This is a genomic window from Corallococcus sp. AS-1-6, assembly GCF_020037015.1.
Classification (GTDB): domain Bacteria; phylum Myxococcota; class Myxococcia; order Myxococcales; family Myxococcaceae; genus Corallococcus.
Genome location: NZ_JAIQDE010000004.1, coordinates 226632 through 341974, shown reverse-complemented (window position 1 = coordinate 341974; position 115343 = coordinate 226632). Strand labels below are relative to the sequence as shown.

At 70.8% G+C, this 115343-nt stretch carries 96 protein-coding genes and 2 tRNA genes; 49 read left to right on the top strand and 49 right to left on the bottom strand.

Annotated elements, in window-relative coordinates:
• Window positions 1–54 precede the first annotated feature (54 nt).
• The 4 genes from K8612_RS08445 to K8612_RS08430 all read left to right on the top strand — a co-directional run bounded on the left by K8612_RS08445 (window position 55) and on the right by K8612_RS08430 (window position 7502).
• Window positions 55–2670 carry a penicillin-binding protein 1A gene (locus K8612_RS08445; protein WP_223761904.1) on the top strand — a complete coding sequence of 872 codons (2616 nt, stop codon included), beginning with the start codon at window positions 55–57 and terminating at the stop codon, window positions 2668–2670.
• On the top strand, window positions 2667–4019 hold the full coding sequence (locus K8612_RS08440; RefSeq protein ID WP_223761903.1) for a VCBS repeat-containing protein: 1353 nt from the start codon (window positions 2667–2669) through the stop codon (window positions 4017–4019). Before K8612_RS08445 ends, K8612_RS08440 begins: the two co-directional genes overlap by 4 nt.
• A 194-nt stretch (window positions 4020–4213) precedes the next feature.
• A complete protein-coding gene (locus K8612_RS08435) occupies window positions 4214–5578 on the top strand; it encodes an ABC transporter substrate-binding protein (protein WP_223761931.1) in 1365 nt (454 codons plus the stop codon).
• 274 nt (window positions 5579–5852) lie between these two features.
• Window positions 5853–7502 carry an ATP-binding protein gene (locus K8612_RS08430; RefSeq protein WP_223738766.1) on the top strand — a complete coding sequence of 550 codons (1650 nt, stop codon included), beginning with the start codon at window positions 5853–5855 and terminating at the stop codon, window positions 7500–7502.
• 84 nt (window positions 7503–7586) lie between these two features.
• On the opposite strand, the gene K8612_RS08425 is transcribed toward K8612_RS08430, so the two are convergent.
• Together K8612_RS08425 and hpf are read right to left on the bottom strand one after the other, a co-directional pair.
• The gene (locus tag K8612_RS08425; RefSeq protein WP_223761902.1) at window positions 7587–9650 is read right to left on the bottom strand and encodes an MXAN_5187 family protein; all 2064 of its coding nucleotides are present in this window, start codon (window positions 9648–9650) and stop codon (window positions 7587–7589) included.
• A 156-nt stretch (window positions 9651–9806) separates the two neighbouring features.
• Window positions 9807–10169: a ribosome hibernation-promoting factor, HPF/YfiA family gene (gene hpf / locus K8612_RS08420; protein ID WP_223738764.1), complete on the bottom strand. Its 363-nt coding sequence runs from the start codon at window positions 10167–10169 to the stop codon at window positions 9807–9809.
• Between the two features lie 159 nt (window positions 10170–10328).
• On the opposite strand from hpf, the gene K8612_RS08415 reads away from it, so the two are divergent.
• A complete protein-coding gene (locus K8612_RS08415; protein ID WP_014395148.1) occupies window positions 10329–10691 on the top strand; it encodes a response regulator in 363 nt (120 codons plus the stop codon).
• Between the two features lie 78 nt (window positions 10692–10769).
• Window positions 10770–11234: a DUF2007 domain-containing protein gene (locus tag K8612_RS08410; RefSeq protein ID WP_223738763.1), complete on the top strand. Its 465-nt coding sequence runs from the start codon at window positions 10770–10772 to the stop codon at window positions 11232–11234.
• A gap of 4 nt (window positions 11235–11238) precedes the next feature.
• Here the strand turns inward: K8612_RS08410 and K8612_RS08405 are convergent, their stop codons facing one another.
• Window positions 11239–12222: an N-acetylmuramoyl-L-alanine amidase-like domain-containing protein gene (locus tag K8612_RS08405; RefSeq protein ID WP_223761901.1), complete on the bottom strand. Its 984-nt coding sequence runs from the start codon at window positions 12220–12222 to the stop codon at window positions 11239–11241.
• Window positions 12219–13202 carry a HEAT repeat domain-containing protein gene (locus tag K8612_RS08400; protein ID WP_223738761.1) on the bottom strand — a complete coding sequence of 328 codons (984 nt, stop codon included), beginning with the start codon at window positions 13200–13202 and terminating at the stop codon, window positions 12219–12221. The genes K8612_RS08405 and K8612_RS08400 overlap by 4 nt, the downstream gene beginning before the upstream one ends.
• Before the next feature lie 158 nt (window positions 13203–13360).
• Between K8612_RS08400 and K8612_RS08395 the strand changes: the two genes are divergently transcribed.
• Complete coding sequence (locus K8612_RS08395) at window positions 13361–13678, top strand: DUF4398 domain-containing protein (protein ID WP_043321207.1); 318 nt, start codon at window positions 13361–13363, stop codon at window positions 13676–13678.
• Window positions 13679–13695: 17 nt separating this feature from the next.
• A complete protein-coding gene (locus K8612_RS08390) occupies window positions 13696–15126 on the top strand; it encodes an OmpA family protein (RefSeq protein WP_223738759.1) in 1431 nt (476 codons plus the stop codon).
• 185 nt (window positions 15127–15311) lie between these two features.
• On the opposite strand, the gene truD is transcribed toward K8612_RS08390, so the two are convergent.
• From truD to K8612_RS08375, 3 genes are read right to left on the bottom strand one after another with little or no spacing between them, the layout of a single operon-like run.
• Window positions 15312–16334 carry a tRNA pseudouridine(13) synthase TruD gene (truD, locus tag K8612_RS08385; RefSeq protein WP_223761900.1) on the bottom strand — a complete coding sequence of 341 codons (1023 nt, stop codon included), beginning with the start codon at window positions 16332–16334 and terminating at the stop codon, window positions 15312–15314.
• Window positions 16331–17650: a DUF4388 domain-containing protein gene (locus K8612_RS08380; RefSeq protein ID WP_223738757.1), complete on the bottom strand. Its 1320-nt coding sequence runs from the start codon at window positions 17648–17650 to the stop codon at window positions 16331–16333. The genes truD and K8612_RS08380 overlap by 4 nt, the downstream gene beginning before the upstream one ends.
• 7 nt (window positions 17651–17657) lie before the next feature.
• Window positions 17658–18617 (bottom strand): thioredoxin domain-containing protein, encoded by a 960-nt coding sequence (locus K8612_RS08375; protein WP_223761899.1) that lies wholly within the window; start codon window positions 18615–18617, stop codon window positions 17658–17660.
• A 103-nt stretch (window positions 18618–18720) separates the two neighbouring features.
• On the opposite strand from K8612_RS08375, the gene K8612_RS08370 reads away from it, so the two are divergent.
• Window positions 18721–19782, top strand: a complete 1062-nt coding sequence (locus K8612_RS08370; RefSeq protein WP_223738755.1) for an asparaginase — start codon at window positions 18721–18723, stop codon at window positions 19780–19782.
• A gap of 71 nt (window positions 19783–19853) precedes the next feature.
• Window positions 19854–20765: a GGDEF domain-containing protein gene (locus K8612_RS08365; RefSeq protein WP_014395138.1), complete on the top strand. Its 912-nt coding sequence runs from the start codon at window positions 19854–19856 to the stop codon at window positions 20763–20765.
• A 46-nt stretch (window positions 20766–20811) separates the two neighbouring features.
• On the opposite strand, the gene K8612_RS08360 is transcribed toward K8612_RS08365, so the two are convergent.
• On the bottom strand, window positions 20812–22404 hold the full coding sequence (locus K8612_RS08360) for a HEAT repeat domain-containing protein (protein ID WP_223761898.1): 1593 nt from the start codon (window positions 22402–22404) through the stop codon (window positions 20812–20814).
• A gap of 135 nt (window positions 22405–22539) precedes the next feature.
• On the opposite strand from K8612_RS08360, the gene rpsU reads away from it, so the two are divergent.
• From rpsU to K8612_RS08315, 9 genes are all read left to right on the top strand, one after another.
• Window positions 22540–22734, top strand: a complete 195-nt coding sequence (rpsU, locus tag K8612_RS08355; RefSeq protein ID WP_014395136.1) for a 30S ribosomal protein S21 — start codon at window positions 22540–22542, stop codon at window positions 22732–22734.
• Between the two features lie 111 nt (window positions 22735–22845).
• Entirely contained in the window at window positions 22846–23304 is a 459-nt protein-coding gene (locus K8612_RS08350; RefSeq protein ID WP_223761897.1) for a GatB/YqeY domain-containing protein, read from the top strand.
• A gap of 269 nt (window positions 23305–23573) precedes the next feature.
• Entirely contained in the window at window positions 23574–25415 is a 1842-nt protein-coding gene (gene dnaG / locus K8612_RS08345; RefSeq protein WP_223738753.1) for a DNA primase, read from the top strand.
• 90 nt (window positions 25416–25505) lie between these two features.
• On the top strand, window positions 25506–27626 hold the full coding sequence (rpoD, locus tag K8612_RS08340; RefSeq protein ID WP_223738752.1) for an RNA polymerase sigma factor RpoD: 2121 nt from the start codon (window positions 25506–25508) through the stop codon (window positions 27624–27626).
• A 92-nt stretch (window positions 27627–27718) separates the two neighbouring features.
• Window positions 27719–28042, top strand: a complete 324-nt coding sequence (locus K8612_RS08335; protein ID WP_206798222.1) for an MGMT family protein — start codon at window positions 27719–27721, stop codon at window positions 28040–28042.
• A 9-nt stretch (window positions 28043–28051) separates the two neighbouring features.
• Window positions 28052–28124, top strand: a tRNA-Ile gene (locus K8612_RS08330).
• Window positions 28125–28228: 104 nt separating this feature from the next.
• Complete coding sequence (locus K8612_RS08325; RefSeq protein ID WP_223761896.1) at window positions 28229–30340, top strand: hypothetical protein; 2112 nt, start codon at window positions 28229–28231, stop codon at window positions 30338–30340.
• Between the two features lie 286 nt (window positions 30341–30626).
• A complete protein-coding gene (locus tag K8612_RS39190) occupies window positions 30627–37019 on the top strand; it encodes an Ig-like domain-containing protein (RefSeq protein WP_223761895.1) in 6393 nt (2130 codons plus the stop codon).
• An 11-nt stretch (window positions 37020–37030) separates the two neighbouring features.
• Window positions 37031–38245, top strand: a complete 1215-nt coding sequence (locus K8612_RS08315; RefSeq protein WP_223761894.1) for a methyltransferase — start codon at window positions 37031–37033, stop codon at window positions 38243–38245.
• Window positions 38246–38287: 42 nt separating this feature from the next.
• On the opposite strand, the gene K8612_RS08310 is transcribed toward K8612_RS08315, so the two are convergent.
• Window positions 38288–38680, bottom strand: coding sequence for a RidA family protein (locus tag K8612_RS08310; protein ID WP_223738749.1), 393 nt, complete (start codon window positions 38678–38680; stop codon window positions 38288–38290).
• A gap of 124 nt (window positions 38681–38804) precedes the next feature.
• On the opposite strand from K8612_RS08310, the gene K8612_RS08305 reads away from it, so the two are divergent.
• Entirely contained in the window at window positions 38805–39182 is a 378-nt protein-coding gene (locus K8612_RS08305; RefSeq protein ID WP_223761893.1) for a cytochrome c oxidase assembly factor Coa1 family protein, read from the top strand.
• 15 nt (window positions 39183–39197) lie between these two features.
• On the opposite strand, the gene K8612_RS08300 is transcribed toward K8612_RS08305, so the two are convergent.
• The 3 genes from K8612_RS08300 to K8612_RS08290 form a co-directional block, all read right to left on the bottom strand.
• Window positions 39198–39626, bottom strand: coding sequence for a tellurite resistance TerB family protein (locus tag K8612_RS08300; RefSeq protein WP_223761892.1), 429 nt, complete (start codon window positions 39624–39626; stop codon window positions 39198–39200).
• Window positions 39627–40013: 387 nt separating this feature from the next.
• On the bottom strand, window positions 40014–40550 hold the full coding sequence (locus K8612_RS08295; protein ID WP_370640044.1) for a transposase: 537 nt from the start codon (window positions 40548–40550) through the stop codon (window positions 40014–40016).
• A gap of 38 nt (window positions 40551–40588) precedes the next feature.
• Window positions 40589–40975: a helix-turn-helix domain-containing protein gene (locus tag K8612_RS08290; RefSeq protein WP_223761891.1), complete on the bottom strand. Its 387-nt coding sequence runs from the start codon at window positions 40973–40975 to the stop codon at window positions 40589–40591.
• A gap of 89 nt (window positions 40976–41064) precedes the next feature.
• On the opposite strand from K8612_RS08290, the gene K8612_RS39185 reads away from it, so the two are divergent.
• The 3 genes from K8612_RS39185 (at window position 41065) to K8612_RS08275 (ending at window position 45059) form a co-directional block, all read left to right on the top strand.
• Entirely contained in the window at window positions 41065–41943 is an 879-nt protein-coding gene (locus K8612_RS39185) for a hypothetical protein (RefSeq protein ID WP_306799620.1), read from the top strand.
• A 192-nt stretch (window positions 41944–42135) separates the two neighbouring features.
• Window positions 42136–43719 (top strand): amidohydrolase family protein, encoded by a 1584-nt coding sequence (locus K8612_RS08280; RefSeq protein ID WP_223761890.1) that lies wholly within the window; start codon window positions 42136–42138, stop codon window positions 43717–43719.
• The gene (locus K8612_RS08275; protein ID WP_223761889.1) at window positions 43716–45059 is read left to right on the top strand and encodes a hypothetical protein; all 1344 of its coding nucleotides are present in this window, start codon (window positions 43716–43718) and stop codon (window positions 45057–45059) included. Before K8612_RS08280 ends, K8612_RS08275 begins: the two co-directional genes overlap by 4 nt.
• Window positions 45060–45071: 12 nt before the next feature.
• Here K8612_RS08275 and K8612_RS08270 read toward each other — a convergent pair whose 3' ends face one another.
• The 6 genes from K8612_RS08270 to K8612_RS08245 form a co-directional block, all read right to left on the bottom strand.
• Entirely contained in the window at window positions 45072–45359 is a 288-nt protein-coding gene (locus K8612_RS08270) for a J domain-containing protein (protein WP_223761888.1), read from the bottom strand.
• Between the two features lie 115 nt (window positions 45360–45474).
• Window positions 45475–46020: an ester cyclase gene (locus K8612_RS08265; protein ID WP_223761887.1), complete on the bottom strand. Its 546-nt coding sequence runs from the start codon at window positions 46018–46020 to the stop codon at window positions 45475–45477.
• 99 nt (window positions 46021–46119) lie between these two features.
• Window positions 46120–50484, bottom strand: coding sequence for a S8 family serine peptidase (locus K8612_RS08260; protein WP_223761886.1), 4365 nt, complete (start codon window positions 50482–50484; stop codon window positions 46120–46122).
• A 241-nt stretch (window positions 50485–50725) separates the two neighbouring features.
• Window positions 50726–51646, bottom strand: coding sequence for a Xaa-Pro aminopeptidase (locus K8612_RS08255; protein ID WP_223738741.1), 921 nt, complete (start codon window positions 51644–51646; stop codon window positions 50726–50728).
• 103 nt (window positions 51647–51749) lie between these two features.
• Window positions 51750–52535, bottom strand: coding sequence for a LytTR family DNA-binding domain-containing protein (locus K8612_RS08250; protein WP_223761885.1), 786 nt, complete (start codon window positions 52533–52535; stop codon window positions 51750–51752).
• Entirely contained in the window at window positions 52532–53584 is a 1053-nt protein-coding gene (locus K8612_RS08245) for a sensor histidine kinase (RefSeq protein ID WP_223761884.1), read from the bottom strand. The genes K8612_RS08250 and K8612_RS08245 overlap by 4 nt, the downstream gene beginning before the upstream one ends.
• Before the next feature lie 38 nt (window positions 53585–53622).
• Between K8612_RS08245 and K8612_RS08240 the strand changes: the two genes are divergently transcribed.
• Complete coding sequence (locus tag K8612_RS08240) at window positions 53623–54687, top strand: hypothetical protein (protein ID WP_223738738.1); 1065 nt, start codon at window positions 53623–53625, stop codon at window positions 54685–54687.
• Between the two features lie 22 nt (window positions 54688–54709).
• On the opposite strand, the gene K8612_RS08235 is transcribed toward K8612_RS08240, so the two are convergent.
• Window positions 54710–56158: an aldehyde dehydrogenase family protein gene (locus K8612_RS08235; protein WP_223761883.1), complete on the bottom strand. Its 1449-nt coding sequence runs from the start codon at window positions 56156–56158 to the stop codon at window positions 54710–54712.
• 33 nt (window positions 56159–56191) lie between these two features.
• Window positions 56192–57823, bottom strand: coding sequence for an acetolactate synthase large subunit (locus K8612_RS08230; RefSeq protein WP_223761882.1), 1632 nt, complete (start codon window positions 57821–57823; stop codon window positions 56192–56194).
• A 102-nt stretch (window positions 57824–57925) separates the two neighbouring features.
• On the opposite strand from K8612_RS08230, the gene K8612_RS08225 reads away from it, so the two are divergent.
• A complete protein-coding gene (locus tag K8612_RS08225) occupies window positions 57926–58810 on the top strand; it encodes a LysR substrate-binding domain-containing protein (RefSeq protein WP_223761881.1) in 885 nt (294 codons plus the stop codon).
• Between the two features lie 269 nt (window positions 58811–59079).
• Window positions 59080–59565, top strand: coding sequence for a hypothetical protein (locus tag K8612_RS08220; protein WP_223761880.1), 486 nt, complete (start codon window positions 59080–59082; stop codon window positions 59563–59565).
• 31 nt (window positions 59566–59596) lie between these two features.
• On the opposite strand, the gene K8612_RS08215 is transcribed toward K8612_RS08220, so the two are convergent.
• Window positions 59597–60007 carry an MAPEG family protein gene (locus K8612_RS08215; protein ID WP_223761879.1) on the bottom strand — a complete coding sequence of 137 codons (411 nt, stop codon included), beginning with the start codon at window positions 60005–60007 and terminating at the stop codon, window positions 59597–59599.
• A gap of 121 nt (window positions 60008–60128) precedes the next feature.
• On the opposite strand from K8612_RS08215, the gene K8612_RS08210 reads away from it, so the two are divergent.
• Complete coding sequence (locus K8612_RS08210) at window positions 60129–60719, top strand: biotin transporter BioY (protein WP_223761878.1); 591 nt, start codon at window positions 60129–60131, stop codon at window positions 60717–60719.
• 22 nt (window positions 60720–60741) lie between these two features.
• Here K8612_RS08210 and K8612_RS08205 read toward each other — a convergent pair whose 3' ends face one another.
• A complete protein-coding gene (locus K8612_RS08205; RefSeq protein WP_223761877.1) occupies window positions 60742–61653 on the bottom strand; it encodes a LysR substrate-binding domain-containing protein in 912 nt (303 codons plus the stop codon).
• A gap of 114 nt (window positions 61654–61767) precedes the next feature.
• Between K8612_RS08205 and K8612_RS08200 the strand changes: the two genes are divergently transcribed.
• Both K8612_RS08200 and K8612_RS08195 read left to right on the top strand, forming a co-directional pair.
• Window positions 61768–63708: a M61 family metallopeptidase gene (locus tag K8612_RS08200; RefSeq protein WP_223761876.1), complete on the top strand. Its 1941-nt coding sequence runs from the start codon at window positions 61768–61770 to the stop codon at window positions 63706–63708.
• A gap of 278 nt (window positions 63709–63986) precedes the next feature.
• Complete coding sequence (locus tag K8612_RS08195) at window positions 63987–65861, top strand: SBBP repeat-containing protein (RefSeq protein WP_223761875.1); 1875 nt, start codon at window positions 63987–63989, stop codon at window positions 65859–65861.
• Window positions 65862–65894: 33 nt separating this feature from the next.
• Here the strand turns inward: K8612_RS08195 and K8612_RS08190 are convergent, their stop codons facing one another.
• On the bottom strand, window positions 65895–66947 hold the full coding sequence (locus K8612_RS08190; RefSeq protein ID WP_223761874.1) for a hypothetical protein: 1053 nt from the start codon (window positions 66945–66947) through the stop codon (window positions 65895–65897).
• A gap of 154 nt (window positions 66948–67101) precedes the next feature.
• Between K8612_RS08190 and K8612_RS08185 the strand changes: the two genes are divergently transcribed.
• Both K8612_RS08185 and K8612_RS08180 read left to right on the top strand, forming a co-directional pair.
• Window positions 67102–68139, top strand: coding sequence for a sensor histidine kinase (locus tag K8612_RS08185; RefSeq protein WP_223761873.1), 1038 nt, complete (start codon window positions 67102–67104; stop codon window positions 68137–68139).
• Window positions 68132–68953 (top strand): LytTR family DNA-binding domain-containing protein, encoded by an 822-nt coding sequence (locus K8612_RS08180; protein ID WP_223761872.1) that lies wholly within the window; start codon window positions 68132–68134, stop codon window positions 68951–68953. Before K8612_RS08185 ends, K8612_RS08180 begins: the two co-directional genes overlap by 8 nt.
• Window positions 68954–68997: 44 nt before the next feature.
• Here K8612_RS08180 and K8612_RS08175 read toward each other — a convergent pair whose 3' ends face one another.
• From K8612_RS08175 to K8612_RS08165, 3 genes are all read right to left on the bottom strand, one after another.
• Entirely contained in the window at window positions 68998–69984 is a 987-nt protein-coding gene (locus tag K8612_RS08175) for a GNAT family N-acetyltransferase (RefSeq protein WP_223738728.1), read from the bottom strand.
• A gap of 70 nt (window positions 69985–70054) precedes the next feature.
• The gene (locus K8612_RS08170) at window positions 70055–71101 is read right to left on the bottom strand and encodes an acyltransferase (protein WP_223761871.1); all 1047 of its coding nucleotides are present in this window, start codon (window positions 71099–71101) and stop codon (window positions 70055–70057) included.
• Window positions 71102–71262: 161 nt separating this feature from the next.
• Entirely contained in the window at window positions 71263–72189 is a 927-nt protein-coding gene (locus tag K8612_RS08165) for a GNAT family N-acetyltransferase (protein WP_223761870.1), read from the bottom strand.
• A 268-nt stretch (window positions 72190–72457) separates the two neighbouring features.
• Between K8612_RS08165 and K8612_RS08160 the strand changes: the two genes are divergently transcribed.
• Complete coding sequence (locus K8612_RS08160) at window positions 72458–73906, top strand: M20 family peptidase (protein ID WP_223761869.1); 1449 nt, start codon at window positions 72458–72460, stop codon at window positions 73904–73906.
• Window positions 73907–73917: 11 nt separating this feature from the next.
• Here the strand turns inward: K8612_RS08160 and K8612_RS08155 are convergent, their stop codons facing one another.
• From K8612_RS08155 to K8612_RS08130, 7 genes are all read right to left on the bottom strand, one after another.
• The gene (locus K8612_RS08155) at window positions 73918–74547 is read right to left on the bottom strand and encodes an HAD hydrolase-like protein (protein ID WP_223761868.1); all 630 of its coding nucleotides are present in this window, start codon (window positions 74545–74547) and stop codon (window positions 73918–73920) included.
• 22 nt (window positions 74548–74569) lie between these two features.
• A complete protein-coding gene (locus K8612_RS08150; protein WP_223761867.1) occupies window positions 74570–75142 on the bottom strand; it encodes a tRNA-uridine aminocarboxypropyltransferase in 573 nt (190 codons plus the stop codon).
• Window positions 75143–75149: 7 nt separating this feature from the next.
• Window positions 75150–75842, bottom strand: coding sequence for a hypothetical protein (locus K8612_RS08145; RefSeq protein ID WP_223761866.1), 693 nt, complete (start codon window positions 75840–75842; stop codon window positions 75150–75152).
• A 20-nt stretch (window positions 75843–75862) separates the two neighbouring features.
• Window positions 75863–76072: a hypothetical protein gene (locus K8612_RS08140; RefSeq protein WP_223738721.1), complete on the bottom strand. Its 210-nt coding sequence runs from the start codon at window positions 76070–76072 to the stop codon at window positions 75863–75865.
• Window positions 76073–76326: 254 nt separating this feature from the next.
• The gene (locus K8612_RS38805; RefSeq protein WP_255671436.1) at window positions 76327–76458 is read right to left on the bottom strand and encodes a hypothetical protein; all 132 of its coding nucleotides are present in this window, start codon (window positions 76456–76458) and stop codon (window positions 76327–76329) included.
• Window positions 76459–76567: 109 nt separating this feature from the next.
• Window positions 76568–76933, bottom strand: a complete 366-nt coding sequence (locus K8612_RS08135; protein WP_223738720.1) for a cupin domain-containing protein — start codon at window positions 76931–76933, stop codon at window positions 76568–76570.
• Window positions 76934–77129: 196 nt separating this feature from the next.
• Window positions 77130–77330, bottom strand: a complete 201-nt coding sequence (locus K8612_RS08130; protein ID WP_206884461.1) for a cold-shock protein — start codon at window positions 77328–77330, stop codon at window positions 77130–77132.
• 354 nt (window positions 77331–77684) lie between these two features.
• Between K8612_RS08130 and K8612_RS08125 the strand changes: the two genes are divergently transcribed.
• From K8612_RS08125 to K8612_RS08110, 4 genes are read left to right on the top strand one after another with little or no spacing between them, the layout of a single operon-like run.
• Entirely contained in the window at window positions 77685–78221 is a 537-nt protein-coding gene (locus K8612_RS08125) for a periplasmic heavy metal sensor (RefSeq protein WP_223738719.1), read from the top strand.
• Window positions 78222–78251: 30 nt separating this feature from the next.
• Window positions 78252–78467, top strand: a complete 216-nt coding sequence (locus K8612_RS08120; protein ID WP_223738718.1) for a hypothetical protein — start codon at window positions 78252–78254, stop codon at window positions 78465–78467.
• A gap of 15 nt (window positions 78468–78482) precedes the next feature.
• Window positions 78483–79163: a response regulator transcription factor gene (locus tag K8612_RS08115; RefSeq protein ID WP_223738717.1), complete on the top strand. Its 681-nt coding sequence runs from the start codon at window positions 78483–78485 to the stop codon at window positions 79161–79163.
• Window positions 79163–80569, top strand: a complete 1407-nt coding sequence (locus K8612_RS08110) for a HAMP domain-containing sensor histidine kinase (RefSeq protein ID WP_223761865.1) — start codon at window positions 79163–79165, stop codon at window positions 80567–80569. Before K8612_RS08115 ends, K8612_RS08110 begins: the two co-directional genes overlap by 1 nt.
• 32 nt (window positions 80570–80601) lie before the next feature.
• Here K8612_RS08110 and K8612_RS08105 read toward each other — a convergent pair whose 3' ends face one another.
• The 5 genes from K8612_RS08105 to K8612_RS08085 all read right to left on the bottom strand — a co-directional run bounded on the left by K8612_RS08105 (window position 80602) and on the right by K8612_RS08085 (window position 86865).
• Entirely contained in the window at window positions 80602–81435 is an 834-nt protein-coding gene (locus K8612_RS08105; protein WP_223761864.1) for a carboxypeptidase regulatory-like domain-containing protein, read from the bottom strand.
• A gap of 92 nt (window positions 81436–81527) precedes the next feature.
• Window positions 81528–82394 (bottom strand): ABC transporter permease, encoded by an 867-nt coding sequence (locus K8612_RS08100; RefSeq protein ID WP_223761863.1) that lies wholly within the window; start codon window positions 82392–82394, stop codon window positions 81528–81530.
• Entirely contained in the window at window positions 82391–83380 is a 990-nt protein-coding gene (locus K8612_RS08095; protein WP_223761862.1) for an ABC transporter ATP-binding protein, read from the bottom strand. The genes K8612_RS08100 and K8612_RS08095 overlap by 4 nt, the downstream gene beginning before the upstream one ends.
• A 39-nt stretch (window positions 83381–83419) precedes the next feature.
• Complete coding sequence (cyoE, locus tag K8612_RS08090) at window positions 83420–84304, bottom strand: heme o synthase (RefSeq protein WP_223738712.1); 885 nt, start codon at window positions 84302–84304, stop codon at window positions 83420–83422.
• Window positions 84305–84513: 209 nt separating this feature from the next.
• Complete coding sequence (locus K8612_RS08085; RefSeq protein ID WP_223761861.1) at window positions 84514–86865, bottom strand: tetratricopeptide repeat protein; 2352 nt, start codon at window positions 86863–86865, stop codon at window positions 84514–84516.
• Between the two features lie 202 nt (window positions 86866–87067).
• Between K8612_RS08085 and K8612_RS08080 the strand changes: the two genes are divergently transcribed.
• From K8612_RS08080 to K8612_RS08065, 4 genes are all read left to right on the top strand, one after another.
• Window positions 87068–87143 (top strand) — tRNA-Ala (locus K8612_RS08080).
• A gap of 95 nt (window positions 87144–87238) precedes the next feature.
• Entirely contained in the window at window positions 87239–87853 is a 615-nt protein-coding gene (locus K8612_RS08075) for a DUF2760 domain-containing protein (RefSeq protein WP_223738710.1), read from the top strand.
• Between the two features lie 88 nt (window positions 87854–87941).
• Window positions 87942–89804, top strand: a complete 1863-nt coding sequence (locus K8612_RS08070; RefSeq protein WP_223761860.1) for an Hsp70 family protein — start codon at window positions 87942–87944, stop codon at window positions 89802–89804.
• A gap of 25 nt (window positions 89805–89829) precedes the next feature.
• On the top strand, window positions 89830–92610 hold the full coding sequence (locus tag K8612_RS08065; protein WP_223738708.1) for an Hsp70 family protein: 2781 nt from the start codon (window positions 89830–89832) through the stop codon (window positions 92608–92610).
• Window positions 92611–92763: 153 nt separating this feature from the next.
• Here K8612_RS08065 and K8612_RS08060 read toward each other — a convergent pair whose 3' ends face one another.
• From K8612_RS08060 to K8612_RS08050, 3 genes are all read right to left on the bottom strand, one after another.
• Window positions 92764–93195, bottom strand: a complete 432-nt coding sequence (locus K8612_RS08060; RefSeq protein WP_223761859.1) for a hypothetical protein — start codon at window positions 93193–93195, stop codon at window positions 92764–92766.
• A gap of 232 nt (window positions 93196–93427) precedes the next feature.
• Window positions 93428–95215 (bottom strand): bifunctional UDP-sugar hydrolase/5'-nucleotidase, encoded by a 1788-nt coding sequence (locus tag K8612_RS08055; protein ID WP_223738706.1) that lies wholly within the window; start codon window positions 95213–95215, stop codon window positions 93428–93430.
• A gap of 51 nt (window positions 95216–95266) precedes the next feature.
• Window positions 95267–96529, bottom strand: a complete 1263-nt coding sequence (locus tag K8612_RS08050; RefSeq protein WP_223761858.1) for a myxosortase-dependent phytase-like phosphatase — start codon at window positions 96527–96529, stop codon at window positions 95267–95269.
• 139 nt (window positions 96530–96668) lie between these two features.
• On the opposite strand from K8612_RS08050, the gene gmd reads away from it, so the two are divergent.
• Together gmd and K8612_RS08040 are read left to right on the top strand one after the other, a co-directional pair.
• Window positions 96669–97640 (top strand): GDP-mannose 4,6-dehydratase, encoded by a 972-nt coding sequence (gene gmd, locus K8612_RS08045; protein ID WP_223761857.1) that lies wholly within the window; start codon window positions 96669–96671, stop codon window positions 97638–97640.
• A gap of 1 nt (window position 97641) precedes the next feature.
• Window positions 97642–98568, top strand: a complete 927-nt coding sequence (locus K8612_RS08040; RefSeq protein WP_223761856.1) for a GDP-mannose 4,6-dehydratase — start codon at window positions 97642–97644, stop codon at window positions 98566–98568.
• A gap of 19 nt (window positions 98569–98587) precedes the next feature.
• On the opposite strand, the gene K8612_RS08035 is transcribed toward K8612_RS08040, so the two are convergent.
• On the bottom strand, window positions 98588–99352 hold the full coding sequence (locus K8612_RS08035) for a hypothetical protein (protein WP_306799619.1): 765 nt from the start codon (window positions 99350–99352) through the stop codon (window positions 98588–98590).
• 64 nt (window positions 99353–99416) lie between these two features.
• Here K8612_RS08035 and K8612_RS08030 point away from each other — a divergent pair, with 64 nt between their 5' ends.
• Window positions 99417–99929 carry an NADAR family protein gene (locus K8612_RS08030; RefSeq protein ID WP_223761854.1) on the top strand — a complete coding sequence of 171 codons (513 nt, stop codon included), beginning with the start codon at window positions 99417–99419 and terminating at the stop codon, window positions 99927–99929.
• On the opposite strand, the gene K8612_RS08025 is transcribed toward K8612_RS08030, so the two are convergent.
• Window positions 99919–100479 (bottom strand): NigD-like C-terminal domain-containing protein, encoded by a 561-nt coding sequence (locus K8612_RS08025; RefSeq protein WP_223761853.1) that lies wholly within the window; start codon window positions 100477–100479, stop codon window positions 99919–99921. The two genes, K8612_RS08030 and K8612_RS08025, sit on opposite strands and share 11 nt — an antisense overlap.
• Before the next feature lie 50 nt (window positions 100480–100529).
• A complete protein-coding gene (locus K8612_RS08020) occupies window positions 100530–101627 on the bottom strand; it encodes a glycosyltransferase family 1 protein (RefSeq protein WP_223761852.1) in 1098 nt (365 codons plus the stop codon).
• Between the two features lie 43 nt (window positions 101628–101670).
• Here K8612_RS08020 and K8612_RS08015 point away from each other — a divergent pair, with 43 nt between their 5' ends.
• Genes K8612_RS08015 through K8612_RS08005 form a run of 3 tightly spaced genes read left to right on the top strand, consistent with a single transcriptional unit; the run spans window position 101671 to window position 105361 of the window.
• Entirely contained in the window at window positions 101671–103908 is a 2238-nt protein-coding gene (locus K8612_RS08015) for a glycosyltransferase family 4 protein (protein WP_223761930.1), read from the top strand.
• Window positions 103905–104513 carry a hypothetical protein gene (locus tag K8612_RS08010; RefSeq protein WP_223761851.1) on the top strand — a complete coding sequence of 203 codons (609 nt, stop codon included), beginning with the start codon at window positions 103905–103907 and terminating at the stop codon, window positions 104511–104513. The genes K8612_RS08015 and K8612_RS08010 overlap by 4 nt, the downstream gene beginning before the upstream one ends.
• A gap of 41 nt (window positions 104514–104554) precedes the next feature.
• Window positions 104555–105361 (top strand): hypothetical protein, encoded by an 807-nt coding sequence (locus tag K8612_RS08005; protein ID WP_223761850.1) that lies wholly within the window; start codon window positions 104555–104557, stop codon window positions 105359–105361.
• A gap of 9 nt (window positions 105362–105370) precedes the next feature.
• Here the strand turns inward: K8612_RS08005 and K8612_RS08000 are convergent, their stop codons facing one another.
• Window positions 105371–107263 carry a hypothetical protein gene (locus tag K8612_RS08000; RefSeq protein WP_223761849.1) on the bottom strand — a complete coding sequence of 631 codons (1893 nt, stop codon included), beginning with the start codon at window positions 107261–107263 and terminating at the stop codon, window positions 105371–105373.
• A gap of 17 nt (window positions 107264–107280) precedes the next feature.
• Window positions 107281–108216 (bottom strand): class I SAM-dependent methyltransferase, encoded by a 936-nt coding sequence (locus tag K8612_RS07995; protein WP_223761848.1) that lies wholly within the window; start codon window positions 108214–108216, stop codon window positions 107281–107283.
• A 137-nt stretch (window positions 108217–108353) separates the two neighbouring features.
• Between K8612_RS07995 and K8612_RS07990 the strand changes: the two genes are divergently transcribed.
• The gene (locus K8612_RS07990) at window positions 108354–112136 is read left to right on the top strand and encodes an FAD-dependent oxidoreductase (protein ID WP_223761847.1); all 3783 of its coding nucleotides are present in this window, start codon (window positions 108354–108356) and stop codon (window positions 112134–112136) included.
• On the opposite strand, the gene K8612_RS07985 is transcribed toward K8612_RS07990, so the two are convergent.
• The gene (locus K8612_RS07985) at window positions 112137–112817 is read right to left on the bottom strand and encodes a hypothetical protein (RefSeq protein WP_223761846.1); all 681 of its coding nucleotides are present in this window, start codon (window positions 112815–112817) and stop codon (window positions 112137–112139) included. It lies immediately after the preceding gene.
• Between the two features lie 184 nt (window positions 112818–113001).
• Between K8612_RS07985 and K8612_RS07980 the strand changes: the two genes are divergently transcribed.
• Together K8612_RS07980 and cyaY are read left to right on the top strand one after the other, a co-directional pair.
• Window positions 113002–113544 (top strand): histidine phosphatase family protein, encoded by a 543-nt coding sequence (locus tag K8612_RS07980; protein WP_014395059.1) that lies wholly within the window; start codon window positions 113002–113004, stop codon window positions 113542–113544.
• 17 nt (window positions 113545–113561) lie between these two features.
• Window positions 113562–113894, top strand: coding sequence for an iron donor protein CyaY (gene cyaY / locus K8612_RS07975; RefSeq protein ID WP_223761845.1), 333 nt, complete (start codon window positions 113562–113564; stop codon window positions 113892–113894).
• Window positions 113895–113946: 52 nt separating this feature from the next.
• Here the strand turns inward: cyaY and frr are convergent, their stop codons facing one another.
• Complete coding sequence (frr, locus tag K8612_RS07970) at window positions 113947–114498, bottom strand: ribosome recycling factor (protein ID WP_223761844.1); 552 nt, start codon at window positions 114496–114498, stop codon at window positions 113947–113949.
• Window positions 114499–114549: 51 nt separating this feature from the next.
• Entirely contained in the window at window positions 114550–115293 is a 744-nt protein-coding gene (pyrH, locus tag K8612_RS07965; protein WP_120551956.1) for a UMP kinase, read from the bottom strand.
• Window positions 115294–115343: the final 50 nt, after the last annotated feature.

Here is a 115343-nt window from a genome sequence, read left to right as displayed (position 1 = left end):
TAACCTCCAGTCCTTCATCCAGCCTTCACGAGCGTCATGACTCCGGCCCGACCGATGCCTCCTCCTCCCGAGCCCCTCCCCCCGGCCCTGACCGGAGCCCCGCCGCCCCGGAAGGGCGGCTTCGGCGCCGCGCTGTGGCGCTGGACGAAGCGGCTCCTGGTGCTGGGCGCCGTCGGGCTGGTGCTCCTCATCGGCGTGTGCGTGGGCACGTACGTCTACTTCAGCCGCGACCTGCCCTCCGTGGAGTCGCTGCGCAACTACCAGCCGCCGCAGGTGACGAAGGTGACGTGCGCGGACGGCTCGCTCTGCGCGGAGTACGCGCTGGAGCGCCGCACGCTCGTGCGCATGGAGGACCTGCCCCCGCACGTGCGCAACGCGTTCCTCGCCGCCGAGGACGCGGACTTCTACAAGCACGAGGGCCTGGACCCCTTCGGCATCCTGCGCGCGGGCGTGAAGAACCTCATCCCCGGCAGCCGCAAGTCCGGCGCGTCCACGCTCACGCAGCAGGTGGTGAAGAACATGCTGCTCACGCCCGAGCGCAGCCTGGGCCGGAAGATCCGCGAGTGGATCCTCACCCCTCGCCTGGAGCAGGCGCTCACGAAGGATCAGATCCTCAGCCTCTACATCAACGGCGTGTACTTCGGGCAGCGCCGCTACGGCCTGGAGGAGGCCGCGCTCTTCTACTTCGGCAAGCACGCGAAGGACCTGTCCGTGGGCGAGGCCGCCGTGCTCGCGGGCACCGTGCAGTCTCCGCACCGCATCAACCCCGTGGCGAACATCACCCGCGCCAAGGCGCGCCAGCGCTACGTGCTGGAGCAGATGGCGGGACAGGGCTTCGTGCCGCGCGCGGTGGTGGAGGCGGAGAAGGAGAAGCCCATCGTGCTCGCGCCGCGCAAGCCGGTCAGCGCGGGCGCGTACTACGCGGAGGAGATCCGCCGCACGCTGATTGAACGCTACGGCGAGAAGATGGTGATGGAGGGCGGCCTGCGCGTGGACATCGCGCTCGTGCCCAAGCTCCAGGCCACCGCCGAGCAGGCCGTGCGCGACGGCCTGGAGGCCCTGGACCGCCGCCAGGGCTACCGGGGCGCGCAGGGCAGGCTGGAAGAGGCGCAGTGGAAGCGCTACCGCGAGCTCATCGTCCAGCGCATCGAGGAGGCCGGCCGCCGCCAGAAGGACCAGGGGTATGTCGCGGACCTGGCGCCGCTCGCGCAGCCGCTCGCCGCCCCGGCTCCGGCGAAGACGCCCACCGCGCCGGAGGTGGAGGGCGCCGAGGAGCAGCAGCCCGCCGCGCTGGCCGCGGACACGGACTCCGAGGAGGAGGAGGCCCGGTCACCGGAGCGCGAGCGCGTGGGACAGGTCCTCCTCAAGCCCATGGAGGAGGGCCTGCGCCTCACCGGCTACGTCACGGAGGTGGACACGAAGCGCAACGTGGCGCGCGTGGACCTGGTGGGCCGCACTGCGGAGGTGTCCTTCGACTCCGTCACCTGGGCGCGGCAGAAGAAGAAGAGCGCCCCCAAGAACATCTCGGACGTGTTCACGCCCGGGGAGCTGGTGTTCGTGCGCGTGCTCAAGGCCCCTCCGGCGCCGGCCTTCGTGGAGGCCACGTTGGATCAGGTGCCCCTGGTGCAGGGCGGGCTCGTGGTCATCAACCCGGCCAACCGCAACGTGGTGGCCATGGTGGGCGGCTACGACGCGGAGCGCTCGTCGTTCAACCGCGCCACGCAGGCGAAGCGGCAGCCGGGCTCGTCGTTCAAGCCCTTCATCTACGGCGCGGCCCTGGCCAGCGGACGCTTCACGCCGCTCTCCATGGTGAACGACGCGCCGGAGTCCATCCGCGACCCGTACACGGGCAAGACGTGGCGGCCCAAGAACTTCGACGGTCGCTTCGAGGGCCCCATGACGCTGCGCACGGCGCTGAGCAAGTCGAAGAACACGGTGTCCGTGCGGCTCATCGAGTCGATTACGCCCGCGACCGCCATCGACTTCGCGCGCCGGGCGGGCATCCGCTCCACCATGCCGGAGAACCTCACGCTGGCTTTGGGCACCGGCGAGGTGACGATGCTGGAGGCCGTCAACGCGTACGCCACGCTCCAGGCCAACGGCCGCTACGCGGAGCCGCTGACGCTGTTGCGCGTGCGCGACGCGAAGGGCACGGTGCTGGAGGAGCACCAGCCGGCCTTCGAGGAGACGCTGCCCCCGGCGGTGGCGTACCTCACGACGTCGCTGATGCGCAGCGTGGTGGAGGACGGAAGCGCGCGCGCGGTGCGGGAGCTGAACCGCCCCGCCGCGGGCAAGACGGGCACCACCAACGAGTCCAAGGACACGTGGTTCAACGGCTACACGATGGACTGGGTGGCCAGCGCGTGGGTGGGCTTCGATGACAACACGCCCCTGGGCAGCAGCGAGACGGGTGGCCGGGCGGCGCTGCCCATCTGGCTCAACTTCATGCGGGTGGCGGAGGAGGGCCTGCCCGCGCGCGACTTCGAGGTGCCTCCGGGCGTCACCCAGGTGCGCATCGACCCCGTCAGCGGGCTGCTCGCGGGCAACGCCGTCCCGGGCCGGATGGAGCCCTACCTGGAGGGCACCCAGCCCACCGCCGAGGCCCCGCCGCCCGGACAGGTGACGCCGGACAACTACTTCCTGGAGGAAGGTGGCAAAAGGGGGCTGTGAGTCGCTCGCTCCTGTCGCTGGTCCTCGCGCTCGCGTTCGCCCTGCCCGCCTTCGCGGAGTCGGACGAACGCGAGCCTCCTGCCTCCGCCCGGCTGGCCCTGGCCGTGGCCGACGCCATCCGCGGCGCGCCCGCGGAGGCGCCCGTGGCCCTCTGCCTGTCCGGAAGCTCGCCGGAGCTGCGCCGGGCCTTCGGCACGCTGCTCGCCGCGCGGCTCTCCGCGATGAACCTGGGGCCGGTGGTGCTGGACGTCCCGCCCGAGCGCGCCGAGGCCGCCGCCCGCGAACAGGGAGCCCGCTCGCTGGCGCGGCTCACGCTGGACGTGGAGGGCGGCGAGCTGGTGGCGCGCGGGGACGTGCTGGGCACGTGGGTGAACTTCTGGTCCGGCCGCACGCCCACGCGTCCGCCGAAGCCCGCCGCCGCCGTGGCCGAGGGCGTGGAGGCCGACGCCGCGGTGCTGGCGCTGGCGGCGGTGGGGACGCCGTCGTCGGGGGTGACGGGCCCGGGGCCGCAGCCTCGGAGGCCGGTGCGCCTGCTGGGCGCGGTGTTCGCGAGGCTGGAGACACCGCTGGCCGCGCTGGCGGCCGGGGACCTGGATGGCGATGGCCGCGACGAGGTGGCCGCGCTCACCGAGCACGAGGTGGTGGTGTTCGGCGCGGACGGGCGGGTGCTCGCGCGGCGGGAGCTGGAAGGGGCGGCGGCCTCGGCGACGACGCGCGAGCCCTTCGGCGCGCTGGCGGTGCTGACGGGGCCGCCGAGGCTCGCGGCCTGGAGCACGCGGTACGCGCGCGGCGAGGTGCTGGTGCTGGACAAGGCGAAGGGGACGCTGCGCCCGTCGGGGACGCTGGACGCCGCGCCGCTGGGGACGGCGGAGCGCGGAGCGTTCGTGCCAGGGCAGACGGTGTTCGCGCCCGAGGTCCGGCTGGCGGACGGGCGGAGCCTCACGGTGCCCGCGCCCTTCGGCACGGCGAGCTTCGCGGGGCCGCGCATGCTGTTCGTGCACGCGGACAGCACGGCGTCGCTCTACGCACGTCCCACGTCCGCGCCGCTGAAGGTGTCCGGGCTGGGCGCGGGCAGCGCGCTGGGAGACCTGGACGGAGACGGGGCGCCGGAGCTGCTCACCACGTCACCGCAGCTCCAGCCGTCGCCGGACGTGCTGCGGGTGCTGTCGTTGAGCTCCGACGCGCCGATGGCGCACGAGCCCCTGTGGCAGGGGGCGCTCCCGCCGGGCCGGGCGCTGTACGTGGTGACGGCGGACCTGGATGGCGACAAGCGCCGTGAAGTCATCGTGGGTTCGTGGAAGCCGGACGGCACGAGCGAGCTGTTCCTCCTGCGCCAGGGTGCACCGTGATGAAGGCTCGAACGACACGCGCCCTCGCGCGCCAGCGACACGAGCGAGTGGGTCCTCCCGCGCCAGAATGCACCGTGATGAAGGCTCATGAGCGCGGCGAAGTCCCGGTGATGGCGTCGCGCTCCAGCGGGGCGCCGCGCCAGTCGGTGCGCCGTGCAGCAGTGGCGGCACCGCGGTATGGACGGCAGGGCATCGTGAGGATCCGCACCGCCCTCGCGGGCCTCGTGCTGATGGCTTCCACTCCGGCGCTGGCGGCCAGCCGTCCGCGCTACGGGGGCGAGCTGCGGGTGGCGCATGCGGGGCCACCTGAAATCGGAGAGCCCGCGCTCGCGGACACGCCGATGGAGGCCGCGCTGCTGGGGCTGTTGACGCGGCCGGTGTGCCGCGTGGACTCCGGCGGGCAGGTGCACCCGACGCTGGCGCGAGAGCTGTCGCGCCCCGTGCCGCAGGCCCTGCGCGTGACGATGCCCTCCGCGGCCAGCGCGGCCGCCGTGGCCCGTGCGTGGACGCGGCTGTCCGCCACGGAGTCGCCGTCTCCGTATCGCGCGCTCCTGTATCCCCTGCGCGGTGAAGGCCGTCAGGTGACGTCCACGGGCGCAACGCTGGACCTGGCGCTGGCGTTTCCATGGCCCGACCTGGAGCGCGCGCTGTGCCACCCGGCCCTCGCGACGCCGCCGTCGCCCGCGTCGGGGCCGTTCAGCGCCGAGGGCCGGGGCGTGCTGGGGGCCCAGGCCGCGTGGCCCGAAGGTCGTCCGTACGTGGACCGGCTGGCGCTCACCGCCACGGATGAGCGGGGCCTCGCGCGGCTGTGGTCCGCGCGGCAGGTGCAGGTGGTGCTAGGCACCCCGCCCGACGACAACACGCTCACGGGCGCCGGGCTGTACGCGACCTATCTGGCGTATTCCCCCCGGAAGGTGCCCGCGGACTTCCGGCAGGCGGTGGAGAGCGCCATCGACCGCGAGGACCTCACGCGCCTGTTCGTGAGGGGCCCGGCGGTGCCCATGGCGAACCTGCTGCCGCCCGCGCTGATGCCCCAGGGGCCCAGGCCCCGGCCCACGGCCCCTGCGGGAGCGACCCGCAAGGTGACGCTCGCCTATGACGCCGCGCTGGCGGATCAACGCGCCGTGGCCGAACGCATCCAGGTGAAGCTGCACGACCAGGGCTACACCGTCGCGCTGGAGCCGCAGTCGCGCGCCGCGCTGCGAAGCCGTCAGGCGAAGGGCGACTTCGAGCTGATGCTGAGCGCGTTCCTGCTGCCGCCCGTTCCCGGTCCCGCGCTGGCGGTGGTGCTGGAAGCCGGAGGACGCCGAGACCTGCTCGGCGTGGAGCTGCCGCCCATCGGGGCCCTGACGGACGCAGGGGCCCGGGATGCGCGAAGCCGCGAACGGGCCCTGGCGCTCGCGCCCTCCGTGCCCCTCATCCCGCTGTACGCGCAAGGGCTCGCCCTGCGCGCGGCACCGGAGGTAACCGGGCTGGTGCTGGATGCCCAGGGCCTGCCCGTGCTCGAAGGCGCCTGGCTCGCCCCCGTCGAGGCCACTGGCGGCGGAGGCCGGCCATGAGCCCCGAAGGTGTGGCTGCGCATGCGGCGCCCAGGCACTGGCATCGCGTGGACTTCGGGCGACAAAGGCCAGCCATGGCCCCCGAGGGTGTCACCGCCCATGCGGCGCATAGACCCTGCCGTCGCGTGGGCTTCGGGCGGCGGAGGCCGGCCATGCCCCCCGAGGGTGTGGCTGCACCTGCGGCGCCCAGCCCCTGCCGTCGCATGGGCTTCGGGCGGCGAAGGCCGGCCATGAGCCTCATCCACTCGGCAGCCCCTGGGAAGGACGGGCCCGCATGCGCCTGAGGACCCGGCTTGCGCTCGCCTTCGCCCTGCTCGCGCTGGTGCCGCTGGCGGTCGTCGTCCCCCTGACGCTGACGCGCCTGCGCGACACGCTGTCGCGCGAGCTCGACGCGCGCATGACGGCCGCCACCGCCTCCGCGCAGGAGTCCCTGGAGCGCTCCGCCGCCAACGCGCGCCGCGCCGTCGAGGAGCTGGTGGAGAGCCCCGCCATGGAGGACCTCGTGCGCGAGTCGCGCACCGCCCCCCTGCGCGTCATCCAGGCCAACACCGCCGAGGGCCTGATGAAGAGCCGCGGCCTCACCGTGCTCACGCTCTTCGACCGCAACGGCACCGTGCTGTCCTCCGGCCACCTGCCCGCCCGGCGCGGCGACCCGGACCCCGCCCTCTTCGCCGTGACGAAGGAGAAGTCCCCCAGGCCCGTGCCCGTGCGCGTGGACGTGCGGGGCGACGCGGGCCTGCGCCAGGTCCCCGCGCTCGTCACCGCGCGCCCCGTGGACTACGGCGACGTGCGCCTGTGGGCCGTGGGCGGCGTGGTCCTGGACGACGGCCTGGCCCAGCACCTGGCCCGCCTCACGCAATCCGACGTGACGCTCCTGTCCGGCGGCGCCCAGGTCGCGCACGCGGGCAGCGCCGCCCCGCCCACCGTGGAGCAGGTGCTGCCGCTGGGCGACGCCGCCTCCGTGCGCCTCACCTTCAGCCGCGCCGCCGCGCGCGAAGCCGAGGAGGGCGTCATGCGCGCCTTCCTCCTCCTCGCCGGCCTGGGCCTGGGCTTCGCCGCGCTCCTGGGCCTGCTGGTGTCCCGCTGGATGACGCGGCCCGTGGAGGCCCTCACCTCCGGCGCCCGCCGCGTGGCCGAAGGCGCGCTGGACGTCCAGGTGACGGCCCGCGCCACCGGCGAGGTGGGCGAGCTGGTCCGGACGTTCAACCACATGACGTCCGAGCTGAAGAACACCACCGAGCGGCTGATGGCCACCGAGCGCATCGCCGCGTGGCAGGAGGTCGCCCGGCGGCTGGCGCACGAAATCAAGAACCCCCTCACCCCCATCCGCATGTCGCTGGAGACGCTGATGGCCGCCCACGAGGCGCGCCACCCCAGCTTCCCCACCCTCTTCAAGGAGAGCGCGGGCGTGGTGCTGGAGGAGGTGGAGCGGCTGCGGCGCATCGTGGACGAGTTCAGCCGCTTCGCGCGCCTGCCCAAGCCCCAGCTCGCCCCCGTGGACCTGGGAGAGCTGGCCCAGGGCGTCCTGTCGCTGTACGCCGCCCCCCCCGAGGGCATCCAGTTGGTCCCCGCGCTCCAGACAGGCGTGGTGGCCCGCGCGGACCGCGACCAGCTCACCCAGGTGCTCGTCAACCTGGTGAAGAACGCGGAGGAAGCGATGGCGGGCAAGGGCGGCGCCCTGCGCGTGCGCGTGAAGGGCACCGACGCGGACGCCATCGTCGAGGTGGAGGACGAAGGCCCCGGCATCCCCCTGGAGCACCGCGCCCGCGTCTTCGAGCCCTACTTCACCACCAAGGACGGCGGCACCGGCCTGGGGCTCGCCATCGCCGCGCGCATCCTCCAGGAGCACGGCGGACGCCTGGAGGTCGGCGGAGAGCCGGGCCAGGGCGCCCGCTTCAGCGTCGTGCTCCCCCGCGCGAGCTGACGCACGAAGCCCGCACGCAGGAAGGCCCGGCACCTCGTGGAAGAGGTCCCGGGCCTTCGGGCACCGCACGGCGGCGCGCGGCCGTCAGTCCTTGACGGGCGTCGCCTTGAGGGCGGCCTTGCCCTCCTTCACGTAGACCTGGAAGCGCACCGTCTTGCACGCGTACTTCGTGACGAGCTGCTCCTTGTTCTTGCGCAGCTTCTGCACGAACTTGTCGTACGTCAGGCCGTCCGCCTGCTCACCGCAGCGCTCGCGCGTGGTGACGAACTCGCGGAAGACGTCCTGGAAGTGCTGCTCCTCCGACAGCGCCGCCGCCGCGCCGTTGCCGCCCGGCATGGGCAGCGGAATCGCCTGCGGCCCGCTGGAGCGCGGGGCCGGCATCGGGATGGCCTCCGACGTGGGCCGGGTGCTGGCCTGGAGCAGCTCGCGCGGAATCGCCGCCACGCGCGTCGTCTCCGGGGACTCCGGCTCGGAGGACTGCGCCGCCGCCAGCGCGAACGGATTGGCCGCCTGCTGGAGCGAGTACGCCGCCGTGGGCTGATCCTCGAAGGCGAACGCGCCGTGGCGCGGCGCGGCCGGGGCAATGGGCTCGGCCGGCGGGGGCTCGAAGGGCACCGCGCCCCCCTGGGCGTACGCCGGAGGCGGCGCGAACGGCTCCGCGGCCGGCGGCGGATAGGCCGCGGGTGGAGACGGGAAGGGGAACGCATCCGCGCCCGCGAACGGATCCGCCAGCGGCGCGGCGGCCTGGGGCGGCGGCATCGCGAACGGATCCGCCAGCGGCGCGGCGGCCTGAGGCGGCTGCATCGCGAACGGATCCGCGGCCGGAGCCGGAGTCCCCGGGAAGGGGAACGCATCCGCGCCCGAGAACGGATCCGCGGCCGGCGGCGCCACCGAGGCGAACGGGTTGGACAAAGGCTCCGCGTGCGCGGCCGACCCGAACGGGTTGGACACGGGCTCCGAGGGCGCGCTCGACGCGAACGGATCCGCGGGGGCAGCGGCCACGGGGGCCGGAGCCGGCGGAGACGTGGTGCTCACGGGCTGCGCGGGGGGCGCGGACTGCTGAGCGGCCATCGCCGCGCCCCAGCCCAGCGTGTCGGAGCCGCCCGACACGGTCTCCTCCTCGGAGGACTTCTTGCTCCCGCCCATCAGCGCCGTCCACAGCAGGCTCAGCACCAACAGGCCCGCGAGCGCGAGCAGCGCGGTGTGCTGGTACGCGGCCAGCGGCGCCAGCGTCGCCGCCGTGCCCGCGAGGACCACGACCTCGTACGGCGTGCCCGCCAGCGCCTGGCGCGAGCCCACGAACAGCGGCGCCTGGCCGCCCATCGCGTCGCCGTTGGTGAAGGCAGGCAGTTGCACCGGGCCCAGCGCCTGGAGCGAACCCGACTCCAGCACCGTGTCCTTCGCACCCGCCGTCAGCCGGGGCAGCGCGCCATCCAGCCGCGCCTTCTCCGCGCCCACGCCGCCCACCACCTTGTCTCCCTGCACGAGCCCCACCGCGGCCGCGCCGGACGTCTCCAGCGCGCCCTGCAGCGCGGCCTCCGCGGCCAGGGGCGCGCCCACCACCAGCGTCACCGCCGGAGCAGGGGTCCCCTCACCGCCCCACGCGAGCGGCACGGCCGCGAACACGTGCGGCGCCCCGAAGGCGTCCACCACGGACGTGCCCGCCCGGGCGAGCGCCGCGACGTCCAGCGCCGCGGTGTCCGAGGAGGGCTCGGCGCCCGCGCGGGCGTGGAAGACCGCGTCGCCGGCCACCACCGCCACCACCGCGCCCTGGAGCTCCTGGGGCAGACCGGCCTGCGCGGCGGTGCGCAGCGCGCCGAAGCGCTCCGCGGTGAGCGGCAGCATCCCGGCCGGCTCCTCCGCGTCCTTCGAACCGTAGCGGTCGCGCGGGGACTTCGGCGCGGGCGCGGGCGTCAGCGCGCGCACGGCGGCGGCCACCTGGGGGCTGCCGGCGAGCTTCAGCGCCAGGGATTGCACTTCGGCGCGGCGTGCATCCACGCGACGCGCGACCTCGCCGGTGCCCGACGCGGCCTGGAGCGACGCACCTTCCACCGCGCGCGCACGCTGAGGCGCGGACAGCGTCGGGAGGTGAGCCAGGCCCAGTCCGAGGACCAGGAGTGCGAACAGCAGGAACTTGAGGCGGACCATCGCCGTCCTTTAGCCCAGGGGTGAGAGGTCCGCTTATAGCGTCCACCGTTCGACCCCAGCAAGGAACTGGCCCGAAGGAACCCGGGGGCCGGATGCCTGGCTGGCATCCGGAATTCCCGGGCCCTTCGTTCTGTCACGCCCGATACGGCCGGCCGCCTAGTAGTTCGTCGCGTCGGCGTTGAGGTCGAACGGCATGCCGCTGTTCCCCATGCCCTGGCGACGGCGCTCCACCGCGCGCTTGATGGCCTTCTCCAGGCGGTCACGCGTTGCGTCGATGGCCTGGAACAGCGTCTCCGATGTCTCCGTCACGTGCACGGCCTCCAGGCCGGGCATGCGCACCGTCACCCGGCACTCCTTGTCCACGCCTCCCTTGGGCCCGTTGATGTCCACGAGCGCGATTTCGATCTCCGACGCCTCGTCCTCGGCGAACCGTTCGATATGCGCCACCAGATGCGTGTCCACGTACTGCTTCAGGTTGTCGTTCAGCCCCAGATGCACTCCCCGCAGCTGCACCTTCATGGATTCACCTCCGGGCATAAACATGGGCAGTCCCCCGCCCGCCCGTGAGGGGCTGTCGCAAGCCTTCCCGCCTGCCCTCCCCCGAGGCAGCCGGCCGGACGTCACCGCGCCCGGGACGCGTTGGACGAATCCCGCGCCGCACCGGGTTGCTCTAGTCGCATGGATGGCGAGCGAATCAAGGTGCTGCTGGTGGAGGACGACGGGGACAGCCGCGAGCTCCTGGCGGAGCTCCTGGAGGACGACTTCGAGGTCACCACCGCGTCGGACGGCGTGGCGGGCCTGAAGGCGTTCGAGGCCACGCACCCCGACGTCGTCGTGACGGATGAATCCCTGCCCGGAATGAACGGCACGGAGCTGGCGCAGCAGGTGAAGGAGCGCGAGCCCAGGGCCCGCGTCGTCCTGGTCTCCGGCTACGCACAGGTGGAGGGCGCGGACTACTGCGATGCCGTGTTGCGCAAGCCCATCGACGTGGAGCGCCTGAGCCGCATGGTGGGCGAGCTGGGGGACGCCGCGCGGCACTGACGGGAAATTCGCGCGGGGCACCGCCTGCCATCCGCGCGAGCCGTTCCTAACATTCCAGCCATCGCCCAGGAGGGCTTCATGAGGTACTGCGCACGGTGTGGCTCGGAGTATCAGGACAGTGTCGTGGACTGCACGGATTGCCCCAACCACCCGCCGCTCGTCTCCGCGGAGGAGATGCACGAGCGGGGGCTGCCCCTGCCCCATGAGCTGGATCAACGCCGCTTCGTGAGGGCGGGCATCGCGGACGACCCCGTGACGGCCCAGGTCTTCGTGGACGTGCTGGACGAGCACCGCATCCCGCTCATCGTGCGCCCCGGCCGCTCGGGCGTGGTGGACGAGCTGACCACGGGCAACCTGCTGCCCTGGTGGGAGCTGCTGGTGCCGGACACCGAGCAGGTCCGCGCCGCCCGGCTCCTGGAGGAGGAGAAGATCCAGGCGCGCGCCTACGCGGACGAGGCCGGCCGCGCGGCGGAGGAAGAGGAGCTGGAGGACGAGCGGGCGCGCCAGGCCCCGGCCGACACCAGCGCGCCTCCCGCGTACTAGCGCCTCAGGGTGAGCCCACGTCCGCGCTGCCTTGAGCGGGCGCGGGCTGGGACGCGAGCGTGGCGGGCGGACGCCGGGCCTCGAAGAGGCTCACGCCCGTCACCTTCCACTTGTCGTAGCGCGCGTTGCGGGCGAGGAACGTCTCCAGGTCCTCGTCCACCACGCGGTTGTAGCCGCCCCTGGACGCGTGGCGCAGGTACGTGCGCTTCTTCTTCTGCACCACGAAGCCCAGGTGGGTGATGCGCGTGGCCTTCAGCGGCAGGTCCTCGCGCATCACGACGAGGATGGTGCCGGACGCCACGCCGCGCGCGTGCTCGAGCACCTTGTCCAGCGGAATCATGTCCAGGGTGAAGGTGCCCACGGGCTGGCGCTCGCGGGGCAGTTGCAGCGCCATGGACGACTTCGACTGCCAGGTGTGCGCGGTGAGCTTCTTGGTGACGGAGACGGTGTCCTCCTTCGCGTACCTGCGCGTCACGTCCACCAGCAGGCCCTTCTTGATGTTGTTGGGCAGCCACTGCGCTTCCATCAGGTGGTTGCGGTCCTCGTAGGTGGGCGTGCTCGCGTAGCGGATCCGCTCCAGCAGCGCCGGCACCTCCGGCTCGCCGTGCGCCAGCCCCAGGGCCAGCGTCTCCTCCACGAAGGTGAGGCAGTCCACCGCGTCCAGGCGGAAGGTGGGGTCGGGGTCCACGCCCTGCCCTTCTCCCAGCGGCGACAGGACATAGGGCGTGTTGAGGAACTTCTCGCTCATGCCCAGGAGGCGCTCCGCCAGCGGGGAGTCGGCCTTGTCGGCGATGAGGGCCGCGCGCTGCTCGGGCGTGAGCGCGCTCCAGCCGTTCTCCCGCACGGGGGGAGCCACCGGGGCCGCCGGATGCGCGGGCGAGGTGAGCGACGCGGGCACCGCGCGCGCCGGGGGCACGGCCGGCGTGGCCGGGGTCTTCGCGGGGGCCTGGGACAGGAGCGCGAGCGCGCAGACGCCCCACGGGCTCACGGCGCCACCCCGGCCTTGCGCAGGATGGCCTTGCGCCGGTCGTCCGCGAGCTGGAGCGTCTCCAGCTCCTTCTCGTAGACGAGCTTCTCCTCGCCCTTGGCGTTCCACGACGCGAGCACCAGCCAGTCCAGCGACGCGGCATCGCCGCCCTGGTACAGCACGCGCGCGGCGGTGGCGGCCAGGGTGCGGTCCGCGTCCTTCAAGAGCGGCGTCAGCACGGGGCTGGCCTTCTTCGCCGGCACGCCCTCGAAGAGCACCAGCCCCTGGCGGCGCACGAACTTGTCCGTGTGGCCCAGGAGCTTCTGCGCGAAGGCGAAGCCCTCCGGGGCGCCCAGCCGGCACAGGCCCCGGGCCGCGGCGAAGCGCGTGCTCTCCGAGTCGCTGTCCAGGTACGCCTTGAGCGCGGCCTTCTGCTTCGCGTCGCCGGTCGCGCCCGCGGCCTCCAGCAGCGCCGCGCGGACCTCCAGCTCCTGCTCGTCCTTCGCGGCGGCCATCAGCGGCTTGCCCATCTTCGGGTTGCGGGACGCCCCCAGGGCCCGCGCGGCCTCGCGGCGCACGCCGCTGCTCTTGTCCTGGAGCAGCGGCAGCACGGCGGCGGTGTTGCGGCTGCCCAGCCGGGCCAGCCCCTGCGCCGCGTACATGCGCACGGTGCTGTCGCCGTCCGACGCCAGCTTCACCAGCGTGGCCTCCCCCGTGCGCGCGCCCAGCGACGCCAGCAGCGCCGCCAGGTTGCGGCGGGTGCGCTCCTCGTACGTGGTGCGCAGCAGCGGGCCAATCTCCTCGGCCGCGTAGGCCTCCTGGCGCAGGAAGCGCAGGCGCGACGTGGCGGCGGGCACGGGGCCGCCGTTGGCCACCTGGTTGAGCACGATGTCCGCCTCCGCGCGGCCCTGGGCCTTCTTGGACGCGGCCCCCGGTCCGGAGAGGGCGGTCAGGGGCAACAGCAGCACGACGAGCAGGGCACGGACGGACGGTGGACGCACAGGTGCGGAACGATGGCAAGCACGGCACCCGCCGTCAAAGTCCACCCCTCCGCCCGGCCCCCTGCTCCACGCCAACCGCCCGATTCTTGACCCCCCCGGAGGCGATTGATACGACCGTCGACCAGTCTGTCTCCGCTCTGTCGACCGAGGCCCTCGTGATGACGAAGCAGTCGCTCCTGTTGGCGTTCGCGGGCGTGCTGACCGCATGTGGCCCCGTGAAGTCCACGTCCAACATCCTCGACGCCGAGGTGCAGATCCAGGCCGCGCGCACCGCCGGGGCGGAGAAGGAAGCCCCCTACGAGTGGACGGCCGCCAACCTCTACCTGCAGAAGGCGCGGGAGGAGGTCGGCTATTCGGACTACCAGGCCGGCGTGGACTTCGCCGTGAAGGCCTCGCGCTTCGCCAACGAGGCGCGTGAGAAGGCCATGTCCGCGGCCAACAGCGGCGACTCCCAGGGCCGCCCCCAGAACCCGTGACGCCCGAGCGTTCTCCGATGAAGCGTCTGACCCAGTCCGCGCTCTTCACCCTGCTGCTCACCTCCCTCGCCTGCGTCAGCGGCAACAAGATCCGCGCTGACACGGAGGTGCTCACCGCCGACGTGGAGCGCGCCCGCCGTGGCGGAGCCCTGCGCTGCGCGCCCGCGGAGCTGGCCGCCGCGGAGGCCAACCTCGACTTCGCCCGCGGAGAGCTCAGCCAGGGCAACAGCTCGCGCGCGGCCCAGCACGTGCGCGACGCCGACACCGCGGTGAAGCGCGCCCTGGAGCTGTCCAAGAACTGCGGCCCGCGCCAGGTGCTGGTGCGCGACCGTCCGGAGACGCCGCAGCAGCCGGAGCAGCCCCAGCAGCCCACCCAGCCCCAGCAGCAGCAGCAGGTGGTGGTGAGCATCGAGGAGACGGACAACGACGGCGACGGCGTGCTGGACAAGGACGACCCCTGCCCCGAGCAGGCCGAGGACGTGGACGGCTTCCAGGACCAGGACGGCTGCCCGGACCCGGACAACGACGGCGACGGCGTGCTGGACGTGCAGGACAAGTGCCCGCTCATCCCCGGCGTGGCGGAGAACAACGGCTGCCCGCCGGAGGCCCCCAAGGACCGCGACGGCGACGGCGTGCTGGACAACGTGGACCGGTGCCCGGACCAGCCCGAGGACAAGGACGGCTTCGAGGACGAGGACGGCTGCCCGGACCTGGACAACGACCTGGACGGCATCGTGGACGGCACGGACAAGTGCCCCAACGAGCCGGGTCCGCTGCAGAACCTGGGCTGCCCCATCGTGGACAAGGACGGGGACGGCATCAACGACGACAAGGACAAGTGCCCGGACGAGCCGGAGGACAAGGACGGCTACCAGGACGAGGACGGCTGCCCGGACCTGGACAACGACAGCGACGGCGTGCCGGACGCGCAGGACAGGTGCCCGAACGAGTCCGGCCCGCAGGAGAACGGCGGCTGCCCGGATCCGGACCGCGACGGCGACGGCGTGGTGGACCGCCTGGACGCGTGCCCTGACGACCCGGGCGTGAAGGAGGAGCGCGGGTGCGCCAAGCAGTACAAGATGGTCATCGTCAAGAAGGACCGCATTGAGATCAAGAAGCAGATCCTCTTCGGCACCGGCTCCGCGAAGATCATCGGCAAGCAGAGCACGACCATCCTGGATGAGGTGGCGCAGGCGCTGAAGGACGCGCCGTGGATCCGCAAGATGCGCATCGAGGGCCACACCGACTCGATGGGCAACGACACGGCGAACCTCAAGCTGTCCCAGAAGCGCGCCGACGCGGTGATGGCGCAGTTGCTCAAGCGCGGCATCGACCCGGGCCGCATGGAGGCCGTGGGCTTCGGTGAGACGAAGCCCGTGGCGCCCAACAACACGAAGGCCGGCCGCGCGCTCAACCGCCGCACGGAGTTCAACGTCATCCGGCAGTGACGTGACGCCCCACCCCGCTCCGTCCAGGACGGAGCGGGACAAGCGGCTCCCCCACGCGCCTCCCCGGGCCTCACGCCCAGGGAGGCGCGGTCGTTTCCGGGCACGAAGCAGCGCGAGGCCCTGACGACCTTCGCGCCCCTCCGAGGCGTCGAACCGCGAGGCAGCGCCAGCGCGGGCCGGAGGCCTCAGCCGTCCTTGAGCAGTTCGTGCAGCACTTCGGTGGCGTAGGCGCCGCGCGGCAGCTCGAACGTGAGCAGCGCGTCCTCGCCGTCCGCCGTGAGCTCCGCCGCGCCCAGCCGCACGCGGTACGGACGGCGCGTGCCCTCCGTCTCGTCGCCGCCCCGCTGGAAGTCCCCCAGCGTGACGCCCGCGTCCGCGAGCAGCCGCGCCTCGAACTCCGCGACCTCACCCTTGGAGGCGGTCATCTTCGGGCCGAACATCGGCCCGGCGGGGCTCACCTCGAACGCGGCGACGCGCGGACCGTCCACGTCCGGCGCCTCGCACACGAAGAGGCCGCCCGTCTCCTCCTTGCGCAGCACGTCGCCCAGGAGCGCCGTGGCGAAGGTGCCCGCGGTGAGCCGCGCGGCCAGCGCCTGGTTGAAGAGGCGCGACTGGAAGGCGGACAGGTACAGCTTGCGCTGGAAGCGGTCCGGCCGCTTCGGCAGCCGCTGCCCCAGGATGAGCATCCGGCCCAGGTCCGCGTTGTCCCCGGCCCGCCCGAAGCGCTGCTCCCCGAAGTAGTTGGGCACGCCTTCAGCGGCCAGCCGGGAGAAGGACTCCCGCGCCGCGCCCAGGTCCTTCACGCCGCGCAGCCGCAGCCGGAAGCGGTTTCCCTTCAGGTGCCCGGTGCGCAGCTTGTTGCCGTGCCGCTTCGCCTCCAGCACGCGCACCCCGTCCAGCGCGAACTCCGGCACGCGCGCTTCCGCGTTCGCGGGCACGGACAGCCACTGCCGCGTCACCGCCTGCCGGTCCTTCATGCCGGCGGCGCCGATGTCGTCCTCGCGCACGCCCAGCGCGGTCGCCAGCGCGCGCACCACCTCGCGCGTGTCCCGGCCGCGCTTCTCCACCCAGAGGTACAGGTGCGTGCCCTCGCCGGAGGGCAGGTACGCCGGCAGCTCCTCCACCTCGAAGTCCTCGGGGGAGAGCTTGAACGCGCCGCCGCACCCGGGCACGCCCGCGGTCAGCCTCGGAAAGCCGGTGTCCGTCACGGTGCCTCGAGCGTGGCCAGGAGTTCCTTCACCCGGCGGGCCAGGTCCTCGTCCGCGCGCGACTCCAAGAGCTCCCCCGCCTGGAACAGCAGGAAGAACATCACGTCGCTCAGCGCCTGACGGAACGAGGCCAGCGGCTCGCTGCCCAACTGGGCGCGGTGCTTGTCGAAGGCCTCCATCAGCCGGCCCTCCGGCAGGCTCCCATCCGCCGCGAACGCCAGCCCCTCCAGCACCGGAGACGACGACAGCGCCTGGTTGGACAGCGCCGCGTTGGCCGCCGCGATGAACTCGCGGTCCATGCCGGAGCGGGCCACCTCGTCGCGGATCTCCCGGAAGATGAAGTTGAAGACGCGCGCCACCGGCCGGGCATCCACCGGAGCCGGCGCGCGCACCGGCGGACGCACGCGCGGCGCCGCCGTCTTCTCCTGCGCCACGGCCGAGGCGGGCGCCCCCGCGGGCTTGTCCGTCAGCCCCGCGAAGCCGCCCTCCAGCAGGCGGAAGACGACCTTGGTGACGTCGAACTCGGACAGCCGCGCCGCGTGCCCCAGCTCCAGCACCGTGCGCCGCCCGTCCAGCATCGCCAGCACGCGGTCCTCGTCCTCCTCCAGCTTGCCGTCGGACGGGCGCTTGCGCGCCACGTACATGCGGCCGTGGGGGATGCGCTTCCGGAAGTGCGCCATCTCGTCGATCTTCCGGATGCTGTCCATCAGCAGGCTCTGCGTGGATAGCTGGAGCGAGTGGCCCGTCTTCTCGTCCAGCGGCTGGTCGATGAGGAAGAACGACCCCTCGCGGCACAGCACGATGGCGTGGAAGATCTCACTCACCTGGTGCGTGACGCACTTGAAGAGGTCGTGCGCCTGCAGCACGCCCTTCTCCACCAGCGCCCGGCCCAGCTTGGACGCCGACTGCTCGCGCAGCACCGCCTCCACCTGCGCGCGGTCCGCGTAGCCCAGCCGCACCAGCACCTCGCCCAGGCGGTCCGCGGGCTCCTCGGAGGTAGCGCCGCGCACCTCGCCCTCGCGCAGCGTGAGCGACCGCTCGCCGCCCGGCGTGTGCACGCGGATGACGCCGCTCCAGCGCGACTGGCTGAGGAACGCGATGAGGTCCGACAGCGGGAACCCGCCCGCGTCCCCCGAAAGCACCACGCGCGGCGTGGGGATGGAGCCGCCCTCCGGCGGCGTGCGGGAGAACACCAGCAGGTCGGGCGCGGTGGGCATCAGCGCGTACGTCCCCGAGCGTCCCGCGAGCGCGGGGATGCCGGTGCGGTCCTCGGGGACCAACTGCGCGGCGCCATCGATGCGGAAGCGTGGGTTCATCAAAGCGTCAGTCAGCGGCCCACGCGTTGTTGTTCGCGCGCCACTCCACCTCGTCCTCCATGCTGTGCTCCAACTGCCCTTCCTGGAAGCCCAGCTCGTAGGCGCGTCCATTGAAGAACACGGACGGGGTGCTGTTGATGGCCGCCATGCGCCCCTGCGCGCGGAAGCGTTCAATCTCGTCCTTGTACTGCTCCGTCCTCAGCACGGCGGCCAGCTTGTCCCCGTCCAGCCCCACCGACTTCGCCAGCGCGGGCAGCGCCTCCGGCTTGAGGTTGTTCTGCTGGCCGAAGAGCGCGTCGTGCATCTGCCAGAACTTGCCCTGGTCGCGCGCCCACAGCACCGCCTGCGCGGCGGGGACGGCATTGGGGTGCATGGAGAGCGGGAACGGCAGGTAGCAGAAGCGCACCTCGCTGGGGTGCTTCTTCGCGAAGCCCTCCAGGATGGGCCGCGCCTTGCCGCAGAAGGGGCACTCGAAGTCGGAGAACTCCGCCACCGTCACGGGCGCGTTGGCGTCCCCCTGGCACATGCGCGGATCCACCTGGAGCTGCACGCGCGGCTCGCGGAAGGACGCGTAGTACTTGGACAGCGTGACGATGACCTCGCTCGCGGGCCCGCCCTCCGCCACCATCCGGGCGGACAGCCGCGCCATCCGCTTCGCGTGCTTGCAGGGCGTGTGCTGCTTGAGGCACGCGCCCAGCGAGTGGGGGCAGCCGCAGTAGCAGAACTCGTCGCTGAACACCGTGGCCAGCTCGCGCTTGGCCGCGGGCGGCAGCGCGGAGAAGTCCATGCCGGGGATGCCCGTCAGCACCTGGGCCGGATCCGACGAAGGCGCCTCCGCGGCGGGGCTCGCGGCCGGAGCGGCGGCGGGGGCCGGGGCCGGAGCGGCGGCCGCCGGGGCCTTGGGGGTGGCCGGGACTTCCGCGCTCTTGGCGCAGCCGGCGCCCATCAGGGTCGCCGCGGCCAGCACGGGAGCAACACGCTTCCATCGAGGGAGGAGCACGGCCCCGGGGTTTAGCCACGCGCGCCGGGCTTGTAAAGCAAGGCGGCCTTTGGCAGACGGCCCCTCGCCCATGCCCAGAGTCCTGCTGCTGCACACGGGAGGCACGCTCGGAATGGCCGGTGGCCGGCCTTCCGCCCTGCGTCCCGCGGCCTTCTTCCAGACGCTCCGCAAGCGAGCCCCGGAGCTGTTCCAACTGGCCGACATCGAACTCGAGCTGTTCTCCAACCTGGACAGCTCGGAGATGCAGCCGGAGCTCTGGAGCCGGATGGCCGCCCACCTCCACCGTCGACTGCCGGACTTCGACGGGGCGGTGGTGACCCATGGAACGGACACGCTCGCCTTCACGGCGAGTGCGCTGTCGTTCATGTTGCGCAATCCGCCCTGCCCGGTGGTGCTGACGGGCTCGCAGCGGCCGCTGGGGGAGATCCGCTCGGACGCGCGGCTGAACCTCATCGACGCGGTGCTCTCCGCGCTCCAGGGTCCGCGCGAGGTGACCATCTGCTTCGACTCGCACCTGTACCGGGGCAACCGCACGCGAAAGGTGAAGGTGGCGGAGTACGACGCCTTCGAGAGCCCCAACTTCCCGGTGCTGGGCACGCTGGGCGTGGACGCCACCTTCGAGAAGGGCCTCGTGTCCCGGGGCCCCTTCCGGCTCCACGACCGGCTGGATCCGCGCGTCTTCCTCCTGAAGGTGTACCCCGGGCTGGACCCGGCCCTGCCCCTGCAGCTCCTGCCGCACGTGAAGGGGCTGGTGTTGGAGGCGTACGGGGCGGGCAACGTGCCCATCGCGCCGGAGCTGGGCCGCTCGCTGCTGCCGCTCTTCGTCCAGGCGCGGGAGCGGGGCGTCCCGGTGCTGGTGGTGAGCCAGTCGTACCGCAACGGGGTGGACCTCACGCTCTATGAGTCCGGGGCCAAGGCACTGGCGGAGGGGGCCGTGGGGGGCGCGGACATGACCCCATCCGCGGCGCTGGTGAAGCTGATGCAGGGGCTGGCGGAGCATCCCCGGGGGGGCGAGGCCCTCGCCCGCTTCCTCCGGACGCCCGTGGCCGGCGAGCTGTCCGTCGGGCGGCCGACAGTTCCGCCACCGGAGAAACCCAGGCGCCGGCCGGCGCGGGTGGGGCGGGTCGGCTGACACCGGGTGCGTGAAAGGAGCGTGGGTGTGCTTGCCGCCGTGAAAAGGCGGCCCGTAAGATGGGAGGCGCGATGTCCGAGGAGAAAACTTCCGTCCATTCGATTTCGGACCTGCTGGGCAGTGCCCAGCAGCAGAGCGCGTATCTGATCGTCATCAGCGCCAAGTCCGCCGCCGGCATCGGGCGGATGTTCAAGCTGGACCGCTCGGAGGTGGTGCTGGGCCGCAGCTCGGAGGCCCAGTTCCAGGTCGAGGACGACGGCATCTCCCGCAAGCACGCGAAGGTGGTCGCCATTGGCGACGGCCGCTTCCAGCTCGTGGACCTGGGCAGCACCAACGGCACGTACCTGAACGGCCTGAAGGTGAGCGCGGCGCCGCTGTACGACGGCGACAAGATCCAGATCGGCTCCAACACGGTGCTGAAGTTCAGCATCCAGGACGCGCTGGAGGAGCAGTACCAGCGCAGCATCTACGAGTCCGCCACGCGCGACGGCCTCACCCGCGTCTACAACAAGAAGTACTTCATGGAGACGGTGCGCAAGGAGTTCGCGTACTGCCTGCGCCACCGCGTGCCGCTGTCGCTGGTGCTCTTCGACGTGGACCACTTCAAGCGCATCAACGACGTGTACGGCCACCCGGCCGGAGACTTCGTGCTGACGCGCATCGCGCAGCGGGTGGCGGACACGGTGCGCACCGAGGATCTGCTCGCGCGCTACGGCGGCGAGGAGTTCGCGCTGATGCTGCGCGAGTCCGCGGAGGACGCGGCCCTGGCGTGCGCGGAGCGCTGCCGCGTGGCGGTGGACCGCGCGGACTTCATCTTCAGTGGCACGCCCATCAAGGTGACCATCAGCCTGGGCGTGGCGACGCTGCTGGACTCGGACTTCTCCCAGCCGGAGGACCTCATCTCCGCTGCGGACAAGTACCTCTACCGGGCCAAGCACGCGGGCCGGAACCGCGTGGACGCCAAGGCCATCAGCGGCCCGTGAGAGCAAGGAGGAAGGCCCTGATCCAAGGGCCTTCCGCCGCGAGCACTCAGCGTCCGAAGCCCAGCCGCCGCAGCCCTTCCGCCGACACGTGCTTCACGTGCGTGTCCGCGTCGTGCGCCGCCGCCTCGCTCAGGGCGGCCACCGCGTGCGGCCCGCCCAGCACGGTCAGCGTCCTCGCCGCCGCGACGCGCACGTCCGCCACCGGATCCCCGCGCAGGCGCTCCGCCAGGACGCGCACGTGCGCGGTGCGGCCCACGAACTCCAGCGCCCGCGCCGCCGCCGCGCGCACCACCGGGTGCTCCGACTCCAGCAGGCCCGCCGCCTCGTCCCCGCGCGACGGCTGCCGGTAGGCGGACAGCACGTCCAGCGCGGCCACCACCACCTCCGGCGCACCGTCCTCCAGCGCCTTCGCCGCCAGCGCCATCGCGTCGCCATTCCGCGGCAGCGCCCCCAGCGCGCGCACCGCGCCCGCGCGCACCGGCGTCACGTTCGACGAGAGGAAGGGCGCCAGCCGCCGCGTGGGCGGAGGTCCTTCCGTGCAATCCCCCAGGAACGCCACCGCCTCCCCCTGCACCTCCGGCGTCCGGGCGTTGCGCCCCTCCGCCAGGTCCCGCAGGAAGGCGAAGCACCCCTTCTCACGCGCCATCGCGCCCAGCCACGGCCGGGCGGCCTCCGCGGACTCCGCGTCCTTCACGCCCTGGAGCGCCACGTCCCGCAGGGGCTTCCCGGCGGACTCCGCCAGCCCCCGCGCCGCCAGCTCCCGCACCCGGCCGTCTTCATCCCCCAGCGCCCCCTCCAGCTCCCGCTTCGCCAGCGGGCCGTAGCGGCGCAGGGTGGCCACCGCCGTGCGCCGGCGCCGTACGTCAGCGGAGGTGAGCTCCGGCCGCAGCGCGTCCAGCTCGCGCGAGTACACGCCGAAGAGCCGGTTGATGACCGCCTCGTCCGGGGGCCTTGCCTCTGTCAGGAGCAGCCGGCCCACGGACGCGTGCTGCCGCTCGGCGACCGCGGAGAGCAGCTCCGCCATCACCGCGTCACCCGCGACGGGCCGCGACGCCACCGCGTCCAGCACCACGCGCGTCGCGGACCGCCCCTGGAAGGTGGCCAGATGCAGGAGCGCCGGCAGCCGCACGGACGGCTCCTGCGAGAACATCTCCAGCGACAGCGACTGCCGGACGGCGTCCCGCTTCGCCCACACCCGGGCGGCGGCGGCAGGCCCCCGGGCACCGGCCTCCCTCAGGAAGTCCGCCGTAGAGCGGCCGGAGTCGGCTGCTGCCCGGACGGCGGTGAGGCAGGCCCCCAGGTCCGCGTCCGGCGGGGTGTCCATGATCCAGTCCGCCAGGGCCCGCCGCTCCGTGAGCCCCCGGCTCCGGGCCTCCGCCCGCACCGCGGCCCAGCGCACCCGCCAGCTCGGGTCCTTGAGCGCCGAGGCCAGCGCCTGCTGCGCCTCCACCCCACCCGTCGCCAGGGACGCCACCCAGCTCTCCACCCGCCCCCCGGTGATGCAGGCGCCACAGGTCCGCGCGCGCAGGGACGGGTCCGCGACGTGGCGGCGGCAGGAGGCCCAGCACTCGGAAGCGACCGTGCCGGCCCGGGAGGGGCTGGCCGCCAGCAGGAGCACCAGGAGGAGGAGGCGGGACACGCGCCGGACACTCTAGCGCACCCGGCCCATCCTTTCCGTGCGGGTCTCCTTGCCTTTTCCGGCCCGCTGCGCCATACCCCCCGACCCTCTGAAGATTTCCAGATTGCATCCAGCTAGGCGGAAGGAGGTGACTGCATGCCCGGTATTCGAGTGAAGGAAGGTGAGTCCATCGAAAGCGCTCTCAAGCGCTTCAAGAAGGCCACCGAGAAGGCCGGAATCCTTTCCGAGATCCGCAAGCGCGAGCACTACGAGAAGCCTTCCGTGAAGCGGAAGAAGAAGGCCCTCGCCGCCAAGAAGCGCGCTGTGAAGAAGGCCCGCAAGTCGTACTAAGCAGGCCCGCAGTGAGGAGCCGGGGCTCCTTGGAAGCGTCAGGTGCCCTGGCTCCCGCCGTCCCATCCGCTGGCGCGGCGACCCTTTTCCCCGCCCGTGAGGAATCCCGACATGACCACCCTGAAAGAGCGCCTGACCGCGGACCTGAAGGACGCGATGAAGGCCAAGGACGAGCTGACCCTGAGCGTGGTGCGCATGCTCAAGAGCGCCGTGAAGTACAAGGAGGTCGAGCCGGGAGCCAGCGAGCTGGACGACGCGGGCATCCAGCAGGTCATCGCCACCCTCATCAAGCAGCGCCGCGACTCCGTCGAACAGTTCAAGGCCGGAGGCCGTCCGGAGCTGGCGGAGAAGGAAGAGCAGGAGATCTCCGTCCTGCAGCGCTACCTGCCCCAGCAGCTCACCCCCGCGGAGCTCACCGCCGCCGTGCAGGCCTCCATCGCCGAGGTCGGCGCCAAGGGCCCCAAGGACATGGGCGCGGTCATGAAGAACGTGAACCCCAAGGTCCAGGGCAAGGCCGAGGGCAAGGCCATCTCCGAGGAAGTGAAGGCCCAGTTGGCCAAGCTGTCCTGAAGCACCCGTGATTCTTCGGGGAAGGGGCGCCGGGAACGTCTCCCAGGTGCCCTCCCCACCCCGGGCTCGAAGCGGATTTTTTGATCCCTCGCCCGCTGCCCATTAAGCGCTGATCCTCAAGGCATCTTCGCCCGTCCCCCAACCCGGGAGGCGGGCGGGCAGCCGTCAGGAGTGCGCGCCGTGTCCCAGCTTCCGTCCGTTCGCGTCAGAGGGGGCCGTCAGGATTGCGGGCGGAAGGCCGCGCTCATGCGGATGGATGGAGGGGCGTCGTGATTCCGGAGCACAAGATCCAGGAGGTCCTCGACCGCGTGGACATCGTGTCGCTGGTGTCCCGTCACGTGGAGCTCAAGAAGGCCGGCCGCGAGTTCAAGGGCCGCTGCCCCTTCCACCAGGAGAAGACGCCGTCCTTCTACGTGGTGCCGGAGAAGCGCTTCTATTTCTGCCATGGCTGCCGGGCGAGCGGCGACGCGGTGTCCTTCATCCAGCGCTACCTGGGCAAGACGTTCCAGGACGCCGTGCGCGACCTGGCCCAGGAGGTGGGCATCGACCTGGAGGCCGCGCAGGACCCCGGCCTCAAGGAGCGCCAGCAGGTCAAGGAGGCCACGGACTTCGCCGCGGAGCACTTCCGCGGCCTGCTCTGGCACGAGGACGAGGGCCGCGCCGCGCGCGCCTACCTGGCCAGCCGGGGCGTGTCGGAAGAGGTGGCCCAGGGCTTCGGCCTGGGGTGGGCGCCCGCGCAGTGGAGCCTCCTGGCGGACCGCTTCCAGAAGAACGGCATGCTGGAGTGGGGCCTGAAGGCGGGGCTCATCACCAAGCGCAACAGCGGGGATGGCTGCATCGACTTCTTCCGCAGCCGCCTGATGGTGCCCATCCGCGCGCCGGAGGGGCGGCCCATCGCCTTCGGCGGCCGGCTGGTCGCGGCGGAGGACGGGCCCAAGTACCTCAACTCGCGCGAGTCCCGGCTCTACAACAAGAGCGAGACGCTCTTCGGCATGGACCAGGCGCGCGACGACATCCACAAGCGCAAGACGGCCGTGCTCGTGGAGGGGTACTTCGACTGCATCGGCCTGCACCAGGTGGGCGTGCGCAACGCGGTGGCCCTGTGCTCCACCAACCTCACCGCCGGGCACCTCCAGGTGCTCAAGCGCGCGGAGGCCCGCGACCTGGTGCTGCTCCTGGACGGGGACTCCGCGGGGCTCGCCGCGGTGGAGCGCCTGGCCGGTCCCCTGCTCGCCGCCGGAGCCCCCACCCGGGTGGCGCTCCTGCCGCAGGGGGATGACCCGGACGTCTTCGCCCGCCGCGAGGGCACCGACGGCGTGGAGCGCCTGCTGGAGGGCGCCCAGCCCCTCACCGCCTACCTCTTCGCCACCCTGCTCCCCATGGGCAAGCAGGCGAGCTTCGAGGAGAAGATGTCCGCCCTGGAGCGGCTCAAGCCCGTCACCTCCCAGGTGCCTCCGGGCCTGACGCGCTCGGCGCTCATCAGCGCGCTGGCGGACCACTTCGGCTGGATGCCGGCGCAGATCGAGTCGTCGCTCCAGTACAGGCCGCCCCCCACCCCCAAGCCCGCCGCCACCGCGTCGCACCCCAACGCCGTGCCCGCGCAGGCCATGCCGCGCCCGGTGCCCAAGCCCCAGGCGGAGCGCCCCCCGCCGGAGTCCGAGGCGCTCTATGTGGCCGCCATCCTTCGGGATTCCCGGCTGCTCGCCCGGGACACCTTCCGCGTGTGTGATGAGCTGTCCCACATGGGACTGCGGATGGTGCTGGCCCAGGCCACGTCCGGGCGGGGGTTGGAGGAGGCGCTCTTCGAGGCCTCGGAGGTCGTCAAGCGGACGCTCCTGGAGGCTGGCCGCCGGCTCTCTCCGGGGGGAATGGAACTCGAAACGGAGTTCATCCTCGCGTGCCGCGACATCATGAAGAAGCGCATTGACGAGCGGCTCGTTTATATAAAGCGAGCGACGGAACAGACGCAGGGGGCTTTTGATTTGACAGAGGAGACGCGGTTGCTCCTGTCCGAGCGCAAGGAGCTGCTCGCCCTCCGCAAGCGCGTCCTGGATGAGCTGTCCCCCGCTTCCTCGGCAACGGGAACAAAGGGACCAATGCAACCGGTTTGAGTTCGCGTTTGTAAGAAAGCTCGACTTTGCGGTAGATCGGCCGGCTGGCCCAGGCCAAAGCACCTGATTTTCTTAAGGAGAAGTACCCGAATGCCGACGCAGAAGCCCCCCAAGGCATCCGTGAAGCCCACCAAGAAGAAGGTGGATCCGGTGATCCGCAAGAAGAAGGCCCCGGACAGCCCTGCGGCGAAGGTCACGAAGGCAGCGGAGCCTGAGGAGAAGGAGCTGGTGGCGAAGGAAGCCCCCGCCGAGGCGACCGAGAAGATCAAGAAGAAGAAGGGCGTGGCCGCCATCGCGGACGACGTGGACCCCGAGGAGGCCGCGGAGGAAGCCGCCGCCGCCGTCCAGGTGGACCCGGACGCCGTGGAAGACGACGTGGAGGAGGATCCCGTCGCCGAGCGCAAGGAGGTCAAGGACCTGCTGGCCGCGGGCCGCGAGAAGGGCTTCCTCACCTATGACGAGGTGAACGACGCCCTCCCCGCCGACATCGTGTCGTCCGATCAGATCGACGACGTGATGAGCATGTTCGGCGACAACGACATCGAGATCGTGGACGCGCAGAAGGCCGCGCAGTCCAACGAGATCAAGCCCACCGTCGCCGTCGAGGAAGAGAAGGAAGACCAGGACGAGGACGAGAAGGACGAGGACGACGAGCCGGGCGGCAAGTCCAACGATCCTGTCCGCCTCTACCTGCGCAAGATGGGCAGCGTCAGCCTCCTCACCCGCGAGGGCGAGGTGGAGATCGCCAAGCGCATCGAGGAGGGCGAGAAGGAGGTCCTGCGCGCGCTCCTGGCCTGCCGCGTCGCGGTGGCGGACATCCTGGACATCAGCAACCGCCTGAAGACGGGCAAGCTGCGCGTGCGCGACGTCATCAAGGACGCGCCGGAAGAGGCCCAGTCGGAGAACGCGGAAGAGCCCGCCGAGGAGGCGGCCGAGGGCGAGGCCCCCGCGCAGCTCGCGCAGAGCGAGCTCAACAAGATCGAGCAGATCTCCAAGCAGATTGAACGCTTCCGCAAGTTCGCCAAGGACTGCGAGGTGCTGGAGGAGGAGCTCTCCGGCAAGAAGAAGCTGACGGAGGTCCGCAAGAAGGAGCTGAAGCAGGAGGTGAAGGACCTCAGGACCAAGATGATGGAGGTCCTGGAGGAGATGCGGCTGAACAAGAAGCAGGTGGACCGCATCGTCCTGAACCTCAAGGGCCTCATCGAGCGCGTGGAGAAGGCGGAGGAGGAGCTCGGGGACCTGGAGCGCCGCTACCAGGTCAACATGAAGGACCTGCGCCCGCAGCTCAAGGAGTCGCGCGAGAACCCGAACATCGCCAAGAAGCTCCAGAAGCAGCTCAACTTCACGCCGGAGCAGTTGGAGGTCCTGGACCGCGACGTGCGCACGGCGGTGCGGAAGATCAAGCGCGTGGAGGAGGAGGCCAACCTCCCGGTGGACGCGCTCCGCCGCAACTACGACGCCATCCGCCTGGGCGAGAAGCGCGCCGAGCGCGCCAAGAGCGAGCTGGTGGAGGCGAACCTGCGCCTCGTGGTCTCCATCGCGAAGAAGTACACGAACCGCGGCCTGCAGTTCCTGGACCTCATCCAGGAGGGCAACATCGGCCTGATGAAGGCGGTGGACAAGTTCGAGTACAAGCGCGGCTACAAGTTCTCGACGTACGCCACCTGGTGGATCCGTCAGGCCATCACCCGCGCCATCGCGGACCAGGCCCGCACCATCCGCATCCCGGTGCACATGATCGAGACCATCAACAAGCTCATCCGCACGAGCCGCTACCTCGTGCAGGAGATTGGCCGCGAGCCGACGCCGGAGGAGATCGCGGAGAAGATGGAGCTGCCGCTCGACAAGGTGCGCAAGGTCCTGAAGATCGCCAAGGAGCCCATCTCCCTGGAGACGCCCATCGGCGAGGAGGAGGACAGCCACCTGGGCGACTTCATCGAGGACAAGAGCCTGGTGTCGCCCGCGGACGCGGTCATCAACATGAACCTGGCCGAGCAGACGCGGAAGGTGCTGGCCACGCTCACGCCGCGCGAGGAGAAGGTCCTGCGCATGCGCTTCGGCATCGGCGAGAAGAGCGACCACACGCTGGAAGAGGTGGGCCAGGACTTCGAGGTGACGCGCGAGCGCATCCGCCAGATTGAAGCCAAGGCGCTGCGCAAGCTGCGCCACCCCAGCCGCTCCAAGCGCCTGCGCTCCTTCGTGGAGAGCTGACGCCAGGACGTTGAGCTGATGGGATTCGAAGGCCTCCGTTCCCTGAGTGGACGGGGGCCTTCGTCGTTTTTCGTCCCGGTGTGAGGTGCGCCATGGCCGCGAAGAAGCCCCTGCCCTTCTCCGACAGCGTGATGAAGCAGGTGCGCTCCATTCCCCGGGGGGAGGTGCGCTCCTACGCGCAGGTGGCCATCTACGCGGGCAGGCCGGGCGCGGCGCGGGGCGTGGGGCGGGAGCTGAAGCACCTGCCGGGGCAGGCCACGCAGGTGCCCTGGTGGCGGGTCATCCGCTCGGACGGGACGCTGGCGCCCCCGGTGGCCCATGAGCAGGCGAAGCGCCTGCGCGCGGAAGGCGTCACCGTGGATGAACGCGGTCAGGTGTTCCGCGTGGTGGTGAAGAAGGACGGCAAGGCCTTATAGTCAGCGCGAGGGCCCTTAGCTCAGCGGTTAGAGCTGTCGGCTCATAACCGATTGGTCCCTGGTTCGAATCCAGGAGGGCCCACTCCCCTCACCTTCCGTCGCCGGAAGCCCTCCGCCAGGAAGGCGTCCTGGCGGAACCGGGCCCGGGCATTGACGCTGCTGGAACGCGCGAGTTCTCCTCGTTCCATGACGATCCAGCTCAAGAACCTGGCGGGCACGAGCGCGCTCTCCACCGAAACGGCGCGCAAGTGGCTGCGCGGCGGTGGCTACGCGGTTCCCGACTACATCGACGACAACTGTCTCGACCTCTTCCTGGACACCCGCGACAAGACCTACGGCTTCCTGCAGCAGCAGTGGTTCCTGTCCGACATCGACGGGTTCTACCAGGCGCGCAAGAGCCTCCGGATGGCCCGGAAGAACCTGGAGGGCTACGCGCAGCAGGTCAGGCGTCTGAGCGTGACGGACTCGCTGGTGCTCGAGGTGCTCGGGGTCAAGAAGGGCGGGAAGACCACCCCGGAGCTGCTGGGCGCGGGACGGACCGCGATCGAGGACCTGCTGGCCGAGGAGCGGGCCTACATCCGGGAGTGCTGGAGGTCCCTGGAGGAGCAGTGGAACTGGCACCTCGAGGGGCGCGTGGACAAAGGCCTTCTGTCCGACGGAGACATCAGCGGAATCCTCGCGGCCTTCTCCGAGGAGACCCGGCTCCACAACGAGAAGGTCGAACAGGTTCGGGAGGCCCGGAAGAAGATCCAGGACGACACCAAGGAGGCCAAGAAGAAGAAGCCCAAGGGCACCCAGGACAAGGACGCCGAGGCCTATGTCCCGCCGCCGATGCCCGACCCGTACGTCCCCCCGGCGGAGAAGGACCGGGTGAAGTACGCCTACTACGAGCCCGTCCGCAACCGGCTGATGAGCCTGGGCTTCGTCGTGTCGCCCCCGGGCACCGCGCTGGGCGCCGTGTTCCCGCCCAAGGACTGGCGCAGGAAGGTCCCGGAGGTGATGTTCAACCAGAAGGTGAAGGCCTACACGGATGAGCTCGTGAGCCGCTATCACCTGGTGGGCGACGACGAGACCTCCCTGACCCGGCTGCTGCTGCCCAGGAAGAGCGCGTTCCAGGACCTGAAGAGCTTGTTCGCGGGGGCGGTGGGTTGTCTTTGCGTCTCCTGGACCCGGCACCAGGTGAACGGAGAGACCGTGCACGTGCCCATCCTCGGGCTCTCCGGGGTTGTCCGGGAGGAGCCCGGTGCCGCCTACCTCCAGCTCTTTTGCAGACACCTGGCCCTGCCGAACTGGCAGCCGGACACCCCCATCCCCCCGGCGCCCGACCAGCCCTTCCAGTCCAGTGAAAAGCTCAAGGGGCTCCAGAAGCAATCCGGAATGACATACACGCAGGTCAAGGACTTGCTGACGAAGAAGGACCTCGACCCTGAATCCGAGGATGGCAAGGCGCTGGCGGCCTACCGGGAACTCCAGGCCAAGACGAAGAAGCGCGATGAGAAGGAGCGCAAGGCCTACCAGGAGGGCAAGATCCAGAATGAAATCCAGCGGGAGCTGACGGTCAACTACGAGACGATGCTCGAGCGGACCAGCCTCGCGGCCTTCGGCTATCGCGCTCGAACGCGGATGCGATTGCGCACGCCCGCGCGGCAGGCGTTGTTCAGCTACGTCTCCTTCCGCAAGGACAAGGTGAGCAAGAACATCCAGCTCAACGTCGCGTCGGACCCCGGGCTGGGCGTGGACCTGTGGCTCAGCGGATGGCACTCCCTGAACTGCGCCGAACCCGCGGCGCTCATGACCGCGTCGTCGTACTTCGCGGAAGGCTGCGACGTGATCATCTGCTTCCCCTACGAGGGGTTCAACGACACGGGTCCGGGACGGAACCGTCCGAAGGAGACGTGCCCCTGGTGCGCCGCCGTGGAGCTCGGCTTCCGGAGCCTCAGCGAGAACAAGAACCAGGTGAACCAGAGCGTCAGCACGGGCAACTGGCTGACGCAGTTGACCTCCCCGCTCCAGGACGAGCCCCAGAAGGCCCTGCCCGTGAACCAGGGCTTCGACGCCTTCGACGATGAAAACCCCATCATGCACGCGACGCGCAACACGCTCGCGGGGACCGGTCCGGGCCTGGTCAAGAACAGCGACCTGGAGACGCCTGCCTATGCGCCCTCGGTCATGACGAAGATTGGCCGCCTGCGGTCGATGTATTACATGCTGGGGCTGGCGGACCGTGAGGTCGTGGCGCTGGACCGCCCCCTGTACCCGTATGCGGGGTTCGGAGAGGTGACGAAGTTCCTGCGGTGAAGGCGCGCCGGGCACGCAAGGACGCGGGCGCGGGCGCGGCGTCAGTGTCTGGGATTGGGTTGGACCTGACCCGCCCTGGCATCTGTCTTTCCTGGCATCCAGGGAAGGCACGTTCCTGACCAGCCTTGCCGGGGGAGGCCCTCTTCCCCCGGCCCCCACGGACATGCGATGTGCGGCGAGCGGTCCTCAAGGCTTTGAGGCATCGCCGTTGTCTGTCTGGACGGCGCGGCTCCGTCACCTCCGGAAATCCGCGGTCCACCCCTGCCTTCGCTCCCCGAGAAGCCTCGTGCGCGCTCCCGCCTCGCCACCGCTCCCCGCGTCCTTCCGTATCGGCTGCCTGCTGGCGCTGTCCCTTGCCCTGGCCTGCACCCGCGATGCACCGGCTCCCTCCGCGACGGTGGCCCCGCCGGGCGCCGTCCCGGAGTCCCGCGCCCCGGAGCTGGAGAGCGCTCCCTTCGACGTGGGCGCCGTCATCCGCCAGGTGCACTTCGCCTGGCGCCCGGAGAACGGGGCGTGGAGCGGAGGCCACTCCACGTACACGGCCCGCTCCGGCGCGGAGGGCCTCACCCTCACGCCCTACCACCACCCCCGGAAGCCGGACACGGCCCCGGTGCCCGGCGCGGTGACGAAGACGGGTGACTCCGCCTCGCCGCTCACGGGCGCGCCCCTCACCCTGGGCACGCCCGGCCTGAAGCGCGGCGCGAAGCACATTGGCGCTCCCCCCGCCCGGGAGCGCGTCGAGCAGGACGGACACCTCGTGCTCGCGCGCGGCGACGTCACCGAGCACCTGCGCAACGCCGAGGACGGCGTGGAGCAGTCCTGGACCTTCGAGCACGCGCCCTCCGGCCTGGGCGACCTCGTCGTGGAGGTTCCGGTGAAGGGGCTCACCTACCAGGGCACCACCGGCACGGGCCTTCACTTCACCGATGCCCGCACGGGCCTGGGCTTCCGCTATGGCCACGGCACCTGGGTGGATGGGCGCGGCCAGCGCACTTCGGTGGAGGCCCGCTTCGTGGAGGGCCACATCCAGCTTCGCGTCCCGGCCGGAGTGCTGGACGCCTCCGCGTACCCGGCGGTGCTCGACCCGCGCATCTCCCCCGAGTTCGGCATGGACACGCCTGTCATTGGCCGGCAGGTCGGAGACCAGACGGGCCCGGCGGTGGCGGCCAATGGCTCGACGTGGCTTGTCGTCTGGCATGACTACTCCGCGACGGCCAAGCAGGTCACCGGCACGCGCGTCTCCAGTTCGGGGCAGGTGCTGGACGTCAACGGCATCACCCTCCCCCGCGGTGACAAGGCCTCCTCCAGGCTGTCCGTCGCCGCGGGAGCGAGCGAGTGGCTTGTCGTGTGGGAGGAGTTTTCGAGGGACATTCATGGCGCGCGGGTGGGACTCGGAGGACAGGTGATGGATCCCTCCGGCATCCCCATCGCCGCGATCCCCGGCTACCAGTATGCGCCGGCCGTTGCCTGGTCGGGCTCGGAGTACTTCGTGGTCTGGTACGAGAGCAACGGCTCGGTTTCGGCCATCTGGGGCACCCGCCTGTCCAGCACGGGGCAGCCGCTGGCAAGCCCGGTGCGCATCAGTCCTTCGACGGGCTTCGCCAACACCCCGGACGTCGCCTTCAACGGCACGGACTACCTGGTCGTCTGGCAGGACTACAACAGCACGCGGGCCTTCGACATCCGTGGCGCGCGCGTCTCCTCGGGGGGCACGCTGCGGGACACGACGCCCTTGAGCCTCTGCGAGATGGACGGAGACCAGTTGCACCCCGCCGTCGCCGCCAACAGCGGCGCGTGGCTCGTCGTCTGGGGAGATCAGCGCGCCGCCTCTTTTGAAGGGGACATCTACGGCACCGTCGTGTCGAGCACGGGCTCGGTGGGCACCCCGAATGGACGGGTCCTCACGTCGCTCCTCGGGAACCAGAGCCATCCGGACGTCGTGGCCCGAGGGTATGGCTGGTTCGTCGTCTGGGAGGACGCCCGCTCCGGCTATCCGGATATCTATGGCTCGGGCGTGGACTGGGACGGGACGCCGTCCTACCGGGGGCCCGTCGCGGTGTCCGCCCAGGGTCGGGCGGAGTACCTGCCGGCGGTGGCGTCCAGCGGCGGAGACCTGCTCGTCGTCTGGTACGAAGCCCACGCCGGCGGCTACGACGTGCATGGCGCGCGCGTGACGACGCAGGACGTGGTCCGGGACACGGCCAGCATCCTGCTGAGCACCGCGCCCAATGATCAGTACACCCCCGCGGTGGCTCGCACTGGCACCGACTACCTCGTCGTCTGGCGGGACAACCGCGCGGGCGAGTCGGACATCTACGGCGTGCGGGTGACGAGCCAGGGCGTGGTCCTGGATCCCTCGGGCATCCCCCTGTGCACGGAGCGGGGTGAGCAGGACAACCCGACGGTCGCCTCCAATGGCACGGACTGGATGGTGGCCTGGGATGACAACCGCTACGACGCCACCCACGAAATCCTCTACGGCGTGCGTGTGTCCACGGCGGGCGTGGTCCGCTCGGCATGGAGTATCGGTACGTCATCCTGGGCCATGCTCAGGCCGGCGTTGGCCTCCGACGGCACGGACTGGTACGTCGTCTGGGAGGACGGCCGGGGCAGCCTCTCCTCAGCCTCGTGGGACATCTTCGGCGCGAAGGTGACCGCATCGGGCACCGTCACGCCGACCTACGGAACGAACCTCACCTCGGGCAACACCGGCACCCAGTTGGCCCCCGACATCGCCTTCAATGGCACCGAGTACCTCGTCGCCTGGACGGACTACCGGAGCTACGTCACCAACAGCGACGACATCTACGCCACGCGCGTGTCCCGCACGGGAACGGTGAACCCGGTGGGGGGCTTCGTGCTCAGCAAGGCCTCGGGCAGACAGGTGGCACCGGCGGTGGCCTCCGCGGGGAGTGACTGGTTCGTCGTCTGGCAGGACGGGCGGAACACCTCGCAGGACATCTACGGCACGCGCGTCTCCGCCGCGGGCACGGTGCTGGAACCGTCCGGGCTGGCCATCGCCACGACGTCCATCGCCCAGCGCAACCCCACCGTGGCCTCGGATGGAGTGAATTACTTCGTCGCCTGGGAGGAGCAGACCACCTCCAGCAACCAGGACATCCACGGCGCGCAGGTGTCCGGCAGCACGGGGGCGCTCATCGAAGCACCCTTCGCCATCGCCGCGTCGCCGCAGAACGAAGTGCGGCCCGCCGCCGCCTCGCATGCGCCGTCCCGGTTCCTGCTGTTGTACCAGCGCACCGATCCGGCGGTCACCTCCCTGGCCGAGCGCATCCAGGCACGGCTCATCAACCTCAACCATGCGCCGGTGGCTGAAGCCCAGTCGCTGACCACCGCCGAGGACGAGCCCCTCCCCCTCACCCTGGCAGTGACGGACGCGGACGGAGATGCGCTCACCTTCACCATCGTCACGCCGCCGTCGCACGGCGCGCTCTCCGGAACGCCGCCTGCCCTCACGTACACGCCTTCCACCCACTTCAACGGCGCCGACAGCTTCACCTACCGCGCGACGGACAGCTCAGGTGAGAGCTCCGCGGTCGTCACCGTGTCGCTGTTCATCACGCCGGTGAACGACCCGCCCACCGGAGACCCGGTCAGCATCTTCAGCGACGAGGACAAGGAGCTGGACATCAAGCTTCAGGGGTCCGACCCGGAAGGCGAGGCCGTCACCTTCAGCGTGCAGGTTCCGCCCGAGCACGGCACGCTGACGGGGACACCTCCGGACCTGAAGTACACGCCGGTTGCGGACTACCACGGCACGGATGGCTTCACGTTCATCGTGACGGATGCCTCGGGAGCCACGTCCAAGCCAACCCCGGTCTCCATCACCTTGTCGCCCATGAATGACCATCCCGTGGCGTACGCGCAGAGCGCCTCGCTGGACCAGGACACGAGTGTGGACCTGGTGTTGGAAGGTTCGGACGTGGATGGGGACGCGCTGACCTTCTCCATCCCCCAACTTCCCGCCCACGGCACCTTGAGCGGCACGGCGCCCAACGTGCGGTACACGCCGGCTCCAGGCTACCGCGGCCCGGACAGCTTCACCTTCCGGGTGCAGGACGACCAGGGGTTCCCTGCGAGCGCCACCGTGAGCCTCACCGTGAGGGCCGTGAACGTGGCCCCCGTGGCCCATGCGCAGTCAGCCACGCTGCGCGAGGACACGGCGTGGCCGCTCACGCTCGCGGGGAGCGATGCGGATGGCGACGCGTTGACGTACGCCATCGTCACCGGGCCCGCGCATGGTGCCCTGAGCGGCACGCCTCCGCAGGTCACGTACACGCCCAACGCGAACTTCCATGGGAGCGACAGCTTCACCTTCATCGTGAGGGATACGTCGGGCGTGGACTCATCGCCCGCCACCGTGGACCTCACCGTGACGGCCGGAAACGACGCGCCCGTCGCGCAGCCGCAGGCGGTGGAGACGGAGGAGGACGTCTCGCTCCCCTTCACCCTCGCGGGCTCCGACGTGGACGGCGATGCGCTCACCTTCACGCTGGCCACGTTGCCGGAGCATGGCACGCTCAGCGGCACGCCGCCGGACGTGACGTACACGCCTCACGCGGACTTCCACGGTGAGGACGGCTTCACCTTCCAGGTGACGGACTCCGAGGGCTCCAGCTCCGAGCCCGCGCGGGTGTCGGTGACGGTGTCACCGGTGAACGACGCTCCCGTGGCCCCATCAAAGACAGTCCCCGTGGTGGAGGACGGGTGGACGGACTTCGTGCTCGAGGGCCAGGACGTGGACGGCGAAGCGGTTGACTTCACCGTGCGGACACAGCCGCTCCACGGCGTGCTGACAGGAACGCCTCCGGACCTGCGGTACACGCCCGCGGGCGACTTCCATGGGGAAGACCGCTTCACGTTCACCGTCTCGGATGAGTCCGGCGCCGAGTCCGCGCCGGCCACGGTGACCCTCGCTGTGTCGCCTGTGAATGACGCACCGGTGGCGTTCGCGCAGAGCGCCTCGGTGGACGAGGACACGGGGCTGGACCTGGTGCTGCATGGCTCGGACGTGGAGGGCAACCCGCTCACCTTCCTCATCACCGTTCCTCCCGGCCATGGCACGCTCAGCGGCACGCCGCCGGAGGTGACATACACACCCGCTGCCGACTTCCACGGAGAGGACGGCTTCACGTTCGTCATCCGCGATGGCGCGGGGGCCACGTCGCAACCGGCCACGGTGTCGCTGACGGTGCGGCCGGCGAGCGATGCCCCCGTGGCGACGGCTCAGTCGCGCGAGACGGACGAGGACACCGCCTTGTCCCTCACGCTGACCGGCACGGACGCGGATGGACAGACGCTCCGCTTCGCGGTGGCCACCCAGCCCCAGCACGGCACCCTGACCGGCACGCCGCCGGACGTGACGTACACGCCCCACGCGGACTTCCACGGTGAGGACGGCTTCACCTTCACCGTGTCCGACGGCGAGTCCACGTCCACCGCCTCTGTGTCCCTGACCGTGCGCCCGGTGAATGACGCGCCCCTCGCGCTCGGCCAGTTGCTTCAGGTGGAGCCCGAACCCACCGCGCTGACGCTCTCGGGCACCGACGTGGATGGCGACACGATCACCTTCGCCATCCACACACCGCCCGAGCACGGCACGCTTGAGGGCACCCCACCCGAGCTGACCTTCACCCCGGCCGAGGGCTTCCGTGGCACCACGACCTTCACCTTCACCGCCTCGGACGGACTCGCCACCTCGGCGCCGGCCACGGTGACGTTGCGCGTGGGAAACAGCGCGCCCGTGGTGGCCGTCGCCCTCCAGACGCAGCAGCCCTTCGAGGGTGAGGCGCTCCACTTCCAGACCACCGCCGCGGACGCCAATGGCGACGCCCTCACCTTCACGTGGGACTTCGGCGACGGCGCCACCTCCGAGGAGGCCAGCCCCAGCCACGCCTACGCCAACGAGGGCACCTACGAAGCGGTGCTCACCGTGACGGACGGCATCGACACCGTGCGGAGGTCCTGGGTGCTGGAGGTGAGGAACGCGGCTCCGGTGCTGGTGCCGGTGGAGGCCCCTGCCCGGACCGACGAGGGCGAGGCGCTCACCTTCCGCGCCCGGGCCAGCGACAGCGGCGAGTGGGACGCCCTCACCTTCATGTGGGACTTCGGAGACGGAAGCGCGCCGGCCTCCGGGCCCGAGGCCGTCCACACGTACGCCGACAGCGGCCTCTACACCGTGAAGGTCACCGTGACGGACGACGCGGGCGCCTTCTCGCAGGAGGTGCGCGAGGTGCAGGTGGCCAACCTGCCCCCGGTCCCCGTGCCCGTGCCCGCCCAGACGCTGCGTGGGGGAGACGTCGTGTCACTCCAGTTGAAGGCCACGGACGCCGCGGGCGATCGGGATCCGCTGACCTGGAGTCTCGTGGAGGGCCCGGGCACCGTGACGCCCGAGGGCCTCTATACGTGGACGACCGAGGCCCGGACCGGAGGCCACTTCCCGGTGCGCATCGTCGTGATGGATGACGACGCGGGCAGCACGGAGCTCGTCCTCGACCTCTCCGTCCAGGAACAGCTCCCGCGCCTCCCACCCCAGTCCACCGGCTGCGGTTGCGCCTCCGGGCAGGGCGGTGCGGCCTCCTCGGTGACCCTGCTGGCCGTCCTGGCCCTGCTCGTCTCCCGCCGCCGTCCTCCCACCCACCGGCGGAACGGCGGCGCATAGGATGCGCGGCCATGGACTTCCAGGCGCGGCTCGCGGCGCTCACGCACGAACTGCGGCCCTGGGCCCCGCTCTGGTCCCGCTCCATCCTCCAGGGCTGGCCTGAATCCGGTGCCGCATATCCCGGGGACTGGCTGGCCCATGCCCGGTCGCTCGATGAAGCGGGCGAGCGGCGGCTGGACCACGGGGAGCTCGTGGGCGCCCCGCCTCCGTCCCTGTCCGCGCTCATGGGCACGCTCCAGGAGCTGACGGCGCTGCCCTGGCATGAGGGCCTTCACCCGCTGACGGTCACGGAGACGCAGGGACTCAGCGCCAAGAAGGCCCATGAGCTCGAGCGGGTGCTCGCCCTGCTCGCGCCCAGGACGGGCTTCATCCACCAGGCGGTCGATATCGGCGGCGGCATGGGACATCTCGCCCGCCTCTGCGCGCGGACGTTCGGGTGGACCTTCCACAGCATCGACCGGGACGCCGCGCTGCAGGACAAGGGCCAGCGGTGGCTGGCGAAGACGCGCCCCCAGGGTGGGGACACCCTGAACTTCATCCAGGCCTCCGTCGAGGACGGGCTCCAACCCCGAATCGATCCGCTCTTCTCCGGCCGGGACCGGGCCTCCATCGGGCTGCACACCTGTGGGCCGCTCGCCCTCACGCAGCTCCGCAAGAGCCAGGGGGCGGGCTTCGTCCTGAACATCGGCTGCTGCTACGACAAGCTGGAGGCCCCGCGAGACTTCCCCGTCTCCCGCTTCGGCGGCGCGCATCCGCTGCCCTTCACCCCGCATGCCCTGGCGCTGACGACGCGGGGACGGCATCACAAGAGCGAGGAGGAGTTCGCGCGGATGAAGCGGGTGTATGCGTGGCGCTTCGCGTTCGATCTCCTGTCGAGGCAACGCTTTCCCGAGCGCGGCTTCGTGCGGGCAGGAGACGCGCCCCGGACGCTCTACGACGGCCCCTTCGCCGGCTACGCGCGCGACCGCCTGGAGCGCCTGGGGCTCGATGCGAACATGACGGACGCCGAGCTGGATGCCTTCGAGGTGTCCGTTCGCGCCGAGACGCGCGACCTGCTGCTCTGCCACCTGCTGAGGGACCGCTTCGCGCGGGCACTGGAGGTCGTGCTCCTGCTCGATCGCGCGCTCCTCCTGGAGGAGCTGGGTTTCCAGGTCGAACTCCTCCAGCTCTTCGATCCGCGCCTGTCGCCGCGCAACCTCGCGCTCATCGCGTCGCGGGGCGCTTGAGCACATGCCGGGCCGAGTGGCCGAACGTTCGTGTCTGGCGAATCAAGGCACGTAGGCGATGCAATCAATCTCCACGCGCAGGCCGGCGTCTGGAAGCGCGGACACCTGCACGGTGGTCCGCGCGGGCCGGTGCCCGGCGAAGACGCGCTCGTAGACGGCGTTCATCCGCGCGAACTCCTGCATGTCCACCAGGAAGACGCCGCAGCGCAGGACGTGCTGGAGGCTGGAGCCACCGGCCACCAGGATGCGCTCCAGGTTGCGCAGCACCTGCTCTGTCTGCGCTTCGATTCCCTCGGCCTGTACGCCGGTCGCGGGGTCCCTGGCCGCCTGTCCGGAGATGAAGAGCAGCCGGTCCAACCGCATGCCGGGAGAGTACGGGCCCGCGGGCTTGGGCAGACCCGGCGCGGCGATGGGCTGATGCTGGGTTGACGACATGGGCTTCTCCTTGAATGGGCTTGCACGGCTTTCGGCGTGTCTGTGAAAGGCTTAGGAGGCGTCCCACGAACATCGCACATCGGAAAGGACAGACCGCATGCCCCGGCGCCGCCAGGAACAGGGAATGTCGTCCACCACGAAGTGGGTGCTGGGGGGACTGCTGGGCCTGCCGCTGCTGTGTTGCGGAAGCGGAGGCCTGATGTGCCTGGGCATCCGGTCCGAGCTCCCCTACTCCGAGGCCATCTCCCGGGTGGAGAACCATCCCGGGGTGGTCAGGCTTCTGGGGGCGCCCATCAGCGCGAGCAGTTTCTTCAGCGGCTCGTTCAACCTGATGAACAAGGATGGCCAGGCGAACCTGACCATCAACCTCTCCGGCAGCAGACAGGACGGCCGGCTGGAGGTGAAGGCCGTCCGTACCGACGACGTCTGGGGCTTCAGCCGGCTGCGCGTGGTGGCGGACAACGGTGAGACAGTGGACGTCGGTGGATACAGCCGTCACTGAAGCCCGGTGCCGCTCTCAGAGCAGCTTCGCCATGATGTCGCGCTCGCGCTGATCGAGCTTGATGGAATCGAGCGTCCAGTCGATGAGCTCGTCGGCGACCGCGGCGGCGTAACCGAAGGTGGTGGCGGCCTCCTTCACCGACGCGCGCTCCTCGGCCGCGAGCTCTCCGTCGGCGCAGGCCACTTCGACGAGCATGCGCAACAGGGAGGCGCGCAGCTCTCGGATTTCAATCTTGCCGATGATTTCGGAGAGCCGGCCGGGCTTCTGGAACTCCGCCTCGATGAGCGCGGCGACCTGCGGGTCGCGGGGCGACAGGCCGATGTTCAGCACCACCTCGTCGAGTTGCTGGCGCTCCTCCTCGGTGACACGGCCGTCGCTCGCCGCCACGTTGGCCATGGCCTGGACGAACGCCAGCAACTGCTCCTGGGGGTACTCGCGCGACATGTCATCTCCTGGGTAGGCAGCATGCGGCCGGCGGGGGGCTCACGGTCAGCCACGACGCCGGGCTTCTCGGCCACACAGGATAGTGGGCGCACATGGGGAGCGAAAACGGTTTCAGCCGGACGCGCCCCCGAATGAGGAGCACGGGTGGGGGACGATTCGGGCTTGTCGCCAGGATGTGATGACGCAGAGGGACAAGCCCCCTCGCTTCTCGACAGGGAACCCGTGACAATCCGCGGCATGACCCTGCGACGCTCGATTCTCTCCTTGTTGATTTTCTCCCTCGCGGTCGTGCCCACCCTCTCCGCTTGTGGCTCCGATGACGGCGATACCCCGCCGGATGCGGGCACCCGGCCCGACGCAGGTCTCCCGCCCGACTCACAGCGTAGCTCAGTGGGGCTGAGCAACTGGGTAGCCGCAGTGAGAGAACCAGCCTGCGGCGTCCCTGGGCGTGAGTGCAGCCAGAGCCAGTCGGAGGCCCCAGCCCAGAGACTGACGCGTGCGCAGCTTCCACTTGCGCAAAAGCGCCTTGAGCTTGCTCCATGCTGGCTCGATAGGGCTGAAGTCCGGGCTGTAGGGCGGCAAGAAGAGGACTCGGGCGCCACGCGCCTCAATGACGTCGATGAGTGCGCGGCAGTGGTGCACAGCCAGGTTGTCCCAGACGACGACCTGGCCTGGTTCGAGGACAGGCACCAGATGCTCCAAGACGAAGCGGCCCCAGACTTCCAAGGTGGTGCCCCCCTCCACCTCCAGGTGAGCAGTGATGCCTTGAAGTGTCAGGGCGCCGATAACCGTCGTGACGCAGCCCCGGTTGCGAGGGACGGCTTCGCCCCTCAACCGCTCCCCACGAGGTGCGCGCCCATGCGTGCGGGTCATGTCCGTGCGGCAGCCCGTCTCGTCCACCACGACAAGCGCTTCGGCAGGCACACGCCGCAGGGCCCACGCGTACTGCCATCGCAGTGCCTCTACGGCCGGGCTGTCGCTCTCCACGGCATGGAGTGACTTTTTTTACGCGTCAGCCCCATGCGGTGCAGCACTCGATTCACGGTCGCGTGGCCCACGGCGCACTGCGCATGCTGGGTATACAGCCGCGCCAACTCTTCGTCGGTCGCATCGGGACGCTCCCCCACCAACCGCCGTAGTAGCGCTTCTCCCTCGGCATCCACCTTGCGCCGAGCCCCGCCTCCATGCGGACGGGGCCGGCAGCTTCCGCTCGCCTCGAACCGAGCGATGTATCGGCGCACCGTCGCGTACCCCAGCATGAAGCGCTGGGCGATGGCGCTCTTGCCCTCGCCCTGTTGCCAGGCCCCAATAACGCGCTCTCTCAGGTCGAGCGAATGGCCGTTGGACATGGTGTTCCCTCCTCACCTCTCCAACACCCCAGTCTGCTCACCTCATTCAGGCTCCGCTGTCAGGTACCGAGTTCGACGCCGGAACCGAAGTGGACGCGGGCACGGAGTCTGATGCGGGCACCGAGTCCGATGCGGGCACTGAGTCCGATGCGGGCACCGAAGTGGACGCGGGCACGGAGTCCGACGCTGGCACCGACGTGGACGCGGGCACGGAGTCCGATGCGGGCACGGAGTCCGACGCTGGCACCGAAGTGGACGCTGGCACCGAAGTGGACGCGGGCACCGAAGTGGACGCGGGCACCGAAGTGGACGCAGGCACCACCTCCGATGCGGGCACCGAAGTGGACGCGGGCACCACTCCCGATGCGGGCACCGAGCCTGATGCAGGCACCGAGCCGGACGCGGGCACCACTCCCGATGCGGGCACCGAGCCTGATGCAGGCACTGATCCCTTCACCACCTGCGAGGGTACGTGCCAAATCACCGCCGCCACGGCCCAGATGTACGGGAACCAGGTGGTCCTGAACCACGCCTACTTCGGCTACGCGGAGCCGGAGAACGCCGGAGACCCGTGGGCGCTGTGGATCGAGCTCAGCAACGGCACGACCGATGAATGCCCGACTGAGAGCGCACCCACCCCGCCGCAGATCGTCACTTTCGAATCGGTGAAGGTCCCGGTGGACACAACTCCGGAGACGGGCTCCACGGCGGGTGGGCCGACCTCGGTGCTGTTCGACTTCGGTGGCACGCTGATTCCGGATGACTATTTCTGGATCGTCAGCAGCACGAATCTCACCTTCACGCCCGTGGCGGCCTCGCTCTGCCCCAGTTGCGTCAAGGCCGGAACACCTCCCGCGAAGCACTTCTTGGCCTTCGACGTGAACATCACCTACGAGAACAATGGCACCGTCTCCGGCCATGGGTACGCGACCTACTGCCCCTCGATGAATACCTTCCAGGACAACTGAGCGCGGTCCCGCCACACATTCCCCCGGCCCTCCAATTCGGGAAGGCCGGGGCTGGACCTTCGCGGACGACAAGCCACACCGGAGGCCGCCAAAGCGGGCGCGGGGCGACGCCCTTGGCGCCTCCCTCCCCCACCCTGCCCCGCCCATCCCTAACTTCAAATCCTGAGGTTCTTTCGCCACGGGAGGCGAGCCATGAACACAGGAGCATCCGAGCCCACCGAGGGCATCCCCCGCTACGTGCTGGAAGGCCGGGTGGTGACGCTCGACTCCCGGGACGAGGTGCTGGAACGGGGGCGCGTCCTCGTCCAAGGCAACCACATCGTCGCGGTCGAGCCTTCGGGCGGCCCGCTCCCCGAGGCCTTCCGGAAAGCCCCCAGAATCGACACTGGTGGGACGCTGTATCCGGGGCTCATCGACCTGCACAACCACTTCGTCTACGACGTGCTGACGCTGTGGCAGGTGCCGAAGCGCTACCTCAATCGCACCCAGTGGCCGCGCCACGCGGACTACGCCACGCGCATCTCCCTGCCGATCCGCACGCTCGCGGGCCATGCCCCTTCGGCGCGCGCCGTCGTCCGCTACATCGAAGCCAAGGCGCTGCTGGCGGGCACGACCACCGGCCAGGGCATCCGGACCCGCGTGTCCGGCGGAGAAGCCCTCTTCCGGGGCGCCATGCGCAACGTGGAGGAGCCTCGCGACGCCCAACTGCCCGCGGGCAGCACCCGCGTGATGGACCTGCACGACAACGCCGAGGACATCGAATCCTTCCGCGACGCCCTGAAGTCCCGCGCCGCGTACTTCTACCACCTGGGCGAAGGCGTGGATGACTACGCCCACCGCTGCTACGTCGAACTCGCCGTTCACGACCTCGTCCAGCCTTCACTGATTGGCATCCACAGTCTGGGTTTACAGCGCCCGGACCTGGACCGGATGGCCGCCATGGGCGCCAAGGTCGTGTGGTCTCCCTTCAGCAACCTGCTGCTGTATGGACAGACATTGAACGTCGCGGACCTGCTCGGCGCGGGCGTGACGTTCTCCCTGGGCTGTGATTGGTCCCCCACCGGCAGCAAGAACCTCCTCCAGGAGCTGAAGGTCGCCCGCCACGAAGCGGCGCGACAGGGCGTGTCCCTGTCCTCCAAGGCCCTGGTGCGCTCGGTGACGGCGGACGCCGCCCGCGTCACCGGCTGGCAGACCCAGTTGGGCACGCTCCAGGCCAACGCCCTCGCGGACCTGCTGGTCATCGCGGGCACCGGCGGCGACCCCTATGACGCGTTGATCTCCGCCACGGAGAAGGCGGTGCGCCTCGTCATCGTGGATGGCGTTGCCCGCTTCGGAGACCGCGCGCTGATGGAGCCGCTCGCCTTCGACCCGGGCCATCCCGCCGAGCCCTGGACCCTCGACGGCGTCGAGAAGGCCTTCTCCCTGTGGACGGGCGACTCCCCCCTCAACGACCTGGGCTTCGAAGCGGCGCGCGACCTCCTGGAAGAGGCCATGGCGGACCTGCCTGACTTCCGGCGGCGGATGGAGCGTGAGGAGCGCCAGCAACTGCGCCCCGGTGCCCCCAGGCCCTTCGAGCTCGTGCTCGACAATGAGCCGCAGGACGTCTTCGCCGCCGGCCCCGAAGCCTCCACGTTCGTCTCCGACCTGGACCGGTTGGCCGGACGGATCGTGCTCGACGCGCCCACCGTGGGCGGGCCGGACTACTGGGAGCTCGTGTCGGCGCAGCCCAATCTGGATGACACGCTGAAACAACAACTGAGGTCGGACTACGCGTGAAGCAGGTCCGGGGCGGGGCCTGCGGAGGTGACGACGACACCCCGTCCCCGGACGGAGGGACGCAGCCGGACGCGGGGACGCCCCCGGATGCCGGCACGAAGCTGCCCGCGGAGGAGGGCCGGGCGCTGGCGGTGGCCAATGGCGGACTCATCGTGGTGGGCTCCACCGAGGCGAACCTGGCGACCACGGGCGTGGACCTGCTCGTGCGGCGCTACACCGCGTCGGGCGAGGTGGACACGTCGTTCGGAACGCAGGGCTCCGTGGTGCTCGACTTCGAAGGCCCGGCCAAGGGCCCCATCTCCGGGCAGCGGGAGCAGGACGACCGCGCGGACACGGTGGCGGTGCTCGCGGACGGCAGCATCCTGGTCGCGGGCTTCGCCCGGGGCGGCAGCAAGACGGACTCGCGCGACTTCGCGGTGGTGAAGCTCCAGCCCAACGGCCAGTTGGACACCGGCTTCAACAAGACGGGCAAGTCCCGGCTGCACTTCGGCGAGGAGGGCTCGGTCAACTTCGTGGGCACCGTCCGCGGCATCCTGCCCCTGCCGGACGGCCGCTTCTACGTCGGCGGCTTCCTGACCAAGTCCGACGGGCTGGACGAGGACTTCGCGCTGATCCGCTACAACGCGGACGGCTCGCTCGACACGACGTTCAAATCCGCGGGCAGCCCGTCCGGTAGCTGGATTGGCGGCGCGTACACGGATGCCGAAGCCGTGCAGGGCATGGTGCTCCAGGGCTCCAACGTCGTCCTGGCCGGGGGCGACCACTTCGCGGCCGTGCGCATCACCTCCAGCGGCAGCCAGGACCTGAGCTTCGGGACGTCCGGCATCGCGAAGAGCGAGGGCGGCCAGGCCCACGCCCTGGTGGCGCGCCCCAACGGCGGCCTGCTGCTCGCGGGTGAACGGCAGGACGTGAAGGTTGGCGGTGAAGCGCACGGCGTGCTCAAGCTCGTGGCGTACACGGCGGATGGCAAGCCGGACGTCACCTTCGGCCCCGCGGGCGTGCGGGAGCTCACCGCGCCCGCGGGCGTGCTCGACGTGGTGGACGTCAGCGGGCTTCGCATCCAGGCGGATGGGAAGATCCTCGTCTTCGCGGACGTGTACGCGAAGCCCGTGCTCTTCCGGCTGCTGGCCAACGGGGACCTGGACACGTCCTTCGGAACGGACGGCATGGTGCGCTGGCCGGAGACGCAACTGGCGGTGCCGCGGTTCATCCGCTCCACCACCGGACCGAAGCTGGCCATCCTGGGCGACCGGGCCTTCGTCACGGACGCGAACGTCTTCTCGCCCGGGTACTTCCCCAGCGAGAACGCATCCGTGCTGCTCAAGAGCACGGGGCTGTAGTCCCAAGGGCAATCAGTGCATTCGCACCTTCACGCTCATGCGGCCCCGGGGGATGTTCAGCTCGCACCTGGGCGCCGGGGCCGGAGAGGCCTCCGCGCGCTTCCTGGCGTCGTAGCGCTGGCGCCTCGCCGCGTCGCCCAGCTCGTCGTAGGCGGCCTGGATCCGGAGGAAGTGTTCCGTGGACTCCGGCCGCGGGTCGCTGTCCGGGTGGTAACGCCGCACCTGCCGCAGGTAGGCGCACCGGATGTCGTGTGCGTCCGCTGTCATCGCCACGCCAAGCACCGCGTACAGGTCCGCCATGCACCGGAACCTGGAAACGGCGCGCGCTCGGGCAAATGGGCCGGGAGGCGCAAGCGTCCGTCCGCGGATGACACCACGAGGGCGACCCCCACGAAGCGGCTGGCGACGGCCTGCGTCAGTCGGTGAAGACGGGCGGGGTCGTCTGGGTGAGGATGGGCACGGGCTTGTCGCCAGACATCGCCAGCAGCCCCTTGAGGCACCGCGCGGCGAGCAGCCAGTTCCTCGGGTTCTTCATGTCGAGCCCGCCGACGAGCTGTTTGAGGATGCTGAGCGTGTCGAAGTAGACGCGCTCGCACACCAGCGTCTCCGTCGCGTCGAAGATGAAGTACGCCGACATGCGCACCCGGAACGTGTTGCCCGTGGCGGGAATCCGCCCCAGCGGCCCCCGGTGGGTGCCCATGAGCCAGAACTCCACGATGACGGCGTCATCGCTGTGCCGCAGCGAGATGATCTCGTGGTGCTGATCCGGAAACGCCACGCGGGTGTCGCGGTAGTAGTCGCGCACCGCGCTGCTGCCGTCATGCACCGTCAGGGTGGGGATGAGCTCGTAATGCGGATGCGGGAAGGTCGACAGGACCGCGTCCCAGTCCTGCTTCACCTCGTCGTGGAAATGGGCCAGCACCAGCTTCTGTCGTGCCTTGCGGACCTGCTCCGTGAGCATGCATGTCTCTTTCGTTGGGGCCGGACCCGGTCACCCGGGTCCGGCCGGTCGGGAGAATGCCTGCCGTGCCACGGCACGGGAAGTCACGAAGCCGGGTGCCTAGCGATCCGGGCGCTGCGTCACCCGGATGGCATTGATGAGCGGCACCCCGTAGCCCTCACGCGGGATCAGCCGGAGGTTGAGCTGGCCTTCGGTGACGGTGAGGAAGAAGCTGTGATCATCCGCCGTTAGTTGCCCCACCTCGTTGGCGATGTCATGCGCCGGCAGCACCAACTGGGTCTCCGCCACCACGTCGTAGACCCGCTTCAGGCGCGGCTGGTCCTGGATCTCCGCGAAGCGCAGCTCCAACTGGTAGACACCCTCGGGGAGGTTGTCGAAGCGGTACTCGACGAAGCCCCGCCGCCCCCGCTGGTAGAGCGGATCCTCCACCGTTCCGGCGATGGGCCGGTTCGTCGCGACCCGATCCGAAGGCTCCAGGTACCCCCAGCCGCCCTGGCTGTAGCGCTGGTCCGCGGCCCACGTGTCCCCGATGCGGTCGACATACCTAGCGCCGCCCGAGTTCACCGCCTGCTGGTAGGCCGGGACGATGAGGCTGACACGGGTCTGCAGCAGCGGCTGCCGCCCGCTGTTGCTCCGGATGAACACCGTGGCCTGGTAGACGCCCGGCGCCAGCCCGGTCGTGTCGACCGTGACCGTGACCTCCTGGCTCTGCCCGGGGGCCAGGGTGCCCCGCCGCGGCCGCTCCGAAAGCCAGGGCACGTCCGTGAACGTCGGCACGCCGCTCTCGAGCAGATACACCTGCCGGTTGCTCTGGGCCAACGTCCACAGGTTGCCGTTCTCATCCATCTCCAGACCGGCGCCGCTGTAGCCCGGGCTCGGGTGCGCCAGCGTGTTCAGCACGGTGCAGGTGGCGGGGTTGAGCTCGTAGAGCGTGTCCGTGGGGCTGTTGGTCGCCGCCCAGAGCACGCCGAACGAACCGTTCCAGGCCAGACCGGAGATGGCGCCGTCAGGAGGGCTGCACTGACCAATCACCGCGCCCCGGTCCGGATGGGAGAGGCCCTGGACGTGGTAGATGATGCCTTCGTTCCAGCCGCCCACGTAGAAGGTGTCGTCATCCGGGCGGTAGGCCAACCCCCGCTGGGAGGTGCCCGTCCACGCGAACGGGCCCGTGATGGAGTCCACCTCCTCACCCGTGAGCGGGTTCCAGCAGTGGATGCCATTGTCCCCGCCCACGGCCACCTGGCACATCAGCCCCCGGCCTGCGTCGTAGGCCATGTCCGCGGGCCACTCGCCCGACCAGGGCGCCGCCCAGGCCCGCCCCGTGGCCGCACCCGCCACGGTGAACTCGTGGTTGAAGCGCTGGGCCGCGTCTGAAACCCAGACATTCCCCGTGTAGCCCACGCCCCAGGGCACGTCGAGCCCCGTGGCGGGCCAGCTCCTCAGCACGTCCCCGGCGAGGCTCGCGGCCCAGCCAGGCGTGGCGGAGAGGCCCATCATCCGCCGCGCGGTGTGGCCGTTCGGTTCGGCCTTCGCGTCGCGGGCCCTCGCGTGCAGCGGCGTGGGCCGCATCTGCTGGCCTCCCCCCTCGGCCAGCTCCCACCGCAGCGGGGCCGAGCCGGTGTTGCTCAGCGTCAGCGTGCGGACCCGCCGCTGCCCCTGCGGGACGATGAGCTCCAGCACCGAGGGCGAGACCACGGCGCGGGCGGTGCGCAACGTCCAGTCGCGGGTCACGACCTCGTCATCCACCGACAGCCTGACGCCTCCCGACTTCGTCTCATAGTTGACCGCGGACACCACGAGCCCATACGTCCCGAGCGGCAACTGCATGTGGTAGCGGCCCTGCGCGTTCGTCGTGGTGCTCCGGAAGACGCTGCCCCCCACCAGGGCGCGCACGGTGGCGTCGGCGACAGGCAGCCCGTCATTCGCGTTCGTCACCACGCCCTGGACGATGCCGCTGGGCGGCAGGTCGAAGAGGATGGCGCGCTCCGCGCTCACGGCGGGCGTGTTGAACGACGTCATGAGCGCGACGGTGCCGGACGCGTTCTCGATGCCCACCGTCGCGGAATCCCCCCGCTCCAGCGAGCTGTCGCCGATGTCCCGGTACTGCAGGAGCACCTCCCCGGTCTCGGAGAGCACGACCTCGAAGCTCACGCGCGAGGTCTGGTCCTGGAGGAAGGCGACGTTGCGCCACTCGATGACGAACTGCCGGTTGGGCGCCACGCCCCGCGTGAGGGTCCGGACGCTGGCCTCCGAGTCCACGTAGAGGTCATCCCAGAACGGATAGATGGCCGCGTTGGGAGGCGCGACGTCCGGCAGCGGGGTGTTGCTGTAGTACGCGTTGTGCTCGAGGAAGTTCAGCACGCCGTTGGTCGAGACGAAGACGCGCTCGTACGTCTCTCCATAGAAGGTGAACGGGAAGGGAAGCGGCAGTTCCAGGGAGGCGTCGTCCCCCGACAGCGGGATGACCGTGGTGGCGTCGACATAGCTGGGGCCCTGGAGACGGCAGAAGTAGCCGAACGCGTCCGTCCGGCCGCTCAGCGCGAAGTCCACCGTCTCGTCGCCGTCCACGGTCACCGTGCGCGTCAGCGGCTCGAAGCACCCGCCCGCCTCCACGCGGATGTCATACGTGCCCTCCGGCACCTGCTCGAACCGGTAGCGGCCATCCGCGCCGGTGATGGCGGGCGGCAGCGGCGTCTCCAGCACGGTGACCGTGGCGCCGACCACTGGGGTCCCCGCCGGGTCCGTGACGAGGCCCGCGACGGCGTGCGAGGGCACCTGGGCCAGGGAGAAGTCCTGGGTGACGGTGCCGCCCTCGGTGACCACGACCCCTGCCACGGTGACCGTCGCACGGCCGAACAGCGCGGCGGACACCGTGTAGGTCCCCACGGGGAGCACCAGGGAGTAGCGCCCCACCTCATCCGTGATCGTCGTCCTCTCGCTCGTCCCCGTCACGTCGATGCGGCCCCCTGGGAGCGCGGCGCCCGTCTCCGGGGCGGTGACGACGCCCGAGAGCAGCCCCGTCGGTCCACGCGGAGAGAGCTCGACGGCGCGGAAGGCATCCAGGGTTCCTTCGCCCCAGACGTTGTTGTCGCCGGGCGTCCCGCCGCAACTGAGGTCTTCCCGGTCCACCGCGGACGCGTCGAGCAGCGAGCGGGTGGCGGCCACGTCTCCCATCAGCGAGGGGGCCGCCGACCACATCAGGGCGACCGTGGCGGCGACGTGGGGCGCGGCCATGGAGGTGCCGCTCCAGGACTCATAACCGCCCCCTGGCACGCTGCTGCGCACGCTCACGCCCGGCGCCGCGACGTCCGGCTTGGTGCCGCCGAACGAGGAGGGCCCACGGCTGGAGAACGTCGCGATGACGTCATTGATGTCGAACGCGCCCACGCTGTAGGACTCCGGATAGGCGCCGGGGATCTCCGAGGTGCCGCAGCCCGACTCGCCATCATTGCCATTGGAGAAGACGGGAAAGATGCCGGAGGCGATCCAGGCCTGCACGATGGGCTGGAAGACGGGATCCGTGGGACCGTCTCCCCAGGAGTTGTTGATGACCTGGGGCCGCAGCTCCGGGCGCGGGTTGTTGCCGGCCAGGTCCGTGGGCGCCAGCATCCACTGCCCGGCGGCCAGCAACGCCGACGTCGAGCAGCCCAGATCCTCACAGCCCTTCGCGGTCATCCACCGGACGCCCGGCGCCACGCCAATCTGGTTTTGCCCCGGGTTGCCGTCGTCACCCACCATGGTGCCCATCGTGTGCGTGCCGTGCCCCACGTTGTCACAAGGCACCAGCGACGGGCTGCCGCACACCTGGGACGGATCGAACCAGTTGTAGTTGTGGTCCACGGTGCCGTCCGGCTGAAGTCCCCGGTACTGGCGGGCCAGCGCGGGGTGGTCGAACTGGGCGCCGGTGTCGATGCTGCCCACGGTGATGCCCTCGCCGCGGGTCCCCAGGGACGCCCAGACCTCCGGGGCCCGGACCCTGGCGATGTTCCACTCGATCGCGCTGGGGTGGACCGTGGGGCCGGTGATGGGTTTGGGAATCTGGAACCGCACGTCCCGCATCACCCGCTCGACGTCGGGGTGCCGGGCCAGCTCCTTGGTGGTGGTGGCGTCCGCGTCCACCCGGATGGCGTTGATGATCCAGGCGGACTGGTACTTCAGTCCGCGGCGGGTCAGCTCGTTGCGCAGGTTCGTCTGGCTGTTCTGGGCCACTGTCTGCAATTGCTGGGTGACGAAGCGGCCCCGGGCGGCCCAGTCCTTGATGCCGTGGGCCGCGCTCAGGTCCGCCTTGCTCCGGAGCACCAGCCAGACCGCGCTGCGTTGGCCCGCGGGAGGCTCATGGGCGGACGCCACGGCTGGCGGTGTGGTGGATGAAGGGCCCGCGGCGAGCAGCGGCACCGAGGCGAGCACGGCCAGGGCAAGCGCGAGCGCACCCCAGCCCTTGGGGTGTCGAATGAAGGCATTCATGCGAACTCCTCCGTCGGAGCCCCACAGGCAGGGCGATCCGGAGCGTCTGGATTGACGACGCCGTGATTCGCATGGACAAACGCCGCTCGACATCGCGCATTGGCCGGGCGGCGGGGCAGTCTGGCGAACAGTCCTGCACGCCCTATGGGATTGCCGGGGCAATGGAGCGCGCTTTTTCTCATTGCCCGCGACAATCCATTCTCGAAGTCCGACGGTGGCGGGCTCCCGGTCCAGCGGGCCGTCAGCGCCAGAGGCAGCGCGTGTCCAGGTGGTAGAAGTCCGAGGGCACGAACGGGTCCCACGTCTGCCGCACGAAGTAGAGCTGGCTCAGGTCGCGGCTCAGCGTGGGGTGGAACTCGTCCTTCTCCGTGTTCACGCCAGGCCCCAGGTTGGCGGCGGGCGTCCACGTGCCCGCGACGTTGAAGCTCACGTACAGGTCCCCCAGCCCGTAGCCCCCGGGGCGGTTGAGCGAGGCGAAGACGAGCACCCGTCCGTCCGGGGACACCCAGGGGTTGTATTCCCACGTGTCAGCGGTGTTCACCGCGGGGCCCAGGTTCTCCGGCGCGGTGTAGTGAGCGCCCTGGCGCCGGACGCGATACAGCTCGAAGTCCGTGTCGAACGTGCCGCTCGCGAAGTAGACCGTCCCGTCGCGCGTCACGCTGGGGTACAGCTCCTCCCTCGGTGAGTTCACGAGCGGACCCAGGTGCTCGGGCGTTCCCCAGCCGTCGCGGACGCGGTGCACGACCCAGAGGTCGGTGTCCGGGCGCTCGGCGCCTCCGCTCACGGGGCGGGTGGAGGAGAAGAAGAGGGACTGCCCATCCGGAGAGAGGAACGGATCCGAGTCCCGGTACGTGCCCGAGAACGACACCACCTCCCCGGGCCCCCAGTGGCCGTTCTTCAGGCGCGTCACGTGGATGGCCTGGTACGGCGGCGTGTCCGAGTCGACGTGGTAGTACGCCGTCTTCCCATCCGGGGAGAGCGCGAGCCGGTACTCCGAGCGCTCCTCCAGCGAAATCTCCCCCGGCGCGAAGAGGCTGCCCCCCGGCTCGCACCGGGGCTGCGACCCGAACGCGAGCTCCGGCTCCTGGGCACTCGCGGAACCCGACACCGCGGAGACGGCGAGGAGGACGTTCATCGACCACTGCCTGGCGAAACGACGCATGTGCATCTCCTTTGTTGAAGCCACCGTCGCCCGGCGGCGGCGAAGGGGTCCAAGGAGATGTGACGAACCGTGGAGGGTCAGGGACGAACGGTGGAAGGCGGCCTCACGTCGACAGCTCCAGCGCGCGTTGCACCTGCGCGCGGTAGCTGCGGCCCGACGTCAGCCGCGTGCCATCCCGCAGGACGAACACGTACTCACCGGGGGGAAGCGGCTCCACCTCCTCGATGCGGTCCAACCGCACGATGAACGAGCGGTGCGCGCGCAGGAACTGCCCGGGGTCGAGCTTCTCCTCCAGCGCCGCCATCGTCTCGCGCGTGAGGTGCGACTGCTTTCCCACGTGCACGGCGACGTAGTTCCCCTCCGCCGTCAGGTAGTCGATGTCCTCCACCGGGAGGAAGCGCATGCGCCACCCCACCCGGGCCACGAGCCGCGTCACGTAGCGCGCGGGCGCGGCCGAGGGACGGGCGGCGAGCGACTCGAGCCGTTCGAGCAGCGCCGCGTCCAGGGAGGACGGCCCGGTCCGCCGCCGGTCGCGCGCGCGCTCCAGGCTCGCGCGGAAGCGCTCGCGGTCGAAGGGCTTGAGCAGGTAGTCGAGCGCGTTGGCGTCGAACGCCTGCACCGCGAAGTCCCGGTGGGCCGTCACGAAGATGACCGCGGGCGCGGGGCCGGGGGCCAGCGCCCGGAGGACGCCGAAGCCGTCCGTGCCGGGCATCTCCACGTCCAGCAGCACGAGGTCCGGACGCTCGGCCCCGATGGCCGCGATGGCTTCATGGCCATTGCGGCACTCCCCCACCAGGTGCATGTCCGGGGCCTCCGCCAGCAGGTCCTTCAGGCGCTGACGGGCGAGCGGCTCGTCGTCGACGATGAGCACGCGCATGGCGGCGCTCATGGGGAGGGCTCCGTGCGGAAGGGAATGGCGAGCGCCACCGTGGTGCCGCCGCCCACCGCGTCCCGGAGCTCCAGCCGGTGGGCGCCGCCATACAACTGCACCAGGCGCTCGCGGGTGATGCGCAGCCCCCGTCCGCCGCGCACGCCCTGGGAGATGTCCGCCGGGCGCTCCTTGAGGCCGACGCCGTCGTCGCGGACCTCCAGGTGGAGCTCGGGCCCCTGACGCCGCGCGACCAGCGTCACCGTCCCTGGCTCCGACCCCGGAGCGATTCCATGCTGGATGGCGTTCTCCACGAGCGGCTGGAGCACCAGATGCGGGACGTGGGCCCCGAGCGCGTCCCGCGCGATGTCGTGCTTCACCGTGAGCCGGTCCGCGAAGCGCACCCCCTGGATGTCCAGGTAGGGCTGTAGCGCTCGCAGCTCCTCCTGGAGCGACACCTCCTCCGTGCCCGCGGCGTCGAGCGTGCCGCGGAGCAGGTCGCTCAGCCGCGCGATCATCCGCTCGCTCCCGTGCGGGTCGCAGTGCACGAGCGCGGAGATGGAGTTCAGCGTGTTGAAGAGGAAGTGGGGGTGGAGCTGCGCCTTGAGCGCGTGCAACTGCGCTCGGGCCAACTGGGTGTCCCGCAGGTGGAGCAGGTCCGCGTAGTGGACGGCGTGCGCCACGCCGAGCACGGTCAGATAGACGAACGGGTTGGAGAGCAGCGCGTGCTGGAGCACGTCCAGGAAGGGAGGACGCTGCGCGTACCAGCCGACCCAGGGGTCCAGGGAGAAGATCAACGCCGCGCGGATGAACGAGACGGCGAGCGCTCCGGCCACGTGGAGCGCGACCCGCGACGTCGCCCGCCGCCGCTCCAGCGGGAAGCGCAGCCCGAATTCGAGGATGGCGATGCTGAGGGGCACCCAGAGGAGGTGCGCCACCATCGACGTGAGCAGCGCATGTCCCCATTCCATCCCACCCACGGAGTGGGATTCGCTCGCGGCCGCCAGGCCGGCCAGCGTCCAGTAGGCGGATGCGACGGCCCATCCCTGCCAGGTTCCGCGACGTGCCATGACGTCGCACTCTACGCCTGGATTATGGTCGGAGCGCCATGTCGATCCTCTACGCGGTGCCTCCCATCGGCAACTCGACCAACGCCCAGAAGGGCCCGACGTGCTGGTACTACGCGGCCAAGATGGTGGCCCGCTGCCATGAGCCATGGCCTCCCCCCGGCCAGAAGTGGATCTCCCTCATCCGGAAGATCAGCACCTTCATCGCCGCCAACAACCAGAACCTGAACAACCTGGGCGATCAGGATCTGTTGCTCGCGCACAAGAACTTCATGGGCTCGTCGATGAACAAGGACAAGGTGCAGGTCAACCCTGCGCTGAGCCAGACGGGGTTCAAGGCGCTGGAGCCCACCTACAAGTGGGATCTCCTGCCGGACTCCCTGTTCAACCCCACGAATGCGAAGCTGGTGCCAACACCCAGCTTCATCCGGCAGCAGGACCTGCCCTTGCCCTCCGGCATCAAGGGCTCCCTCAGCCAGCTTGAAGGCAGGCAGTTCGACGGACTGGACGAAGTCCTCCAGGTCCTGACCGGGCAGCATGACGAAAAGGACATCCGCTTCTACCGCAGCCAGATTGAAAGCAGCTTCGTCGCGACCAAGAAGCACAGCACCCAGGAAGTCGAGGCGTCACTGCAACAATTCATGGAATGGAAGAAGCAGGGTTTCGCTCGCGGCTATCTGCTGACGATGCTGGGCTTCAAGGGTCTGGACAAGCTGACGACGATGTCGATTCTGGGCAGCACCAGCAAACTCGACGTCTTCATGAAGGAGCACGGCCCGCTCTGGTGTGGCTCTCCGCTCAGCATGGGAGCGATCGACAGCACCACGGTACACAACTACACGGGCTCGGTCGGGTTCGCCGCCTACAAGTGCCCGTTGGTCTCGACGACGGGTGCGGCCACGCACGCCATCGCCCTGTGCGGCGTCAGCGTCAAGAAGGACTGCATCTACTACCGCGATCCCAACTTCAGCAGTCACGTCTTCTTCACGGACTTCAATGCGTTCGCGTCTGCCTTCGGGTCGGTCCTCAAGGATCCGAACGTCGGCCTGATGTATTACGTGAAGAACGCCAACGGAGGGACCCAATGCCAGAAGCTGGAGAACTGAGTTCATAGCAGGACGACAGCCTTCAAAAGCCGGTGGGACTGTGCTGACGCAGCACCAGCAGCCGCACCTCCGTCATGTCCTCGATGGCGTACTTCACGCCCTCGCGGCCCAGCCCGGAGCCCTTCACGCCGCCGTAGGGCATGGTGTCCACCCGGAAGCTGGGCACGTCTCCAACGACGACCCCACCCACCTCCAGTTCATCCCAGGCCCGCATCGCCTGGGACAGGTCCTGGGTGAAGAGGCCCGCCTGCAATCCGTAACGGCTGTCATTCACCCGGTGCAATGCCTCGTCGAAGTCGTGGAACGGCTGGAGCAGCACCACCGGGCCGAAGGCCTCCTCCGCGCACAGCGCCGCGTCCTCCGGCACGCCCTCCAGCACGGTGGCTTCGAGCAGCGCGCCGCGCCGCCCTCCTCCCGTCAACACCCGGGCCCCCCGCTCCACGGCCTGTTGAATCCAGCCCTCCAGCCGCCGCGCCGCGGGCTCGTCAATCAGCGGCCCCAGCGTGGTGGCTTCATCCCGGGGATTGCCCGCGCGCAGGGCCTTCGCCCTCGTGACGAGCCGCTCCTTCAGCGCGTCGTAAACCGACTCGTGCGCGAGCACGCGCTGCACCGAGATGCAGCTCTGCCCCGCCTGGAAGAAGGCTCCCTGGGTGATGCGGTCCGCGACGAAGTCCAGGCGCCCGGCCTGGTCCGCGTCCACCACGCAGGCCGCGTTGCCGCCCAGCTCCAGCACCACCTTCTTGCGGCCCGCGCGGGCCTTCAAATCCCAGCCCACCCTCTCCGAGCCGGTGAACGACAACAGCTTCAGCCGGTCGTCCTCGATGAACGGCCCCACGTCCTCCAGCCGCGTGGGCAGCACGGAGAAGGCGCCTTCGGGCAGCGCCGTCTCCGCGAGCACCTCCGCCATGAGCAGCGCGCTCACCGGCGTGCGGTCCGATGGCTTGAGGATGAAGGGGCAGCCCGCGGCGATGGCGGGCGCCACCTTGTGCGCCACCAGGTTGAACGGGAAATTGAACGGCGTGATGAACGAGCACGGCCCCACCGGCACGCGCTGGGTGAAGCCCCGGTAGCCCGCCGTACGCGGTGACACCTCCAGGTTGAGGACCTCGCCGCCGCCGCGCACCGCCTCCTCCGCCGCCGCCTTGAAGGTCTCGATGAGCCGGGTGACCTCCGCCCGCGCGTCGCGCAGCGGCTTGCCTGCCTCGATGCAGAGGGCGAGCGCGAACTCCTCTGCCCGCTCCTGGAAGCGGCGCACGCAGTGCTCCAGCACCTGCTGCCGGGCATACGGCGCAAGCTTGCGCATGGGCCCCGTCGCGCGCACCGCCGCGGCGATGGCCTCCTCCACGGCGGCCGCGTCCGCGACGGCCACTCGCGTGACGACCTCCCCTGTGTACTTGTCGGTGACGGGCAGCTCCGCGTTGGACTGCTGGGGCCGGTTGGCCAGGTAGTACGGGTAGCGCTCAGCCAGCATGGCGTTCCTCTCTTTCACGTGTGTGCCCATGGCTCACGACTCCACCAGGGGACCGGCACCGAGCGCCCGCGCGGTGTCCGTGTAGTCGATGGGCAGGTCGATGACGTGCACGCCGCCCGACTCCAGGCAGCGCGTGAGCGTGGCGCCGAACTCGGTGGCGCTCGCCGGACGGTGGCCTCGTGCGCCGTAGGCCTCCGCGTAGCGGACGAAGTCCGGGTTGCCCAACGTCATCCCGAAGTCCGGCAGGCCCATCTCCTCCTGCTTCCAGCGGATCATCCCGTAGCCGTCGTCGCGCACGACGATGACCGTCAGGTCCAGCCTCAGGCGCACCGCCGTCTCCAGCTCCTGCGAGTTCATCATGAACCCGCCGTCACCGCAGACGGCCACCACCTTGCGCCGGGGATGCACCAGCTTCGCGGCGATGGCGGACGGCAGGCCCGCGCCCATCGTCGCGAGCGCGTTATCGAGCAAGAGCGTGTTGGGCCGGCGGCAGCGGTAGTAGCGGGCGAACCACAGCTTGTACATGCCGTTGTCCAGGCACACGACGCCGTCCTCCGGCATGGCGCGGCGCACCTCCGCGACCAGCCGCGCGGGGTAGATGGGGAAGCGGTCGTCCGCGGCGCCGCTGACGAACTGCGCGTCGAGCCCCGCACGCGACTTCTCGAAGGGCGTGAAGTCCCAATGCGAGCGCGGGCCCACGCCCTCCGCGATGCGCCACACGGCGTTCGCCAGGTCTCCCGTCACCTGCACCTGCGGGAAGTACACGGGGTCGACCTCCGCCGAGGAGAAGTTCAGGTGGATGACCGTGCGGCGGCCGTCGCGCATGACGAACGGCGGCTTCTCGATGACGTCATGGCCTACGTTGAGGATGCAGTCCGAGGCCTCGATGGCGCGGTGGACGAAGTCGCCGTCCGACAGCGCGGCGGTGCCCATCCACAGCGGATGGGTTTCATCCACCACGCCCTTGCCCATCTGCGTGCTGAAGAAGGGCAGGCCCACGCGGTCCACGAAGGCGCGGAGCATCTCCGACGTCAGCTTGCGGTTCGCCCCCGCGCCAATCATCAACAGCGGACGGCGGGCCGACGCGAGCGCCTCCACCGCCTGGGCAATGGACGCCTCGTCCGCCACCGGCCTGCGCGCGACGCCCGGCGACAGGGGCAGGGCCTCGGAGGACTCGCGCGCCACGTCCTCGGGCAGCTCCAGGTGGGTGGCGCCGGGGCGCTCCTCCTCCGCGCGGCGGAAGGCCTCACGCACCGCCGAGGGCACGTGCTCCGCGGAGACGAGCGTGCGGGTCGACTTGGTGAGCGGCCGCATCATCCCGACGACGTCGACGATCTGGAAGTGCCCCTGCTTGCTCACCTTGATGGGCTTCTGGCCGGTGAGCATCACCATGGGCATGGCGCCAAGCTGCGCGTACGCGGCCGCGGTGACGAGGTTGGTGGCCCCAGGCCCCAGCGTCGCCAGACACACGCCCGCGCGCCCGGTGAGCCGTCCCTGCGTGGCGGCCATGAACCCGGCCGCCTGCTCGTGCCGTGTGACGACCAGCCGCATGCCGGCGGTGCGCATGGACTCCAGCAGGTCCAGGTTCTCCTCGCCGGGGAGTCCGTAGACGCAGCGCACGCCCTCCGCTTCGAGCGCCTTCACGAACAGATCCGATGCCTTCATGGGGTGCCCCTCCTTCGGTGACGAGGAAGATGTACCCGGGGGCCTCGATTCGTACATTCGTCTGTTTTCATCGAGCCGATAGATGCCGTCTATGATGGCTCCATGGAGCTTCGACACCTGCGCTACTTCTCCGCCGTCGCGGACGCGCTGCACTTCGGGCGCGCCGCGCGGCGGTTGCACGTCTCCCAGCCCACGCTGTCGCATCAAATCCACCAGTTGGAGGAGGAGGTCGGCACCCCGCTCTTCGAGAGGGCTCGCACCGGGGTGCGCCTCACGCAGGCCGGGGAGCTGTTCCGCACCTATGCCTCCCGCGCGCTGGAGGACGTGAACGCGGGCCTGTCCGCGGTGGGCGCGCTGCGCGGACTCGCCACGGGGGCGCTGCGCGTGGGCTATCCCCCGAGCATGCGCGGCCTGGTGGTGCCGGCGCTGGCGGCGGTGCTGCGCAGACACCCCGGGCTGGCGCTGAGCGCGCAGGAGGCCGTGGTCCGGAAGCTGGAGCGGCAGCTCACGGACGGCAAGCTGGACGTGGGACTGGGCTATGCGCCCGCGCGGCTGGCGGACCTGGACGCGGAGCCCGTCTTCGACAGCCGGCTCGCGCTCGTCGTCGGACGAGGCCATGCGCTGGCGGGCGCGGAGTCCGTGGGGGTGAAGCTGCTCGCGGAGGAGCCTTTCGCGCTCCTGTCACGCGGCCTGCGGGTGCGCGCCCGCGTGGACGCGCACTTCGCGGCGATGCGGTTCGCGCCTCGCATCGCGCTCGAGTCGAACGCGGTGGCCACCGTGCTGGCCATCGTCCGCGCGGGCCTCGCCGTCACGGTGCTTCCGGAGCCGAGGCTCGCGGACGCGGAGCGGCTGGTGGTGAAGCGGCTGTCTCCGGCGCCCCGCTCGGAGCTGGCGGCGCTCCTCTGGCGCAAGGGCGCCCCGCGCACGCCCGCGGCGGAGCTGTTCGCGGCGGAGGTCCGGGCGCGGGCAAGGGAAGACGTGGGTTAGGACCGCCCCCTCTCATCTCATTCATTGGGAGACTGGGAATACAGAGAATCCATACTATCCACAAATGACCCGTGTCGTGGCCGGCTGGGGCAATGGCTGTCATTGCCAGGGAGAGGCACTCTTCAGTTCAAGGCGGACCTTGCCATCCGTGTCCGTCCGGCTGGATTTCCCCATGCGGGGGAGGCGGCCTTCCTGTCCTGGATGGCGGCGTGCCCAGGTGAACCATGTCGAACATCGGCAAATCCCTTGTGGGTGTGGCCTCGTGTGCGTTGTTCCTCGGTGCTTGCGGTCCTCTTCCGGAGGGTGAGGAGCTTGACGGCTCCGTTCCCGGAGAGGCCGAGGTCCTGGACGACAGCCAGTCCGAGGAGCCCCGGCGCGTGGAGGCGCAGACGCTCGCGGGAGACCTGGGGAGCGCCATGGGCGCCCCGGTCGCGACCTATCCCACGAGCTGCACGGCGAGCAATCAGTGGGCGACCACGTGCCGCTCGGGGTCGTCGCGAGACGTCTCCTGGGTGTGGAGGGTCCCCGAGACGGCGACGTATTCGTTCAGCACGAGGAACTCCAACTTCGACACCATCATGGAGATCCGGAACTACAAGGCCACGAACGAGGTCCTGAAGTGCAACGATGACACGGGCGACCTCTTGACGTCCGGCATCACCCTCACGCTCATCAAGGGCACCCAGTTGCTCATCATCGTCGAGGGCTACGGGGGTGAGTGCGGCAACGTCCACCTGAACATCGTCAAGCGGTAGCCCCTGAAGCTCGCGCCCTGGGGATGCTGCTTCAGCCCCAGGGCCGCAGCCAGAGCACCCACCCCGCCAGCCCCAGTTGCACGACGAGGGTCAGCACGGCGCCGACCGCCTGGATGGGGCTCGCGCGGAGCATTCCGAAGGCGTGCCCCAGGCGTGCCACGAGCAGCGCGCCGCCGAAGACATGGAGCGCCGTCGAGTTCCCGCCGCTCAGCTCCGCCAGCAGCAGCAGGATGAGCGCCAGGGGGACCTGCTCGATGTTGTTGCCATGCGCGCGGATGGCGGCGCTCAGGCCGGCATGTCCGCCGTCGCCCCGGAACACCTTGTGCTGGGTGCGGACCCGGCTGACGTTGGCGGAGAGCGCCAGCGTGAGGAAGGCGTTGAGCGCGGCGTAGAGCGAAGTCACCGGGACCAGGGAGAGCGTGCCGAGCAGGGGATTCGTCAAAGCGAAGGCCTCCGACCACGAGAAGACCGGGACGGTAGCCGGTTCATGACGCCCGCGCGCGTCCCATGCACCGCGCGGGAAGCCTTGCACCCCGGTGCGTCCTCACCGAGCATCGCGCCCCGTGTCTCCCCTGCCCTCTTCGTCCGCCAGCGTCCTGGCCGACCGCTTCGCGCGAACGCGCGTCCAGGAGGGCGCGCTCGTCCTGGGCGCGGCGCTCTTCACCGCGCTGCTGGCCCAGGTCGCCCTCTCCGTGCCGGGCTCACCGGTGCCGGTCACGGGACAGACGCTCGCGGTCGTCCTCACGGCGGCGGCGCTCGGACCCGGGCGGGGCGTGGCCGCGCAGGCCGCCTATCTCCTGCTGGGCGCGGTGGGCCTGCCCTTCTTCGCGAAGGGCGCCAGCGGCTGGGGCGCGCTCACCGGGCCTACCGGTGGCTTCCTGGTGGGCTTCCTCCCCGCCGCGTTCCTCGTGGGCCTCGCCGCGCGCCACGGATACGACCGGCGGTGGTGGACGGCGGCTCCGCTCTTCCTCGCGGGCCAGCTCCTGGTCCTGACCCTGGGCGTGTGCTGGCTCCAGGTGAAGGCCGGGCTCGACTTCGCCACGGCCTTCCAGAAGGGCTTCCTCCCGTTCATCCCGGGAGGTCTGCTCAAGGCGGTCGTCGCGGGACTGCTCATGCCCCTCGCCTGGAGATACCTCCGGCCTCGCGCGGCCTGAAGCAGCGCGGACGGGCTGGGCGTCAGCGTGCGCCGCGCGGCCGTGACCGCCGGGGTGTCGTCAGCTCCTGCGCGAGCGCTTCCCGCAGGATGCCCGCGAGCTGGGCCACGGTCTCGCTCGGCTCCCGTTCGGCCCTGAGCAGGTGCACCGGAATGCTCCCGAGCGCGGGCAGGCCCGCGGGGCCGGGCTCCAGCACGGCCAGCGTCTTCGGCAGGCCGAAGGCCGTCCGCAGCGTCACGCCCAGCCCCGCCTCGGCCGCGGCCCAGAGGCCCGCGAGGCTCGGGCTCGCGAAGGCGATCCGCCAGGCGAGCCCCTTCCGGTCCAAGGCGGTCGTGCAGGCCTCCCGGAAGATGCATGGCGCTTCGAAGGCGATGAGCGGCAGCGGCTGGCCGCGACTCCCCGTGCCCTGCCAGCCAGGCGGGCCAATCCACACGAGCGGCAGCTCGGCGACGCGCTCACTGCATCCCCGCGCGCCACTGCTCCAGGCGAGCGCGAGGTCCAGCTTGCCCGTCATGACGTGGTTGACGAGGTGGGCGTTGCGCTCGGTGCGCACCTCGATGCGCACCGCCGGATGGGCGCGCGCGAAGGCGCTGAGCACCCGGGGCAGCCAGGTCTCAGCGAAGTCCTGCGGCAATCCCAGACGGACCTCGCCCTCCAACTCGCTGCCTCGCAAGCTGGCCACGGTCTGATCATTCAATTCGAGGATCCGCCGCGCGTGGCCCAGCAGCGCCTCCCCCGCCCCGGTCAGGACCAGGCCTCTTCCGGAGCGCTCGACCAGCGCGCGGCCCACCTGTTCCTCCAGCTTGCGCAGTTGGGAGCTCACCGCTGACGGCGAACGGCCCACCCGTGCGGCGGCCCGGGCGAAGCTGCCCAGCTCGAAGGCGGTCACGAACGTCCGCAAGACATCCATGTCCAGGTTGATCCGGGGAAGCATCGTTCGATTTCCTCGAACCCAGGCTTCCAGACTTCGGGTTTTTCGGCAAGGCGCGTCCGGGATACGACGCCGGTCATGCCGGCCTCTCCCGCCCCTCCTCGAAGCGTCAGGGTCATGCCATTCGTTGTCACCGCGGTGGCCGTCTGGATGGTTTCAGCGGCGGCGCACGCGCAGGCCCCTTCCGCATCCCAGTCCTGGCCGCTGCCCCAACCCGCGCCCATGCCGCCGCCCATCGAGGCGCCGCGAGACACGCCCTTCCCCGGCACCATCCGACTGCGCGTCGATGCCACCGACACGGCGCGCGGTCTCTTCCGCGTCACGGAAACCCTCCCGGTCATGCCCGGGAGGCGGTTGACGCTGCTCTTTCCGCAATGGCTTCCAGGGGACCACGGGCCCACCGGGCAGTTGGACGGACTCGCGGGGCTGAAGGTCCAGGCCGGGAAGCGAGTCATTGCGTGGACCCGCGACGCCGTCCAGGTCGCGGCATTCCATATCGACGTCCCCGCCGGCGTGACGTCCATCGACGTGCTCTTCCAGTTCCTTGGCGCCACCGAGCCGCGCGTGGGCCCGGTGGTGGCCACGTCCACGATGCTGGACCTGCAATGGCACAACCTGGTGCTGTATCCCGCGGGCCATTACGCCCGGCGCATCACCTACCAGGCCAGCGTGAAGCTGCCGCCCTCCTGGGAGTTCGCCTCGCCGCTGACCGTCGCAAAACGGAACGGCGATGAGGTCTGGTTCCAGCCGGTGACGCTGGACACGCTGGTCGACTCACCCGTGATTGCCGGCCGCGCCTTCAAACGCATCCTGTTGAGCGAGGACCCCGTCCCGGTCCACGCGAACATCGTCGCCGACGACGCCGCGAGCCTCGAACCGCCTCCCGGCTTCGTCCATGGCTACCAGGCGCTGGTGCAACAGGCCTACCGGCTCTTCGGCTCGCGGCATTATGACCATTACGACCTGATGGTCTGGATGGCGGACGGCTTCGGCCCCAGCTACTTCGAACACCTCCGCGCGGGCGAGAACGCCCTGCCCGCCGACTTCTTCACGACCTGGAAGGACCGGCCCGAGCAACGGGGCCGGCTGGCGCATGGGTTCGCCCATTCGTGGAACGGCGTGTTCCGCCGCCCGGCGGAGATGTGGACGCCAGACTTCAACACGCCGGAGCGAGATTCGCTGCTCTGGGTGTTCGAGGGCTTGACCTATTACTGGCAGGACGTGCTCACCACCCGGGCGGGTTTGTGGACGCGGGAGGACGCGCTCGATGACCTGGCCGCGACCGCGGCGGCCATGGCCAGCCGTCCCGGCCGGCGCTGGCGCCCGCTCCGGGACGTGACGAACGACGCCATCGTGCAGCGACGCAAGGCGCTCTCCTGGAGGGGCTGGCAGCGCGACATGTTCGATGCGTACTCCGAGGGCCAGTTGATCTGGCTGGAGGCCGACACGCTCATCCGGGAGCGCAGTGGCGGCCGTAGGTCGCTGGATGACTTCGCTCGCGCGTTCTTCGGCGTGCGCCCGGGCAGCCAGGGAACGATGACGTACACGCTGGAAGACATCGTCACCACGCTCAATGACATCCTCCCCCATGACTGGTCAGGCTTCTTCCGCTCCCGGATTGAAGAGACGCACGACGCCCCACCCCTGGGGGGAATCACCCGAGGCGGCTACGCGCTCACCTGGAGCGACCAACCCACGGATGCCGTCCGGCGCGCCGAAGCGGCGAGCGGGAACGTGGACCTCAGCGACTCCCTCGGCATGACGCTCGCGAAGGACGGAAAGGTGCTCCGGGTGGAGTGGGAGAGGCCGGCCTTCGAGGTGGGCCTGCTGCCGGGCGCGGTGGTGACGGCCGTGAACGGGAGCCCCTACGACGCGCAACGGCTGAAGGACGCCGTCAAGGCCACCGCGCGCCAGGAGCCCTTGCGGCTCTCCTGGCGGCAGGGCACGGCCACGCGCTCCGCCCTCATTCCCTGGCATGAAGGCTTGCGCTATCCCCGGCTGCGGCGGGTCGAGGGCACACCGGCGCTCTTGGATGAAATCCTGGCGCCGCGCGACTGACTCCCAGGCCATCCCGCCGCCCGCCGGGGAAGCCATCCGGGGCGAGGGCATCCCGGGGAGGTCTGCTCAAGGCCGCCATCGCGGGTGTGCTCGTGCCCCTCGCTTGGAAGTCCTCGCGGTCTCGCGGGGCCTGACGAAGCCCGAGGGCTTCATCCCGGCTCCGGGCGGTTTCGTCCCGCGCTCCGGAGGTCTCGTCACATAACGCCCGGGCGTCCCAGCGCACGCCGGTATCTCCCCTTGCGCCGTGCGGCGGTCCGCACGGGTCCCAAGGAGACACCGTGAACATCCTCAACACCCTTCGAAGCACCCTTCTCACGGGCGCGCTGGTCCTGGCGTCCACTCCGGGTTGTCAGGGGGAAGCGCCGCCCGACACCGTGCCCATCGTGTCCGAGACCGACACGGGCACCGTCGAGCAGGGGCTCACCTGCGTCAACGCGATGCCCGTCATGACGGGCTCGACGACCCCCGCCGGCGTCGTCACGCGCTCCAGTGCGTACAGCGCGGAGTACGAGGCCTGGAAGGCCTTCGACGCCGCCTCCTCCACGTCGATGTGGATCTCCGCGCGGGGCAACACGCCCGCGTGGATCGGCTACGAGATGCCCACGAACCCCGTGACCATCCATCGCTATGCCATCGTCTTCAACAACGGCTCGACCCTCACCTCGCGCGCCCCGAAGAACTGGACGCTGCAGGCCTGGAACGGCTTGACCTGGGAGGCCATCGATACCCGCACCAACCAGACGAACTGGGCCGGCTACGAGCGGCGTGAGTTCACGCTCGCCGCCCCCGCGACGAACCTCTACTTCCGGCTGAACGTGACGGACGACAACGACGCTCGCGCGGGCATCGAGGTCGTCTCCATCCGCCAGTTGGAGCTGATCCACTGCGCGAACACCGTCCCCTACACCCCCGTCACCGCGCTCTGGACGCGGAGCGCGGGCGCCGCGGGGACCTGGGCCCAGGTGCAGGGAATGGCCGGAGACCCGGCCGGACGCTCCTACGCCGCGGGCATCACGACGGGCGGACTGCTGGGCAACCCGATGGTGGGCCTGATGGACGCCTTCCTCCACGCGCGTGACTGGAACGGCAACGTCCTGTGGTCGAAGCAGATCGGCGTCCCGGGGGGTGTCACCCTGGGTTACGACATCGCGCGCAACAGCACCTGGGAGGAGATGTTCGTGGCGGGCTTCACGAGCGGGTCGCTGGATGGCGCGCCGCTCGTGGGCGAGCGGGATGCCTTCCTGACGAAGTACCGCTACACCGGCGTCCGTCAGTGGACCCGGCAGGTCGGCGCTCCGGGCGTCCTCACGGAGGGCTACGGCACCGCGGTGGATGGAGCCGGCAACTCCTTCCTGGCCGGCACCGCCAATGGCGGCGTGGATGGGAACACGCGCATCGGAACCTTCGACGCCTTCGTCACCAAGTTCGACGCCACGGGCGTCAAGCAGTGGACCCGCCAGTTGGGCAAGGCGGGCGCGAGCACGAACGGGCGCAGGGCCGCGGCCGATGCTTCGGGCAACGTCTACGTCTCCGGGTGGACCCAGGCAGGGCTGGATGGGAACACCCTCACGGGCGACCAGGACGCCTTCATCGTCAAGTACGACGCCGCGGGCGTGAAGCAGTGGACCCGGCAGCTCGGCTCCCCGGGGAACATGGTCTGGCTGTATGGCTCCGCGACCGATGCCGCGGGCAATGTCTATCTGGCGGGCTACAGCGACGGCGGGCTGGGTGGGAACCCGAACGGCACGGCCGGCATGGATGCCTACCTGGCCAAGTACGACAGCGCGGGCACGCTGCTGTGGACCCGGGAGATCGGCTCCAATAGCTGGGTCTGGGGCACCCGGATCTTCATCGACGACACGGGGGTGTACCTGACCGGCCATGGACAGGGGGACGTGGGCAATCCCACCAACACCCTGTCCAGCGTGGCGCACGGATTCGTCGCGAAGTTCGACACGGCGGGCACCCGGCTGTGGGTGGTGCAGCAGAACGCGGCGACGAACGCGGGGGCCGCGGCGCCCGCCTACAGCAACGGGCTGAACCTGGACGGAGACGGGAACCTCTACCTGGGCGGCTACTTCACCGGCGTCCTCGACGGCAACGCGTCCGCCGGTGACCCGGGCACGTTCGTGTCGAAGCTCCCGGCGCAGTAGTCCCTGGGGGGTGGCGGCACGATGGTCGTGCCGTCACTCCTCCGCGTCGACGGGAAGCCCCCTGACGACAGCCCCGGCGCTGACCCGCTGGTCGCCGTCCGGGTCGGACGCCTGGAACTCCGCGAGCAGCTTCCGGGCCTCGGAGTAGCGGCGAAGGCCGACGAGCGCCCGGATCTCCAGGCCTCGCGCGTCCCGGTAGTCATCCAGTTCGCCCGGCGTGGACCCGACTCCGAAGTCCTTCTGGAACGCCCGGCAGGCCGTGAGCGCCTCCTCGTGGAACATCCCCACGGGGACGGTGCAGCGCAGGAGGGCCAGCTTGCGGTGGACGGGGCCGGTGGGCTCACCGCGCTTCTCGCGCTCCGCGATGTCCAGCGCCGCTTGCTGCTCCGCCTTGAGGAGGGTCTCCGCGTTGTCCTTGCGGCACCGCGCTTCGTACTCACGGGTGTGGGCGGCGTTGCGCATCTGGAGTTGGACCGAGCTGGCCATGAGGCTGCCCGGATACATCCGCAGGAAGACCTCCCCTTCCTGTGTCATCGGGTCCCACTCCCTCAGGTTCCAAAGGGCCATGATGCGCGTCCAGCGGGCGTGCTCGGCGGGGAGGCGGTCCTCGAAGCGCGGCAGGTCCAGCCGGGCGATGCGCTCCGCGTCGCGGGCCAGCGAGCGCCAGCGCTCCCGGCCCCAGTGGGCATCCAGCAGGCGCAGGGCCGCCTCCGAGCGCTCCAGCGGCGGAAGGGCCTCGTCCTCGATGAGGGCTCGCGTTCGCGCCACCTGCTCCGGAAGGATGGGCAGGGGCAGGGGCTGGCGCTCCGGGAGGGCCGGCTCTGCCGCCGGCGGCGCCGTGCTTGGGGTGGCGGAGGCAGCGGGAGGCTTCGTGGTGCCGCGGAGGAAGACCGCCACGCCAGGCAGCGCGAGGCCCGCGGCCACCAACAGGGCGGTCAGCGCCGTGGACGCGCGGCGCCCTCCGGTGCCCCGGCGGTCGCGGTCCACGACCGGCTCGGCATCCTCCGCGCCCTGGACATGCAACGTGCCGCCGCGCAGCTCGGGCGGGGTCTCCCCGGGGTCTCGGTCTGGAAGGCGTTGCGTCACGGTTCGGGGAAAGCATAACGGAACCCGCTCACGGGCGGCTTCCTCCGCTACGCTGCGAGCCTTGGACGAGAGGAATCAAGGTTCGCGGGAGTCCAACGGGAGCAAGGAGCTTGCCCTCCGTCTGCGTTCGACCGCGAGGGTCTGGGCGCTGGGCATGGCCGCTGGAGTCCTCGGCGCTCTCCCCCACGCGCTGCGCGCCTATGCCGTGGAGCCTCGCGACCTGCTCCTCAAGTTCGCCCTGGAGCTGGTGCCCTACAGCGCGTGGGCGCTGCTCGGGCCGTTGGTGCTGATGGTCTTCCAGCGCGTGCCGCTCGAAAGTCCACACGGGGCGCGCCGGCTGGGAGTGCTGCTGCTGGCCGGCGTGGGCTTCGTCCAGCTTCACCTGCTGCTGCTCTCGCCGGTCCTGGCGGCGCTCCAGGAATGGGACGCGCGCGGCACTTCCTTTCCCCAAGGTCTGTGGGGCCTGCTGCTCGAGCGCGGCGCGGTGGGCTACTTCGAGTACCTGCTCTTCCTCGCGGCCTGGACAGCGCTGCGGACCACGCGGCGGCTGCGCGACCGGGAGCTGGCGCGCTCGCGCCTGGCGCTCGAGCTCGCGGAGTCCCGCTTGCAGGCGCTGCGCTCGCAGCTCGACCCGCACTTCCTCTTCAACACGCTGGACGCGGTGGCGGGGCTGGTCCGCCAGCAGCGCAACCCGGAGGCGGTGGAGGCGCTCGCGGAGCTGGGGCACCTGCTGCGCGCGAGCCTGGAGGGCCAGGGCGACCACCAGGTGCGGCTGGAGGACGAGCTGGAGCTGGTGCGCCGCTTCCTGGGCATCGAGCAGCTCCGGTTCGGCGGGCACCTCTCCATCCAGTTCTCACCGGCGCCGGAGACGCTGAAGGCCCGGGTCCCCGCGCTCATCCTCCAGCCCCTGGTGGAGAACGCCATCAAGCACGGCATCGCCCGTCGCGCGGCCCGGGGCCAGGTCCACGTGCGCTCCGAGCGCCGGGGGGACCGGCTGTTGCTCGAGGTGATGAATGACGGGCCAGGGCTGCGCTCGGGAGGAGTCCGGGGCATGGGCATTGGCGTGAACAACACCCGGGCCCGCATCCAGCAGCTCTACGGCGAGCCGTATGGCCTGGTGTTGGAGGACCTGCCGGAGGGTGGCGTGGTCGCGAGGGTGGAGCTGCCTTTCGAGGAGTCGCGCCATGGGTGAGCCCGGGCGGGGTGGACCGTGGCGCATCCTGGTGGTGGACGACGAGCCGCTGGCCCGGGGCAACGTGACGCATCTGCTGGCCCAGGCGCCCGACGTCACGGCCGTGCAGGAGTGCGAGGGAGGCAAGGACGCCATCGCGGCCATCCTGCGCGAGCGGCCGGACCTCGTCTTCCTGGACGTGCAGATGCCGGGGTGTGATGGCTTCGACGTGCTGCGCGAGGTGGGCGCGGAGCGGATGCCGCCCGTCATCTTCGTGACCGCCTTCGACCGGTACGCGGTGCGTGCCTTTGAAACCCACGCGCTGGACTACCTCCTCAAGCCCTTCAGCGACGCGCGCTTCAAGGACGCGCTGGACCGGGCGCGGCGCCAGCGTGCCCAGGGGAAGGACCGGGAGCTGCTGCGGCACCTGTCCGCGCTGCTCGAACAGCACCACGCTCCACCCGCGCTTCCCGAACCGGCGCGCGTCACCGGGGACGAGCCGGTGGAGCGCATCGCGGTGAAGACGGGCGGCAAGGTGATGCTGATCCCCGTCGAGGAGCTGGACTGGTGCGAGGCGGAGGGAAACTACGTCGTGCTCCACGCGGGCACCCGTTCGCCCATGCTCCGCGAGACATTGAACCAGGTGGAGCAGTGGCTGCATCCGCGCCGCTTCGTGCGCATCCATCGCTCGCTGCTGGTCAACGTGGACCGCATCCGCGAGCTGGAGCCCGACGTGGACAAGGGCTGGGTCGTGGTGCTGCGCGACGGAACGCGCCTGAGGCTGAGCCCCCAGCGCAAGGCCGCGGTGGAGGCGTTGCTGCGTCAGTCGTTCTGACCCGGTGTCTCACCCGGCCCGAACCCACCATCAGTCTCCCGCGTTCAGCCCCGTGGCGCGCGATATGCCGGGAAGAAGCCCGTGTCGGCTCGGCCCGCCGAGAGGCGCGCGTACGCCGAGGGTTCGCAGATGACCTCGTGGGTGTGGAGGCGGGAGCTCGAGTTCGCGAAGCTCCGCTTGAACTGCTCCAGGCCGTCACCCGGCCGCACGCCGCCGCCCAGGTGCAGCGGCAGCCCCAGTTGGAGGCTGAGCTCCACCATGGCCCCGAAGACCGTGTTCTTGGCCGGAGAGCGCGACAGGTGCGCGTTCGCGGTCCCGCCCAGGTAGTAGTGCAGCACGCTGTCACTGGCGACCGCCACCCCCGAGGAGGCGATGCCGCCGTCCGGCGCCCGCGTCGTCACCAGCCAGGCCACGGCGGAGGCGAACATGTCCTCGAAGTACGCGTCGGAGAAGAAGTACCGCGCCTGCGCCTCGTCGCGGACCATGGTCTGCCGGTAGACGTCCTTGAAGCCCTCGCGCTCCTCGTGCGAGGCCTCGCGCGCCGGAGCGCAGGTGCTCACGTAGCCCAGCCGCGTGTTGCGCCGCATCTGCCGGCGGGCCTCCGCCTGGAACTCGATGGGGCGCTGGGAGTCGATGAAGAACACCTCGTTGCGCTCCGTCCCGCCCGCGAAGCAGCGGGGCCCGGAGACGCGGTCGCGCACGAAGAGGCTCACGAGCTCCGTCCCCGTCCAGTCCACGGCGTCCTTCGAGACGTCGCTCAAGCCGTCCAGCCGCCCCCCGGGGAAGCCATACGGGGAGATGGCGTCGCGGTAGGGCGTTCCCTCGATGGGCCGCACGACGAGCGGCACCCGCAGCGCGCGCCCCTCGCCATCCTCGATGACCAGCGTGTGCGTCACCCGTTCGGCCCGCAGGTGGTGGGCGGAACGGAAGTAGTCCTCCGACAGGGCGGACCTCCCCGCGTCAGGCACCAGGACGGCACGGCAGGGCTTCCGGCTCGGAGACCTCGGTCTCAAGGCTTCGGGTGGGGTCATTCGAGCGCATCCTTTCCATGAGCGTGGCAGGGCACGCGGCTCCCGGCACCTGCACGGGGCGCGGAGGCCCTCAGGTGGGGTGTGACGGGATCGCAGCACGGGCGCCTGCCTTCCGCCGCCACTGACGGAAGGCACGCAACGCGGGCTGCTCGACCCGGTAGGTGATGACGATGGCCAGCAGGAGCCCGACCCCCATCGCGACCGCGATGGCGGCCTCGGGGCGCCAGGCCGCGGCCTCGAGCCGCCGGATGATGACGTAACCGATGTTCTGGTGGACCAGGTAGAACGGATAGGAGATGAACCCCATGAAGAGCAGCGGGCGCCAGGTGAGCCAGCGCAGCCAGCCGCGGGACAACGCATAGGACAGGCCCAGCACCACCGGGAACACGGCGGCGGGCGCCTCGCTCCCCACGAGCACCTCGTGAGCGAAGCTGACGGCCACGAGCACCAGCGCGGACGGCGGGGAGACCTCGCCGCGGCCCAGCTTGAAGGCCAGCACGCCCAGCGCGAAGTACTGCAGGTGCGGCCGGCTCGCGAGCCGCGCCAGGAAGGTCATGCCCAGGGCCTGGGCGGCCAGCTCCGCCAGGGTCTGCATCACGACGAGCACGATGAAGATGGGGATGATCCTGGGCAGCGTCCGCGTGTACGCGAGCACGAACATCAACAGGTAGAACGACAGCTCGATGGTCAGCGTCCAGTACACGGTGTCCACGTGCGGGACGCGGAGGAGCTCGTGAAACATGGTCAGGTTGACCAGGGCCGTCTGGAGGCTGAACTCACGCTCCGGCAGCCCGAACAGGGTCACCACCGTGAAGGTGAGCGCGACGGCCGTCCAATACGACGGATAGAGCCGGGCCGCGCGGCTCCACACGAAGTCCCGGACCCGCTCGACGCGCTCCAACGACATCAGGATGACGAAGCCGCTGATGGCGAAGAAGAGCTGGACCCCATACTTCCCGAAGCGCATCTCCCAGAGGGGAACGGTGTGCCCGTAGAGGTCGCTGTACTCCGCGGTGAAGTGATACAGCGCGACCGCCAGCGCCGCGAAGCCCCGGAGTGCGTCCAGCTCCACCAGCCGCGGCGGATTCGCCTCTGGGGCGGCAGAGATGTGAGTCATCTGGGGGCACCCTTCCTGGACCTCTCCGGTCAGCGTTCGGAGCGAGTCGAACGGTAGGTGTCTCACGGCTTTCCCACCATGCGCCTTGGGGTCAATGCCATGTGTCACGTCTTGCGCAGGTGCCGGCCCTGCCAGCCGAGGGTGGCAATGCGACATGCCCTTCAGACCCGGGGCGCGCGGTAGGTTGGAAAGAAGTCGCTGCCAGTGTGACCTTCCGACAGGCGGGCATACACCGACGGCTCGCAGATCAGCTCATGGGTGAGGAGGCGGGAGCTCGCGTTGGACAGACTCCGCTTGAACTGCTCGAGGCTGTCACCCGGCCGGATGCCTCCGCCCAGGTGGAGGGGGACGCCGAGCCGCGAGCAGAGCTCCGCCAGCATTCCAAAGACATTCTTCGCCGGAGAGCGCGCCAGGTGCGCATCCACCGTTCCGCCCAGGTAGTAGTGCAGCATGCCGTCGCTGTGGACACACAGCGCGGAGGAGGCCACGCCGCCTTGTGGCGCGTGCGCCGTCACCAGCCAGGCGCACGGCGACAGGAACAGCTCGTCGAAGTAGGCGTCGGAGAAGAAGTAACGGGGGCTCGCCTTCTCACGGAGCATGGTCTGCCGGTAGGCCGCCTGGAATCCCTCCCGCTCCTCGCGCGGCGCGCTTCGCGCCTGGGACGCGGTGCTCACGAAGCCCAGCCGCGTGTTGCGCCGGATGTGCCGGTAGTGCATCTCCCGGAACTCCACAGGCAGGCGCGGGTCGATGAAGAACACCTCGTTGCGCTCCGTCCCGCCCGCGAAGCAGCGGGGCCCGGAGACGCGGTCGCGCACGAAGATGCTGACCAGCTCCGTTCCCGTCCAATCCACGGCGTCCTTCGAGACGTCGCTCAAGCCATCCAGCCGCCCGCCGGGAAAGCCATACGGGGAGATGGCGTCACGGTAGGGCGTGCCCTCGATGGGCCGCACGATGAGCGGCACCCGCAGCGCGCGCGCCTCGCCGTCCTCGATGACCAGCGTATGCGTCACCTGTTCGGCTCGCAGGTGGTGCGCGGAGCGGAAGTAGTCCTCGGACAACGCCAACGCCCCCTGGTCAGGGACGAGCACGGCCCTCGTTCGCGGCATCCGCATGGCTGTGCCCCCTCCGCCTGTGGCATCACGAATGTATTTCGTTTTGTTACGGGCTTTCGCGTTGCAGAGTAGCGTTCCCGCCCCTGCGCTGGAGCCGCCCACGGGGGCATCCCGGATGTTGGGATTCAGGCTGTGATGCGCCGGGGCCTCGCCCTGCCGTCGTGGTGTCAGGCGCTACCGGCGGGCGTGCCATGCCCCACCTGCTGCTACGCTCGGCGGCGACCTCTCCGGGAACCGTCAATTGATGAAGCGCGTCCTCCTCGCCCTGCCCACCGTCGTCCTGCTGCTCGGGGGCGTCCTCGTCGTGCGCACGCTGCGCTTCGGTTCACGGCAGGTGGCCGCCGAGCCCGCCGAGCCCTTCACGGTGGATGCCGCCGGAGCCGCGGACCGCCTCGCGGAGGCGCTGCGTCACCGCACCATCGCCGCCTCCGATGGCACGGGCGCGGAGGACGCCGCCTTCCAGGCGCTGCACGCCGGGCTCGTCGCCCGGTATCCCCGCGTGCACGCGGAGCTCGCGCACGAGGCCGTGGGCGCGCATGCCCATCTCTATACCTGGAAGGGTTCGGAGCCCGGCCTTCGCCCGGTGTTGCTGATGGGCCACCTGGACGTGGTGCCCGCGGAGGCGGAGGCCACCTGGAGCCACCCGCCCTTCGCGGGCGTCGTGGCGGAGGGCTACGTGTACGGGCGCGGGACGCTGGACGACAAGGGCAGCGTGCTCGCCATCCTCGAGGCCGTGGAGGGCCTGCTCGCCGAGGGCTACCGCCCCCGCCGCACGGTGATGCTCGCGTTCGGCGCGGACGAGGAGGTGGGCGGTCACGACGGGGCCGAGCGCGTGGCCGCGCTGCTGCGTGAGCGGGGCGTGGGCCTGGAGTCGGTGCTGGACGAGGGAGGCCCCATCGGCGTGGGGCTCGTGCCGGGCGTGGCCGCGCCGGTGGCGCTGGTGGGCGTGGCGGAGAAGGGCTCGGCGCGCGTGGAGCTGGTGGTGCGCAGCGCGGGCGGACACGCGTCCATGCCGCCCCCGCAGACCGCCGCGAACACCCTGGCCCGGGCGCTCGTGCGGTTGGAGGAGAACCCGTTCAAGTCCGAGCTGCGCGGCGGGACGCGGTCGCTCTTCGAGTACGTGGGGCCGGAGATGGGCTTCGGCATGCGCCTGCTCTTCGCCAACACCTGGCTCTTCGCGCCCCTCATCGAGCGGCAGATGGCGGCGGCGCCCTCCACGAACGCCAGCATCCGCACCACCTTCGCGGCCACCATGCTGGAGGGCAGCCCCAAGCCCAACGTGATGCCCTCGCAGGCGCGCGCGGTGCTCAACGTCCGCCTGCTGCCGGGCGACAGCCTGGAGGACGTGCGAGCCCACGTGCGCGACGTGGTGGATGACGCGCGCGTGGAGCTGACCGCCGAGGGCTACGAGGCCTCGCCGGTGTCGAGCCTGGACACGGAGGGCTGGAGGCAGTTGCAGCGCAGCATCCGGCAGGTGTTCCCGGACGTGCTGGTGGCGCCCTTCCTCACCGTGGCGGCCACCGACGCGCGCTACTTCCATCCCCTGAGCGACAGCGTCTACCGCTTCGTGCCGGTGCGGATGACGCGAGAGGACCTCACGCGGATGCACGGCCGAGACGAGCGGCTCTCCGTGGAGGAGCACGCCGCCGCCATCCGCTTCTATGCGCAGTACCTGCGCAACACCACGCGCTGAGCGGGCGCGCCCTACGCCGTGACGACTTGCAGCAGCTCGTCCAGGCGGGTGAGGACGACCGTGGGCGCGCGTGAGCGCAGGAGCGCCTCCGTCGCGTAGCCCCACGTCACCGCGGCGGTGGCGATGCCCTCGGCCGCCGCGGCCTCGATGTCGCGCGCCTCGTCGCCCACGGAGAGGGCCTCACCGGGCCGCACGCCCGCGGCCTTCAGCACCTGCCGGAACTTCGCCCGCTTGCCGAAGATGCCCGCGCCGCAGGCGTAGTGGCGGATGCGCGCGGACGCCACCGGCCCCAGCACGCGCCGCACGTTCTGCTCCGCGTTGGAGCTCACCACGGCCAGGGTGAGGCCCCGCGACTCCAGTTGCTCCAGCATCGCCTCCACGCCCGGGAAGGTCGGGATGCGGTGCGCGTCACGCGCGACGAGCTTGCGCATGTGGGCGGCGATGAAGGGCAGCTTCCACATGGGCACGCCGAGCCGCGCGATGATGGCCCGGCTGTCCTGCCCGCGCAGCGCCTCCAGCTCCTCCACGCTGACGCTGCGAAAGCCGTAGCGCCGCGCCACATCGTTGAAGATGCCGCGAAACCAGTCCGCGCTGTCCGCGAGCGTCCCGTCGAAGTCGAAGATGATCAGCCGGTATCCCATGGGGGCGCTCTCTTCCCGGGCCTCAGTTCAGCGTCCCGCAGTCCGCGATGCGCTGGACCCGGAGCGCGGCCAGCCTCGCCAGCGGCGCCGCCACCTCCGGGCCTTCCAACAGGGCCACGGCGCGGGCCACGGCGTCCAGGGTGGACATCCCGGCGGGGTGCGAGGGCTCGCGAAGCCGCAGCAGGCCGGGCTCCGGCGGAGGCAGCACCAGCCGGGGCAGCGCCCGCAGCTCGGGGAGCCGCTGGGTCATCCGCCGCGCCTGCGACCAGTTCGCGTCCAGCACCACCACCTGCCTGGGAGGAGGCGCGTCCGGCGGCGCGGTGGGGCCGTCTGGGAAGAGCAACAAGGTCCCCGGCTCGCGGAGGACCTCCAGGTCGAAGGTCTCCGCCATGGAGCCGTGGATGAGCAGCTTCGCGTTCGCGAGGGCGAGCGCGGCCACGCCCCCGGTGTTGCTCCGCTTCGACACCTCCATCACGTGCTGGAGGAAGACGAAGCGGGTCCGGGTCTCCACCCGGGGAACCTCCGCGCACAGGCACAGGTGTTTCGCCAGGTTGCAACGCGAACAACGGGGTGGACGGGCAGCGCGGGGAGGCATCCTCCCGTCATCCTGTGCCGGTCTCCGCGTGAAGAGAAGGACTCGTTGCCGGGCCGGCGGCCGCCGGGCCCTGCTTCTCGCGCCGCGCCAGCTCCATGGCGCCCAGGAAGCCCTTCACGAGCACCGAGAAGATGAAGACGCGGATCACGAGCCACGTCATGGTGGACAGCCCCACCCCCTTCGGGGACGTCAGCTTCATGAAGGCCGTGTAGAGGGTGTCCGCGGAGAGGATGAGGATGGCCACCAGCGGCGCCACTCTTGAGCGCTTGAACATGAAGAAGCCCAGGACGGCAACGACGCCTCCGTAGATGAGGTTGAGCAGGAGGCCAGGGAGCGTCTTCTCCACGTCGTTCGTCACGACGAACAAGACCATCACGGCCGCCGTGGTGAAGGCCGCCATCCCGTAGAGCATGTATGTCGCGGAGCGGACCAGCGAGCCGGGGTCCGACGCGCTGTCAGGCAGCGGCACGCCGTCGCGCTTCACCCTCAGCTCCGTCGCGACGACATGGACGAGCTGGACATGCAGCACGCTCCCGTCCGGGAGCGTGAACTCCACCCCCTGCTCCAGTTGGAGCGGGTCCTCCACCGAGCCCACCGGCTGATCATCCAGCTCGATCCGCAGGTCCCGCCAGCCAGCCCCCCAGAACAACTCCAGGTTCCGGGGGCCGCCCTCTTCCAATGCCAGCTTCAACACGCCCATCGAGGAACTCCCGCCCCGGCTCAGAGGTGGTTGTAAAGACCCAGGAGGAGAAGAAAGAGCATCACCACGTGGAACCACCCCACGTTGCGTGCGATGACCGCCGGCTCGTGTCCCGACACGGGGGCCTGGCCAGCTTCAATGGCGTTGAGCTCCTTCTGCCCCAGCACCAGCCCGACGATGCCAGGGGCGAAGCCGCAGAAGCCCACGGTGGCGAACACCAATGCCAGCACCGCGCGCCCGGAGGGCTTCTCACGCCTGCTCAATTCCTGGCAGGAAGGACACAGCCCGCGCTTGCGGCACCGGGCACACATGAAGGTCCCGCACCGGGCACAGGTACCTTCCGCGAGTGTTTCAGGATGTCTGGGACAGAGAGCGGCGGGTGCTGCGTCCATTCCAGACGTCTAACATTTCCACGGGCTTTCAGTCACTTTGCCCTGGAGGCGCGTGCGAAGGCCTCGCGGGCACCGGTTCGAGCAGCGTGCGCTCACGCGCTGCTCCAGGTCAGCGCCATCGTCTTCCACTTCTCTCGCGGCGAGGCGGCGAACACGCCCTTCACCTTCTTCCTGCTCGCGCTGTCGCTGTTCGTCTTCTGGGGGCGCCGGACGCGCGCGCCCATCCAGCCCCGGCGCGCCGGAGAACCTGGCGAAGGCGCCCAGACGCTCCGCGGACAGGAACGGGGCCTCCCTGTCCGGAAAGCCCCGCGCCGTCCCTCGCATCACCTCGCGTCAGGCCTTGGCGCCCTTCGGGGCCTCGTGCTCGTCGCGGCCGTGCGCGGAGGAGACGGGGCTGGTCGCCTCCACGGCGGAGAAGGTCTCCAGGATCTTGTACGTGTGGCTGGCCCCGCGCGGCACGAGCCAGGAGTCGCCGGGGTTCAGCAGGATGGTCTGCCCCTCCAGGTGCAGCTCCGCGCGGCCCTTCAGCACGAAGCCCACGGTCTCGTAGTCGCGCGTGCTGACGGGCTTGGCCTCGGCGGGCGGCTCGTCCTCCCACAGCCGCATGGCCACCCGGACGCCGGATGCGAGGTACTTCTGGCCCATCTCCCCCTTGGGGGAATGGCGGCTTTCGACCTTCTTCACGCTGGTGTCGCCCATGTTCGCCTCTCCTTGGGGGGCGGCGTCCGGCGCCGCGCTCCTCCTGGGAGAAGGTAGGGAAGACCCCGGACCGGGGCGGACCGCGCCACGATGGCCGCCCGCCTGCCCTGCGTCCGGAAAGACGAAAGCCCAGCCTCCTTGGGGAGACTGGGCTTCGAGGACTCACCTCAGAGGGTGAATCGAAGGTTCAGCTCGTTCAGGCGGCGCGAACGTTCTGCGCCTGCAGGCCCTTGGGGCCCTTGGTGACTTCGAACTCCACCTTCTGGCCCTCGGCCAGGGTGCGGAAGCCATCCATGTTGATCGCAGTGTGATGGCAGAAGACGTCCTCGCCATTGTCCTGCGCGATGAAACCGAAGCCCTTCGCGTCGTTGAACCACTTCACGGTACCAGATGCCATTGTGAGTCTCTTCTCTTTCTCTGCTCTGTACAGGTGAGAGGCTCGCGCCTTCCACCGGTGCCGGAACGAACACCGCCCCGGCACGCCGGCCACTCTACCCACTTCCAGCGGGAACTCCACTCCCGTGGGTCGAATCCCGCTGGCAGTCGTCCTTCATCCGACACAGCGGACTCGGGACGGGCCTGGCGGAAGAACATCCCATGCCCCGCGGGGCATTCCGGACGCCCTCCCCGGCCTTCACATTTCTTCACCCGCGCCGGGCGTGGGCTTCACACCCGTTTTCTACCTTGAGCTCCGTCAGCAACGACACGGGCCCGCCGGTTCGGCGGGCGCCTGCTTCCTGGAGCCAAGACCATGTTCGGATTCCTCTTCGGTACCGCCTGCCTCGCCGGTCTCTTCGCCACCCTGCGCCGGGGGCGCCACGGCTACCACGGCCACCACGGCCGCGGAGGCCGCTTTGGCATGCGCCCCCGGCTGCGCTGGCTCTTCGAGCGGCTGGAGACGTCCCCCGGCCAGGAGAAGGTCATCGTGAAGGCCGTGGAGAGCGTGCGAGAGGCCTTCGCCAAGGTGAAGGACCAGTGGGGCCCCAGCCGCACGTCGCTCGCGGGCTCGCTGCGCGGGGAGCACTTCGACGGCGCCATGCTGCGCGAGCTGTTCAGCCGCCACGACGTGGCGCTGGAGACGCTGCGCAACGCCGTGCAGGACGCCCTGTCCCAGGTGCACGAGGCGCTGGAGCCCAACCAGCGCCGCGAGCTCGCGGACATCATCGAGCACGGCTGGGGCTACGGCTGGCGCGGCGAGGGCCGCGGCTGGCACGGCCGGCGCTGCGGCGGGTACGGCCGCTGGGGTGGCCGCCCCCACAACGATGACGGCCCCGCGTCCTTCGTCTGAGTCCCCCGCCCCTCTTCCTGGAGATTGCCCATGCGTCACCGTCTGCTCGTCGTCCTCCTCGCCGCGGGTGCCATCGGAGGCTATGCCTCCGGCTTCGCGAGCCTCTCCCGCCACCACCGCTCCCACTGCCACCGGGGAGACTGGGGTGGCCCCGCCTACCGCAACGGGACGCCGCCGTACTGGGACTGGCACGCGCCCAGGCCCCAGGACACCGCCGGCCCCGCCGACGCGCCGGGAGCGCGTTAGGATTCGCCCCCGCCCATGCCCACCCGCGTCCTGCTCATCGATGACGACACCCGGATGTTCGAGTTGCTCGCGGAGTACCTCGGGCAGAACGGCATCACCGTCAGCCACGCGCCCGACGGGGGCCGGGGGCTGGCGGCGCTGGAGGCGAACGCCTACGACGCCGTGCTCCTGGACGTGATGATGCCGGGCATGGACGGCCTGGAGGTGTGCAAGCGCATCCGGGCCAAGAGCCGCATCCCGGTGCTGATGCTCACCGCCAAGGGCGACGAGACGGACCGCGTGGTGGGCCTGGAGCTGGGCGCGGACGACTACCTGCCCAAGCCCTTCGGCCCGCGCGAGCTGCTCGCCCGCCTGCGCGCGGTGCTGCGGCGGGCGCAGCCGGCGGCGGTGGCGGACCGGATCGAGTCGAGCGGGGTCTCCATCGACGTGTCCGGGCGCGAGGTGAAGGTGGAGGGGCGGCAGGTGGAGCTGACGGGCCTGGAGTTCGACCTGCTGCTCGCGCTGGTGCGGCGCGCGGGCCGGGTGATTCCCCGCGACGCGCTGCTGGGCGAGGCGGGCCGCAACGACACGGTGGTGAGCGAGCGCACGGTGGACGTGCACATCTCCCACCTGCGCCAGAAGCTGGGGGACGTGGGCACGCGCCTCATCAAGACGGTGCGCGGCGTGGGCTACGTCTTCGCCAAGGAGGGCGCCTGATGGGCTGGGGCCACTGGCATCCCCACGATGACCGCTGCGGGCCCGAGCTGCACCGGCGCTTCGGCCGCCACGCCCAGGCCCATGCCCACCACCACCGGCGCAGGTTCCACCTGGGCCGGCTGGGCTCCTACGTGCAGGCGCGGCTGCGGCGGCGGCTGTTCGTCATGTTCGGGCTCACCATCCTGGTGACGGTGCTGGTGGTGTCGTGGGTGATGAACCTGACGGGCGGCAACAGTTGGAAGCAGGAGACGGAGCGCGTCCGCACGTTCGTGGGGCACCGCTTCGCGCAGGTGTGGGACGCGCCCGCCGAGCGCGACGCCCTGATGCGGAGCATCTCCGAAGACCTGGACGTGGACGTGGTGCTGACGGACCTGTCCGGCGCGGTGGTGGCCCGGGGCGGCTCGCCGTGCTCGAAGCCGGACGCGACCCTCCCGGTGATGCGGGAGGACACGCAGTTGGGGTCGTTGCAGGCCTGCTACCTGCAGACCCGCTCGCGAGGCCCCTGGCGCGCCGTGCTGCCGCTGGGCATCGCGGTGCTGGTGCTGTGGACGGCGGCGGGCGGCATCTCCTTCCGGCTGGCGCGGCCGGTGGACACGCTGGTGAAGGCCACCCAGGCGCTGGGCGAGGGCCACTTGGGCACGCGGGCGAGCCTGGACCGCCACCTCACCGGGGAGTTCGCGGTGCTCGCCGAGTCCTTCAACGACATGGCGGCGCGCATCGAGAAGCAGTTGGCGGACCAGCGCGAGCTGCTCGCGGCGGTGTCGCACGAGCTGCGCACACCGCTGGCGCGGCTGCGGGTGCTGACGGAGCTCCTGCGCGACGGCGGGGGCAACCCGCGCACGTTGGATCAGGTGGACCGCGAGGTGGTGGAGCTGGACGCGCTGGTGGGCGAGCTGCTGGCCAGCTCCCGCCTGGACTTCGGGCAGCTCACGCCCAAGGCGCTGGAGGCGGGGGTGCTCGCGGCGCAGGCACTGGAGCGCGTGGGGCTGTCCGCGACGCTGCTCCAGCCGGAGACGGACGACGTCGCGCTGATGGCGGACGCGACGCTGCTGGGGCGCGCGCTGGTGAACCTGCTGGACAACGCGCGCAAGCACGGCGTGGGCGTGGAGGCGCTGCGCATCCAGGAGCACGGGAAGGAGCACCTGGCCTTCAGCGTGGAGGACCGGGGCCCGGGACTCCTCCCCGGCGAGGAGAAGCGCATCTTCCAGCCGTTCTACCGCAAGGACCGGGGCGGCGAGGCGCGCGAGGCCGGCTCGCTGGGGCTGGGGCTCGCGCTGGTGCAGCGCATCGCCAGGGCCCACGGCGGCGACACCTTCGCGGAGAACCGGCCCGCCGGCGGCGCGCGCGTGGGCTTCACGGTGCGCAAGGCCGGGCCGCCAGGGCCGGGCTCGAACGCGCACGGGTGAAGGGGCCGCGCGAGCAGCCCTCCCCCCGGGGACTACTGCTTCGCCTGCGCGTCCGTCGCGGCGAAGGAGAACGTCGCCTCCGCGGGCGTGCCGTCCTTCACGGTGACCTCGGCCGTCTTCGTGCCCAGCGTCTCGTGCCACGCCTCCAGCGTGTACGTGCCCGCGGGCAGGCCCGTCAGCGTGAAGGTGCCGTCCGCGCCGGTCGTGGCGAAGTACGGGTTGGGGTTGCTCACCACGTAGGCCGCCATCCACGGGTGCACGTCGCACTTGAGGCGCAGCACCTCCGCGTCCGCGGGCATCGGCTTCTGCACCGGCGCCCCCATGGGAGGCTGCGCCACGTTGAACAGGGGCTTCGTGCCCACCACGCCGCGCACGTTGTGCAGCGTGCCGTCGCTGTTCTTGAACACCACCTGCTGGCCCGCCACCGCGCCCTGCACGCGCGGCACGTAGGAGCACTTGGACTGGTCCACCACCACCGGCGTGGACGGCGCCGCGGGCGCACCCGCGACCGGCCCCTTCACGCGCACCAGCACGTTCTGGAGCTTGCCGTCCTTCACCAGCACGGACTCCTCCTTCTCCGGCCGCCCGTCACACGCCGGGTCGGCGCTGGGCGCCAGGTCCGCCATCACCGGCGGCGTGCCGGTGAACGACACCGTGCCCTTCACCACGCCGTTGCCCGCGGGCGCCGCCGGGGCCGCCGCCTCGCCCGTCCCCGCTCCCGCCGTGGGAGCCGGAGGCACGGCCTGCCGCGTGGGGGCCGCCGGAGCGGCGGCGGGGGGCGCGGGCGCCTCCTCCTTCTTGCACGCGGGCAGGGCCAGGAGCCCCGCGACACCGACCATCGACAAGCCAAACAGACGCAGCTTCATGAGGCGGTCTCCTCTGGAGGATTCTTCGTGATGCGGTGCCCGCCGTCGTAGTGGAAGGCACCGGGCAAGTCCACCGACACACGGCGAGCAGGCTACTCGCGGCGGCTCACGCTGAACGCGGCCAGCCCCACGAACACCGCCGCGAACGCCAGCAGCGCGGGGACCTCCCACCCCACCGTCGCCCCACCTTGCGAGCCCACCGCCAGCGACGCCTGCGCCCCGTACAGCGCGCGGCGCACGCCCTCCACGGAGAAGCGCATCGGGTTGAGCGTCATCACCCACGACAGCACCGGCCCCGCGCCCTTCACCGGGAACATGGCCCCGGAGAGCACCCACATGGGCAGCATCACCAGGCTCATCACCGCGTGGTAGCCCGCGCTCGACTTCACCCACCAGGCGAGCGCCATGCCCATGCCGGTGAGCGCCAGCGCGGACAGCACCATCACCGCCGCGAGCAGCGGATAGTCCACCGCCTTCACGTCCACGCCCGCCAGCGGCGCGAAGAGCAGGAACAGCGACGCCTGCATCAGCGCGATGCTGGACGACCCCAGCGCCTTGCCCAGCACCACCGCCAGCCGCGAGCCCGGCCCCGCCAGCACCGCCTGGAGGAAGCCCTCCTTGCGGTCCTCGATGACGGTGATGGTGGCGAAGATGGCGCTGAAGAGCACCACCATGGTGACGACGCCCGGGAAGAAGAACTGCTGGTAGCCCAGCCCCTGCGCGCCCTCCACGCGGAAGGACCCCGCGAAGCCGGAGCCGATGACGAACCAGAACAGGATGGGCTGCGCCAGCGCGCCCACCACCCGGCTGGGCTGACGGAAGAAGCGCACCACGTCGCGCGAGAGCAGCACCCACACGGTGGCCCACTGCAACGCCAGCGTCCCCGGCTCCCGGCGGTGGACCGGGGCGGCGGGGGCCTCCATGGGAGACGGAACAGGCACGGGGATGTCGGCGCTCATCGGCGTTTCCTCGGCGCGGGCGTGGGCGAGGGCGCGTCCGCCCCCAGGGCCTTCCCGGTGAGCTGGAGGAACACGTCCGCCAGCGTGGGCCGGCGCAGCGACACGGAGGCGAACCGCCCCGGAGGGAAGGCCTCCACCAGCCGCGGCACCAGCGCGTGTCCCTGCGAAGCCTCCACCTGCACCCGCCCCTCCACCACCGTCGCCCCCAGCCCCAGCCGCTCCGTCACCTGCGCGGCCAGCGCCTCCGGCTCCGGGCCCTCCAGCGTGAGGATGTCGCCGCCCATGCGCGCGGCGAGCGCCCGGGGCGTGTCGCACGCCACCAGCCTCCCGGCGTCCAGCACCGCCAGCCGGTCGCACCCCTCCGCCTCGTCCGCGCGGTGCGTGGTGAGCAGCACGGTGACGCCCTGCGCGTCGCGCAGCCGCTTGAGGTGCGTCCAGAAGGTGCGGAAGGCCGCCTCGTCCAGCCCCTGCGTGGGCTCATCCATCAGCACCACGCGCGGCTGGTGCACCAGCGCCCGCGCCAGCTCCAGCCGCCGGCGCATGCCGCCCGACCAGGTGCCCACCTTCTCATCGCCCCGGTCCTGCAGGCCGATGAGCGACAGCATCGTCTCCGCGCGCGCCTTCGCGTCCGCGCCCGTGAGGCCGTACAGCCGCGCGCCCAGGAGCAGGTTCTCCCGGGCGGTGAGCAGGTCATCCAGGCTGCTGCGCTGGAAGATGATGCCCATCTGGCGCCGCAGCGCCGGGTCGCTCAGGGACAGCACCCTGCCGGCGAAGTGCACCTGCCCCGCGTCCGGCGCGAGCAGCCCCGCGAGCAGTTGGAAGGTGGTGGACTTGCCGGCGCCGTTGGGCCCCAGGAGGCCCAGGATCTCGCCCGGCTGCACGGACAGCGACAGCCCGTCCACGGCGGTGCGCCCGCCGAAGCGGCGCGTGAGCCCCTCGATGCGCAGGAGCGGCGGGGGCGGGGTCGGAACGGAGGTGTCAGGCATGCGAAGGGCGGTCTCGCACCCGGACGCCGCGAGGGGGCGCTAGCCGCGGGGGATGCGGTCCAGCGCCATCACGGCGAACAGGCCGGTGAGATACACGAGCGAATACAGGAACGTCTGGCGCGCCCAGGCCTTTCCCAGGTGCTTGAAGAAGCCCCACGCCCCCATGCCCAGGAAGCCCAGGCCCAGCACCACCGCCGCGGCCAGGTACCACGTGCCGGCGATGTGGAGCTGGAAGGGCAGGAGCGTCATGGGCACCAGCGCCACCAGGTAGAGCACCACCTGCGCGCGGCCGGACTCGTCCCCGCGCTCCAGCGGAATGGATTTGAGGCCCGCGGCGGCGTACTCGTCCTTGCGGAACAGCGCGATGGCGATGAAGTGCGGCATCTGCCAGAGGAACATGATGGCGAACAGCGCGAAGCCGCCCGCGTCCATCTGGCCCGTCACCGCCGTCCAGCCCATGAGCGGCGGCAGCGCGCCGGGGATGGCGCCCACCAGCATCGCCGCGGACGTGCGGGCCTTGAGCGGCGTGTAGGCCAGCACGTAGCTGAGCAGCGCGATGAGCCCCAGCACGCCGGTGAGCAGGTTGGCGCCCATCACCAGCGCGGGCAGCGACACCGCCGCCAGGGACAGGCCGAACCACAGCGCCGTGCTGGGGTCCATGCGCCCGGCGGGCAGCGGCCGGTTGCGCGTGCGCGCCATGAACTGGTCGCTGTGGCGCTCCCAATAGCAGTTGAACGCGTTCGCCGCGCCCACCGTCCCCGCCGTCGCCAGGAGCGTCACCAGCGCCCGCACCGGCGTGAAGTGCCCCGGGGCCAGGAACATGCCGCCCGCCGCGGTGATGAGCACCAGCGACGACAGCCTCGGCTTCGTGAGGGAGATCAGGTCGGACGCGGTGGACGACTGGGACAGGGCACGCGCGCTCAAGCGGACTCCAGCAGGTGGCCCCTGGACCGCTGTCGAATCCGGTCAAGGGGGTGTGGGGTGGACCCTCCCATACCGTCACCCGGCAGGGGTGGCAAGGCTGGGGCTCCCCGCCACATCAGCCTGCCTTGTCGCCCCCCGTCAAAAACGAAGCGCCGCGAAGCCCTGGAAGGGGGCCTCGCGGCGCGTGGGGGGCAGCGCGGGAGCGGGGTTCAGTTCCCCGCGAGCCGCTGCGCGTCGGCGAGGTACTCGCCCTTGGGCTCGCGCCGCACGTACTCGGCCGCCAGCGTCTTGACCTTGCCCGACTGCTTGGCGTCCTTGGAGAGCAGCGACGCGTAGAAGTAGTACACCGGCGAGTAGTTCTCGTCGGCCTGCAGCGCGCGCTGGTAGGTCTCGTCCGCCTTCGCCGTGTCGCCCTTGCCCTGGTAGACGCGGCCCAGCTCCGTGAGCGCCGTGGCGACGCGGTCCGGCTGGCCGAAGAACTCCTGGCTGGCCTTCTCCAGTTGCTCCTTCGCCTTGTCCCACTCCGAGCGCTCCCGGTAGATGGCGCCCATGGCGAGCCGGGCCTCCGGGTTCTTCGCCTTGGGGTCCTTCACCGCGCGCTGGTACTGCGCGAGCGCGTCCTCCAGCTTGTTCTGGCGGCGGTAGGCGTTGCCCAGCATCACCACCAGCTTGGGGCTGTCGCCCATCGTCTTGAGCGCGGTGACGAGCGCCTCGGAGGCCTCCTTCTCACCGCCCGGCTTGCCCATGAGGGCCTTGGCCAGCTCGACGTGGAACTGCGCGCGGCTGCCGTCCGCGCGGATGGCCTTGCGGATCTCCTCCGCGGCCGCGTCGAAGTTGCCCTCCGCCAGCAGGCGGCGGCCCTTGATGAGGTTCAGCTCCGGGTTCTGCTTGTCGAGCGCGAAGCCGGTCTCCTCCGCCTTGGTGACCTCCTGCTTCGCCTTGGCCGGATCCGCGGGCACGCCCGTGGCTTCCGTCATCTTCTGCTGCATGTCCGGCTTGAGCGAGGGCATGGCCAGCGCCACGCGGGCGATGAGCAGCGAGCGCGCGAGCTGCGCGGTGGCGAGCTGACGGGGGCTCGGCGGGGGCTCCGCCTCCAGCAGCTTCTTGATGTCCCGGCTGGCCACCGCGTAGTTCGGCTCGTCCTGCTCCAGCATCAGGAGCGAGCGGCCCAGCAGCGACTCCGGGTGGTCCTTCTCGTAGCGCAGGGCGAAGTCGTAGTTCTTCCAGGCGGTGTTGTCCTGGCCCAGCCGGCGGTACACCGCGCCCAGGCCCGCGTAGACGCGCGGGTCGTCCGGCGCCAGCGCCTGCGCGCGCTCCAGGCTGTCACGCGCGCGCTCCAGGTCGCCCGCGTTCATCTGGATGAGGCCCAGCGTGAGGTACAGGAGCGAGGACGCCTTGTTCTGGTCGTTGAGCTCCTTGACCTGCGTCTCCAGCGAGCCCAGCGCGCCCTTGCCGTCGCCGCTGTACGTCTTGATCAACGCCTGCGCGGCGATGAGGTGGCTGGACAGCTCCTTGCCCTTCTGGGCCGCCGCCAGGTGCTCCTCGGCCTGCCGGCGCGCGTCGTCGCCGCCGCCGTGCTCACCCCAGCGGATGGCGTACGCGTACGCGAGGTAGCCGTGGGCTGCGGTGGAGTCCGGGTCCACCTCCAGCGCCAGGTCCGCCGCCGCGCACGCCTTCTTGTAGCTGTCGAACGAGTCGTGCTTGAGCTGCTCGGTGGCGGCGTCCAGGTTCTTCTTGAGCTCGCGGCCGCGCTTCTTGGCCTGCGCCGAGTACCAGCCGTAGCCCCCCGCGAACAGCGGGATGAGGATGAGCAGGACCAGCGACAGCATCTTGCTGCCGTTGCTCTTGGGCGCGCTCTTGCGGCGCGACGCCGGCTCGTCGTCGTCGTCCTCGACCTCCTCCACCACCACCTGCGGGCGGCGCTGGGCGGGGCGCGCGGCGGAATCCGCGGGGCGCGCCGTGCGGGCCGCCTGCTGGGACGGGGCGCTGATACGGCCCACGGCCGTGGCGGCGGGCGCTTCAGCGGCGGCGGGCGGGGCCGTCACGGGGACGGTCGCCGCGGCGGGCGCCTCCGCGGCGGCCGGGGGCGGCGCGGCCACGGGGGCGAGCACCGGGGTGGGCGCCACGGGGCGGGGGATCTCCACCTTGTACTGCTGGAGAAGCGTGACGGTCTCCGGATCGCCGGGGTCCGCCTGGTAGGCCTTGAGCAGGTTGCCGCGGCCGGTGTCCGTCTCTCCGCCCTTGATCTGCAGCACGCCCGCCATGCGCAGGGCGGCCTTGTCCTCTGGCTGCACCTGGAGGGCGCCCATCACCTCTTCGAGCGCCTTCTTGTCCTTGTTCTGCGCCGCGTAGACGCGCGCCAGCAGCAGGCGGGGGTCGGCCGCGGTCGGGTGCGCCTTGACGCCCTTCTTGCAGACAACCATCGCCTCCATGAAGCGACCCAGGTCGAGGTACGCCTCCGCCAGGGGCTTGTACGCATCCGACGAGGGATCGGAAGCGAACGAATGCTCAAGCTTCGCGAGCTCGGTGGGGCTCAACGTCTTCGATGGGGAGGTGGACATGAACCAGAAGGTGTCCGGATGGGCCGGGAAGGATGCGCTACCGGAAGGCGGTTTTTATGGCATCCACAGTGCGGCACGTCAATCGCAGGGTTGCTGCCGGAAACGAGCTGCTTGACAGCAGGGTGAGGCTCCGGTACTAGCCCACTCACTTCGCGGGACCCAACGCCCGCGAGGCGCAGCAGGCAGCCAGCAGTCCCCATATGGGGGTGTAGCTCAGTTGGGAGAGCGTCGCGTTCGCAATGCGAAGGTCGTCGGTTCGATCCCGTCCACCTCCACCATGAAGCACGAAGGGCCTCACGGGAAACCGTGAGGCCCTTTGCATTTCAGGCCATTGGCGAATTGCAAAGGCTTCCGGCTTTGTTATCCGGGGCCGATGACCGACCCGTCCGCCTCCCTGTCGTTCTTCGCCCGCTTCTGGCTCGCCTGGCTGTGCTTCTGGCGCTGCCTCGTGTCCCGCGAATTCGCGCAGGCCGTGCTGCCGACCAGCCGCGCCTATGACGCCGGCCAGCTCAAGGAGCTCCCCTCCGGGGGCACGCAGGCCCCACCGCCGGTGAAGGCGCCCGCCGTCCCGGCGCCCGTCGCGCCCGCCCCCCTGCCCCCCGAGCGCGAGCACGCCAGCGCCCTGTCGCTTCTGGCCATGCTCCAGCGCGAGGGCCGCTTCCTGGACTTCGTGCAGGAGAACGTCGCGGCCTTCCCGGACGCGGACGTGGGCGCGGCGGCCCGCATCGTCCACGAGGGCTGCCGCAAGGTGGTGCACCAGTACCTGACGCTCCAGCCTGTGCTGCCGCAGGGCGAGGGCGACAAGGTGACGGTGCCGCCGGGCTTCGACGCGCAGCGCATCCGGCTCACCGGCAACGTCGCCGGGGAGCCTCCTTATGGCGGCACGCTCCGGCACCACGGCTGGGTGACCACGGAGGTGAAGTTCCCGACCGTCAGCCCCGCCATGGAGCCGCGCGTGCTGGCCCCGGCGGAAGTCGAGCTCGCCTGATGCCCGCCTGAGCAGCAGGCGGCGCATCCTCCGAAGTCCCCTTCCCTTCGAGGAACCACAAGGCCCCCTCCGGGGGTTTCCGACCGATATGGCCCGATACGCAATCGGCATCGACCTGGGCACCACGCACTCCGCGGTGTCCTACTTCAACCTCGAGGACGGCAAGCCGCGCGGCCCCTCGCAGTCCATGCTGCCCGTGCCGCAGGTGACGGCGCCCGGCACCGTGGAAGCGCGGCCGCTGTTGCCCTCCTTCCTCTACCTGCCCAGCGCGCAGGAGTTCCCGGAGGGCAGCCTCGGGCTGCCGTGGAGCCCGGAGCCGGGCGTCATCGTGGGTGACTTCGCCCGCTCGCACGGGGCGAAGGTGCCCACGCGGCTGGTGTCGTCCGCGAAGAGCTGGCTGTCGCACCCGGGCGTGGACCGGAGATCGGCGCTGCTCCCCTGGCAGGCGCCGCCGGAGGTGCAGCGCGTGTCGCCGCTGGACGCGTCCGCGCGCTACCTGCGCCACCTGAAGGAGGCGTGGGACCACACCTTCGCCCGCGCGCAGGAGGAGTCCGGCAACGCGCTGTCGAAGCAGGAGGTCATCGTCACCGTCCCGGCGTCCTTCGACGCGGCGGCGCGCGACCTGACGCTGGAGGCCGCGAAGGCGGCGGGCATCGAGCACATCACCCTGCTGGAGGAGCCGCAGGCCGCGCTGTACGCGTGGCTGGAGGCGATGGGGGAGAACTTCCGCAAGCAGGTGCGGCCCGGGGAAGTGATCCTCGTGGTGGACGTGGGCGGCGGCACGTCCGACTTCTCCGTCATCACGGTGAAGGACCGCGAGGGCGACCTGGAGCTGCTGCGCGTGGCGGTGGGCGACCACATCCTCCTGGGCGGCGACAACATGGACCTCGCCCTGGCGCACACGATCAACCAGCGGATGGCCGCGGACGGGCGCAAGCTGGACGCGTGGCAGTTCAACGGCCTCACCTATGGGTGCCGGCAGGCGAAGGAGACGCTGTACGCGGACCCCTCCGTGGACCGGGTGCCCATCGCGATTCCGGGCCGGGGCTCGTCGCTCATCGGCGGCACGCTGCGCACGGAGCTGACGCGCGAGGAGCTGGACCGCGTCCTCACGGATGGCTTCTTCCCGGTGACGCAGGTGGCGGACCTGCCGCGCACCGCCCGGCGCACGGGCCTGGCGCAGATGGCGCTGCCCTACGCGCAGGACCCGGCCGTCACGAAGCACCTGGCGGCCTTCCTCACCCGGCAGGCGCAGGCGCTGGCGGCCAGCGCGGACTCGCCGGTGGACGTGGAGGGCAAGGGCTTCCTGCACCCCACCGCGGTGCTCTTCAACGGCGGCGTCTTCAAGGCCGGGCCGCTGAAGGGCCGCGTGATGGAGGTCCTCAACCAGTGGCTCGCCGCGGAAGGGGCGCCCCCGGCGAAGGAGCTGGAGGGCGCGGACCTGGACCTCGCGGTGGCCCGCGGCGCGGCGTACTACGGCTGGGTGCGTCAGGGGCACGGCCTGCGCATCCGCGGCGGCACGGCGCGCGCCTACTACGTGGGCGTGGAGACGGCGATGCCGGCGGTGCCGGGCATGGAGCCGCCGGTGAAGGCGCTGTGCGTGGCGCCCTTCGGCATGGAGGAGGGGACGCAGGCGGACGTGCCGCCCCAGGAGTTCGGGCTCGTCACCGGCGAGCCCACCAGCTTCCGCTTCTTCGCGTCGTCCGTGCGGCGCGACGACCGCGTGGGCGAGATGGTGGAGGACGTGGAGTCGGAGCTGGCGTCCGGGGGGCTGGAGGAGGTGGCGCCCATCGAGACGACGCTGCCCGGGCAGCCCACGCCCTTTGGCGACCTGACGCCGGTGAACCTCCAGGCGGCGGTGACGGAGGTGGGCACGCTGGAGCTGCGGTGCCTGGAGAAGAACGGCTCCGGGCGCTGGAAGCTGGAGCTCAACGTGCGCATGAAGGAGTAGAAGGGGCCCCGCACACCGGAGGCGTATGCGAATCGTCGGCATCGACCTGGGCACCACCCATTGCGCGGTGGCATCCGTGGATCCAGGCAAGGGCTCGGGGGCACCCGTCGAGGACTTCCCCCTGCCCCAGCTCGTCCGCCAGGGCGAGGTGGCCCCCCGCGCCCTGCTGCCGTCCACCGTCTACGTCCCCGCCGGCCACGAGCTTGCCCCGGAGGTGCTGCGACTGCCCTGGGGTGACGATGGCGGGCCGTATGTCGTAGGCGAGCTGGCCCGCTGGCAGGGGGCGCGCGTGCCGGGCCGGCTGGTGGCCTCCGCCAAGAGCTGGCTGTGCCACCCGGGCGTGGACCGCTCCGCGCCCATCCTCCCGTGGGGCGCGCCCGCGGACGTGCGGAAGCTGTCCCCGGTGGACGCGTCCGCCCTGCTGCTCACGCACATGGCGCGGGCGTGGGACTTCGCGCACCCGGACGAGCCGCTCTCCAAGCAGGAGGTGGTCATCACCGTCCCCGCCTCGTTCGACGAGGCGGCGCGCGCCCTCACGGTGAGCGCGGCGCGCAAGGCGGGGCTGGAGAAGTTCACGCTGCTGGAGGAGCCGCAGGCGGCCTTCTACGACTACACCGCGCGGCACCGTTCGGACCTGGAGCAGACGCTGTCCCAGGTGCGGCTGGTGCTGGTGGTGGACGTGGGCGGCGGCACCACGGACTTCACGCTGGTGCACGCGGGCGTGTCGCCGGAAGGGCCCATGCTGCGGCGGCTGGCGGTGGGCGACCACCTGATGCTGGGCGGCGACAACATGGACGCGGCGCTCGCCCGGCGCATGGAGGAGAAGCTCACCCAGAACGGCCGACGCCTGTCCGCGACGCAGTGGACGCAGGCCATCCAGGCCGCGCGCGCCGCGAAGGAGGAGCTCCTGGGGCGCGCGCCGCCGGAGAAGTACGGCGTGTCGCTCATCGGCGAGGGCAGCCGGCTGTTGGGCGGTACGCTGTCCACGGAGCTGGGCCGCGACGAGGCGCACGCGCTGGTGCTGGACGGCTTCTTCCCCATGTCCTCGCCCGGGGACCGGCCCCGGAGGGCCGCGCGCATGGCGCTCCAGGAGCTGGGCCTGCCGTACGTGCAGGACCCGGCCGTCACGCGGCACCTGGCGGCCTTCCTCGCGCAGCACGCGGCGGCGGGCTTCGCGGCGCTGGGCGAGGCGCCGTCGCACGAAGGCGCCCTGCCCCGCCCGGACGCCATCCTGCTCAACGGCGGCGTCTTCAACTCGCCGCAGATTTCGGCGCGGCTCATTGACGCGCTGTCCGCGTGGTGGCCGCAGGCGCCGCGCATCCCGCTGCTCAAGCACGAGTCGCTGGAGCTCGCGGTGGCGCGTGGAGCCGCGTACTACGGGCTGGTGCGGCGCGGGCACGGCCTGCGCATCGGCGGTGGCGCGGCGCGCGCGTACTACGTGGGACTGCAGCGCGGCCCGGACAGCGCGGAGCAGCCCACGCTGTGCCTGATTCCCCGCGGCTTCGAGGAGGGCCAGAAGGTGGACCTGGGCGAGCGCCCCTTCACGCTCACCCTGGGCCGGCCGGTGCAGTTCGCGCTCTACTCCACGACGAGCGACCGCATCGACAAGCCGGGGGACCTGGTGCCGCTGGCGGAGGACCTGAAGCCGCTGCCGCCCATCCACACCCTGCTCAAGGGCGCGTCCGGCAAGGTCAGCGAGGTGCCGGTGCACCTGCAGGCCGCGCTCACGGAGATTGGCACGCTGGAGCTGTTCTGCGTGTCGGACGTCGCGGACGAGCGCTGGCGCCTGGAGTTCGAGCTGCGCGGCACCGGCGGCTCGCACGAGCTGACGGTCACCGAGTCCATGCCCGCGCGCTTCGCCGAGGCGAAGGACAACGTGGAGCGCGTCTACGGCAACAAGCCGCTGCCCCTGGGCCCCAAGGACGTGAAGCAGTTGTCGCGCACGCTGGAGAAGGTGCTGGGCCCGCGCGAGACGTGGCGCGTGCCCGTGCTGCGCGAGCTGTGGAGCACGCTCTACGCGGGCGCGAGCAAGCGCCGCCGCTCGGATGACCACGAGCGCGTCTTCTACAGCCTCACCGGCTTCTGCCTGCGCCCCGGCTTCGGCTACCCGCTGGACGGCTGGCGCGCGGAGCAGACCTTCAGCCTCTTCGACGCGCTGGTGCAGCACCACACGGACAAGGCCGTGTGGACGGAGTTCTGGGTGATGTGGCGCCGCATCGCCGGCGGCCTCACCGAAGCGCAGCAGCAGAAGCTGTACGGCTACCTCCAGCCGCACCTGGCCCGGCGCGTGCCGCCGGACGCGCCCACGCAGGGCGGCAAGCTGAAGGGCATCCAACCGGAGGGGTTGGACGAGATGATCCGCACCGCCGCCTCGCTGGAGCACCTGGCGCCGGGCGACAAGGCGGAGGTGGGCCGGTGGATCGCCGCGCGCCTGAAGGCCGAGTCCCGCTCCGGCGGCCCGTGGGCGTGGGCCCTGGGGCGGCTGGGCGCGCGTGTGCCGCTGTACGGCAGCAGCCACAAGGTCGTGGACGTGGAGACGGCGGAGGCGTGGCTGGAGCTGCTCCTGTCCCTGGACCTGCGCAAGGTGGACGGCGCGCCCTTCGCCGCCGCCCAGTTGGCGCGGCTCACCGGCGACCGCACGCGCGACCTGGACCCGGCCCTGCGCGAGCGCACGGCCCAGGCGCTAGTGGCCGCGAAGGCCGCCGACACCTGGGTGCGGATGGTGCGCGAGGTCGTCGCCCTGGAGGCGGCGGACGAAGCCCGGGCGCTCGGCGACACGCTGCCGGCGGGCCTGCGGCTGTCCTGAGAAGAAGGAGGCGGACCGCCCCGCCAGGGCGGATCATCCGCCCGCGGAGAGACACCTGACTGGGCGCTTCGAGCGGGAGCTCCGGGCGGATCCGTCACATGCGGGGCGCGAACGGTGCGCGCCCCAGCAGGGCGGATCATCCCGGGCGGTGCGTCAGACCAGGGCGGGGGCCGTCGCGTCGCCCGCGAGCGCCGCCGGGGCGTCGACGAGCGTCGGAGCCACGGGCGCGGCGTCGAGCGGCACGGCGGCGACCACCTGGAGCACGGGCTCCGCGGCGGCGACGGCGGGCACCTCGACGGTGGCGGCCTGGGACTCTTCCTTCTTCGGCTTCTTCGTGCCCGCGCCTGAGCGGCAGCCCCGGCACCACGGCTGGTTGCGGATGGCGCCGTCCGCCATCTTCCGCAGCCCGAACTGCGCCAGCGGCTTGAGCGTCTTGCACTTCAGACACATCAGCGAGATCAACACCTCGTGGCCGTCGGCGTCGTAGACGGAGGACTTGCGCCGCTTGCGCGGCTGGCCCGGCTCGCGCGCCTCTTTCTTCTCGGGCGCCGCGGGGACCATCATCGGGGTCACTTTGTAGAGCATCTCTTCTGTCCCTCCCACGCACGGGCTCCCACTTGCTCGCGCTGGCCTTCGGCCGCGCCGCAAGGGGATCTCGCGTGCCCTAGAGTAGGGAGGTTTCCCTCCGTTGGAAACTGATCCCAGGCCGAAAATTCGGCCCTGGGCGCCTTTCGCTGATCTTCCGCTGGGTTGCGCCGCGATCCAGCCCCAGCGGATCAGCGCGGAGGGAAAATTTCCAACGGCGGGCGCACTTTTTTCAGGGCTTCGCGTCCGCGCAGGGCTCCGCCGCCTTGACCCGGTGCACGCGGCCGAGCGCCGGGGGCTTCAGCGCGTTGCCGTGGGCGTGGCCGTACGCGGTGAGCACCTCGCGCAGGTCCTGCGCCTGCAACAGGCTGATACGCTCCCGTGGCAGCGTGGAGGTCAGCGGCCCCACCCCGTCACCGCCGCGCAGCAGGAAGTCCGGCACCGCGACCCGGTAGGTCCCCTTCGCCTTCAGCGGCTTGCCTCCCGGCAGCGTCACGCCCTGGAAGCGCTCCGGCCCCGGGCACGCGCCCAGCGTCACCTCCAGCCCGGACACCGCGAAGACGCCCTTGCGGCCGCCATAGGCCAGCGACAGGAAGCGGCGCAGCTCGTCCGCGCTCAGCTCCAGCACCGCGAGCGTGTTGTCGAAGGGGAGGATCTCGTAGAGCTTCCCGAAGGTGAGCGGCCCCTGCGGCAGGTCCGCCCGGATGCCGCCCGCGTTCATCACCGCCGCGTCGGAGCGGGCCGCCTCCCGCATCGCGTCCGCGATGAGGTTGCCCAGCGCGCTCTCGCCCTCGTAGACCTGGGGCATGCGGGCCTGGGCCTCCACGCCCACCGGGCGGCGCTGCTCCTCCTCCACGCGCGCCTCCGCGGGGGCCACCAGCGCCTCCACGCGGGCGTCCGGCGTCACCGGCTGGCCCAGGAACGTGGCCGGCACCAGCCGCACGTCCTTCGCGTCCTTGAGCTTCAGCGGATCACACGACTTCAGCGTGGCGTCCACGGCGCCGCACACCGGGATGGCGGCCTGGATGCGCGTGCGCTCGGGCAGCACGCGGTGGGTCGCGGCATCCACGAAGAGCTCCACCACGCCGAACGAGCGCGCCAGCCCCGTCGTCTCGATGACCGGCACGTCCCCGAAGAAGTGCCCCATGACCTGGTGCGTGTGGCCCGCCACCACCGCGTCCACCGCGCCCCCGGGCAGCGCCTCCAGCACCGCGTAGATTTCGCCGTCGTCGCGCTCGCACCCGGACGTGTCGCGCGGGTTCGCCAGATCCGTGCACTTGCCGCCCGCGTGCGCGATGGCGACCACCACCTCCGCGCCCTGCTCGCGCAGCGACTTCGCGGCCTGCTTCGCGGCGTCGGCCAGGGACTCGAACCTCAGGCTCGCGACGTTCGCGGGGTTGGTCGTCTGCGGCGTCGACAGGGTGGACAGGCCCAGCAGGCCCACCTTCACGCCCTTCACGGTGACGACGGTGGTGCCGTCATTGCCCAGCCACGCCGGGGGCTGTCCGTCCTTCTCCCGCACGTTGGCGGACAGGAAGGGGAACTTCGCCTGCGCCACGCGGGCCTTGAGCGCGCCCAGCGGATCCTCGTCCGGACGCGTGGCCACGGGCCCCGGGCCCACCGGCCCGTAGTCGAACTCGTGGTTGCCGATGGCGACCGCCGTGTAGCCGAGCAGGTTGTACACGTCGACGACGATGGCGCCCTCGCCCAGGTTGGACGCCAGCGTCCCCTGGAACAGGTCGCCGCCGTCCACCAGCAGCACGCCGCCCGGGTTGTCCTCGCGCAGCCGCGCCACGTAGGACGCGAAGAGGGCCGCGCCCCCCTGCTCCACCTTCTGCCCGTCCGGCAGCGTGGCGCGGTGGGGCATCACCCAGCCGTGGAAGTCGTTGGTGCCCACCAGCGTGAGCCGCACGGGCGCGGCCGGGGCCGGAGGCGGGGCGGTGGGGGCGGGCGTCGGGCCGCCCTTGCAGGCGGAGGCGAGCACCGCGAGCGCCAGGACGGTGGAACGAAAGGTGCGCATGGGGCGCGCACTTCATCCCGCCCCCCTGCCGCTTTCAACACGCTTCGAGTGTCAGCTCCGGCGCCGGCGGCCCAACAGCGACAGGGCCAGCAGCCCCAGCGTCGCGATGGCCGGCACCGACGTGCTGGTGCACCCGCAGCCGCTGTCGTCGTCGGTCCCGCCGCCTTCGCCGCTCGGGTTGCCGTTGCCCGGATTGACGACGACGCCGCCACCGCCGTCCTTGCCGGTGCCGCCGTCCACGCCGCCGTCCGCCGGCTGCTGCGCGATGATGAGCGGCGGGGAGAACGCCCGCGCCACGTTGCCCCACGAGGTGAGCTTCAGGTTGTCACTCAACGTGCTGCTGCTGACGCCGTCATGCGCGACGAAGAGGCCCTCCGGGAAGGCCGTGCCCAGCGCGCCCGAGTACGCCACCAGCCCGCGCGACTGCTCCACCGGGTCCGTGCCGCCGTCCTGCCCCAGTTGGAACGCGCCCACCCGGCCCAGCGTGCGGCGGTCGAAGACGACGAAGGTGTTCGCGCTCGGGTCCGACGCCACCAGGTAGCCGTCCACCCCGGACGCCTCGTACAGCGCGAGCCGCCCCACGGACGTCAGGCCGCCGTCCCCCAGGCCCACCACCAGCGCACCTTGGGTGCCGGCGTCCGCGTCCGCGCCGTAGCGGTAGAGCCCCTGCCCCTGCTGCGCCACGTAGAGCGCGCGATACGCCGGGTCCACCGCCAACCCCAGCACCGCGCCGGCCGGGATGTCCCGCTGCGGGGTCGCCGTGACGCCGCCGTCGGTGGGCGTCAGCAGGAACTGCCGCAGGCCGCCCGACGCCAGGCCCCCGAAGGCCTGGATGGTCCCATCCGCCCCACGGGCCAGCCGCACCGTCCCGTAGGTGACGCCCACATCCAGCGGGGCCGCCGTGGGCGACAGGCGGGTGAGCCCGCCGCCATCCGCCGTGGCATCCATCACGTAGGGCACGAGCCCCGACAGCGTGGGGTTGGCGCTGAGCACCAGCGCCGCGGACGTCCCCCCCGCCAGCGGGAAGCCGCCCAGCACGTCCACGCTCGCGGAGGTGCCCTCGGTGACGGCCTGCAGCTCCCCGCCGTCCAGGGCATAGGTGAACAGGCCGTTGTTCTGGTCCGCCGTGATGAGTCGGCTCGCGGCGGGGTCGGCCGGGTTCACCCACAGCGCCACGTCGTTCACGGTGCCGCCCCCGGAGCGCGCCCCGGGCTGGGTCTGCACGGTGTAGGGAACCGCCACGGGAGCCGTCTGGGCCCCCGCCGCCGCGCTCACGAGCACGGCCGTCAACGCTGGGAGGGAGAGGTTGCGCATGGGCGGCTCCTGGGCAGGTCGCTCCCTACCTAGGCATGGACGGCGTCCTCTTCAAGTTCCCTGAAACCCTGGAACGGTTGGCAGGAGGCGAAAGCCTCGGGTACAACGAACAGCGTCTTCCAGCGAACAGACAAGGGCCATGGCCAAGCGCGCACTCATTACGGGCATCACGGGGCAGGACGGCAGCTATCTCGCGGAGCTGCTCCTCAAGAAGGGCTACGAGGTGCACGGCATGGTGCGCCGCTCTTCCGAGGAGAAGTTCGAGCGCATCGCGCACCTGCAGGGCAAGGTGACGCTGCACCAGGGCGACCTGCTGGATCAGTTCTCGCTGGCGGCGCTGTTGAACCTCACCCAGCCGGACGAGGTCTACAACCTGGCGGCGCAGTCCTTCGTGCCCACCAGTTGGAACCAGCCGGTGCTCACCGGTGAGTTCACCGCGCTGGGCGTGACGAAGATGCTGGAGGCCATCCGCCACACCCGCCCGCAGGTGCGCTTCTACCAGGCGTCCTCCAGCGAGATGTTCGGCAAGGTGCTGGAGGTGCCCCAGTCGGAGGACACGCCCTTCTACCCGCGCAGCCCGTACGGCGTGGCGAAGGCGTACGGCCACCACATCACCGTGAACTACCGCGAGTCCTTCAAGCTCTTCGCGGTGAGCGGCATCCTCTTCAACCACGAGTCGCCCCGCCGCGGCCTGGAGTTCGTCACGCGCAAGGTCACGTACAACGTGGCGCGCATCAAGATGGGCCTCCAGGAGAAGCTGCCCATGGGCAACCTGGACGCCAAGCGCGACTGGGGCTTCGCGGGCGACTACGTGGACGCCATGTGGCGCATGCTCCAGCAGGAGACGCCGGAGGACTTCGTCGTCGCCACCAACGAGACGCACACCGTGCGGGAGCTGGTGGAGATCGCCTTCGCGCGCGTGGGCCTGGACTGGCAGAAGTACGTGGTCATCGACCCCGCGTTCGTGCGCCCGGCGGAGGTCGACCTGCTCATCGGCAAGTACGACAAGGCGAAGGAGAAGCTCGGCTGGGAGCCCACGGTGCGCTTCAAGCAGCTCGTGGAGATGATGGTCGACGCGGACCTGGAGCGCGTGAAGGCAGGACAGCGGTAAGATGCGCGTCCTCGTCACGGGAGCGGATGGATTCGTCGGCCGGCACGCGTGCGCCGCGCTTCGCGCGGCCGGCGACGAGGTGGTGGAGGTGCACGGGCCCCGCGGCGAGGGCATCAGCAGCACCGCGTTGCACTTCGACATCGCCGACGAGGCGAAGGTCAAGGCGGCGGTCTCCGAGGTGAAGCCGGACGCGGTGCTGCACCTGGCCGGCTTCAGCTCGGTGGCCAAGAGCCACCAGAACCCCGCGCGCGTCTTCGCCGTGAACACCATGGGCGTGGTGCACCTGCTCACCGCCCTGCGGGAGAGCGCCCCCAAGGCGCGCGTGCTGCTGGTGGGCTCCGGTGAGGTCTACGGCCCCGTCGCGGAGGGCACGCGCGCCGAGGAGTCCCACCGGCACGTGCCGCTCAGCCCCTACGCGGCGTCGAAGTCCGCGGGGGAGCTGGCGGGCGAGCAGTTCTTCCGTAGCTACGGCATGGAGGTCATCCTCGCCCGGCCCTTCAACCACCTGGGCGCGGGGCAGGACCCCACCTTCGTGGTGCCGTCCTTCGCGGCGCAGATCCGCGCCATCGCGCTGGGCACGGTGGACCCCGTCCTGCGCACGGGCAACCTGGACGCCATCCGGGACTTCTCCCACGTGAAGGACGTGGTGGACGCGTACCGGCTGCTGCTGCTCCAGGGCGAGGCGGGCCAGGCCTACAACGTGGGCAGCGGCGAGGGCCGCACCATCCGCAGCCTGCTGGAGGAGATGCTCCACCTGTCCGGCGTGCAGGCGCGCATCGAGCTGGACCCCGCGCGGCTGCGCCCCTCGGACATCCCCAGCCTCGTGGCGGACCCCGGCAAGCTGCGCGCGCTGGGCTGGGCCCCCCGGCTCACCGTCGCGGACGCGCTGCGCGACGTGCTGGGCCCCCGGGTGGGCTCGCAGCACTGACGCACCGCTGGCGCGCGCCTCACGCGGGGCGCGCCAGCGACTGCCACGCCTCCAGGCGCCGGTCCAACGCGGTGAGGGCCCACAGGTCCGCCGCGTTGCCCGGCTTCACGGCGGCCAGGTCCCGCTGGCAGTACTCGCGGGCCTTCACCTCGCCCCACTCCGACAGGATGCGCAGGGCCATCAGCGACGGCTTGCGCGCCACGAGCCGCAAGAGCACGTCCTGCACGCGCGGGCTCCGCTCCGCGTCCGCCAGCCGCTGCACGGCCTCGTGACGGGCGTCCGGCGTGGAGTCCTCCGACTCCAGCGGCGCCGCCAGCTCCGCGAAGCGCGCCTCGTCCAGCAGCGCCGCGGGACGCCGGCTCTCCCAGTGCTCCACCGTCACGGTGGTGCGCCCCCGGGCCACGCACTCGCGGCGGATGCCGTCGCTCTTGAGCATGTCCAGCACCCGCTCCGGCGCGGGCGTGCCGCCCTCCACCGTGCGCAGCGCGCGCTGGGACAGCATGGGGGACTGGCCCAGCAGGTGCGTGCGCAGCACCGTGGCCTCCACCGTCTTCTCGTCGCCGGGCGCCACCCGGTCCCACTTGAGGAACACCTCCGCCATGCCGCGCTCGCGCACGTACCAGCGGTACTCCAGCCACACCGCCCCGCCCCGCTCCGCGAAGCGCGGGTCCGAGGGCTCATGGAGGCGCGGCGCGCCCTCCCGCGTGCCGGTGAAACAGCGGTCCAACAGCTTCTGGGCTTCTTGAAGTCGCATGGGGAGCGGGCGGGCATTGTAGGCGCCCAAGTCAGGTTCCTCCATCGCCGCACGTTCGTGTCATTATTACACGAAGATTTCGGGGAGGCCTGGGATGGGCACGACGACGTCAGCGCGGTTCACGTTCTTCTGGAGGGAGGACTCCTTCTTCTCGCAGTGGCACCCGTCCGTCTTCACGGTGGACGGCGTGCGCTACACCTGCGCGGAGCAGTACATGATGGCGGGCAAGGCGCGCCTGTTCGGCGACACGCGCGTGATGGAGCAGGTGCTGCGGGCCGCCACGCCCAAGCAGCACAAGGCGCTGGGCCGCAAGGTGAGCCCGTTCGACGCGGCCCGCTGGGAGCGCGAGCGCGAGCGCATCGTCTACGAGGGCAACCACGCGAAGTTCACCCAGCACCGGCACCTGTTGGAGGCGCTGCTCGCCACGGCGGGCACGGAGCTGGTGGAGGCCAGCCCCCTGGACCGCATCTGGGGCGTGGGGCTCTCCGTGGAGGACCCGCGCATCCAGGACCCGTCCACGTGGCGGGGGCTGAACCTGCTGGGCCAGGTGCTGACGCGCCTGCGCGAGGACCTGCTCGCGCAGGGGCACGCAGCGGTCAGAACTTGAAGCGGGCGGACTGGTCCGGCACGCCGTTGAAGTCCAGGTGGAGCGTGGCGTGGTCGCCGTGGCCCTTCTCGCTCCACTCCTGCTTCAGCGTGGACAGGTCGAACGCCAGCTCCTTGTAGACCATCGCCTTGCACCGGTCGTTGTTCGAGTCATGCATCAGGGTGAGCTCCGCGCGAGGCTCGCCCTCCGCCGTCGTCGTGAAGCGCCCGTCCCACGCGAGGCCGTAGCGGTGCTCCTTGCAGCCGCCGCCGTGGCGGACATGGAGCGTGAGCACGTCGCCCTTCACGCTCTGCGACTCGATGCCAATCGGGTCGCGGGGCGCGGGCGTCTCGGTGATCTCCAGGGGCATGACGATGGCCGCCTCCGGGTTCTCCGCCTCCGCCGCGGGCGACCCGGCCTTCTTCTCCGGGGGCGTCACGGGGGTGGACGGCGCCTCCTCCTGCTGGGCGGTGGGTGCCGGCTCCCGGGCCTCGTCCTTGCGCGCCGCGTTCGACCCCGCGCACCCGAGCAGCATTCCGCAGACGATTCCACTCCACACGAGCAGTCGCATGTTCCTCCAGGGGGCCCTTGCCGGGCCGGTTGACCTCTGGCGCCGTTCGCCTACCGGTGGCGCAGCGCCGCATCGTAGGCGGCCCGCGTCCCCTCCGCGGTGCGGGCCCAGGTGAACTTCGCGGCCTGGCGCTGGCCCGCCTCCGACAGCGCGCGGCGCTCCTCCGGTGAACGCAGCAGCCGGTCGATGACCGCGGCCAGCCCCTCCGCGTCGTCCGGGTCCACCGCGGGCGCGGCACCGCCGCACACCTCCGGCAGCGAGCCCGCCGTGGACACCACCGTGGGCGTACCCAGGCGCATGGCCTCCAGCGGCGGCAGGCCGAAGCCCTCGTAGCGCGAGGGGAAGACGAACAGCGCCGCGCGGCGCATCAGCGCGTAGAAGATGGCCGGCGTCTGGTAGCCCAGGGGCCGCACGTCCAGGCCCTCCGAGCGCAGCCGCGCGATGCGCGTCTCCACCGTGCCGGAGCCGTACCAGGCCTGCCCCGCGAGCACGAGCGTGAAGGGCCGGCCGCGCGCCCTGAGCCGCTCCTGCGCGTCCAGCACCAGCTCCACGTTCTTGCGCACGTCGAGCGAGCCCGCGTACAGCACGTAGTCCCTCGGCAGGTTGAGCGCGTGGAGGAACTCCTCGTCCGCCGGGCTCAGCGGGGCCGCGTTCACGTGGTCCACGCCGTTGGGCACCACCACGGTGCGCGGCTCCACCTGGGGGAAGCGGCGCACCAGGTCCTGGCGCGTGCACTCGCTGATGCACACCAGCCGGTCCGCGAGCATCAGGCTGCGCGCGAGCCACAGCCGGAACTGCCAGCGGTACGGCGCGGAGACGGTGTGCGGCAGATCCAACGGCACCAGGTCGTGCACGGTGAGCACGTACGCGGTGCCCGGCGTGCGCCTCAGCGGCAGGTTGAAGTTGCTGAGCGCGTGGTAGACGGGCGGCGGTGAGGCCTTGAGCAGCCGGGGCAGCGTGGCCAGCGTCCACGGCGTTCGCTTCTGGACGCCGCGCGGGTGCTCGCCGGACTTGCGCGCCCCCATCCGGTCCAGGCGGACGCCCTGGGCCTGGAGCGCCTCCGCGAGGCAGCGGGTGTACAGGCCGATGCCGGTGGTGGGCTCGTCCCACAGGGTGGCGTCGAAGGCGATGGGTCCAGGGGTCGACACGGGGCCGCCTCATACCATGCCCGTGTGCTACACACGGCCCTCCATGGCGGTCCACCAGTTGATCCCAAGCTTCGGCCCCGGCGACGCCTCCGGTCAGGCCGCGCTCCATCTGCAACTCCTGCTGCGCCGCATGGGGCACGTAGGGGACATCTACGCGGAAGAGGTCGCCGGAGGGCTGCAGGGCCTGGCCCGCCACGTCTTCACGCTGAAGCCGAAGCCGGACGACCTGGTGCTGTACCACCACGGCATCGCGTCCCCGCTGAGCGGGCGGCTGATGCACATGGACTGCAAGCGCGGCGTGGTGTTCCACAACATCAGCCCCGCGCGCTTCTACCGGGACACCCCGCTGGAGCACGCGCTGGTGGCCGGCCGCGCGCAGGTGGCCGCGATGGCGCCCTTCCTGGACGTGTCCATCGGGGACTCGGACTACAACAGCGCGGAGCTGCGCGTCGCGGGCCACCGCAACGTGCACACCGTGCAGCTCTTCATCGAGAAGGAGCGCTTCGCCGCGCCCGTGGCGGACGCGGCGAAGCTCGCGGAGCTCTCCGGGCCCGGCCCCACCCTGGTGTCGGTGAGCCGGGTGATGCCGCACAAGCGCTTCGAGGACCTGCTCGCGCTGCACCGGGAGCTCCTGCGCATCCGTCCCCAGGCGCGCCTACTGATGGTCGGCGGCTACGAGCCGGGCAGCCGCTACTTCAAGATGCTCCAGCGCGAGCTGAAGGACCTGAGCGGGGTGCACTTCCTGGGGCGCCTGTCGCATCCGGAGCTGGTGGCCGTGTACCGCTCCGCGTCCGTGTTCGTCTCCATGAGCGAGCACGAGGGCTTCAGCGTGCCCATCATCGAAGCCATGGCCTCCGAGGTGCCGGTGCTCGCGTACGCGGCGGCGGCGGTGCCGGAGACGCTGGGCGGCGCGGGCATCGCGTTCGACCAGAAGCGCTACGCGTTCCTCGCGGAGCTGGCGGTGGACCTGAGCGAGGACAAGGCCTTGCGCAAGGCGGTGCTCGACGGTCAGGCGCGCCGGCTCCAGCACTTCTCCCCCACCGCCGCGCAGGTGTCGCTGACGCGCGCGCTGGAGGGCGTGGTGGCGCCGCCGCCCCGTCCGCGCAAGGCCCCGGCGAAGCGTCCGCGCGTGGCGCTGGTGGTGCAGCGCTATGGCGAGGTGACGGGCGGCGCGGAGGCGCACGCCGCGCAGGTGGCGGAGCACCTGGCGCCGCACTGGGACATCACGGTGGTGACGACCTGCGCGAAGAACCACCTGACGTGGGAGAACACCTTCCCGCCCGGCGAGGACCGCGTGGGCCGCACGAAGGTGCTGCGCTTCCCGGTGACGCGCACGCGCAACATCCACGCGTTCAACGACCTGTCGCGCCATGTGTTCGGCCACGGCAACGAGCGGCTGCGGGAAGAGCAGTGGGTGGCCGAGCAGGGCCCGCTGAGCCCCGGGCTGATGGAGCACCTGGGCACCACGCAGGGCGCGTACGACGGCTACCTGTTCTTCACGTACCTCTACGCGCCCACGGCGTGGGGGCTGCCGCTGGTGGCGGACCGCGCGATGCTGGTGCCCACCGCGCACGACGAGCCGCCCATCCGCTTCGGCGTCTACGCGGACGTGTTCAACCGTCCCCGGGTGCTGATGTGCAACACGCCGGAGGAGGTCGCGATGCTCGGGCGCTTCCACCCGAACCATGCGCGGGCGCGCGTGGTGGGCGTGGGCGTGGACGCGCTGCCGGCGGTGCCCGACCGCTTCCGGGCGAAGTACGGCGTGCACGGCCGCTACCTGCTCTACGTGGGCCGGCTGGAGCCGGGCAAGGGCGTGCCGGACCTGCTGAAGTTCCACCGCCAGCTTCGGGCGAGCTACCAGGACGCGCCGGAGCTGGTGCTCGCGGGCGAGGCGCACATGGACGTGAGCGGCGAGGGCGTGCGGCACGTGGGGCGCATCTCCGAACAGGACAAGCACGACGCGCTGGCGGGAGCGCTGGCGGTGGTGGTGCCGTCGAAGTTCGAGAGCCTGTCGCTGCTGACGCTGGAGGCGTTCGCGCAGGGCACGCCGGTGCTGGTGAACGGGCACTCGGAGGTCCTGGTGGGACAGGTGGAGCGCAGCGGCGCGGGCCGGGTGTACCGGGGGCTGGCGTCGTTCGTCGAAGGGCTGCGCGAGGTGGGCGAGGCCCGGGACGCGATGGGCCAGCGGGCCCGCATCTACGCGCAACGGCACACGTGGCCCCAGGTGGTCGCGGCGTACCGGGAAGAGATGGCGCGCATCGTGGAGGAGACACACCGATGAAGCTGCTCGGACGGGACATTCCCACGGGGGCCCTGGTGGCCCGCATTGAAGAGCGGCTGCGCGTGCGCGGGCTGCCCACGTCGGAGCCGGCGGAGGTGCCGGAGGACGGCGTGGAGCCGCGCGTGGATCCGCTGACGTTCAACATGCACGCGTTGGAGGAGAACGCGGACACGACGCGGGCCCTGCCGCTGCACACGCACCGCGCCGGCATGGGGCAGGCGGTGCTGCTGGCCAAGTGGGCCTTCCGCAAGACGTGCCAGGTGTTGATCAACGAGACCCTGGGCCGGCAGCGCGTGTTCAACGGGCTGGTGCGGGACTCCTACGCCCAGCTCTCCGCGGAGGTCCTCCGGCTGCGCAAGGAGGTGGACACGCTGAGGGCCCAGGCCGCGAAGCCCCAGCCGCCGGAGGCCCCCAGACCGCCGCCTCCCGCGGAGGAGGGTGAAGCCCCAGCCCCCAGGGAGAGGCCTCTTCCGGACATCGAGTACGGGCGTCCGTCGAAGCCCTCCCGGGCCAAGAACGCACGGGCCTCGAAGCCTCCCCCCCCGAAAGGCGGTCCGCCCAACCTGGCAGCGCGCCCGAAACGCGGAGGCCCCAAGAAGAATTAATATCGCGGGCGGCGTACTCCCCCATTGAAGGGAGAACCGCCATGCGTCCACACATCCTCGCCTTGTGCCTGCTGACCCTCACCGGGGCCTCGCGGGCCGAGGCGGCAGACAAGCCCGTCGCCCTCATCTGGAAGGGCTCCAAGGACAAGGCCGAGGCCGAGGCCCAGGAGGCCGCCTGGGGCCCCCTGGAGAAGCTGCTGGAGCGGACGGGCCTGACGCCGCAGGAAGGCTACCCCCAGCTCATCGAGAGCAAGACCCTGCCCGGCCTCAAGCCCGGCTTCTGGGTCTGGCTCCTGGGAACCTGCGCCGCCGGAGAAGCACCGTCCCGCCTCGAACAGCTCAAGCTGCTGGCCCCGGGCACCTACGGCCGCGAAGTGGACGTCCCGGAAGAACAGCTCGACTGCCCGCGGCAGGAAGGCGACGCACTGAAGCCCCGCGACGAGACCCTCAAGTTCCCATCGGGTGCGGCCCTGCGCGTCTTCACCCAGGACGAAAGCGAGCTGCCCGGCGAGGACGGCCGGGGCGACACCGTCTTCCAGACCCGCTTCCACTTCATCCTCTTCAGCAAGAGCGGTGAGGTCCTCGACACAGCGGACACGCTGGGCGACGAGTCCGTCGAGCGTGTCTCCGGCCCCTCCGGGCCTGTCGCCTACCGCTGCGAGCTCACCCGCGTGGAGGTGTCGAAGAAGAAGGGCACGCTCGTCCTCAAACGCCGGTGCGGCGCGGGGGCCGCCGAGTGCGGCTCCGTGGTGTCCGCGGACGAAACCATCACCGTGACCGCGAGTGACAGCTCTGTGTCCACGAGCGAAGCGGAGCGCAAGAACGAGGTGCGCGCCGAATGCGGGTGAGCGCCGCCCTCAGGGGAAGCGGTACACGGTGACGTAGCCGTCCTGGTGCACCATCTGGCCGCCCAGTTCGTCCGTGATGAACTGGTGGCGGATGGGGTGGAAGAAGTGCGTGACGTACCACTTGAAGTGGTGCTCCTTCAGGTAGCGCCGCATCTCCTCGCGCTCCTCCGGCGTGACGGTGCCGAACGCGCTGCGCATCCCTTCCGCCGCGCGGATGAGCCGCGAGTCCACCATCGCCGCCTCCCGCACCGGCAGCCGGGACAGCCGGGCGTAGGACACCGGCTTGCCGTGGAACATCTGCTCCCACTGCCCCTGCACGTTGTCCGTCAGCACCGCCGCGGGCATGGGGGTGTCGCGGATCTCGTTGAACACCGGCGGCAACCGGGGAATGCGGGGCATCTGCATCTGGAGGCCCCGGTACTCCACGTTCGGCACCAGCGCCACCGCGAGCGCCACCGCCACGCCCAGCCGCGCGTCGCGCCGTGAGGCCCACGCGCCCGCGTGCGCCGCCGCGAACGCCACCAGCACCGACAGCGACAGGAGCGTGAGCAGGATGAAGCGCACCGGCATGCCCCCGCGTGAGAACAGCGGCACCACGTGCTTGAACACCACGTACGGCATCGGAATCTGGACCTTGAGCGGCACGTTGAACGCCGTCAGCGGCTCCGACAGCGACAGGTAGACGGCCAGCCCCAGCAGCAGCAGCACGTCCCGCCGCCACACCCGCTCCCGCCACGCGGGCACCAGCGCCACCGCGAGCACCGTGACGATGAGCAGCACCACCGGCGACACCCGGTCCTCCAGGCCGATGTTGAGCACCGTACCCATGGACAGCACCGCGAAGCCCAGCCCCAGCCCCAGCCACCGGCGCCCCTCCGGCACGCCCCGCCACAGCGCGAAGGCGGCCAGCAGTGGCGTCACCCAGCCCAGGAACGTGCCGGTCTCCTCCACGTTGCTCGACATCTTCATGCGCAGGAAGTTCAGGGAGAACTCACGCGCCTGCTCGGGCAGCTCCGTCATCCACGCCGAGCGCGTGTCCGGGATGAAGAACGCGTACAGGTCCGTGAAGTAGTCGGAGTCGCCGTGGTGGATCTGCAGCGGCGCCGGGAACGCATGCAGCATCAGCGGAACCATGGGCGGCACGCACGCGAGCCCCGCGGCCACGCCCGCCACCGCCGCCCGGCGCACGAGCGGATCCCTCCACGTGTCCGGGGACAAGAGCGGCCCCCGCTTCCACCGTTCCGCCACCACCCACAGCAGCGAGAAGAGCGCGATGTAGACGAGGTAGTAGTAGTCACACAGCAACACGTACAACGCGCACAGCGCCAGCCCCACCAGCCACTTGCGCTTGCCCTCGTCCAGCCAGCGGAAGAAGCAGAGCAGGTAGAGCGGCAGCCCCTCCAGCGCGGTGAGGTTCAGGTGCGCCGTCCCGTGGGTGAGGTGGTAGCGCGAGAAGTTGAACACGCACGCGCCCGCCAGCGCCGCCGCCGCCGCGAGCCAGGGCCCATGGCCCGCGCGCTCCAGCAGGTAGCGGAACAGCAACCACGACGTGTAGCCCGTCAGCACGAACGAGCCGAACAGCACCACGTTGTACGCCGTCTCCACGGACATGAACGGCAACAGCGCCACGCCCCACAGCGTCTTCGCGGGCGCCAGCGTGTGCCAGTACAGCTCGGCGCCCAGGGGCCAGTGCAGGAGGGGCGCGAAGAAGGGGTTCTGCGGCTGCACCCAGAGGGCCTGCCGCATCCACCACAGGTGCCACATGTTCATGTACACGTCTTCGCGCCCGCCCATCACGTACCCCTTCATCTGGGACACGAGCGGCCAGGTGTGGAACGCCGACAGCGCGAAGAACACGAGCAGCACCAGCGGGTGCAGCACCCGCCGCATCAAGGGAGACATAGTCGGGAGGGACGGCCTTAGAGGGGCCGCTCGGCGGCCATCAGCATGTTGTCGCCCAGGTTGAACGGGATGGACCAGCTCGACGGCACACCCCGCCGCATCAGCTCCAGCACCGGCGCCGCGGGCGTGAAGCTCGCCCCCACCTTCCGCAGCAGGTAGTCCGCGGAGATGATGTGCGTGTACGTCCGGACGTCCGTGACGCGGAAGCCCACCTCCTCCAGCAGCATCGCCAGGGTGCGGCGGCCGAAATAGAAGAGGTGCATGTCCATCAGCCACGGCCACTGCCCGCCCATGAGGCGCGCCAGCAGGCTGCCCGCGTCGATGGTGGACAGGTAGATGCGGCCGCCGGGGCGCACCAGCTTGAGCGCCGCCTTCAGCTCCTCGCGCGGATCCGCGAAGTGCTCCACCACGTCCCACAGCGTCACCACGTCGTACTGCAGCCCCTTCGCCGCCAGCTCCCGCAAGGGGACGCCGTGCACCGTGAAGCCCAGGCTCCGCGCGTTGCCGGCCGCCCAGCGCGACAGCTCCAGCCCCTCCGGGCGGAAGCCCGCCTCGCGCGACACGTCCAGGAAGTAGCCGCAGTAGGCCCCCACATCCAGCAGCGTGCGGTCCCGGGCCGGGCCCAGCTCGCGCAGCACGCGGCGGAACGTGTGGTAGCGGTTGTCCTTCTCCGCGACGTAGAGCGGATCCTCCACGTCCTGGTACGCCTGCAGCAGCGTGTCCGGGGACTGGAGGGGCCACTGGAACAGCATCCCGCAGTCCTCGCAGCCCCAGATGGGCGGGTGGCTCCGGTGGCCGAAGGACGTGCAGTTGTAGGCCGCCGCCCCCTGGGCCTGGGCGCCGCCGCGCGCCCGGTGACGCAGCCGCAGGCGCCCTCCCTTGCACAGGTAACAGGCATCCGGCACGGGGGCCAGGTGCGGTTCGGAGGCGCGACGGGCGGCGTTGTCCATCATGGCGGCGCACCGTAGCCGCTGGGGCCCACCGCCTCAACACGTCGGGCGGGGCAAGTCCGGCCCATGACGGCCATCGCCCCCGCCAGCCTCCAGGCCCTAAGCTGCCTGCCTCCCAGCCTCCCCCGAAGTCCCATGACATGCGCGCCTTGAACGACCCCGCCTCCGCCCCTGCCCCGGCGCTCCAACTGGGCCTCCCGGGCTTCTGCTTCGAAGACCTCTACCGGCCCAGCGGCCTGCGCCGGCTGGCGGAGCGCTTCGACGCGCGACTCCAGGACGACGCGCCCGACCTGTTCCAGGCGTTCGACGCCTACCGCGGGTCCGGTGGCACCAGCCTCTCCGGTCCGGCGGAGTCCGAGCTGCTCATCCAGGTGGCCCGCCACGTCTCGCGCTTCGTCGCCACGCTCTTCGGCATCACCCCGGAGTCCGAGCGGCTGGCGCGCCACCTGCGCGGCGAGCTGCCCCTCTTCGACTTCAAGCGCGAGTTCATCACCCGCCGCGTCTTCAAGAAGGGCGCGCAGGACCGCCCGACGCTCGCGGAGTTCCCGTCGCTGGACGAGCGCATGCGCCTGCTCATGCGGCTGGGCTTCCCGGACGCGCTCGCGCACGGAGACCTGGAGCGCGGCCTGGCGGAGTCCATCCTCACGCTGCTCGACCTGGAGCGGCTCCACGCCGGCAACCTGCCCCCCGCGCACCAGGAGCGCGCCCCCGCGCTGCGCGAGCGCTGGGCCGCCCTGCGCGCCGCGCTCACCGCCACCCCCGAGGGCCTGGACGCGTTCGGCTCCAGCCTGGTGACGAAGGGCGACGACGCGGCGGAGCTTCAGGCCGTGCGCGCGCTGCTGTCGCTGGCGGACCGGTGGACGTACGCCCGCGCGCTGCACCCGGAGACCAAGGCCCTCTTCCACACCTGGGCCACGCTGCGGCTGCCCAGGCCGCTGGTGTTCGACCAACTGGTGCAGTTGCAGCGCCCGGACGCCCGGATGGAGGAGAAGACGGAGGGGCTGGAGCACCACCTGCGCCACCGCGACGGCTTCAAGCTCACCGACCGCCGGGGCACCCCGCGCGACGTGATGAACGAGGTGGACTACTGCGTCATCTGCCACGAGCGCCAGAAGGACTCGTGCAGCAAGGGCTTCCCCGCGAAGGACCCGGTGGCGGAGGGGCACTCGTTCAAGAAGAACCCGCTGGGCATCCCGCTCACCGGATGTCCGCTGGACGAGCGCATCTCCGAGGCGCACGCGCTCAAGCGCGAGGGTGACGCCGTGGCCGCGCTGGCCATGGTGACGCTGGACAACCCCATGTGCGCGGGCACCGGCCACCGCATCTGCAACGACTGCATGAAGGCCTGCATCTTCCAGAAGCAGGAGCCGGTGAACATCCCGCTGGCGGAGACGGCCACGCTCACGGACGTGCTGGACCTGCCGTGGGGCTTCGAAATCCACGGCCTGCTCACGCGCTGGAACCCGCTCAACATCCGCCGCCCGTACGCCCTGCCCTACGTGGGCCGCAACGTGCTGGTGGTGGGCCTGGGCCCCGCCGGCTACACGCTGTCCCACTACCTGCTCAATGAAGGGTTCGCCGTCACCGGTGTGGACGGCCTGAAGATTGAGCCGTTCCCGGATGAGCTGGTGGGCCGCAACGGCCACGCGCTCCAGCCCATCCGCGACTGGCGCGAGCTGACGCGCGAGCTGGACGAGCGCGTGCTGGAGGGCTTCGGCGGCGTGTCCGAGTACGGAATCACCGTGCGCTGGGACAAGAACTTCCTCACGCTCATCCACCTGACGCTCGCGCGCCGCGAGGGCATGCGCATCTACGGCGGCATCCGCTTCGGCGGCACGCTGACGGTGGAGGACGCATGGGCCCTGGGCTTCGACCACGTGGCCATCGCCGCGGGCGCGGGCCGCCCCACCATCATCGGGATGAAGAACAACCTCATCCGGGGCATCCGCAAGGCGTCCGACTTCCTGATGGCGCTGCAGCTCACCGGCGCCTTCAAGCGGGACGCGCTGGCGAACCTCCAGGTGCAGTTGCCCGCCATCGTCATCGGCGGAGGCCTCACCGGCATCGACACCGCCACGGAGCTGATGGCGTACTACCCGGTGCAGGTGGAGAAGACGCTGGAGCGCCACGAGAAGCTGGTGGCGGACCTGGGTGAGGACTCCGTCCTCGCGCGCCTGGACGCCGAGGAGCGCGCCACCTACCAGACCTTCCTGGAGCACGGCCGCGCCGTCCGCGCGGAGCGCCAGAGGGCCCGCGCGGAGGGCCGCGCGCCGGACTTCATCCACCTGGTGCGCGCGTGGGGCGGCGTGAGCCTGGTGTACCGCCGGGGCCTCACGGAGTCCCCCGCCTACCGCCTCAACCACGAAGAGGTGTCCAAGGCGCTGGAGGAGGGCATCCGCTTCATCGAACGGATGAGCCCCACGGAGGCGCTGCCGGACGACTCGGGCGCGGTGCGCGCCATCCGCTTCGAGCGCATGGTGACGGTGGACGGCAAGCTCAAGGGAAGCGGCCAGTTCTTCGAGCTGCCCGCGAAGACGGTCTGCGTGGCCGCGGGCACGTCCCCCAACGTCACCTACGAGAAGGAGTACCCGGGCACCTTCCAGCTCGACGAGGCGCAGGAGTACTTCCAGGGCCACGAGCTGGTGGAGGACCCGGAAGCCGGCTTCAGGCTCCAGCCGGTGGAGGCCCGGGAGGACCCCGAGGCGAAGGTGGGCTTCTTCACGTCCTACCAGCGCGATGGCCGCTTCGTGTCCTTCTACGGCGACAACCACCCGACCTACGCGGGCAACGTGGTGAAGGCCATGGCCAGCGCGAAGGACGGCCACCCGCAGGTGGCGCGCCTGTTCGCGAAGGAGGTCGCGGGCCTGGACTTCCACGACACGGCCGCGCAGGAGGCGCGCGAGTCGAAGCGCGCCGCCCACTTCGCGACGCTGGACGAGGCCTTCCTCGCCACCGTCGTCGGGGTGAACCGGCTCACGCCGACCATCGTGGAGGTGGTGGTGAAGGCGCCCTTCGCCGCCAGCCACTTCGCCCCCGGCCAGTTCTACCGGCTCCAGAACTACGAGCGGAACGCGCCGCTCGTGGACGGCGTGCGCCTCACCATGGAGGGCCTGGCCCTCACGGGCGCGTGGGTGGACAAGGAGAAGGGGCTGATGGGCACCATCGTGCTGGAGATGGGCTCGTCGTCCCGCCTGTGCGCGGCGCTCAAGCCCGGCGAGCCCGTGGTGCTGATGGGCCCCACGGGCGCGCCCACGGAGATTGGCCAGAACGAGACGGTGGTGCTCGTGGGCGGCGGCCTGGGCAACGCGGTGCTCTTCTCCATCGCGCGCTCACTCAAGGCGGCGGGCTGCCGCGTGGTGTACTTCGCGGGCTACCGGCTGAAGTCGGACTCGTTCAAGCAGGACGAGATTGAGGCCGGCACCGACCAGGTCATCTGGTCCGTGGACTCCGGCGACCTGCTGGACGTGCGCCGGCCCCAGGACGCGGCCTTCCGGGGCAACGTGGTGCAGGCCATGGTGGCCTACGCGGAAGGCAAGCTGGGCGTCACGCCCGTCATCTCCCTGAGCGAGGTGGACCGCATCATCGCCATCGGCTCGGACCGGATGATGCGCGCGGTGGCGGAGGCGCGGCACGGCGTGCTCCAGCCGTTCCTCAAGCCGGGGCACGAGGCCATCGGGTCCATCAACTCCCCCATGCAGTGCATGATGAAGGAGATCTGCGCCCAGTGCCTCCAGCGGCACGTGGACCCCGCCACCGGCAAGGAGACGTGGGTCTTCTCCTGCTACAACCAGGACCAGCGCCTGGACCACGTGGACTTCGTCAACCTCAACCAGCGCCTGCGCGGCAACACGGTGCTGGAGAAGCAGGGCGACGCCTTCCTCGCGCAGTTGTTGAAGAAGGCGCCCGGGCTCAAGCGGGTGTAGCTACCGCCGCACGCCCGCGAAGGCCTTGAGCATGTCCTGGTAGTTCTTCGTCAGGTCGGCCTCGCGGGTCAGCACCACGTCCACGTTGGCGTCGCCGAACTCCCGGCGCGCCTCCGGGAGCTTCTGGAAGGTCTCCACCTGAAGCCGCATGGACTCCACCTGCGGCGCCAGCTCCTTCTGCTGCTCCTCCGGCATGCGGGCCTGGAGCGCCTCCAGCTTCTTGAGCTCCTCCTCGTACTGGAGCGTGCGCCCCATCTGCCGCTGGCTGATGACGGCGGTGACGACCTCCGCGATGCGGTTGACCTCGTCCGTGGACAGCCCCGCCGCATGGCGCGCGTCGGCCTCCGCCTGCGCCTTGCGCTCGATGAGCTTCAGGCCGCTCCGGGCCTTCTCCATCGCCTGGGGCGTGCCCGCGTCCAACAGCGGCCCCATGTCCTGCAGGCCGCGCATCAGCGACCCGTACACCTCCAGCATCTTGCGCTGGTAGCCGACGTACGCGTCGAGCTTCTCCTTCGTCACGGTGTAGGGGCCGGACGCCGCGTCGTCTCCGGTCTCCCCACCCTCCAGGCGGGCGGCCGTCCCCCTGGCGTCACCCGCCCCCTCCGGGCCCCCTTCCGCCGCGTCCTTGCGACAGGCGGACAGGGCCAGGACGACGGCCAGACACCCCAACAACTTGCGCATGCCACCTCCCGTGAACGCCAGTGGGTGGCCAGTGTATGCTCCGGCTGGCCCCCGCGAACGGCGGTTCCCGAACGCCCGCCCTGGGCAGGCTGTTCCGGGCACTGAACATTCGACTCATTACCTTTGACCAACCGGGCCACGGTCATGTACGAACCGCGGTCTTGTCGCGACCGGTGGAGGGACTTTGAGGATTTTCCTGGTAAGGCACGGCGATGCGGACGCGGAGATCCCCGAGGGTCTCGGCGACGAGGCGCGCGCGCTGACCGCGAAGGCCCGTACGAATGTCGCCGCGCATTTCGCGTCGCTGTCGGAGCGCATGGGGCCCATCAGCCTCATCCTCACCAGCCCGCTGGTGCGCACGGTGCAGACGGCGCAGATCCTCTCCAACTCCGTGAAGCATGAAGGCCTCCTGCGCGTGCACCGCTGCCTGCTGCCGGACATGCCGGTGGGCGCGGTGGAGCCCGTGCTCAAGGAGTACTCCGACGAGAACCTCGTCCTGGTGGGCCACCAGCCCTCCATGGGCGCGCTCGCGGCGCACCTGCTGGGGATGCAGTCCTTCCCCAAGCCGGTGAACCCGGGCACGGTCATCGCCATGGAGTGGCCGGACACGCCCACCAGCACGGAGGACCAGGTGCCCGGCGAGAAGGGGGAGAACCCCCCGGCGCAGCACCTGAAGTTCCTGTTCTACGCCGCCCCCGGCCAGCAGGTCCTCGACGTCATCCAGTGACGTCCGGGAGCGCGGCCATGATGGACGAAGCCCGCTACAACTCCCTCGTGGCCGCCGCGTTCAAGCGCATCCTGGCGGCCGCGGACGCCTTCGACCCGGACGTGCTGGAAGCCGAAGCCACCGGTGACAAGGTGACGCTCACGGCCGCGTCCGGCGAGAAGTGCATCATCAACACCCAGCGCGCCGTCTGGCAGGTGTGGGTGGCCGGCCAGGGCCAGGGCATCCACTTCAGCCACGACGACGCCACCCGCGCCTGGAAGGACGACAAGGGCAAGGGGCTGGAGCTGTTCGCCTTCGTCTCGGACGTGGTGCGGCACCTCACCGGCGAGCCGCTCGTCTATCCGTCCTGAGGCCGTCCTGAAGCCCGTGGCTTGAAGGCCACGGGCTCCCCGGGGTGACGACTCAAACCGTCATCACTTCCTTTTCCTTCTTGGCGACCAGGTCGTCCACCGCCTTGATGCCGGCGTCGGTCGCCTTCTGGACCTCGTCCGTGCGGCGCTTGAGGTCGTCCTCGGTGATCTTCTTGTCCTTCAGTTGAGTCTTGAGGGCCTCGTTCGCGTCACGGCGGATGTTGCGGATGGCGACCTTGTGCTCCTCGCCCTTCTCCTTCACCTGCTTCGCGATCTTCTTGCGCGTCTCCTCGGTGAGGGGCGGGAAGGGCAGGCGGATCATCTCGCCGTCGTTCATCGGGTTGACGTCGAGGTTGGCCTCACGCAGGGCCTTCTCGATGTCCTTCAGCACGCCCTTGTCCCAGGGCTTGATGACGATGAGGCGGGGCTCCGGGGCGCTGATGCTGGCCACGCCATTGAGCGGCGTGGGCGTCCCGTACTGGTTCACCTTGATGCCGTCCAGGATGTTGGTGTTCGCGCGGCCGGTGCGCGCCTTGGCCAGCTCCCGCTTGAGGTCTTCCACCGACTTGTCGATACGGCTCTTCAGATCCGCCGCGTCAGCCATTGTGCGTCTCCTGTCAGAAGTGGGGTTGTTGGAGTCCCGTCCGTGGTGCCGCTAGGCCCAGACCGTCTCGGCCGCGCCGACGACGGTGCCGAACTCACCGTGGCCCGTGACGGCGCGCTGGATGTTCCCGCGCGTGCCCAGGTCGAACACGATGATGGGCAGCTTGTTGTCCATGCACAGCGAGATGGCCGTGGAGTCCATCACGTTGAGGTTCTGCTTGAGGACGTCCATGTACGTGAGCGTCCGGTAGCGCTTCGCGGTCGGGTCCTTCTTCGGGTCCGCGTTGTAGACGCCGTCCACCTTGGTGGCCTTGAGGATGACCTGCGCGTTGATTTCCATCGCGCGCAGCGACGCGGCCGTGTCGGTGGTGAAGTAGGGGTTGCCCGTGCCCGCGGCGAAGATGACGACGCGGCCCTTCTCCAGGTGCCGCACGGCGCGCCGGCGGATGTAGGGCTCGGCGATCTGCTCCATCTTGATGGCGGACTGCACGCGCGTCTTCAGCCCCTGCTTCTCCAGCGCGTCCTGCAGCGCCATGGAGTTGATGCAGGTGGCGAGCATGCCCATGTAGTCCGCGCTCGCGCGGTCCATGCCCTCCGTGGCGCCCGCGACGCCGCGGAAGATGTTGCCGCCGCCAATCACGAGGGCGATCTCCAGGCCCGTCCGCGACAGCTCGGCCACTTCCTCCGCGATGCGCGTGAGGGTGGGCGGGTGGATGCCGTACTTCCCCTCGCCCATCAGGGCTTCGCCCGACAGTTTGAGGAGGATGCGCTTGTAGGGAGAGGTGGATTCGGACATACGCGTCCGCTTCTATCCCCCGCCCCGCGCCCAAGCAACGACGGAAGTCG

Coding starts and splice junctions, on each gene's coding strand:
- K8612_RS08445 (WP_223761904.1), top strand. CDS start 55: ATGCCTCCTCCTCCCGAGCCCCTCCCCCCGGCCCTGACCGGAGCCCCG.
- K8612_RS08430 (WP_223738766.1), top strand. CDS start 5,853: ATGCGCCTGAGGACCCGGCTTGCGCTCGCCTTCGCCCTGCTCGCGCTG.
- K8612_RS08425 (WP_223761902.1), bottom strand. CDS start 9,650: ATGGTCCGCCTCAAGTTCCTGCTGTTCGCACTCCTGGTCCTCGGACTG.
- hpf (WP_223738764.1), bottom strand. CDS start 10,169: ATGAAGGTGCAGCTGCGGGGAGTGCATCTGGGGCTGAACGACAACCTG.
- K8612_RS08415 (WP_014395148.1), top strand. CDS start 10,329: ATGGATGGCGAGCGAATCAAGGTGCTGCTGGTGGAGGACGACGGGGAC.
- K8612_RS08410 (WP_223738763.1), top strand. CDS start 10,770: ATGAGGTACTGCGCACGGTGTGGCTCGGAGTATCAGGACAGTGTCGTG.
- K8612_RS08395 (WP_043321207.1), top strand. CDS start 13,361: ATGACGAAGCAGTCGCTCCTGTTGGCGTTCGCGGGCGTGCTGACCGCA.
- K8612_RS08390 (WP_223738759.1), top strand. CDS start 13,696: ATGAAGCGTCTGACCCAGTCCGCGCTCTTCACCCTGCTGCTCACCTCC.
- K8612_RS08380 (WP_223738757.1), bottom strand. CDS start 17,650: ATGAACCCACGCTTCCGCATCGATGGCGCCGCGCAGTTGGTCCCCGAG.
- K8612_RS08370 (WP_223738755.1), top strand. CDS start 18,721: ATGCCCAGAGTCCTGCTGCTGCACACGGGAGGCACGCTCGGAATGGCC.
- K8612_RS08365 (WP_014395138.1), top strand. CDS start 19,854: ATGTCCGAGGAGAAAACTTCCGTCCATTCGATTTCGGACCTGCTGGGC.
- rpsU (WP_014395136.1), top strand. CDS start 22,540: ATGCCCGGTATTCGAGTGAAGGAAGGTGAGTCCATCGAAAGCGCTCTC.
- K8612_RS08350 (WP_223761897.1), top strand. CDS start 22,846: ATGACCACCCTGAAAGAGCGCCTGACCGCGGACCTGAAGGACGCGATG.
- rpoD (WP_223738752.1), top strand. CDS start 25,506: ATGCCGACGCAGAAGCCCCCCAAGGCATCCGTGAAGCCCACCAAGAAG.
- K8612_RS08335 (WP_206798222.1), top strand. CDS start 27,719: ATGGCCGCGAAGAAGCCCCTGCCCTTCTCCGACAGCGTGATGAAGCAG.
- K8612_RS08325 (WP_223761896.1), top strand. CDS start 28,229: ATGACGATCCAGCTCAAGAACCTGGCGGGCACGAGCGCGCTCTCCACC.
- K8612_RS08315 (WP_223761894.1), top strand. CDS start 37,031: ATGGACTTCCAGGCGCGGCTCGCGGCGCTCACGCACGAACTGCGGCCC.
- K8612_RS08310 (WP_223738749.1), bottom strand. CDS start 38,680: ATGTCGTCAACCCAGCATCAGCCCATCGCCGCGCCGGGTCTGCCCAAG.
- K8612_RS08305 (WP_223761893.1), top strand. CDS start 38,805: ATGTCGTCCACCACGAAGTGGGTGCTGGGGGGACTGCTGGGCCTGCCG.
- K8612_RS08300 (WP_223761892.1), bottom strand. CDS start 39,626: ATGTCGCGCGAGTACCCCCAGGAGCAGTTGCTGGCGTTCGTCCAGGCC.
- K8612_RS08290 (WP_223761891.1), bottom strand. CDS start 40,975: ATGTCCAACGGCCATTCGCTCGACCTGAGAGAGCGCGTTATTGGGGCC.
- K8612_RS08280 (WP_223761890.1), top strand. CDS start 42,136: ATGAACACAGGAGCATCCGAGCCCACCGAGGGCATCCCCCGCTACGTG.
- K8612_RS08270 (WP_223761888.1), bottom strand. CDS start 45,359: ATGGCGGACCTGTACGCGGTGCTTGGCGTGGCGATGACAGCGGACGCA.
- K8612_RS08265 (WP_223761887.1), bottom strand. CDS start 46,020: ATGCTCACGGAGCAGGTCCGCAAGGCACGACAGAAGCTGGTGCTGGCC.
- K8612_RS08260 (WP_223761886.1), bottom strand. CDS start 50,484: ATGAATGCCTTCATTCGACACCCCAAGGGCTGGGGTGCGCTCGCGCTT.
- K8612_RS08255 (WP_223738741.1), bottom strand. CDS start 51,646: ATGCGTCGTTTCGCCAGGCAGTGGTCGATGAACGTCCTCCTCGCCGTC.
- K8612_RS08250 (WP_223761885.1), bottom strand. CDS start 52,535: ATGAGCGCCGCCATGCGCGTGCTCATCGTCGACGACGAGCCGCTCGCC.
- K8612_RS08245 (WP_223761884.1), bottom strand. CDS start 53,584: ATGGCACGTCGCGGAACCTGGCAGGGATGGGCCGTCGCATCCGCCTAC.
- K8612_RS08240 (WP_223738738.1), top strand. CDS start 53,623: ATGTCGATCCTCTACGCGGTGCCTCCCATCGGCAACTCGACCAACGCC.
- K8612_RS08235 (WP_223761883.1), bottom strand. CDS start 56,158: ATGCTGGCTGAGCGCTACCCGTACTACCTGGCCAACCGGCCCCAGCAG.
- K8612_RS08230 (WP_223761882.1), bottom strand. CDS start 57,823: ATGAAGGCATCGGATCTGTTCGTGAAGGCGCTCGAAGCGGAGGGCGTG.
- K8612_RS08225 (WP_223761881.1), top strand. CDS start 57,926: ATGGAGCTTCGACACCTGCGCTACTTCTCCGCCGTCGCGGACGCGCTG.
- K8612_RS08205 (WP_223761877.1), bottom strand. CDS start 61,653: ATGCTTCCCCGGATCAACCTGGACATGGATGTCTTGCGGACGTTCGTG.
- K8612_RS08200 (WP_223761876.1), top strand. CDS start 61,768: ATGCCATTCGTTGTCACCGCGGTGGCCGTCTGGATGGTTTCAGCGGCG.
- K8612_RS08185 (WP_223761873.1), top strand. CDS start 67,102: ATGGCCGCTGGAGTCCTCGGCGCTCTCCCCCACGCGCTGCGCGCCTAT.
- K8612_RS08180 (WP_223761872.1), top strand. CDS start 68,132: ATGGGTGAGCCCGGGCGGGGTGGACCGTGGCGCATCCTGGTGGTGGAC.
- K8612_RS08175 (WP_223738728.1), bottom strand. CDS start 69,984: ATGACCCCACCCGAAGCCTTGAGACCGAGGTCTCCGAGCCGGAAGCCC.
- K8612_RS08170 (WP_223761871.1), bottom strand. CDS start 71,101: ATGACTCACATCTCTGCCGCCCCAGAGGCGAATCCGCCGCGGCTGGTG.
- K8612_RS08160 (WP_223761869.1), top strand. CDS start 72,458: ATGAAGCGCGTCCTCCTCGCCCTGCCCACCGTCGTCCTGCTGCTCGGG.
- K8612_RS08155 (WP_223761868.1), bottom strand. CDS start 74,547: ATGGGATACCGGCTGATCATCTTCGACTTCGACGGGACGCTCGCGGAC.
- K8612_RS08150 (WP_223761867.1), bottom strand. CDS start 75,142: ATGCCTCCCCGCGCTGCCCGTCCACCCCGTTGTTCGCGTTGCAACCTG.
- K8612_RS08145 (WP_223761866.1), bottom strand. CDS start 75,842: ATGGGCGTGTTGAAGCTGGCATTGGAAGAGGGCGGCCCCCGGAACCTG.
- K8612_RS38805 (WP_255671436.1), bottom strand. CDS start 76,458: ATGGGCGCGCGCGTCCGGCGCCCCCAGAAGACGAACAGCGACAGCGCG.
- K8612_RS08135 (WP_223738720.1), bottom strand. CDS start 76,933: ATGGGCGACACCAGCGTGAAGAAGGTCGAAAGCCGCCATTCCCCCAAG.
- K8612_RS08130 (WP_206884461.1), bottom strand. CDS start 77,330: ATGGCATCTGGTACCGTGAAGTGGTTCAACGACGCGAAGGGCTTCGGT.
- K8612_RS08125 (WP_223738719.1), top strand. CDS start 77,685: ATGTTCGGATTCCTCTTCGGTACCGCCTGCCTCGCCGGTCTCTTCGCC.
- K8612_RS08120 (WP_223738718.1), top strand. CDS start 78,252: ATGCGTCACCGTCTGCTCGTCGTCCTCCTCGCCGCGGGTGCCATCGGA.
- K8612_RS08115 (WP_223738717.1), top strand. CDS start 78,483: ATGCCCACCCGCGTCCTGCTCATCGATGACGACACCCGGATGTTCGAG.
- K8612_RS08110 (WP_223761865.1), top strand. CDS start 79,163: ATGGGCTGGGGCCACTGGCATCCCCACGATGACCGCTGCGGGCCCGAG.
- K8612_RS08105 (WP_223761864.1), bottom strand. CDS start 81,435: ATGAAGCTGCGTCTGTTTGGCTTGTCGATGGTCGGTGTCGCGGGGCTC.
- K8612_RS08100 (WP_223761863.1), bottom strand. CDS start 82,394: ATGAGCGCCGACATCCCCGTGCCTGTTCCGTCTCCCATGGAGGCCCCC.
- K8612_RS08095 (WP_223761862.1), bottom strand. CDS start 83,380: ATGCCTGACACCTCCGTTCCGACCCCGCCCCCGCCGCTCCTGCGCATC.
- K8612_RS08085 (WP_223761861.1), bottom strand. CDS start 86,865: ATGTCCACCTCCCCATCGAAGACGTTGAGCCCCACCGAGCTCGCGAAG.
- K8612_RS08075 (WP_223738710.1), top strand. CDS start 87,239: ATGACCGACCCGTCCGCCTCCCTGTCGTTCTTCGCCCGCTTCTGGCTC.
- K8612_RS08070 (WP_223761860.1), top strand. CDS start 87,942: ATGGCCCGATACGCAATCGGCATCGACCTGGGCACCACGCACTCCGCG.
- K8612_RS08065 (WP_223738708.1), top strand. CDS start 89,830: ATGCGAATCGTCGGCATCGACCTGGGCACCACCCATTGCGCGGTGGCA.
- K8612_RS08060 (WP_223761859.1), bottom strand. CDS start 93,195: ATGCTCTACAAAGTGACCCCGATGATGGTCCCCGCGGCGCCCGAGAAG.
- K8612_RS08055 (WP_223738706.1), bottom strand. CDS start 95,215: ATGCGCACCTTTCGTTCCACCGTCCTGGCGCTCGCGGTGCTCGCCTCC.
- K8612_RS08050 (WP_223761858.1), bottom strand. CDS start 96,529: ATGCGCAACCTCTCCCTCCCAGCGTTGACGGCCGTGCTCGTGAGCGCG.
- gmd (WP_223761857.1), top strand. CDS start 96,669: ATGGCCAAGCGCGCACTCATTACGGGCATCACGGGGCAGGACGGCAGC.
- K8612_RS08040 (WP_223761856.1), top strand. CDS start 97,642: ATGCGCGTCCTCGTCACGGGAGCGGATGGATTCGTCGGCCGGCACGCG.
- K8612_RS08030 (WP_223761854.1), top strand. CDS start 99,417: ATGGGCACGACGACGTCAGCGCGGTTCACGTTCTTCTGGAGGGAGGAC.
- K8612_RS08025 (WP_223761853.1), bottom strand. CDS start 100,479: ATGCGACTGCTCGTGTGGAGTGGAATCGTCTGCGGAATGCTGCTCGGG.
- K8612_RS08015 (WP_223761930.1), top strand. CDS start 101,671: ATGGCGGTCCACCAGTTGATCCCAAGCTTCGGCCCCGGCGACGCCTCC.
- K8612_RS08010 (WP_223761851.1), top strand. CDS start 103,905: ATGAAGCTGCTCGGACGGGACATTCCCACGGGGGCCCTGGTGGCCCGC.
- K8612_RS08005 (WP_223761850.1), top strand. CDS start 104,555: ATGCGTCCACACATCCTCGCCTTGTGCCTGCTGACCCTCACCGGGGCC.
- K8612_RS08000 (WP_223761849.1), bottom strand. CDS start 107,263: ATGTCTCCCTTGATGCGGCGGGTGCTGCACCCGCTGGTGCTGCTCGTG.
- K8612_RS07995 (WP_223761848.1), bottom strand. CDS start 108,216: ATGATGGACAACGCCGCCCGTCGCGCCTCCGAACCGCACCTGGCCCCC.
- K8612_RS07990 (WP_223761847.1), top strand. CDS start 108,354: ATGCGCGCCTTGAACGACCCCGCCTCCGCCCCTGCCCCGGCGCTCCAA.
- K8612_RS07985 (WP_223761846.1), bottom strand. CDS start 112,817: ATGCGCAAGTTGTTGGGGTGTCTGGCCGTCGTCCTGGCCCTGTCCGCC.
- cyaY (WP_223761845.1), top strand. CDS start 113,562: ATGATGGACGAAGCCCGCTACAACTCCCTCGTGGCCGCCGCGTTCAAG.
- frr (WP_223761844.1), bottom strand. CDS start 114,498: ATGGCTGACGCGGCGGATCTGAAGAGCCGTATCGACAAGTCGGTGGAA.
- pyrH (WP_120551956.1), bottom strand. CDS start 115,293: ATGTCCGAATCCACCTCTCCCTACAAGCGCATCCTCCTCAAACTGTCG.